Source organism: Streptomyces sp. V4I2 (assembly GCF_030817655.1).
GTDB classification, from domain to species: domain Bacteria; phylum Actinomycetota; class Actinomycetes; order Streptomycetales; family Streptomycetaceae; genus Streptomyces; species Streptomyces plumbiresistens.
Genome location: NZ_JAUSZM010000003.1, coordinates 6,719,463 through 6,832,848, shown reverse-complemented (window position 1 = coordinate 6,832,848; position 113,386 = coordinate 6,719,463). Strand labels below are relative to the sequence as shown.

Below are 113,386 nucleotides of genomic sequence, written 5' to 3'. Positions count from 1 at the left end.
AAGGACGTAAATGACAAGAGCACGGCAACGAAGCCCGTGCGCGCAGTGATCGGAGCGGAGAAGGCGGAGTTCTTCGCCGATCGCGACGTGGTGAAGGCCCTCGCCGACAAGGGCTACACCGTGAAGGCCGAGACCTCCGGTTCCTGGGCCATGGAGGGACAGGACCTCACGGGGTTCGACCTCGCTTTCCCGTCCAGCCAGGCGCCCGCCGACGAGCTCGCCGCGAAGTACAAAGCCAGACAGTCTCTGCCTGTGCCCTTCCACTCGCCGCTCGTCGTCGTGGCCCACCGGGATGCCGCCGAGGTGCTCGCGGACAACGGACTCGCCGTCTTCGACAAGAACCGCGGCACCCTGAAGATGGCCGCCTAACGCCGAACTGACCGGCGGCCGCCTCTTCGACGCCCAGCAGGGCTCGCTGGACGGCGCCTTCGAGGAGATCCGTGGCTACCAATAAGCTGCTCGGCTATCTCGAGTCCCGCAAGAACATCGCCGGGAGCGCGGGCGGGCTGGCCGGCCTGGCGCTGACCTTCGTGGGGGTCGCGGGCCCGTACTGGCCCGTGGTCGTGGGCGGTCTGTACGGGGCGGGGGCCCTGATCGCCCCGCCGGAACGGCCGGCGCTGCCCGACTTCCCGGACCCGTCCGCCCAGCTCGACGAGATCCGGAACGACTTCGAACGGCTCAAGGACTATCTCGCGGACGTCGAGCTGCCGCCCGCCGCCGCGGGCCGGCTCACCGAACTGACCGAGCTGCTGGCCGCGTTGCTGGATCCCGGCTGGGTCACGGAGGTGCTCGTCCAGGACCCGGAGGGCGTGCACACGCTGTCGCGGGCCGTACGGCAGGACGTGCCCGAGGCCGTCGACACGTTCGTGCGGACCCGGTGGTGGACGCGGCTCGCGCCGGGTCAGGAGTCGCCGGAACGGCACCTGGAGCGGCAGTTGACCCTGCTGCACGAGGAGGCCGAGCGGCTGGCCGCGGGCCTGCGGGAGACGGAGGCGCGGCGGCAGGAGTCGCACACGCGGTACCTGGAGGACCGCTCCAAGTGAACACAGAGTGAGCACAGGCGAAGGCCTGTCGCCGCGCTCCTCCCGTCGGGGCTGACGGGACCGCACGACGACAGGCCCAGGACCCCGCACGCCGTTGTACGAAGTCTCGCCGGTCTGAGGTACTGCCACCGCGGCCGGCCGTGACGATGGTGCTGGTCAGGGCAGATCGGAGCCGGCCGCGGCGTCTTTGGGGGGCCGGTTCAGCCCAGGCGCTGCACCAGGGCGCGGTACTCGTCCCACAGCTCCTTGGGCGTGTGCTCACCAAAGGTGTTGAGGTGCTCGGGGACCAGAGAGGCCTCCTCGCGCCAGACCTCCTTGTCGACCGTGAGCAGGAAGTCCAGGTCGGACTCGGAGAGGTCGAGGCCGCCGGTGTCGAGAGCGCCCTTGGCCGGCAGGATGCCGATCGGGGTCTCGACGCCCTCGCCCTTGCCCTCCAGGCGCTCCACGATCCACTTCAGGACGCGGGAGTTCTCGCCGAAGCCGGGCCAGACGAACTTGCCCTCGTCGTTCTTGCGGAACCAGTTGACGTAGTAGATCTTCGGGAGCTTCGCCGGGTCCTTGCCCTTGGCGACGTCGACCCAGTGGCCCATGTAGTCGCCCATGTTGTAGCCGCAGAACGGCAGCATGGCGAACGGGTCGCGGCGCAGCTCGCCGACCTTGCCCTCGGCGGCTGCGGTCTTCTCGGAGGCCACGTTGGCGCCGAGGAAGACGCCGTGGTTCCAGTCGAAGGACTCCGTCACCAGCGGTACGGCGGTGGCGCGGCGCCCGCCGAAGAGGATCGCCGAGATCGGCACGCCCTTGGGGTCCTCCCACTCGGGCGCGATGATCGGGCACTGCGAGGCGGGGGTGGTGAAGCGGGCGTTGGGGTGGGCGGCCGGGGTCTCGGACTCCGGCGTCCAGTCGTTGCCCTTCCAGTCGGTGAGGTGGGCCGGAGTCTCCTCCGTCATGCCCTCCCACCAGATGTCGTTGTCGTCGGTCAACGCCACGTTGGTGAAGACGGAGTTGCCCCACAGCGTCTTCATCGCGTTGGCGTTGGTGTGCTCGCCGGTGCCGGGCGCGACGCCGAAGAAGCCGGCCTCGGGGTTGATCGCGTACAGGCGGCCGTCCTCGCCGAACCGCATCCACGCGATGTCGTCACCGATGGTCTCGACCGTCCAGCCGCGGGTGGTCGGCTCCAGCATGGCGAGGTTGGTCTTGCCGCAGGCGCTCGGGAAAGCTGCGGCGACGTACTTCGACTCGCCCTGCGGCGGGGTCAGCTTGAGGATCAGCATGTGCTCGGCGAGCCAGCCCTCGTCGCGGGCCATGACGGAGGCGATGCGCAGGGCGTAGCACTTCTTGCCGAGCAGGGCGTTGCCGCCGTAGCCGGAGCCGTAGGACCAGATCTCGCGGGTCTCCGGGAAGTGCGAGATGTACTTGGTGCTGTTGCACGGCCACGGGACGTCCTCCTGGCCCTCCTCCAGCGGCGCCCCGAGCGTGTGCACAGCACGCACGAAGAAGCCGTCGGAGCCGAGCTCGTCCAGGACCGGCTGACCCATGCGGGTCATGGTGCGCATGGACACCGCGACGTAGGCGGAGTCGGTGATCTCGACGCCGATCGCGGAGAGGTCCGAGCCGAGCGGGCCCATGCAGAACGGGACGACGTACATCGTCCGGCCGCGCATCGAGCCGCGGAAGACGCCCTTCTCGCCCTGGAATATCTCCCGCATCTCCGCGGGAGCCTTCCAGTGGTTGGTCGGGCCCGCGTCCTCTTCCTTCTCGGAACAGATGAAGGTCCGGTCCTCGACGCGGGCGACGTCGGTCGGGTCGGAGGCGGCGTAGTACGAGTTGGGCCGCTTGATCGGGTCGAGTTTCTTGAAGGTGCCCTTCGCCACGAGCTCCTCGCACAGGCGCTCGTACTCGGCCTCGGATCCGTCACACCAGACCACGCTGTCCGGCTGCGTCAGTTCTGCGATCTCGTTCACCCACGAGACGAGTTCCTTGTGGGTGGTGGGGATGACGGGGGGAGCCGCGATGTCGCGCGCCACGATTGCTCCTAAGTGAGGGATTTTGTCCTTTGTTGCCCCGTGGGGGCCGCGACCCGGATGCTTCGCGTCGATTCCCTCTGGCGCTCATCCGGTGTCGACCGCACTCATTTGATCATCCGACGAGTTCGCCCATCTGTCCAGAGGGCCGTACAGATGAGCGGAGTGAGGATTACCACGTGTAAAATCGCCACTTTGCGTCTACTTGGGATTCAGCTGAACCACCTTTGAAGCGACAGGAACGGGACTCCCGTCAAACCCCCGTGAGATGATGGCCACTCTTCATCGGTCAACGGGTCGCACCGACCCGCAACTTACGGTTCCGTAGGTACGATGCCCCGCATGAATGCGTCCGTCCCCGACGCGACCACGGACACCTCGGCCGCAGGCCGCGGTCCGGTCGCGACCTCCCTGCCGCATCCGGTCAAACCCAGGCTCCGCGGCTGGCTGCACCTGGGTATGTTTCCGGCCGTACTCATCGCGGGCCTGGTGCTCACCGCCCTCGCCGACTCCCCCAGAGGCCGCCTAGCCTGCGGGATCTTCGCCCTGACGGCCTGCCTGCTCTTCGGCGTCAGCGCGCTGTACCACCGGGGCAACTGGAGCCCTCGCATGGACGGGATCCTGCGACGGCTGGATCACGCCAACATCTTCCTGATCATCGCCGGCACCTACACCCCGCTGACGATGCTGCTCCTGCCGGGCGCCAAGGGTCAGTGGCTGCTGTGGGGCATCTGGGCGGCGGCCGCGGCGGGCATCATCTTCCGCGTCTTCTGGGTCGGCGCCCCGCGCTGGCTGTACACGCCCTGCTACATCGCGATGGGCTGGGCGGCCGTCTTCTTCCTGCCCGACTTCATGCGCTCGGGCGGCATCACCGTCCTCGTGCTGGTCATCGTGGGCGGCCTGCTCTACAGCGCGGGTGGAGTGATCTACGGCATCAAGCGCCCGAACCCGTCACCGCGCTGGTTCGGCTTCCACGAGGTGTTCCACTCCCTCACGCTGGCGGCGTTCATCGCGCACTACGTCGGGATCTCGCTGGTGGCGTACCAGCACGCGTAGCACCCGTCTCGCCTCAGGGCCACGGCTTTCGAGCCGTGGCCCTTTTTGCATGCCCGAAAGCCTCCGGCCGCTCCAAAGAGTGACAGTAACTAGATATTGAGAGCTACTCTCATTTCATGGCTACTGTCACTCCCTCCTCCGAGGCGCAGCCCGATCCCCGCCGCTGGTGGGCGCTCGCCGCCCTCGTCGCCGGCATGCTGACCCTCGGCTTCGACATGACGATCCTGAACGTGGCGCTGCCGACGATGGCCGGCGACCTCGGCGCAACCACCGGCGAACAACAGTGGATGGCGGACGCCTACGTCGTCGTCTTCGCGGCGCTGATGCTCCCGGCGGGCCTGCTGGGCGACCGGTTCGGGCGGCGGCTGATGCTGATCGCCGGGCTGGGCGTCTTCCTGGCCGGTTCCGTGGTCGGAGCCCTCGCCGGGGACGTGACCGCGGTGATCGTCGCCCGCGCGGTGATGGGCGTCGGCGGCGCGCTGGTCACCCCGCTCGCCCTCTCCGTCCTGCCCTCGCTCTTCGGGCCCGAGGAGCGCACCAAGGCCGTCGGCATCATCTCCGCCGCCTCCGCGCTCGGCCTGCCGCTCGGCCCGATCATCGGCGGCTGGCTCCTCGACCACTTCTGGTGGGGCTCGGTCTTCCTGGTCAACGTCCCGATGGCCGCGATCGGCATCGCCGCCTGCGTCTTCCTGCTGCCCGAGACCCGCGACCCCTCCTCCCCCAAGGTCGACACCCTCTCCACGGCGCTCACCGCGAGCGGGCTGGGCGCGCTCATCTACGCGATCATCGAGGCGCCCACCCGCGGCTGGGGCGACCCGCTGGTGCTGGGGATGTTCGCCGCGGCTGTCGTGCTGCTCGCCGGGCTGGTGCTCCGGGAGCGGCGGACGGTGCGGCCCATGCTGGACATGACGCTGCTCGCCCAGCGCGGCTTCCTGTTCAACACGCTCGCCGCGACCCTGGTGATGTTCGTCCTGTCGGGCCTGCTGTTCGTCCTGCCGCCCTATCTCCAGGCCGTCCTCGGGCATGACGCCTTCGGCACCGGTCTGCGGCTGCTGCCGATGATGGGCGGGCTGATGGTCGCCGCCAGAACCGCACAGCCGGTGGTCGAGCGGTTCGGCGCGCGGGCCGCCGTCAGCGCGGGACTGGTGGTGCTGGCCTTCGCCGCGCTCCTCGGCAGCCGTACGACCGTCGACTCCGGCTACGGCTTCGCCGCGCTGTGGCTCTCGGTCGCCGGCGTCGGCTTCGGCTTCTCGGTCGTCCCGGCGATGAACGGCGCCCTGGGCGCGCTCCCCCGCGACCGGGCAGGCAGCGGCTCCGGTCTGATCATGACGCTCCGCCAGGTCGGTGCCGCGATCGGCATCGCCCTGCTCGGCAGCCTGCTCGCCGAGACCTATCGCGACCGGCTCGACGTCACCGGGCTGTCCGCGCGGGCCGCCGACACCGCCGGGGACTCCGTGGTCGCCGCGCACCTGGTCGCCCGGCAGAGCGGCGCTGCCGATCTGGCGGCCTCCGCGAACAGCGCGTACGTCCACGGCATGGGCGTCGTGCTCCTGGTGTGCGGGGTCGCGGCCCTCGTCTCCGCGCTGCTGGCGGCGGCGTTCCTGCCGAACACCCCCGTGACCAAGAGCTCCGAGACCCCGGACTTGGCCGCCGCCGAGGCCGATGCCCGACAATGACCCCCATGACGCCCGCACGCACCTCTCCCCCCACCGACCTCCCCCAGCTGGGACTTCGTGAGCGGAAGAAGATCAAGACCCGGACGGCGATCCGCGACGCGACGTACGCGCTGATCGAGGAGCAGGGCTACGACGCCACGACGATCGAGCAGATCGCCGAGCGCGCCGAGGTGTCGCCGTCCACGGTCTTCCGCTACTTCCCGACCAAGGAGGACATCGTCCTCACGGACGAGTACGACGCGATGCTCCTGGACGAGCTGCGGTCCCGGCCGGCGGACGAGCCGTGGCCGGACTCCCTGCGGTACGTCACGCGCAGGGCCATCGGTCTCGCAAGGGCGGAGGAACCCGAGGTCACCCGGCTGCGCGCACACCTGATGGTCCAGGTGCCCGCGGTGCGTGCCCGGATGATGGAGAGCATGTCGGTCACCGGCAGGCTGCTCGCCTCGGCCGTCGCGGCCCGCACCGGCCGCCCTCAGGACAGCCTGGAGGTGCGGGTCTACGCGATGTCCCTGATCGGCGGACTCGCGGAGATCTCCCTGTACTGGGCCGAGAACGACTTCCGGGACGACTTGACCGAGCTGCTCGACCGGGCCCTGGACGTCATCGAACACGGCCTCTCCCCGGACGTCTCCTGAGGCCGGCGCCCGCGGCCGTGACATCCTGATCCGGTGACCGCAGCACCGGAGATCCACGTCGAATTCGCCCCCGAACTCGCCCTGTTCGTCCCCCACGGACGACGGTCCGGCACCACCCCGGTCGCCACCGACGGTGTCTCCACCCTCGGCCATGTCGTGGAGTCCCTCGGCGTCCCGCTGACCGAGGTCGGCGCCCTGGTCGTGGACGGCCGCGAGGTCGCCGTGTCGCACCTCCCGGCGGCGGGCCAGTCGGTGCGGGTACGCCCGGTGGAGCGCCCCCAGCGGGTCCCCGGCGCTCCCCTGCGCTTCCTCCTCGACGTCCACCTCGGCACCCTGGCCCGCCGGCTGCGCCTGCTCGGCGTGGACACGGCGTACGAGTCGACCGACATCGGCGACCCTGCCCTCGCCACCCGCTCGGCCGCCGAGCGGCGCGTCATGCTCAGCCGCGACCGCGGCCTCCTGCGCCGCCGGGAACTGTGGGCGGGCGCGTTCATCTACAGCACCCGCCCCGAGGACCAGCTCCGGGACGTCCTGGACCGGTTCCGCCCCGAGCTGGACCCGTGGACCCGGTGCATCGCCTGCAACGGCCTGCTGCGGGAGGCCACCAAGGAAGAGGTGGCCGACCAGTTGCAGGGCGGGACACAGCGGTCGTACGACGTCTTCGCGCAGTGCCGGGAGTGCGGCCGGGCGTACTGGAAGGGCGCGCACCACGAGCAGCTGGAAGCCATCGTGGAGCGCGCCCTCGAAGAGTTCGCCGACCGGAACTGACCGGGGCTAACGCTTCTTCTTCACATCAGCCTTTCCGCAGGCGATGCCGTCCTTGTTGCGGTCGAGATTCAGCGGGTCGTCCTTTCCGTTGACCTTGAGGCGGCCGTAGTCGTTCTTCTTCAGCCAGGCACAGCGGGCGGCCGTGGTCTTCTTGACCTCGTCCGGGAAGGCGGTCGGCACGCAGACGTTGATCGAGCCGTAGTGCGGGTCGCAGCCGGAGACGGTGGGGCTGACCTTCTGCGAGGCCCTCTTCTTGCCGGGCTCCTGGACCGTGCCCTCCAGGGAGTCGGCGAAGGAGTGGACGTGGGCCGAGGCGTCGGTGGCGCTCAGGGCCTGCGGGCCCTGGAGGTGCACCCACTTGGCCACCGACGGCACGCCGCCCGCGTCAACCGCGAAGAGCATGTACCAGCCGGGCGGGGCGATGTTGGGGTTGCTCGTCACGTTCAGGTCGATGTTGTTGCCGTCCACCGACAGCGGCAGGTCCACGAACCGCTGGTTCGGGTCGGAGGAGTGGGTGACCGCGGCCGGGCGGATGAGTTCGGCCTTGGCGATGGGGCGGTCGACGGTGATCCGCTGGGTGTCGCCGTAGTTCCACTCGGTGTCGATCACCGACGTGATCGACGGACGCGTGCCCTTGAGCAGGTAGGGCGGGGTGTAGATCGACACGTTGTGATTCCAGGTGCCGTTGCCCGGGTTGTCGCCGGTCGACATCACCCGGCCGTCGGGCAGCAGGAACGAGGACGAGTGGTAGCCGCGCGCCTGCGGGTCGGCGGCCACCGGGTCGAAGGTGTTCGACGCCGGGTCGTAGATCGACGACTCGAAGACCGGGTCGGCCCGGTTGTGCAGCGCGCCGCCGGTCTCCAGCACCTTGCCGTCGGGCAGGAGGACGGCGGAGACGTACATCTTGCCCTGGTTGCCGGTCTGCGGCACCGGGCCGTTGCCCAGGTCGACCGTGCCCTGCGGGATCGGCGGACCCGCCACGTAGGCCGGGTTGGCGGTCTTGAGGTCGATGACGTCGGTCAGCCGGTTGGCGTCCGGGTTGGAGTCGATGTTGCCGCCGCCGAGGGTGAGGACCTTCTGGTCCTGCGCCGGGGGCAGCAGCACGCTCGCCGACTGGTCGCGCTCGTCCTTGTTCTGCAGGCCCGGCGTCTGCGTGACCGTGTTGGCGTTGTAGTCGTAGATCGCCGATCCGGTGCCCGGGATGTTGTTGCCGAAGGTGTGGCTGCCCGAGTAGAAGAGGCGGCCGTCCTGCATCAGGATCATCGACGGGTACAGGCCCCAGTAGGACCAGGTCTGGTTGACCTTCCACAGCGGCTGCCACTGCTGCTCGGCGTCCGACCAGTACTCGGCGGTCACCGAGCCGGTCGAGTCCTCTTTCAGTCCGCCGAAGGAGATGACGTCACCGTTGCCGAGGGCGGTCGCCGACGGGTACCAGTGGCCGTCGTTCATGTCGTTGGTCTTGCTGTACGTCTCGGTGACCGGGTCGAAGATGTACGAGTCCTTGTAGCCCTCGTAGCCGTGTCCGCCCGCCACCGGGTACGCCTTGTTGCCGCTCATCACGAGGACGCGGCCGTCCTGGAGCTGGACGTGCCCGGAGCAGAACATGTCCTTCGGCGTGGGGATGACCTTGTAGGTGCCGGTGGCCGGGTTGTAGACGGCGCTCGTGAACGTCCCGGCGTTGAACTGCTCCTCGCTGTTGCCGGAGCCCGCGATCAGCAGCACCTTGCCGTTGTTGAGGACGACGGAGTGCATGGAGCGCACCGGGTTCTTCGTGGGCAGCACGTCCCACCTGCCGTTGGCGCACTCCGCTGCCGTGCCCGTGCACACGGGCTGGGGTACCGGGTCGGCGACCTGGTCCATCGTGTAGTCGTCGGTGGTGGCCGAGCCGGTGCCGTAGACCGAGACGCCCCACGAGATACGGTCGGTGCCGGCCGGGACCGCGGGGGTGCGGACCGACGCCTGGGTCCAGGCGCCCGCCAGGTCCAGCGTCTTGAGGTCGGTCCAGTACTGCCAGCCCGCCGTGGTGTCGTGCCGGAAGAGGGTGAGGGACGCGTCCGGGGTGGTCGTCTTGTACCAGAGCCCCAGGTCGTACTGCTTGCCCGCCGTCACGACCGGCGCGCACGCCGTCGACTCGGTGATCAGCGCCTTGCGGTCGCCGGAGGCCCGGCGGGTCAGCTCGACCTTCATGGCCTTGGTGCCGGAGTGGGCGTCGGCGGTCGTGGTGAAGGTGAAGTCGTTGTCGCCCCAGCCAGACTTCTCCCAGCAGTACGGCATGCCGTCGGTGCCGGCGGTCTCGAAGCCGGGGTTCTTGATGAGGTTGGCGGCGGACGCGGGCTGTGGTGCGGTGAGGAGCAGGCCTGCTGTCAGGCCTGTCACGGCCAGGAGGGCGGATCTCCTGCGGTGTCTGTTCACGCGGCTCTCCCTGCTGTAGAGCTCCCGCGCAGCCCCCTGCGCGGGAGATAGACCAGCGCTTCGGTCCCCGCGAAGCGCACGACGAAGGTCGTCACCAGTGCGAGCGCGGTCGCGGACAGCGCGCCCATGTCGAACCGGTGGACGAACAACGCGATCAAGGGGATCCGCAGCACCAGGTCGGCGTTGGCGAGCAGCGCGAACCTTCCGACGCGGTCCCACCACTGCCGGTGCCGGCGGCGGTCGCGGAACAGCAGGTGCTCGATGAGCACGAAGTTCCAGGCGACGCCGAGCTGGTTGGCGAGGACCTCCGCCGGCAGGTAGTGCATGCCGACCGCGGTCAGCGCCCACAGGCCGAGCAGGTTCGGCACGAACCCCGTCGCGCCGATCAGCCCGAAGCCGATCATGCGGGCGACCGGGGAGGCGGTGCGCAGTCCGCTCAGGTGGCGCAGGAAGCGGAAGCCCTCCTGGGCGCTGGACTTGGACTCGCCGGCGAACCGTTCCTGGAAGACGAACGGGACCTCGGTGACCTGGCGCGGGCGGTTGCGTACCGCCAGTTCGAGCAGGATCTTGTAGCCGAAGGGCTGGAGCGCGTCGGCGGTGACCGCGCTGCGCCGGATGGCGAAGAAGCCGCTCATCGGGTCGCTGATGCCGTGCAGTTTGCGCGGGAAGAGCGACTTGGTCAGCCAGGTCGCGCCGCGTGAGACGGCGACCCGGTAGTTGCCCGCGAGTCCGGCGCGGCTGCCGCCCTTGATGTAGCGGGAGGCGACGACCAGGCCGGCGCCCGCCCGCTCGCCGGTGGCCACCAGCTCCGGCACCAGCGAGGGCGGATGCTGGCAGTCGCCGTCCATGACGACGATCCAGTCCGACCCGGCCGCCTTGATGCCCTCGACGACCGCGCCGCCGAGCCCGCCGACCGGCTCGTCCCGGTGCAGGACGGTCACCGGGAAGGGGCAGTCCTTCGCGGCCTCGCGGATGACCTCGGGGGTGTCGTCGGTCGAGTCGTCCACGAAGACGACCTCGCAGGGCAGCCGGGACGGCACCGACTCGGTGATCTGGTGAAGGAGTTCGCGGACGTTGGCGGACTCGTTGAACGTCGGTACGACGATGGTGACGGCGCCCGGTTCCGGGACCTCCGCCGCGCGTACGGCCGGATCGTCGAGCTCTCCGGGGACGGTGGATTCCTGGCTCATCGGGCGCCTCCCGCGGCGGTGCCGGTGGACTGGATCTGCCGGATCTCGATCCGGTCCTCACCGGTGCCGAAGACGGCCACCGGTTTCGAGTGCTGGATGGCCGCCTTGACGTTGGGCAGGTCGACCGCGTCGCGCCGCACCGTCGGGGAGGCGACGACGTAGTCGATGTCCCTCCAGCCGCCCGGCATCGTCTTGGTGACGGCCGGGTCGAGGTCGGCCTTGTAGAACCAGATGACGCCGAGCCCGGGCCGGTACCCGGCGTGCACCAGGTCCAGCCACATCGCGTCGTCGACGAGTACCCGGGTGTCCTCGGGGTCTGCCACCTCGGTGCTCAGCCACTTCGAGGCGGCCTCGTAGGGCGCGTTGGCGTCGACGGTGACGGCGGTGCGGGCACCGTCGTACCAGCGCGGTACGACATAGGCGCCGGCGGAGATGGCGAGGACCACGGCGAGGGTGTACCGGCCGCCGGTCTGCCACCGCCGCTCGTCGGGGTCACGCCATCTGCGCAGCACGGCGTGGGCGACGGACGCGGTGCCTCCGGCGAGGACCAGGGCGAGGAAGGGCAGCGCCTGGATGACGTACATGGCGGGCAGGTAGCCGTTGGGGCGCAGGGCCAGGGCGGCGAGGATCGCCACCGTCAGGGCCGGACCGGCCAGTGCCCGGGCGGTGACCGACCAGCGCCAGGTGGCCAGGAGCAGAAGCGCGCCGGCGAGGCCGCCGAGGGGCAGGACCCGGTCGTAGTAGAGCCAGGACTGGAAGACGCCCCAGGAGCCGGAGCCCTGGTCGAGGATGAAGCCCGAACCAGGCCTGGTCATCTGGTACTTGACGCCGTCCCAGAGGGAGACGTGGCCGCCGCCGGGCAGCAGCTCGCCCTTGAGGAGCGCGAAGAGGGGGTACGAGAAGCCGATCAGCACGCAGGCCGTGATGGCGCCGGTGACCGCGAACTTCCGGGTGTCCTTGTGGCTGTGCCGCCACATGGTGACCAGCAGCGCGGGCAGGATGACGAGCATCGTCTCCTTGGTGAGCACGGCCGTGGCGGCCGCGATGCCCGCCCCGAAGTGATGCCACAGGTGGCGGCTCGGGGAGGCGGCGAGGGTGAACGCGACCAGCGTCCACATCACCGCGAGGTTGTCGAGGAAGATCTCCCGCTGGAGGACGACGGAGAGCGGCGAGAGTCCGAAGAGGACCATGCCGAGGCCGGCGGCCCAGCGGGGCAGGGAGAGGCGCCGGCCGAGGACGTAGACCAGCACCGCGCTGATGCCGCTGATCAGCAGCATCGTCGCGCGCATCGAGCCGACGGTCATCGACTCGGGGCTGATCATCGAGGGTATCCAGGTCAGCAGGGCCAACTGGATCCAGCCGAGGGGCGGGTGGTCGTACCAGTAGGTGTAGTGGGCCAGGCCCTTGCCCTCCTGGACCGCCCAGGCCTGGGCGAGGTAGGTGCCCTCGTCGTCGCTGAGCGTCGGGTAGTCGGCGATGTTCCAGCCCTGCACGACCAGGATGGCGACGAGGAGCACGCCGCACAGCAGGAGGTCGGTGCGGGAGGAACGCAGCTGGCTCGGCGGGGCTGTTCGACCGGCCGAACCGGTATCAGGCGCAGGCTGCCTCTGCGCGGGGACCTGGGGAGTGGTCACCGCGGGAAGGGTGGAGGTCACGCAGGGACGTCCTCTCGGGTCACTTCGGACGGTGTGAGATGCGCGCCGACATGAGTGGTCAGCTCCCAGTCGTTGCGGCCGCGCTGCTCGCGCCAGACGGCGCGGATCGCGGCCCCGGCGAGGAGGACCTGGTAGAAGGGGCCGCCCACGACGAGCTTGACGTAGTGGACGAAGCGGACGCGGAGCCCGTACTGCTTGCCGAAGTCGTGCAGTCCGACGAGCTCGAAGACGAAGGTCACCATGGCGGTGACGAGCGGCAGGAAGGTGATGAAGGCGATGCTCACAGGCACGTCGAGGAAGAGTGCGATCGCCACGTTGAGCGGGATGATGACGCCGGTGAAGGCCTGCATGAACGGCGTCATGAGGGTGTAGCGGGCGAGCAACCGCTGCCCGAAGCCCGGCAGTTGCTTCCAGTCCTTCTTCCGGTAGACCTGGAGGAAGCCCTGGTTCCAGCGGGTGCGCTGCTTCAGCAGCGACATCAGCGAACCGGGAGTCTCCTCCTTGGTCACCATGTCGGAGTCGTAGGCGACGACGACCTTCTTGCCGATGCTGGAGAGCCGCACGCCGAGGTCACAGTCCTCGGCGAGGCAGTCGGGGTCCCAGCCGTCGGCTTCCCGCAGGACGTCGGTCCGTACGAAGACGGTGTTGCCGCCGAGCGGGATGAATCCTTTCTGCGCGTGCAGATGCAGCCGGGAGCGGAACCAGAAGAAGTACTCCAGGCAGTTGCGCAGGCTGTACCAGCTGGAGTGGAAGTTGATCAGCTGGACACCGCCCTGCACGACATCCGCCCTGGTCGTCCGGAACGCGTGGTCGACGTGGGCGAGCAGCTCCGGGTGGACCTGGTCCTCGGCGTCGAAGACCCCGACCACGTCGCCGCGGCAGTGCGGCAGCGCCGTGTTCATGGCCCTCGGCTTGTTCTTCTTCTCGTGGGTGTCGACGACGACCCGCACGCGCGGGTCGCGCTCCGCGGCGTCGCAGGCGACCGCCGTGGTCTCCGGGTCGTCGTGCCCGACGATCACGATGATCTCGAAGTCGGTGTGGCTCGACTCCAGCAAGCGCTGGATGGTGTGGTCGAGCACCGCCTGCTCGTGGCGCGCCGGAAGCAGCAGCGAGAAGGACAGACTCTCCCCGCCGTCCGGTCGGTGGAATCGGGTGGAGGCGAGCACTTCGGGCGTACGCCACGCGTGCATCTGCCACCACAAGGTGAAGGCCGCCATCCAGAACAAGGCAAGCGAAACGGCAGCGATAACTACAGACGTCAGCAACAGACCCCCCAGGCCCAAACCCCCTGTCGCGACGGTGAGTCACCCCCGTCGCGTCACTGTGCAGAGATTAAGGGGGAACTGTGAAGTGTGGGAACTGTTCTGATAAATAGCGTGTTTCGTAACAGTGATGTGACTTCTGGGACTAATCCGAACACGTGGGCGCATCTCAGCAACGGAAGGGTGCACTCCGCTTCCGTTTCAGCCGCTCAGCGCCGTGCGCAACCGATCGGAATCGGTCGTCGGAGCGTCACAAGTGAAGTTACGGCAGACGTACGCGGTTGGTTCACCGTTGCTCAAGGAACGGTCGGCGAGGAGCGGTAGTTCGTCGCTGTCAGGGGTGCCGACGGCGACGACAGCGCCGGGGGCGGTGCCGAGAAGTGCCGTACGGTGCAGGGTCCTTGTGCCCTCGTCGTCCAGGCTCGGACCCACGACCGCCACCTCGCGCGGCCCGTCGAGCAACGCCTCGGCGACCGCGAGCCCCCAGCCGATGAAGCGGGGGACGCGCGGGCCGAGGGCCTTGACGACGCCGAGCGCCTTCTCGGCGGCGGTGCGATGGGGTTCGGCGCCGGTCTGGGCCGCGTAGCTCAACAGGGCGCCGGCGGCGGCGCTCCAGCCGGAGGGGGCGGCGTTGTCGGTGGGGTCCTGCGGCCGGCGGATCAGCTTCTCGGCGTCGGCGGCGGTGTCGTAGAGGTTGCCGGAGTCGTCGGCGAACCGCGTGAGGACGTGGTCGAGGAGGAACCCGGCGAAGTCGAGCCACACGCCCTCGCCGGTCACGGAGGCCAGCGCGAGGAAGCCCTCCGCCACATCGGCGTAGTCCTCCAGCACCCCGGCGTTGGTGCCGGCCTGGCCGTCCTTGCTGGTGCGGGCGAGGCGGGCATGGTCGTCCAGATGCAGCCGTACGAGGAGGTCGGCGGCGCCCAGCGCGGCCTCGACCAGGTCGGGACGGTCGAAGTAGGCGCCGGTCTCGGCGAGCGCGGCGATCGCCAGCCCGTTCCAGGCGGCGACGACCTTGTCGTCACGGCCGGGTGCGGAACGCTCACTCCGCTTGTGAAGCAGTCGCTCGCGGACGGAGGCGATGCGCTCGGCGTCGAAGAACGTGTCCTGCTGCGGGAGTTGGAGGACGGAAGAACCGTGCTCGAAGCTGCCCTCCTCGGTGACGCCGAAGTACTGGACGGCGAGCTCCGCGTCCTCGTCCCCGAGGGCTTCGCGGAGCTGCTCGGGCGTCCACACGTAGTAGGCGCCCTCGACGTGCTTGCCGGTGCCGTCGTCGCTGTCGGCGTCGAGCGCGGAGGAGAAGCCGCCTTGGTCGGTGCGCAGTTCCCGCACCATGAAGTCGGCGGTCTCCAGGGCGACCCGGCGGGCCAGCTCGGAGCCGGTCGCCCGCCACAGGTGGGCGTAGACGCGGCACAGCAGCGCGTTGTCGTACAGCATCTTCTCGAAGTGCGGCACGATCCAGTCGCGGTCGACGGAGTACCGGGCGAACCCACCGCCGAGCTGGTCGTAGATCCCGCCGCGGGCCATGCGCTCACAGGTGTCCTGCGCCATCTGGAGGGCGCCCTCCGCGCCGGTCCGCGCGTGGTGGCGCAGCAGGAACTCGACCACCATGGACGGCGGGAACTTGGGCGCCCCGCCGAACCCGCCGCGCTGCGGGTCGTACTCCCGGGTAAGCCCGAGCAGCGCCGCGGCCAGCTGCTCATCGCCGGGCGCCCGGCTGTCGCCGTAGGAGATCTCCCGCCCCGCCAGGTCCCGCACGATCTTCCCGGCGACCTCGGCGACCTCCTCCCGCCGGTCGGTCCAGGCGCTGCGGACGCCCTCCAGCACCTGCCGGAAGGACGGCATGCCGTGGCGCGGGGCGGGCGGGAAGTAGGTGCCGAAGTAGAAGGGCTCGGCGTCCGGCGTCAGGAACACCGTCATGGGCCAGCCGCCCTGCCCGGTGGCGGCCTGGACGGCCTCCATGTAGACGGCGTCCACGTCGGGGCGTTCCTCGCGGTCGACCTTGACGCTGACGAAGTGGGCGTTGAGGTAGTCGGCGGTCTCCTGGTCCTCGAAGGACTCGTGCGCCATGACGTGACACCAGTGACAGCTGCTGTACCCCACGCTCAGCAGCACGGGCACGCCCCGCTCGCGCGCCTCCTCGAAGGCCTCAGCCGACCACGGCCACCAGTCGACCGGGTTCTCGGCGTGCTGGAGGAGGTAGGGGGACGTCTCATGGGCCAGTCGGTTCGGCATGGGGTCCATCCTGCCGCAGTACCCCGCCTGTCACCCGGCAGGCGTCTCCCGGACAGTGACCTTGAGTTTTCCGGACCCACGCCCCCTCGCACCAATGCGCCGTCCGCAGCACACTTGACCAAGGAACCATCAAGGAACCGACGAGAAAGAGCCGTTGCCGCCGGAGGGGGACGTGACATGCGGGACAGTCATCGCGCGGAGGCCGAGCGGTTGCTGACGCGGGCCGTGGAGGAAGAGGTACGGCGGTCGGGCGGGCGTACCGACGGGACCGTACTGCTGTCGCGGGCGCGCGGGGCGCTGGACTCGATGGCGCAGACCGCCGCGGAGGAGTACGAGGCGTACGGGCGCGCCCTGGAGGAGGCGGAGGCCGGTCAGCTCACGTTCGGGCAGCGGTACGCGCGCGAGGGCGGCGGTACTCCGCTGCTGGTGGCGGGCGTCGCGGCGGTCGCGGCCACCGTCGCCGACCTGGCGCTCGGCACCGGCGCGGGTACGGCGCTCGGCGCCGGGGTCACCGTGGGAGTGGTGGGCGCCGCGGCGACGGTCGTGAAGGTGGCCGGCTCGCATCTGCCCGCCGCCCACCACCGCGCGGGCGCGCTCGGCCAGCCCGGCGGCCCGGAGCAGCTGCGGCTGCAGTGGCTGACGGCGCTCGAGGTGCGCGGCATCCGCCCCTACCTCGACCAGCAGCGGGTGCGGAACGCCTCGACCGGGCCGAAGCGGACGGGTCCGCGACTGAAGGGCACGGACAAGAGCGCGGCGGCCCGGGGCCGGAACGTGCTGGAGCAGTCCTTCGGTCAACTGCCCGAGCCGGTCGGTCCGTTCGCGGGCCGCCGTCAGGAGATGGCGCGGATCCGGCAGTGGGTGCAGGCGGCCCGCGCGAGCACCGAGACCCGGCCGACGGTCGTCGTCCTGCACGGGGCGCCCGGCAGCGGTCGTACGACACTCGCGGTGCGCGCCGCCCACGACCTGAGGGACTACTTCCGCGGCGCGTGCGTGGTCGACCTGCGCGGCTACACCCCGGAGGAGCAGCCCCTGTCCACCCGGGACGCGCTGCTGCACCTCCTCAACCGCCTCGGCGCCCCCCGCGAGCAGCTCCTGTTCCGTGAGCGTTCCTCCGCGGACCAGCAGGTCAAGCGGCTGAGCGAGCTGTACCACCAGCATCTGACCGGGCTGCCCGTCACGATCGTCCTGGACGACGCCTTCGACCCGGAGCAGGTCCGCACCCTCATTCCCGAGCGCTCCGACAGCCTCGTCCTGGTCACCGCCCGCGGCCCGCTCGACCTGCCGGCCGACGTGGCCGCCTGGGTGCACGAGCTGTCCGTCGAGGCCCTGGACCCGGCCGGATCGGAGGAGCTGCTGGGCGCGGCCGCACAGGAGACCACCGGTCCCTACGACGCCGAATCCACCGACCCGGATCGGTCAGCTGTGCGGCGGCCTGCCGCTCGCGCTGCGCATCGCGGGCTCCTCGCTCGGCCCGCGCTCACCCCGACAGCTCGCCACGGACCTCGACGCGTACGGCCCGGTCGAACCCGCCGAGAGAGTCCTCTGGCTGCGCTACACCGACCAGTCGGACACCGCCCGCCGGCTGCTGCGCCGCCTCGCCCTGGCCGGCCGCGCCTCCCTCGGCGCCGCCGCGGCCGCCGCCCTGCTGGCCACGGACGAGACGGAGGCGACCCGCCACCTGGTCGCCCTGGCCCGGGCCGGCCTCATCGACCACGTCCGCGGCAGCCGCTACCGACTGCACGACGTGGTCCGCGCCTTCGCCCACGCCCGCCTCCTGGACGAGGAGGAGCCCTCCGAGCGTACGGCGGCTCAGGAACGCCTGATCGTGAACTACGCCGACCTCGCCGACTCGGTGCTGCGCCTGGTCGACGGCAACATGTCGACCCGCTCGGACCGCTTCAGCCCGCACGGCTTCCACTCCCTGGACGAGGCGCTGCGCTGGCTCGACGACGAGTCGAGCTTCATCACGGCGGCCCTCCGGCACGCGGAGGGCGTGAACCAGGCGGCCGTACTGAACCTGCTCGGCGCCCTGTGCGACTACTGCCTGCTGCGCGGCGACCTCTACCGCCTCGGCGAGATCAGCGAGCTGGCGCAGGCCGTCGACCAGGGCCTGCTCGTCCGCTCGGTGCAGTGGCGTACGGGCATCGCGGCCAGGCAGCTGGGCGAGCTGGACAAGGCGCGCACGACGCTCACCTCGGTGGTGGACCTCTATATGGAGGCGCACCACGACGCGGGCGCGGCCCGGGCCCTGTGCTCGCTGGGCATCACGCTCCACCACCAGGGCAACCTGACGGAGGCGGCGGCGAAGCTGAGGGAGGCCCTCGACCTCCAGGCCGCCCCCGAGCTGGCGACGGACCGCGCGTGGACGATGCACGCGCTGGCGGCCGTGGAACGCGACCGGGCCCACCTGTCCGAGGCGATGGAGCTGCTGACCCAGTCCCTCCTCCTGCACCGCGCCGGCGAATCGGTCCACGGCGAGGCCTGGGCCCACTTCCAGCTCGGCCAGCTGGGCCTGCGCATGGGCGACGTCCCGCGCGCCGAAGAGGAGTTGCGCACCGCCCTCGACCTGTACGGCCGCACCCGCGACGCCCGCGGCGAGGCCTGGGCCCTGACCCAGCTGGCCCGCGCCCGCCTGATCGCCGGCGACCCGTCGGCGGCGGTCGACGGCCTGCGCCAGGCAGCCTCCCGGCACCGTGACAACGAGGACGCGCGCGGCGAGGCGTGGACGGTGTACTACCTCGGCCAGGCCCTGGAGGAGACCGGCAACCTGACCCTGGCGGTCCGCGAGCTGGAACGCTCCCGCACGATGTTCTCCCGAATCCGGGACGTCTACGGCCTGGCCTGCGCCCGGCACCACTCGGCCCGCGCGACCCGCGACCAACGGGCCGCGCAGACGGGGTCGTTGCGCAACTCCGGCTTCGCCCGCCAGCTGCTGGTCGACGCCCGCGCCGACTTCCGGCGCATCGGCGTCGCCCACGGGGAGGCCTGGACCTGCCTGGAGCTGGCGGTGGTGGACGCGGGCAACTCCCGTACACCCCAGGCGCTGGAGTTGTGCGACGAGGCGATCGGGCTGTTCACGTCGTACGGCGATCGCCGCGGCGAGGACTGGGCGCGCTTCCTGCGCTGCACGCTGCTGCCGTACGCCGCCCCGGGCGGCGTGGAGGTCGGTACCGCTGTGGCGCAGGAGGAGCTGGCCCAGTTGTCCCGGGCGGGGCATCCGGCCCGGGACGAGAAGCTGGACGACTACGTCGAGGCGTACCAGCTGCTGCTGGAACGCGGGGTGAACCTCGAAGCGGGTTGGCAGGCCTGGCGGTTGGGGATGGTGCCGGGGAGGCATGCGCGGGAGGTCATGGGGGTGGCGGTGGCGTCGAGAGCGTAGTGGCGTCGTAGGGATCCGCGGCCGTACAGGGGGTGTCCTGGTTGGACGGCGTGCCGCTCGTGGGGCGCGAGGAAGAGCTGCGGGAGCTGCGCGAGGCACTGGCGCCCCGCCGGATCGTCGTGCTCACGGGGCCGCCCGGCAGCGGGAAGTCCGCGTTGGCACGGCACGTGACGCCCAGGGGGTCGAGCTCGCCCCAGGTGTTCCGGGTCGAGGACATCGGCCTCCGGGAACGGCCGGAGGTGACGCTGCTGCGGCTGCTCGAAAGCCTGGGGGCGCGGCCCGGACGGCTGACGGCCGCGATCGGCGCGCCCGCCGACGGCCTGCTCGAACCGGTGATCGAGATCTGCCGGCGGGAACTGGCCGACCGGATCCGGCCCGTGCTCGTCGTGGACGGCGCGCGCGGCCCGCTCCTCGACGCGCTGCAGTCGGTGCTCGACGGCACCGACTGTCAGGTGCTCGCCGTCGCCGAGGAGGAGGGCATCCCGCCCGCCGCGTACACGTACGAGCTGGGGGATCTCGCGCTGCCGGCGGCACGGCGGCTCATCAGTGACACGACCGGGTACTCGTACGCGTCCGGGTACTTGTACTCGTCCGCCGCGACCGGCGAAGCGGCGGGCGACCGGCTGGTGCGGCCCGCCACCCTCGACCGGCCCGCACTCACTCCGCTCGCGCTGCGCATCGGCGCGGCGCTGGCCGGTACCGGGGGCAAGGTCGGCGAGCTCCCGGACACACTCCCCCGCCTGGTCGATCTGGCGCTGGCGCGGCTGAACAGGGATGCGGCCCGACTGTGCGACGCGCTGGCGGCGTTGACCGGCCCGGGCGGGCTGTGGCTGCCGGACGAGCTGGTCGCGCACCTTCTGCCGGGCGCGGACTCCTCGGACGGCCACCGCACGCGCAACGCCACGGCCGAGCTCCGGGAACTGCGGCTGCTGGAACGCGACAAGAGGGGCGTACGGCTGCACAGGGCGGTCGCCGAGCAGGTCACCCGGCACTGGTCGCCCGAACAGGTCGCCGACCGGGCGGTCGCCGCGGCCCTGCCGTTGCTGCGGGAGGCCCGGCGCTCCCCCGCCCTCGTCGCCGACCACGCCACGACGTACCTGCTGCTGCTCACCCGGGTCCTGCCCACCGAGGACCCGGAGGCCCGCGGCTTCAGCGCCTACCTGGCCGGGGAACTGGCCCACCGGGGAAAGGTCTTCGAGCTGCTGGCGCTGCGCCAGTGCGTACGGCACACGCTCGGCGAGGACGGGGACGCGGAAGCGGACGCGGACCTCGCGGCCGCGCCGGCCCTCGCCCTGCGGCGGTGCGAGGAACCGGGCCTGGCCCGGGTCGTGCTGTCGCGCGACGACCCGGCGCCGTCCGAGCTGCTGCAACTCGCCCTCCTGGAGCGCGACCTGGGGCGTCTGCACGAGACCGAAAGGCTCCTCGCCGGTCTGTCGGCCGGACGCGGTGCCGACGGCTGGGTGCTGCACACCAAGGCCGCCGTCGCCTGCGACCGCGGGGATCTGCGCGGGGTGGGGCCACTGCTGCGGCGCGCGATCGAGGCACACCAGGTCGCGGGGGACCTGCGCGGCGAGGCCTGGGCCGTACTGGAGTACGGGCGCTGGTGCCTGCTGCGCGGGGACTTCGAGGCCGCGGTCAAGCGGCTCAGTGCCGCGCGCGTGATGTTCCTCGACATCAAGGACGCGTACGGGAGGGACTGCGCGGACATCGAACTGCTCAGGCTGTCCGCCGTGTCGCGGGCCAACGGGCGGCCGGTCGCCGACTGGCAGAACTCCGACGTGCGCGCGCTGTGGCAGCCGCCGGTCCGTAGCTGGGCGGTGGCCTGGCGCGCTCTGCACGCCGCGATGCTGGCGGAGGGGACCGTCGCGGGGCCCGCCGTGGGGGTGGTCGCGGGGTCCGTCTCGGGGACGGACGTGGGACCCCTCGGGGGGTCAGACGGGGGGTCCGTCGTGGGACCCGACACGGGACCCATCGCGGGGTCGTCCTTCGTGGGGCCCGGCCCCGCGCCTTTCGCCGCCCTCCAGCGGCTCGACAACGCGGTGGATCCCGTCGGCGGGGCTTGGCACACCCACTGCCTGGGGATCCGCGAGGACCGCCGGACGTATCTCGAGGCCGCCGCCAGGGCCTTCGGCGACACCGGCTGCCCGCACGGCCAGGCCTGGAGTGCCCTGGAACTGGGCATCCGGCAGCCCGAGCACGGCCCGAGCCGGCACGCCCTGGCCCGCGCCCGCGCCCTCTTCGAGTCCCTCGGCGACGAGGCGGGCAAAGCCTGGACCGACCTCGCCCAGGCGGTCCTCGACGGCGAGCCCCCTCCCCGCGGCGTGCTGTGGGAGCTCTCGCGCCGCTATGCGCCGCAGCTGCTCGCCGGCATCGAATGGCCGGAGGAACACGGCCGGTTCCGCATCCCCCGCGCCGCCCGCCACACCATCCCCGAGCCCCGGCACGACGGCCTCGCCCGCTTCCCGACCACCGAGTCCCGCATCCGCCTCACTCTGCTCGACGACACCCCGGCCGCCGACGACGCGGCACGCATCGCCCTGCGCCTGGTCCCGGGCGTGCACCATCCCTGGGCCGGGGCCGCCGGGCCCGCGCTGCCGTGGCTGTCGGCCCGGGCGGTCCCGCTCACCTCCGCCGAGGTCCAGCCCGAGCACGCCGTCACCATCCGGCCGTCCGCCGCCGACGACCCGGACGCGGGCGCCGAGTTCCGGTTCACGCCGAGGAGGCCGGGCCGGCACCGCATCCGCTTCGTCGTGGAGCACCACGACACCGGCACCGTGCTCCAGGAGGTCGAGACGGAGATCGACGTCACCGACGCCAGGGGCAGTGTGCCGTCGGCCGCTCCGCCGCTGACCGAGCCGCTGCGCGGGAGGTGACCGTGGCCCGTGACCTGCCGGTCCGCATCACGCAGGACCCCAGCCAGGGCTTCACCCGCCGGCCGGCCCCCAGCGTCCGCCACCCTGACCTGGTGCTGGTTCTCGACGCCTACGCGGACGACCACGTCCGGGCCCGGGTGTACGGCGGAGCGGTGCCCGCCGCGTTCGCCGAGTACACGGCGAAGCTGGAGGTCGCGCCCGCCGCCCTGCGTGCCTCGGCGGCCCGGCTGCGCGCGCTGTGGAAGCGGGAGCTGGTGGCGTACGAACCCGTCGACGACCGTGGCGTCCCCCTGCCCGGCCGTCCGCGCCTGCCGTACGCGGTCCGCCCGGACCTCACCGCCGAGCCCGAGGAGGAACTGCGCGACATACTCGACGAACTCGTCGAGCAGGGCAGCTACCTGCTGTGCGAGGAGCTCCTCGGAGCGGGCGGGCCGGGGGCCGAGCGGCTGCGCAAGGTGGTGCTCGACGCACTGGCCGGACCCGGGCCGCTGCGGATCCGGGTGGACTCCAACCTGTTCCTGCCCTGGCCGATGCTGTGTCTGCCCGCCGAGCAGCAGGATCCCCCTGGCAAGGACGGCCCCGAGGGACTCCTCGCCCGCTTCCTCGGCTATCGGCACCAGATCGAGCAGACCGGCGGCCGGCACCCCGCCTTCCCCGACGAGGAGGAGTCGGCGCTGCCGCCCCCGGTACCGGTGGTCAGCCTCAACCATGACAAGGGCATCGACCCCGAGGGCCGGACCCGGGCGGCCGAGGTCGCCGCCGCCCTCGCCGACGGCACCGTCCGCATCGAGCGCACCCGGCGTCATGAACTCCTTACGGCCCTCAAGTCGGACCGGCTGGACGAGCAGTTGGTGTACTTCTGGTGCCACGGCCACTTCCGCTCGCCCGACGAGTCCGGGTCACCCCTGTTCGTCGTACAGCTGAGCGACCACCGGGACATCGACGCGCACACCCTGCTGGCACGGCGAGCGGCGGCCTCGGGCCCCCTGTTCCCGTACCGGCCCGTGGTACTCCTCAACGCCTGCTACGCCGGGCTGCCCGGTTCCGCCGATCTCACCAACCTCGGCGGGGCACTGATCCGGGCCGGGGCGGGCGGGGTGCTCGGGCCCCAGATCGAGATCCCGCAGATGTTCGCCGCCGAGTACGCGTACGCCTTCGTCACCCGCTATCTGCCCGGCACCCTGACAGCGGGCGAGATCGCGCACGGCCTGGCGCGGTACTTCGCGGACACGTTCCGCAACCCCCTGGGTTTCACCTACGCACTGCACTGCGGCATGGACCGCAGGCTGGAGCGGGTGACGTGACGGGCCGGGACGATGCGAGACGCCGGGATCACATCACCGGGCCGGAGGACGTGCCGGGACCGGACGACATGGCGGGCCGACATCACGCGACCGACCCGGACGACATGACCGGCCGACATCACGCGACCGACCCGCACGACATGACCGGCCCGGACGCCGTGCGGGCCGTGGACCTGGACGAGGACGGCTGGCTCACGTGGGCCACCCCGCACGGCCCGGTCCCCGTCCCGGCCGCCCGCCTGGACGCCCACTTCGCGGAGCATCTGACTCCGCCGCCCTGGGCGACGGACATCGTCGTGTACGTGCACGGGTGGCAGACCTCGCCGGAGTCCTCCGTCGCGGCGCTGCGCACTCTGCTCGCTCTGGTCGAACGGCAGCTGGCGGAGCGGCAGGCGCTGTATCCCGGGCTGTCGTCCGGCGTACGACGGTTCGCCCCGTGGCCGGTGCTGGTGCGCTGGCCCTCCCGGTCGCTCCCCTCGCTCGCGGGCTACCGGAGAATCCGCGAGCGGGCGCACACCATGTCCACGCGGGGCCACGCGGCCCGCGTCATCGGTCAGCTGCTCGGCATTCTGGACGCCCAACGCGGCGATCCGGCGCCGGTCCTGCGCACCCGGACCGGTCAGTACCTGCACCTGGCGGGCCACTCCTTCGGCTGCCGACTGCTGTGCGAGGCAGTGCAGTGGGCGGCGGGCGAGCAGCCGCGCACCCTTGGATGGAGTACGCCGAAGCCGCCCGGCCGGCCCTTCACCGTCGACTCGATGCTGCTGTTGCAGATGGCGGCGCCCCGCGACGCCTTCGCCGCCACTTTCACGGCTCTCGGCGAGGCGCCACTGCGCGGGCCGGTCGTCGCGACGTACTCGCAGCACGACCGGGCCACCGGCTTCTGGCATCTGCGGGCGGAGAAACGGGCGGGTATCGGGTACGCCGGTATCGGCACCGCCCCCGCCCCGGTCTCCGCGATCCGGATGCTGCCGCCGCACGAGCCGTACCCGCTCGCCGCCCTCGACCACCGCTTCGTGAGCGTCGACGCGAGCGACGTCTTCGTGCGCGGACGCGGTCCGGCGGGTGCCCACTCGGACCATCTGCGGGCGGAGTCCGCCCACCTGCTGCTGTCCCTGGCCGACCACTGCCGGTGAGGGACGGAAGCCGGTGGGCTGACCGTCAGCCCTGCTTCGCCCCAGGCTCGGCCGAGGCCGAGGCCGAGGCCGAGCCGTCCGCGGGCTCCGCCTTCGGGTCCGAGATCTCCTTGAAGTCGACCTTGCCCATGTGGCGGCTCATCGACTTCATCAGGGCCCACACGGCCAGGGCCATCGCCGCGAAGACGATGAAGCCGAGGACGCCGGGGGTGACCTTGTCCTCGTCGACCTCCTTGGCGAGGGTCGCGAGGTGCGTCATTGCCAGGCTTGCGCTTGCGCTCATATCAGGCATTGTCGCGGATGCCCGCAAAGAGGTCGTCCTCGGGGAGGGAGGTATCGACGAGGGACTTCGCGAGCTCGTACTCCTCCGTCGGCCAGACCTTCGTCTGGACGTCCATCGGGACGCGGAACCAGCCGCCGTCGGGGTCGATCTGCGTGGCGTGCGCGATCAGGGCCTTGTCGCGGATCTCGTAGAAGTCGGCGCACGGAACGTGCGTGGTCAGGGTTCGCTCCTCGCGCTGGAACTCGTCCCAGCGCTTGAGCCAGTCCCCGTACGGGGACTCCAGGCCGCGGTCCAGCATGGCCTGGTGCAGCGCCTCGGTGCGCGGGCGGTTGAAGCCCTGGTTGTAGTATAGCTTCAGCGGCTGATACGCCGGGCCGAACTCCGCCTCCGGGTACCTCTCGGTGTCCGCCGCGCCCTCGAACGCCACCATCGAGATCTTGTGGGTCATGATGTGGTCGGGGTGCGGGTAGCCGCCGTTCTCGTCGTACGTCGTGATGACCTGCGGACGGAAGGAGCGGATCTTCTTCACCAGCTCGCCGGCCGCGGTGTCGACGTCCTCCAGGGCGAAGCAGCCCTCGGGCAGCGGCGGCAGCGGGTCGCCCTCGGGCAGGCCGGAGTCGACGAAACCGAGCCACTCCTGCCCCACGCCGAGGATCTCGCGGGCCTCGTCCATCTCCTTCTTGCGCACCTCGTGGATGTGCTCCTCGATGTACTTGTCGCCCTGGAGCTTCGGGTTGAGGATGGAGCCGCGCTCCCCGCCCGTGCAGGTCACGACCAGCACGTCCACCCCCTCGGACACGTACTTCGCCATGGTGGCCGCGCCCTTGCTCGACTCGTCGTCGGGGTGGGCGTGGACGGCCATCAGTCGCAGCTGGTCAGTCAAGACTCAATCCTCGTAAATGTCGGCGCCCGGTGTGAGCGGGTGCGATCGGCGCTTCTATAGTGACCGAACTGGAGGGCCAATAATTCCGGGGCGAGAGGACGATCATGAGTACGGCGAGCACGCGACTGCCCGAGGGCCGCTACGGCCGCTCCTCGGACGAGCGCGCCGACCACCGGCTCAAGATCGCCGGTGCCGTCCTCGCCGCCCTGCTCCTCGCCCTCGTCGGCTACTTCGCGTACCACTACGTCGGCCAGAACAAGATCAGCGCCGAGGTGATCACGTTCGAGCCCGGGAAGGACGGGGTGCAGGTGCATCTGGAGGTCCGCAAGGACTCCGGTGCGAGCGGCTACTGCACCCTGCGCTCGCAGGCGGAGGACGGCGCCGAGGTGGGCCGCGCCGACTTCCGCTTCGACGGGGACGCCACCCGCATCGACAAGGTCCTCACCCTGCGCACGACGTCGCCGGGCACGACCGCCGAGCTGCTCGGCTGCCACGCTGACTGACCTCAGCCCGAATACATAGCCGCTGACCTGCGTCGACGTAATTCTGACGGCTTATGTCCTCCCCCTTCCGTCGCTGAATTGTTAGGCTCGTGGTTTCGCCCTTCCACGAAGGAACATTCTTCTGGGTAGGGCGATGCTTTGTATTCCCAGTACCTACGAGGAGCACCTGTGACCCAGACCAGCGAGAACGTCACCTGGCTGACCCAGGAGGCGTACAACCAGCTCAAGGCCGAGCTGGAGTACCTGTCTGGTCCTGCGCGCACGGAGATCGCCGCCAAGATCGCGGCCGCGCGCGAGGAGGGCGACCTGCGCGAGAACGGCGGGTACCACGCGGCCAAGGAGGAGCAGGGCAAGCAGGAGCTCCGGGTGCGCCAGCTGACCCAGCTCCTGGACAACGCCAAGGTCGGCGAGGCCCCGGTCTCCGCCGACGGTGCGGTGGCGCCCGGCATGGTCGTGACGATCGCCTTCGACGGCGACGAGGACGACACGATGACCTTCCTGCTGGCCTCGCGCGAGTACGCGAGCGCCGACGTGGAGACGTACTCCCCGCAGTCCCCGCTGGGCTCCGGCGTGATCGGCCACAAGGTCGGCGAGGACGCGCAGTACGAGCTGCCGAACGGCAAGAAGGCCTCGGTGACGATCCTCAAGGCCGAGCCCTACAGCGGCTGACCCGGCTCCCGCCCGCCCTTGCACGTCCTTGGCGAACCCCCGGCGTCTGCTGACGCCGGGGGCTTCGTCATGGCGTCTCAGGCATCGATCATCGACATGCCGCCTCAGGCCGTCGCGGAGCGGTACTTCCGCACCGCCAGGGTCCGGAATATGGCGATGATCAGGATCGAGTAGATCAGCGAGGCCCACACGGGGTGCTGCATCGGCCAGGCGTCCGAGGTCGAGACCCCGGGATTCCCGAAGAGCTGGCGGCAGGCCTGGACCGTGGCGCTGAACGGGTTCCAGTCGGCGACGTGCCGCAGCCAGGGCGTCATCTGGGCGGAGTCCACGAACGCGTTCGAGACGAACGTCACCGGGAAGAGCCAGATCAGTCCGCCCGAGGTGGCCGCTTCCGGTGTCCGCACGGACAGGCCGATCACCGCGCCGATCCAGGTGAAGGCGTACCCGGTCAGCAGCAGCAGGCCGAAGGCGCCCAGCACCTCGCCGAAACTGGTGTGCGTGCGCCAGCCGACCAGCAGAGCGACCACGGCCAGCACGAACAGGGTGAGCGCGGTCTGCACCAGGTCGGCGAGCGTCCGGCCGGTCAGGACCGCGCCCCGCGCCATGGGCAGCGAGCGGAACCGGTCGATGAGCCCCTTGTGCATGTCGTCGGCGATGCCCGCGCCGGCGCCCGCGGTGGCGAACGTGACCGTCTGCGCGAAGATGCCCGCCATCAGGAACTCGCGGTAGACGCCAGGGTCGGTGGTGCCGCCGATGTTCATCGATCCGCCGAAGACGTAGCTGAACAGCACCACGAACATGATCGGCTGGATGAGTCCGAAGATGACCATCTCCGGGATGCGAGACATCCGGATCAGATTGCGTTTGGCGACGACCAGCGAGTCGCGGATCGACTGGGTGACGGGGTTGGTGGGCGCCGTGATCCGCACGGCGTCGGTGACGGCACTCACTGGGTGGTCTCCTTCTTCTGCCCGCGGTCCTTGGCGTTCTTGGGGTCCTTGACTGGCTTGGCTGCCGCGCCGTTCGCGCCGTTCGCGCCGTTCGCGCCGTTCTCATCGTCCTTGACCTCGGCCACATGGCCCGTCAGGGAGAGGAAGACGTCGTCCAGGGTCGGGCGGCGCAGGCCGATGTCGTCTATCTCGATGCCTCGGACGTCCAGTTCCCGGATGACCTCGGCGAGGAGCTTCGCGCCGCCGGTGACGGGCACGGTGAGCTTGCGGGTGTGCTCCTCGACGGTGGTCTCGCCCTTGCCGAAGCCGGCCAGCACCTCCCGGGCGGTCGGGATGTGCTCCCGCTCGTGCACGACGACCTCGACGCGCTCGCCGCCGGTGCGGGCCTTGAGCTGGTCGGACGTGCCGCGGGCGATGACCCGGCCGTGGTCGACGACCGCGATGTCATGGGCGAGGTGGTCGGCCTCTTCGAGGTACTGGGTGGTCAGCAGCAGGGTCGTACCGCCCAAGACCAGCTGTTTGATGACCTCCCACAGCTGCTGGCGGTTGCGCGGGTCGAGGCCGGTCGTCGGCTCGTCCATGAACATCACGGGCGGGGACACGACGAGCGCCGCGGCGAGGTCGAGCCGTCGGCGCATGCCGCCCGAGTAGGTCTTCGCGGGGCGGTCGGCGGCGTCCGCGAGGTGGAACTGCTCGAGCAGTTCCTCGGCCCGGGCCTTCGCGGCCTTGGCCTTCATCTGGTAGAGCTGGCCGACCATCTGGATGTTCTCGCGGCCGGTCAGGTATTCGTCGACCGCGGCGAACTGGCCGGACAGGCCGATCGAGCGCCGCACCTCGTTGGGCTGCTTCAGCACGTCGAGGCCGGCGACGACGGCCTTGCCGCTGTCGGGGCGGAGCAGCGTCGTCAGACAGCGGACGGTGGTCGTCTTGCCCGCGCCGTTCGGCCCGAGCAGGCCCAGCACGGTGCCCTCGGGGACATCGAGGTCGACGCCGTCCAGAGCCCTTACGTCACCGAAGGTCTTGACCAGGCCTTCGGCATAGATGGCGCCTGGCATATGAGTCTCCACGTCGTTGGGGAATCTTCTGAAAGTCTCGGTACGGGTGGCACGAGACACACCATAACGCGATGTATCGCGTCTCTCAATGGACTTACCCGATCGGGTGAGATCGGATGACAAAGAGGCGCCTGACCTCAGCCGATGACCGTGTAACCCGCGTCGCGCAGGGCCTGGCCGACCTCGACGCAGTGCGCCGGACCCTTCGTCTCCAGGTGCAGCTCGACCTCCGCCTCCGTGAGCCCGAGCCGTGGATCGGTCCGGACGTGGCCCACATCGAGGACGTTAGCGTCCACCACTGACAAGACGCCGAGAAGCGTCGCAAGAGCGCCCGGGCGGTCCGTCAGCCGCAGGCGTACGGCCAGGTAGCGGCCCTGCGCGGCCAGGCCGTGGGTCAGCACGCGCTGCATCAGCAGCGGGTCGACGTTGCCGCCGGACAGCAGCGCCACGACCGGCCCCTCGAAGGAACCGGGGTCGCTCAGCAGCGCGGCGACCGGGCTCGCCCCGGCCGGTTCGACGACCAGCTTGGCCCGCTCCAGGCACAGCAGCAGCCCGGTGGACAGCTCGTCCTCCGTCACCGTGCGCACCTCGTCCACCAGCTCGCCGATGATCCCGAACGGCACGTCGCCGGGCCGCCCGACCTTGATGCCGTCGGCCATCGTCGCCGGATTCTCGATCGCCACCGGCCGCCCGGCCGCCAGCGAGGGCGGGTACGCGGCAGCGCCCGCCGCCTGCACGCCCACGATCCGCACGTCCGGCCGCAGCGTCTTCACCGCGATCGCGATGCCCGCCGCGAGCCCGCCCCCGCCGATGCCCACGACGATCGTGCGCACCTCGGGGCACTGCTCCAGGATCTCCAGGCCGACCGTGCCCTGACCGGCGATAATGTCAGGGTGGTCGAACGGGTGAATGAACACCGCGCCGGTCGCCTCCGCGTACTCCTGCGCGGCGGCCAGCGTCTCGTCGACCACGTGCCCGTGCAGGCGCACCTCGGCGCCGTACTCCTTCGTGGCACTGATCTTCGGCAGCGGGGCACCCTTCGGCATGAACACCGTGGACCGCACACCGAGCAGCGACGACGCCAGCGCCACGCCCTGGGCGTGGTTGCCCGCGCTCGCCGCGACGACACCGGCGGCCCGCTCCTCGGGCAGCAGTCCGGCGATCCGCACGTACGCACCGCGCAGCTTGAACGATCCGGTCCGCTGGAGGTTCTCGCACTTGAAGTGGACCGGCGCGCCGACCAGCTGGGTCAGGTGGCGGCTGCCCTCCATCGCGGTCACCCGCGCCACGCCCGAGAGCATCTTCTGGGCACCGCGCACGTCGTCGAGCGTCACCGGCGGCACGGAGGGGGCCTCACGGTAGTTCATGACTCAAGTCTCGCAGTTCACACGCGCGGACCGCCGCTGTGACCAACCTCCGAGACCGGTTTGCGCAGCCCCGGTACGGCCCGCCTCCGGGCCGCGTACCCTGTCCCCCAATCCAGCACCCCCTTCACGAAGTGAGCCCCCGGCCATGCCCACAACACCTGAAATGTCGATGGACATGACGACCGTCGGTGACAGCGGTCTCCTCGACACGCTGCAGCACGAGGTGGCGGTGTTCGCCCGACGTGCCGAACAGACCCGGCTCGGCGGGGTGGGGCAGGTGCGCAACTCCATGGACCGCGCCGCGTACCTGCTGCTCAACCGGCTCGACAAGGAAGGTCCGATGGGCGTCAAGGCGCTCGCCGCGAGCATGGGGATCGACTCGTCGACGGTCACCCGGCAGGTGGCTCCGCTCGTCGACACCGGCCTCGTCAAGCGGACCTCGCACCCCGAGGACGGGCGGGCGGTGGTGCTCCAGTTGTCCCCGCGCGGGCTGTCGCGTCTTGAGGAAGTGCGCTCGTCGCGGCGTCAGTTGATGGCCGAGCTGACACACGACTGGGCGCCCGAGGAGCGCGAGGCGTTCTGCACGCTCCTCACGCGCTTCAACACCGCCCTCTCCGCCCGGATGGCGACCCAGGAAGTACCGGACGGGCCGTCGGCCTCCTGATCGCCGGCTCGGCGCCCTCCGGCTCGACGCTCACCGGCGCGCCGCTCTCGGCCGTGCGCGGCCCTTGACCTACGGGCCGCGCCTGGCCTCATATGAGACCGGGTCCCCGTCGCACACCGTTTCGCATTCCGTGCGCGGCCGGACCCGTCCCTCAGGATCGCCCTCAGGCGGGAGGCGCGGTGCGGCAACGGCAAGTGGCCCAGGGCGCCCGTCGGGCCCGGGAGTTCGAGGCGTTCGTCGCGGGCGCGGCCGGGCGGCTGCTGCACGCCGCCACGCTCCTCACGGCGGAGGAGCCGCACGACAACCCGCGCGCGCGACGCCTGTTGACGCTGGCCCTCGCGCATACGTACGCGTCCTGGGACCGGCTGCGCGGCGAGGACCCGTACGACCGGACGCGCCAGTACCTGGCCGCCCGCTTCGCGCGCGGGGCGTGGCACCAGTACGGCGGCCTGGTCCGGGCGCGTCGGCAACCGGCCGGCGCCCTGGCCCGGCTCACCCCTCAGGAACGTCTGATCCTCGTCCTCAGGTTGTACGAAGGCGTCGCCGAGGAACAGGCGGCGGCCCTCCTCGGCCTCCCTCTGGAACGCGTCCGCACCCTCTGCGACCGGGCGACGGCGACCCTGCTGCATCCGCCGCGCGGCCCGGCACCGGCGGTGGCGGGGCCGAGGGTGGCCCCGTCATGAGCACCGCCATGCGCACCATGCGCACCGTCATGAGCCGGAGGCGGGCGTGAACCGGCCCGAGCGGGAGGCGGCCGTGCGGCGGATCATGGAGCGGTCCGTGCCGTCCGTGCCGCCCGGGCTGTACGCGGAGGCCGTGCGGCGCGGCGGGCGCATGCTGCGCCGCAGAAGGGCCGCCCGGCGTCTGCTGTGGCTGCTGCTCGCCACCGTGACCGTCGCGTTCGTCGTGTGGGCGCTGTTGGTCCAGCCCTGGGTGGAGCCGCCGTCGGAGACGACTCCACCCCTCACGGACTGGTGAGAGCGGCAGCCACGCGCGCGGGCCGAAGGACTAGCCGAGCGCCTGCTGGAGGTCCTCCAGGAGGTCCTCGACGTTCTCGATGCCCACGGACAGGCGTACGAGGTCGGCGGGCACCTCCAGGAGGGATCCGGCCGTGGAGGCGTGCGTCATGCGTCCGGGGTGCTCGATGAGCGACTCGACGCCGCCCAGGGACTCGCCGAGCGTGAACACCTGGGCGCGGTTGCAGACCTCGACGGCCGCCTCCTCGCCGCCCGCGACCTGGAAGGAGATCATGCCGCCGAACGCCCGCATCTGCTTGGCGGCGACCTCATGACCGGGGTGCTCGGGCAGACCCGGGTACAGCACGTTCGTCACGCGCGCGTGCCGGGTCAGCATGTCGGCGATCTTGGTGGCGTTCTCGCTGTGCCGGTCCATGCGCACCGACAGCGTCTTCGTGCCGCGCAGCACCAGCCACGAGTCGAAGGGCCCGGCGACCGCGCCCATCGCGTTCTGGTGGTACGCCAGTTCCTCGCCCAGCTCCGGGTCGCCGACGATCAGGGCGCCGCCGACGACGTCCGAGTGGCCGCCCATGTACTTGGTCAGCGAGTGCACCACGACGTCCGCGCCGAGCGACAGCGGCTGCTGCAGGTACGGCGTGGCGAAGGTGTTGTCGACGACGAGCCGCGCGCCCGCGTCCCGGGCGACCTGGGCCACGGCGGCGATGTCGGTGATGCCGAGCAGCGGGTTGGAGGGGGTCTCCACCCACACCGCCTTGGTCTTCGGGGTGATGGCGGCCCGTACCGCGGACGCGTCGCCGGTGTCGGCGACCGACCACTCCACGCCCCACCGGGAGACGACCTTCGCGAAGAGACGGAACGTGCCGCCGTACGCGTCGTTCGGGATGACCACGTGGTCGCCGGGGCTGAGCAGCGTACGCAACAGGCAGTCCTCGGCCGCCAGTCCGGACGCGAACGCGAGGCCGCGGCGGCCGCCCTCCAGGGCCGCGAGGTTCTCCTCGAGGGCCGTCCTGGTCGGGTTGGCGCTGCGGCTGTACTCGTAGCCGCCGCGCAGGCCGCCGACGCCGTCCTGCTTGTAGGTCGAGACCTGGTAGATCGGCGGGACGACCGCGCCGGTGAGGGGATCCGCGGTGTTGCCCGCGTGGATCGCGAGGGTCTCGAAGTGCTGACTGATGTGCCTGTCGCTCATGGGCACCGAGCGTAGTGCGCCCGCGGGGAAGGTGCCGGACGCCGAGGTCGGCGGGGGGCCGACGGGAACGGCAGAGGGAGGCGGCGGAGGGGCCGTGGAGGGGGCCGCAGGTGTTTTCCACAGGCCGCCGGCGGGAGTTTTCCACAGGGCGCCGACCTCGTTGGCCAATTGTCGGCGGCGTCTGGAACCCTTGAGGCATGGAAATTCTCTGGCTCCTGATGGCGCTGGTCCTGCTCGGCTTCGTGCTGCTCCCCTTCCTGCGGCGCAGGCGCGGCATGATCGGGCAGGTCCCGCCGGGCCACCCGGACGCCGCGGACCCGGCGAACTACGGCTTCGCACAGCAGGAGGAGCTGGACGTGCGGATGCCCGGTCCCGACCAGGACCTGGTGGACGTCCTGGATCTCGTGCAGCGCACCCAGGACCACCGGGCGGCGGCCCAGCTCCTCGCCGGCACGGAGGCCGAGGGCGAACTGCGCTGGCAGCGCGTGCAGGCCTTCGCGGGCGCCGCCTCGCTGGAGCTGCGGCAGCGGCCCGGCGGGGTGAGCGAGACGCCGGGCGGCCAGTGGCTGCGGGTGTGGCGGGCCGAGGCACCCAAGGACGCGAGCGGCGCGGCGGTGCACGCGGAGTTCCTGGTCCAGCAGGCGTGGCGGACGTCGACGCCGGGCACGGACGAGTTCCGGATCATCATGGAGGAGGCGAAGGCGGCGGTCGGCGACGCGGCCCTGCTGGCCCCGGGTGACCCGATCCCGTACATCGTCGAGCTCTCGGTGGCGCGCGGACTGGCGTACCCCCAGCCGGAGTTCGAGCAGCTCTGGCTGAAGATCCTGGACCGCGCCCCGAACCACATGGGCGCGCATCTGGCCGCCCTGCACTACTGGTGCGAGAAGTGGCACGGCTCGCGCGAGCAGGCGTACGGCTTCGCGGAGGCGGCGGCGGCGCGGGCCCCCCGGGGCTCCCTCCTGGCGGCCATGCCCCTGTTCGCGGTCTTCGAGCACCTCCCCGAGGTGAACCTGGTCAGCGGCTTCTACCAGAGCGAGGTCGTCACCAAGGCGATACATGGCGCACTGCACGCCGTGCACTCGGCCCGAGCCGACGACCCGATGCTGGCGCACGTCCGCCATCTGCTGGTCTTCTTCCTGGTCCGCGCCGAGCGCTGGGCGGAGGCGATGAGCCAGCTCGTAGCTCGTTGCACATCGACGGCCATGTCGGCGCCCTCCCCTGGACCCTGTCCCCCGACCCGGCCGCGGAGTTCGCGGTCTACCGGGCGCTGGCGGTGGCGGGCTACGAGGCGAACGGGGGGAGCCCGGCGACGCTGCCGCACTGACGGCGGGCACGCACCGGCAGGAAGCCGGGGCGGCACGGAAAACGTTGTTTTGGTGCCGCCCGCCGCCTCGCCGCCCTGCCGCACACACCGACTGGCTCTCCAGCCACCCGTCCGGTCTCTGACAATGCACTCGGGCGAAGCTGCGCCGGCGGGCCGCTGCGGAGTGGAAGACCGGCCTCGGCCTCTGCCGGCACAGCTTCGTCATGACCTGGTCCAGTGAGATCAGTCCGGCGAAGGTGCGAAGTCGCCGGGTGAGCCGTTGACCTTGACACGGTGACAAGGCCTTCACTGCTTGCCAAGGAGGTGGTCTCGATGACCATGACGAGACAGGACGCGGATGCGACACGAGCGCTCCAGGGCTTGGAGGACGGCCGTTCGTCCGTGCGGCTGCGGGCCGCTCTGGCGGTCGGCACGACGCCGGACCCGCGCTTTGTCGACAAGCTCGTCGAGCGCTGCGCGATCGAACCCGAGTTCTTCGTCCGCGACATGCTGACCTGGGCACTCACCCGCCACCCGGTGTCCATGACGCTCCCGGAATTGCTCCGCGAAGTCCGCTCGGAGCGTGCGCAGGCACGGAGCCAGGCGCTGCATACCCTGTCCAAGATCGGGGACCGGCGGGCGTGGCCGGCGATCACATGGGCGCTCCTGACCGACGCCGACGACGAAGTGGCGCGGAGCGCCTGGCGGACCGCAGTCGTGCTCGTGCCGGAAGGCGAGAAGTCCGGGTTGGCCGCGGTGCTGGCGACGCAGCTCGGGCGCGGTGAGCGGGAGACGCAGCTGAGTCTCAGTCGGGCGATGGTCGCGCTGGGTGAGGTCGCCCTGCCGGCTCTGCGGGCTGCGACGACGGCCCCTGACCGGCGCGTGCGCACGCACGCGCTCGCCACGGAACGGCTGCTGCGCGACCCGGATGCCGGATTCGAGTTCGCCATCGAGGAGGCGAAGCGCGTCGTGGCCCTCGGCGGTTCCGGCCAGGAGGGACACGATAGGCAGTGCTGATCGGTGAGGTGGCGCGACGGTCCGGGGTCAGCGCCCGCATGCTCAGGCATTACGAGTCGCTCGGCCTGATGCGGCCTTCGGGTCGTACGGGCTCCGGCTATCGGAAGTACTCCGGCGAGGACATCCGGCGGATCTTCCACATCGAGAGCCTGAGGTCGCTGGGACTGTCGCTGCGCGAGATCGGACGCGCGCTCGACGATCCCGGCTTCAGGCCCTCGGCGCTCGTCGACGACCTCATCCGTCAGACGCGCGAACGCATCGCGGCCGAGACGGAGCTGCTCACGCGGCTCCGCCGGATCGATGCCGCGGAACCCGCCGGCTGGGAGGACGTCCTCCAGGCCGTCGCCTTCCTCCAGGCACTGGGGTCGAAGAGCGCTGCCGCGCGCCAGCGGGCGGCCCTTTCCTCGGTCGACGAGGTTCCGGTGCCGGTGGAGGCCCTGGTCGAGGCGGTACTGAGGGAGTCGGAGCCGAACGTCGCCGGAGCCCTGCGGTGGGCGCTGGCGCGATCGGGCGACGGCGGCACGGCCCTGCTGGCGGAGGGCCTCGGCTCTCCGGTGGCCGCGGTGCGGGAGCGTGCCGTTCGGTCCCTCGCGGAGATGCCCGGTGATGAGGCCACCGCCCGGCTGCGAAACGCCCTCGCGAACCCGGACGCCGTGGTCCGCGGCCATGCGGCTCTGGCCCTCGGGGCGCGTGGAGGCGCCGATGCGGTCCCGGCACTCGTCGACATGATCGTGGCGGGACGGAACGACACCGATGCGGCCGATGCGCTGAGCATGCTGGCGAGCGACACCGCCACGGCGGATCAGATCGCCACCAGGCTCGTCGAGCGCCTCGCTGACGACACCACCGACGCGCCCGCACGCGTACGGCTGACCCAGGCGCTGGCGGACATCCCGGGGAGGACGGCTTCGGGTGCCCTCGTGGAGCTGTCGCAGGACAGGGACCGTGCGGTTGCGCTGACTGCGGCCTATCTTCTTCAGCTACGCGACGCACGGTGACGGATCTCTCCACCGCCGGACCCGCAGAGACCTGCGCGGCCCGGCTTGTGGAGCCTGCGTCAGTCAGCCTTCGCCGTCCGCCGGGCCGCCTCTTGGTCAGCCCTCGGTGCGGGCGGGCAGCCGCCATCCCGGGCGAGGGAAGTGGCAGGTGTAGCCGTTCGGGTAACGCTGCAGGTAGTCCTGGTGCTCGGGCTCGGCCTCCCAGAAGGGGCCCACCGGCTCCACCTCGGTGACGACCTTGCCCGGCCACAGGCCAGAGGCGTCCACATCCGCGATCGTGTCCTCGGCGATCCGCTTCTGCTCGTCGTCCACGTAGTAGATCGCCGAGCGGTAGCTGAGGCCGATGTCGTTGCCCTGGCGGTTCTTGGTGCTCGGGTCGTGGATCTGGAAGAAGAACTCCAGGATCGCGCGGAAGTCGGTCTTCGCAGGGTCGAAGAGGATCTCGATGGCCTCCGCGTGCGTGCCGTGGTTACGGTACGTCGCGTTCGGCACGTCACCCCCGGTGTATCCCACCCGGGTCGCCGTCACGCCCGGAAGCCGGCGGATCAGCTCCTCCATCCCCCAGAAACATCCGCCCGCCAGCACGGCCCTCTGCGTCTGCGCAGCCATTGCGGTCCTCCCATATCTGTCAGCTCGGTCACTCGGGCCACTCGGCTCACACACCACCGGCATCCCGCGCCCACCTCCTCAACGCGCGAGGGTTCCACGCGATTCCGTACCCGTCCGACCGGCCCTGCCGTCGCCGACCACCGGCACGGCGAGAAGCACACCGACCTGCCCACTCCCATGCCGGCTAGGCCGCCGACCCCTCACGTCGCCGCCACGGTGGGACGTCGGCCGTCGTTCCCGCCCATCGCCCCCGCACCACCATTCACCCGAGTCGCAGCCATCCCCTGTGCGTGCGAGCCTGAATGCGTGATCAGGCAGTCACCAGGTGGTCTGCCCGTGGGGCGAGGACACGGACGAGTGACCGCCGGGTGGCGACTCTGGAAGAGGAGTTGGGCCGCATGATTCCTGTCACCGTGTCGCCTGTGCGTATCGAGGCGTCGCTCGATCCGCGGCTGTCCAGATGGCTGTGGCTGGTGAAGTGGCTCCTCGCCGTGCCGCACTACATCGTGCTGTTCTTCCTGTGGATCGCGTTCGTCCTCGTCACCATCGTCGCGTTTTTCGCCATCCTCGTCACCGGGCGATACCCCCGGCCTCTCTTCGACTTCAATGTCGGCGTACTGCGCTGGAACTGGCGCGTCAGCTATTACGCCCATACTGCGCTCGGCACAGACCGATATCCGCCGTTCACCCTCGCGGATGTACCCGACTATCCCGCACATTTCGACATCACCTATCCCGAGCGTCTCTCCCGCGGCCTGGTGTTGGTGAAGTGGTGGCTGTTGGCGATCCCGCAGTACATCGTCGTCGGAATGTTCGTCGGCGGCTGGGGTTGGGGAGAAGGGGATGGCTGGCGTGGCGGGGGCCTGATTCCCTTCCTCTCCCTGGTCGCCGTGATCATTTTGGCGGCTACCGCCCGTTACCCGGTGCGCCTTTTCGACTTCCTGCTCGGCCTGGCCCGCTGGGTCGCGCGGGTGACTGCCTATGCCGCCCTGATGACCGATGAGTACCCGCCGTTCCGTCTCGACATGGGCGGGCCTGAAGCGAACAACCAACCGATCGGCATGACCAAGGCCGACGGCTGAAACCCACAGGGGCGTGGCCACGGCCCTGTGCGGCTGACGCGCATTCCCGGTTGTCGGCAGGCAGGCGGGCCCGGCCGGGAATTCGGTTGCCTCTCGTCGTCGGATGCGGGCTAATGCCACGCATGGCTGACATTCAGGGCTCGTACGACGACCTGTTCACCGCCGTGCCCAGTGCGCTGGCCGCGCTGCTGGACGAGGGGGACGTGGGCGCCTCGGTGGCGGTCTTCGTGGACGGTGAGCCGGTGGTGGACGTATGGGGTGGGTTCGTCGACGCGGGTCGTACGGTTCCGTGGGGGCGGGACACGATCGTCAATGTCTGGTCCGTGACGAAGACGATGACGGCGTTGTGCGCGCTGGTCCTGGCCGACCGTCGGGAGCTCGACCTGGAGGCGCCGGTCGCCCGGTACTGGCCGGAGTTCGCGGCGGCGGGCAAGGACGGGGTGCTGGTGCGGCATCTGCTCGCGCACACCGCGGGCCTGCCCGACTGGGACGGGCCGGTCGACGAGCTCTACGACTGGCCGTCCGCCACGGCGCGGCTGGCCGGGCAGGCACCGCAGTGGGAGCCGGGCAGCGCGGCCGGGTACCACTCGGTCACCCAGGGCTTCCTCGTGGGCGAGGTCGTACGCCGGATCACCGGCCGGAGCGTGGGCGAGTACTTCGCCGAGGAGGTGGCCGGGCCGCTGGGCGCGGACTTCCACATCGGGCTGTCCGCCGAGCACGACCACCGCGTGGCGCTCGCGGTCCCACCACCGTCCCGGGACGAGGACTACACCGCGAGCGCGGCCCGGAGCGACGCGAACGCGTCCGCCGGGACCGCGATCCGGGTCCGCGACGGGAACAGTGTGGCGTGGCGCCGTGCGCAGATCCCCGCGGCGAGCGGATTCGGCAATGCCCGCTCGGTCGCCCTCGCGCAGTCGGTGCTGGCGTGCGGAGGAGCGGTGCGCGGGGTGCGGTTGCTGTCGCAGGGCGGCTGTGACCGGGCGTGGGCGGAGCAGTTCAGCGGCGAGGACCGGATCCTGGGCATGCCGGTGCGCTACGGCCTGGGCTACGGGCTGTTCGGCAGTACGTTCGGGTGGGGCGGCTGGGGTGGCTCACTGGTGATGATCGAACCCGAGGCGCGCATGGCGGTGGCGTACGTGACGAACCAGATGCGCGAACCGGCGGAGGACCAGCGCGGGTTGGAGATCGTCATGTCCGCGTACGACGGCCTCAAGGGTCTGCGTGCCTGATCCAGACACTCCAGTCGCTCAAGTAGCTCCGGTTGCTCAAGTAGCTCCGGTTGCAAGTAGCTCCGGTTGCTCATACAGCTCCAGTTGCCCTCTTGCCGTGATCGGCTCCAGGCGCTTCACTGTCGCTGCTCGCCCCCCACAGGAGAACACCCGTCCCACCCAGTCGAAGGGTCTTCTCTTGACCGACAGACGTGCCACCACCATGGCCCGCACCACCACCCTGGCCCGCATCACCGCCGTCACCGCGGCCGCCTGCGCCGCCGTGCTCGCGACCGCGCTGCCCTCGTCCGCGATCAACTCCTACAACGCGACCCCCGCGCCGGAGCGCACCGAGGTCGGCGCCCTCATCGCCACCTGGGACAACGACGCGAACCCTGCCACCCCGGACCGCGTCGACTGGGTCTGCTCCGGCACCATGATCGACGGGAACACGTTCCTGACGGCCGCCCACTGCACCACGGACTGGCCGGCCAACGTGAGGTTCTACGTGTCCCTGGACCAGGACGTGCAGGCCGGACTCGACGCCGCCGCCACGAAGTTCCCCGGTGATCCGGCCGCGCAGGCCGGCGCCGTAGGCGTCCAGGGCGTCGCCCACTCCGACCCCGCCTATCCCGGCCCCGCCTCCGACACGCACGACATCGCGGTGGTCGAGCTGCCCGACCGACAGATGAAGGCGCGCTGGGCGTACACCCCGGCGACCCTCCCGACCGCCGACCAGTTCGGCGCGCTCGGTCCTCAAGGGCTCAACGCCGTCGACTGGTTCGTGGCGGGGTACGGCACCCAGGAAGCCGTCAACGGACCGGGCGGCCAGACCCACCCCGGCGGTGGCGTCCGCATGAAGGCACCCGTGACCTTCGACGCCCTCAACAACGCGTGGATACGGCTGGCCATGACCGCGCCCCAAGGCAACGGCGGTGCCTGCTACGGCGATTCGGGCGGCCCCAACTTCGCGGTCGTCGGCGGGAAGACCATCCTCGCCGCGACCACCATCACCGGCGACACACCGTGCTACGCCACCAACGTGACGTACCGCCTCGACACCCCCGGAGCCCGGGCGTTCCTGTCACCCTTCGTCAAGCTGCCGTAGCGGCTGGGCGGTTCCCCTCCCTCCGCCGGCCGTGCGGGCCACCGCGGCCGGCGGGCGAGGGCAGGAAGCGTCAACTGCCGCTGCCGTACGGTCGTGTGAGGATTTCCAGGTTGTGCCCGTTCGGGTCGTCGAAGTACGCGCCCCGGCCGCCGTCGTTGTGGTTGATCTCCCCGACCTTGCGGTGGAAGGGGTCTGCCCAGTACGTGAGACCGGCGTCCCGGACGCGCGCGAAGATCGTGTCGAAGTCGTCCTCGGAGACGAGGAACGCGTAGTGCTGCGGGGTGATCGGGCCGGGGGTGTCCAGGTAGTCGAGGGTCACGCCGTTCGGGATCCCGACGGGGATGAAGGGGCCGTAGGGCGGGCCGACCTCAAGTCCCAGGATGTCGGCGAGGAAACGGGCCGAGGCGTGCTTGTCGTGTGCGGCGACGATGGTGTGGTTCAGCTGGACGGTCATCGTGCGGGCCTCCTCCGTCGTACGGGGAACGGGCCTCCTCGTTACCGACCATACTCCGCGACCGGTTAAGGTAAGCCTTGCCTTAGCAAACCGGTTCATCGCTCAATCAGCGCAACGGTGCCAGTACATCGGTGGGCCAACCACACCACGTCGGAGGCGTCGTGCGCGCAGTAGCAGTGAAGGCCGTTCTGGCCGCGACCGTTGTCGGAGGGCTGCTCGTCGGCTGCTCGTCCTCGGACGGGGGCGACGGGAGCGCGGAGAAGGCGGACGCGGCGCGGAACCCCGTGATGGGCACCTCGGAGGGGGCCACCGAAGGGCCCTCCGCCGCGCCGAGCGCGCTCGCCGACGGCATGGGCGCCGACACGGACACCGACGGGACGTTCCCGCGGACCGTGACCCACTTCCAGGGGAAGACGACCCTGAAGGCCGAGCCGCAGAAGATAGCCGTGCTGAGCACGGGGCAGCTCGACGACCTGCTGTCCCTCGGGATCGTCCCGACGGCCGGCACCCGCGCCGACAACGCCGGCCTCGTGCCCGACTACCTCGCGGACGCCTTCCCGGCGTACACGTCGCAGCTCGCCGGCATGACCGACGCGGGCACCCGGCAGGCACCCAACCTGGAGTCCCTCGCCGTGGCCGAGCCGGATCTGATCCTCGCCAACGACTCGCTCGGCGACCTCTACCCGAAGCTGTCGAAGATCGCGCCCACCGTGATCACCGCGGGCAACGGCATCAACTGGAAGCGCGACCTGCTCCTCGTCGGCGAGGCCGTCGGCAAGGGCGAGGCGGCCCAGAAGATGCTGGACGACATCACCGCCGACGCCGCCGAGCAGGGTGCGGACCTCGGCGACCCCACCGTTTCCATGGTCCGGTTCACGCCGGACCGCACCCGCATGTTCGGCGTCTCCTCCTTCACCGGGTCCATCGCCGTCGACATGGGGCTGTCGCGCCCCAAGTCGCAGCAGTTCACCGCGATTTCCGAGGACATCGGCCCGGAGAGCATCGACACCGCCGACGGTGACTGGATCTTCTACTCCGTCCAGGGCGACGCGTCCGAGACCGACGCCGCTGGGGGTCCCCCCTCTGGGGGAGTGGTCGCCGGGCCGCTGTGGAAGTCGATGAAGGCGGTCGAGGCGGGGCAGGCCGTGAAGGTCGACGACGACCCCTGGTACCTCAACGCCGGTCCGAGCGCCGCGCGTCTGGTGATACGACAGCTCGCCGAGCACATCGGCACGTGAGCCCGAAACGCCTGGCCTGGCCGGCGGCCGTCCTCGCGGTGGCCGCCGTCGGCCTGCTCAGCCTCGCCGTCGGCACCCGCGCGGTGCCGCTGTCGGCCGTGTTCGACGCCCTGCTGCACGGCGGGGGTTCACCGGACGCCATGGTCGTACGGTCGCTGCGGGTGCCGCGCACCGAGGTCGGGCTGACGGCCGGTGCCGCGCTCGGCGTCGCGGGCGCGGCGCTCCAGGCCGTCACCCGCAATCCGCTCGCCGATCCCGGCATCCTCGGGCTGAGCCAGGGCGCCGCGGCCGGGGTCGTCCTCGCCATCGGGTTCGGGCTGGCGAACGGCTTCGGCGGGTACGTCTGGTACGCCTTCGCCGGTGCCGTCGTCGCCGCGTGTCTGGTGTACGGAATCGCGGCGCGGGGCCGGGAGGGGGCGTCGCCGGTCAAGCTGGCGCTGGCGGGGACGGCGCTCTCCGCGATGACCGCCGGGGCCACGACCGTCGTCCTCACCTCCAGCTCCGCCACGCTCGACCAGTTCCGGTTCTGGCAGGTGGGCGCGCTGAGCGGGCGGGATGCCGACACGGTCGTCCGCATGCTGCCGTTCCTGGCGGGTGGTGCGGTGCTGGTGCTGGCGTGTGCGCGAGGGCTGGACGCGCTGGCCCTGGGCGACGAGACGGCGCGGGCGCTGGGGCATCGGGTTCAGCTGGTGCGGGGGGTGGCGGCGCTGGGGGCGACCCTGCTGACGGCCGCCGCGGTCGCCGCGGCCGGGCCGATCGCCTTCGTGGGACTCGCGGTGCCGCATCTGGCGCGGCGGCTGGTCTCCGGGGGGCATCGCGCTGTACTGCCGCTCTCCGCCCTGCTGGGCGCGGCGTTGTTGCTGGGCGCGGATGTGGCGGGGCGGGTGGTGCGGGCTCCTGCGGAGGTGCCGGCCGGGGTGATGACCGCGTTGGTGGGGGTGCCGGTGCTGGTGGTGCTGGTACGGCGTAAGGGAGCCGTCGCGTGAGGGGGGCCGGGCGGTGGTGCTGGGCGGGGGTGGATCGCGCAGCCCGGCGCCTACGGGGCGCCGCCCGCGCCCACCCGTGCCGCCCCAGCGGCACGACTGCCCGCGGCATGACGGGGTCAGACGCCGACGGGATGGCGGAGTCGGCCACCGGCGGGATGGCCGGGTCAGCCGCCCACGGGATAGCGGAGTCGACCGCCCACGGGACCGCCGAGCCCGTCACCCCCGCGAGGGCGGAGTCAGTCGGCCCTGGGGCGGCGGGCAGGGGTGGCCGCGGGACCGCCGGGGTGGCCGCCCCCGCGAACGTGGGCTCCACCGCCCCCGGGGTGGCGGTCCTGCGGCCCCACCCCCGCATCTCCCTCCTCCTCCACCGCCGTTCCGCCGCGGCCGCCGTAACCCTGCTCGTCCTCCTCGCGGCTGTCATGCTCGCCGCGGTCTGTCTGGGGCAGACGTATGTCTCGCCCGTCGAGGTCTGGCGCACCCTGCGCACCGGGGCCGGGCCGTACGACCTGGTCGTCGGGGAGTTGCGGGTGCCGCGGATCGTGCTGGGGGCGCTCGTGGGGGCGGCGCTCGGGGTGTCGGGGGCGTTGGTGCAGACCGTCACGCGGAATCCGCTCGCCAGCCCGGACGTGATCGGTGTCGGGCACGGCGCCGCCGCAGCGACCGTGCTCGCCCTGGCGACCGGGACCGTCGGTTCGCCCGGTGCGATGCCCGCCGTTTCCGTCGCGGGCGGGCTCGGCGCCGCCGCGCTGGTGTACGTGCTGGCGTGGCGGCGCGGTATGCAGCCGAGTCGGTTCGTGCTCACCGGTGTGGGGATCGGGGTCGCGTTGTCGGCCGTCGTCCAGCTGTATCTCACCGACAGCGAGCTGGAGGCCGCCGAGCAGGTCAAGCTGTGGCTGACCGGCAGCCTCAACGGGCGGGGCTGGGAGCAGGCGGGGCCCCTGGCCACCGTCATGCTGCTGTGTCTGCCCGCGCTGGTGTGGGCGAGCCGGGCCGTACGGCCGCTGGGGTTGGACCCGGACACGGCGGCCGCGCTCGGCGTACGGGTGGACCGGGCCCGGCTCGGCCTCACCGTGCTGGGCGTCGTCCTCGCCGCCACGGCGACCGGCGCCGCGGGACCGATCGGGTTCGTCGCCCTGACCGCACCCCAGCTGGCCCGCCGGATCACCCGGACGCCTCAACTGCCGCTGATCTGCTCGGCGTTGACGGGCGCGTTCGTCCTGGTCGCCGCCGACCTGGCGGCCCGTACCCTGCTGCCCCCGCTGGAGATCCCGGTGGGCGCGCTCACGTCCCTGGTCGGCGGGCCGTATCTGCTGTGGCTGCTGGGGCGTCGTACGGCGACACGATGAAGGGCCTCGGGACAACGCCCGAGGCCCTTCACGGGGTAGATCAGATCGTCGCCGTGTCGATCACGAACCGGTACCGCACATCGCTGCTGATGACCCGCTCGTACGCCTCGTTGATCTCGGACGCACCGATCAGCTCGATCTCCGAGCCGATGCCGTGCTCGGCGCAGAAGTCCAGCATCTCCTGGGTCTCGGCGATCCCGCCGATCATCGAACCGGCGAGGATCTTGTTGCCGCCGATGAGGGAGAACAGGTTCAGGGCGACGGGCTCCTCCGGCGCGCCCACGTTCACCAGGGCGCCGCCCGTCTTCAGCAGGCTGAGGTAGGCACCGAAGTCCAGCGGGGCCGACACCGTGGAGACGATGAGGTCGAAGGAGCCGGCCAGCTCCTCGAACGTCTTCGGGTCGCTGGTCGCGTAGTAGTGGTCGGCGCCCAGCTTCAGGCCGTCGTCCTGCTTGCGCAGGGACTGTGAGAGGACCGTGACCTCGGCGCCGAGCGCGTGCGCGATCTTGACGCCCATGTGACCGAGACCGCCCAGGCCGACGATGGCGACCTTCTTGCCGGGCCCCGCGCCCCACTGCTTGAGCGGCGAGTACGTGGTGATGCCCGCGCACAGCAGCGGCGCGGCGACGTCCAGAGCCAGTCCGTCGGGGATGCGGACGGTGAAGTTCTCGTCGACGACGACGTGCGTGGAGTAGCCGCCGTAAGTGGGTTCGCCGTCCTTGCCGATGGCGTTGTACGTGCCGACCGAGCCGCCGGTGCAGTGCTGCTCCAGGCCGGCCTTGCAGTTGTCGCACTCGCGGCAGGAGTCGACCAGGCAGCCGACGCCCACGCGGTCGCCGACCTTGAACTTGGTGACACCCGACCCGACCTCGGAGACTATGCCCGCGATCTCGTGCCCCGGGACCATCGGGAAGATCGCCTCGCCCCAGCCCTCACGGGCCTGGTGGATGTCGGAGTGGCAGATGCCGGCGAACTTGATGTCGATCAGCACATCGAACTCACGGACCGCGCGGCGCTCGATGGTGGTGCGCTCGAGGGGAGCCTTGGGGGCGGGTGCGGCGTATGCAGCAACAGTGGTCATGCCGGGGGTTCTCCTAGCGATGGTGTCGCGCCCGGCTGCCTTCCGGCCGGGCACGGAGATCAGCCTGCCTCACGCACCGGCATTCACCCAGGGCCCGGCTCGGCATACGTTTGCCGGTCCTACCACTGGCGGGGTCAGGATGGTGTGCGTACGACCGTGAATACTGGACGCATGGACGAACAGCCCGAACCCGCACAGGACCCCTCCGCCGAGGCCGGCGGGTCCCTGGACCGGCGCGCCGAGCTCAGCGAGTTCCTGCGCACCCGGCGGGCCCGGCTGAAGCCCGAGGACGTGGGGCTGCCGGACTTCGGGCGGCACCGCCGGGTGCCGGGGCTGCGCCGGGAGGAGCTGGCCCAGCTGGCCGGGGTGTCCGTGGCGTACTACACACGCCTGGAGCAGGGCAACGGGCGGAACGTGTCGGCGGAGGTCCTCGACGCCATCGCCCGCGCGCTGCGGCTGACCGACGCCGAGCACGCCCACCTCACGCATCTGGCGAAGCCCAAGCAGCACAAGAAGAAGCAGGCCGCCCCCACCCAGCAGCAGGTGCGGAGCGCGCTGCGGCAGCTGCTGGACACGATGGACGGCACTCCCGCGTACGTCGTGGGCCGGCGCTCCGACATCCTCGTCTGGAACCGGATGGCCGCGGCGGTCTTCGGCGACTGGGCGCAGCTGCCGCCGCAGGAGCGGAACTGGGCGCGGATGGTGTTCCTCACGCCGGAGTACCGCGAGCTGTTCGTCGAGTGGGAGCAGAAGGCGACCGACATCGTCAGCTATCTGCGCATGGACGCGGGCTGCCACCCGGACGACCCCCGGCTGTCCGCGCTGGTGGGCGAACTCTCCGTGAAGAGCGAGGAGTTCAGGCGGCTGTGGGCCACCCACGACGTCAAGGAGAAGAGCCACGGCGTCAAGCGGATGCAGCACCCGCTCGTCGGCGGCCTGGAGCTCTCCTTCGAGACGTTCCGGCTGATCGACGACCAGGAGCAGTCACTGATCACCTACCACGCCGAACCGGGCTCCCCGTCGGCCGAGGCCCTGCGCCTGCTGGCGAGCTGGGGCACGGACGCGACGCGGGCGGGTACGGGTACGGGGACTTCGACGCCGGCGCCCTGACGTTTCAGCACTCCGTGATGTCTCAGGGACGTCTCAGGGATGTCTCAGGGTGCTGCGGTCAGCCGAGCGTCCAGATCTGGTTGTCCCGCCCGTTGCACTCCCAAAGGACCGCATCCGTTCCGGACGCGCCCCCGAAAATGTCGACGCACTTCTGCGACTGCTCGGCCACCAGTTCCGTACCGTCGAGGCGGAACCGCTGGCTGCCCCCGCCGTCGCAGCCGGCCAGTTGGATCGCGGTGCGGTCGGCGGTCGCTCCCCCAGCCACGGTCATGCACTTCCCCGATGACCGGACGGTCCCGGATCCGAGCTGCCATTGCTGCGCGGCCGAGCCGTCGCACGTGTCCTGGAACAGCTGTATCCCCTCGGTCCCGTCACCCCTGCTCAGGCACTTCTGGGAGGCGGCGACGACCAGGGCACGGCCGGTCGTGGCGGCCGGCGAGCCGGATCCGCTCTTCGTCGGTGTGTCCTCGGATCCGGGACTCGCCTCGGTGTCTTCTGCCGCGAGCTCGGACGGCGACGGCGAGGAGGCCGGGGCCCGCGGCGTGGCGGCGGAACTCGGGGAGCCCGACAGGGAGGAGACGGGCGAGGGCGTCGGGGATGTGGACGTGCCCGGGATCCCCGGGACGGTTCTGTCGTCGGCCACGGGCGTGCGGTCCGATGCCGCAGTGCTGGTACTGCCCTTGTCCGGCGTCAACGTGACCAGCAGCGGGACCGCGATCAGTACCACCGCGGCGGCTGCCGTTCCGAGCACGACCGGCTTCTTCATCCACCGGCCCGGGCGCGGCCGCGCCCGCCGGCCGGCTGAGGTGGTCGGCGGGCGGTCCGGGGGCGCCCCGGCAGCGGATGCCTCACGATTTCCGTGATCCGGCGTCGGCGTCGGTTCCCGCGCTTCCGGGGTGCCGCCGGGAACCGCGATCCCACCGGGCACGGCGGACTCCACGAGCGCGCCGGGCACCGCGGGTTCCGCAGGCACGCCAGGCACCGCAGGCTCCGCGGGCACCGCACGCACACCAGGCAGGCCAGACTCCGCACGCACATCAGACACAGCAGGCGCGGCAGGCGCGGCGCCGGAGGAGTGTCCTTCGGCGGCTGCCGTCCGCAGCAGGCGCTCGGCCTCCTCGGCCGACGGCCGCTCGTCGGGCCTGTTGGCGAGCAGCCCCTGGATCACCGGGGTGAGTGGCCCGGCCCGTCGGATCTCCGGCATCGGCCCCATGGCGATGGCGTACATGGTCTCCGTCACCGTGTCCCGACGGAACGGGGACCGGCCTTCCACCGCCTGGAAGAGCGTGGCGCCCAGCGCCCATAGGTCGGACTCCGGGCCCTGTCTGCCGCCGGCGAGGCGCTCGGGTGCGATGAAGTCGACCGACCCCACCAGCTGGCCGGTGACGGTGAGAGTCGAGGTGTCGGAGGCCTGGGCGATACCGAAGTCGGTCAGGACCACCCGGTCGTCCTCGGCGAGCAGCACGTTGGCGGGTTTCACGTCCCGGTGCAGGACCCCGGCCCGGTGCGCCGCCCGCAGCGCGGCGAGCACGCCGAGGCCGATCCTGGCGGCCTCTGCGGGCGGGACCGGGCCGTGCGCTTCGATCAGGTCGGCGAGGGTGGTGGACGGCACGTACTCCATGACGATGGCGAGCAGGCCCTCGTCGTCCACCACGTCGTGGACGACGACGACATTGGGGTGGCTGATCCGGGCGGCGCTGCGGGCCTCTCGGCGGGTGCGCTCGAAGAGGGTGGCGAGCTCGTCCGCGGAGAGGTGGGGCTGGGGGTGGAGCTTCTTCACGGCGACCTGGCGGCCGAGGAGGGTGTCGTGGGCGCGCCAGACGGTGCCCATACCGCCTCGGCCGATGCGGTCGAGAACGCAGTACCGATCGGCGATCAGCCGTCCTTCGTCGGACACCGTGGTGTTCCTTTCCGCCACTTCGGATCGGGGATCCGCCCAACGGTGTCTGATCCTCGGCCCGTTGAAGTAAGCGCTGTCAGTCGAAGGAGTGATGATAGTTCCACGTGCCGCTCCACCACCGCCCGACCCGACCACTGTCCGCGCTCATCAGAGGAAGATGCCTGCCGTCAGCCCTGATACGGCGGCGCGGCCCCCCAGTTCCACCTGGGCACCGGCTGTTCGGCCGGCGGCTTCGCGTCCGGGCTCGAGAAGTACACGGCCAGCCGTGTGCCCCACTCCACATACGCGAGGAACGCCGAACGGAACTCGGCGTCCGCCGGCAGCCCCGCCTCGTCCGCCGCGTCCTGGATCAGGTTCACCCAGCGTCGGCGCTGCGGCTCGGTGATCCCCCGCCCCATGTGCTTGGCGACCATGTGGCCGTGCCCGCCCTGCGTCTCGGAGTAGGCGGGCGGCCCGCCGAACACCTCGGCGAGCCAGAGCGCGACATGCTCGGCGTGTTCGGGGTCCAGCCCCGCGAAGACGGGGGCGAGGACCTCGTCCGCCAGGACCTTCTCGTAGAAGACCGAGGTCAGCCGGGCGAAGGCCTCCGCGCCGCCCGCCCACTCGTAGAGCGTGGGCACGGCGGAACCCGTGCCGCGGACGGTGGTGGGCTTGTAGTGCCGCATCTCGTCTATGAAGGGGATGTACGGCTGGATCTCGGCGAGGAAGTCGGGGAACAGCTCCGACTCGCGGAAGCCCTCCAGGTGGTCCTCGGTCGATGTCCAGGTGATGCGCAGGACGTAGTGCTCGAAGTCGTCCTCGCAACGCGCGAGTTCGAAGTCCACGCACTGCGGTGCCGCGGCCAGCAGGGCGGCGGCCTTGGTGTAGGCGGACAGGAACTCCGCCGACCTGTCCGCAGGGATGCGGTACCGGATGTACTCGACCGTCTGAGTCGTCATGCGCCCACACAAACACGAGAGGCCCGCCGGAGGCTGTGCCTCCGGCGGGCCTTTCGCTCAGGGCCTACTCACCCGTCGTACCCACTCGTCGTACCCACCCGTCGTACGGCTCACTTGCCGTAGTACGCGTTGTAGATCGAGATCGTCGACTTGTTGCCCTTCTTGTCGGCGATCTTGGCGTGGAAGGAGATGGCCTTCCCCTTCGCCGGGTTCTTCGCGGTGATCTTGCCGTTCTTGACGGTGACCTTCTTCCAGGTCTGGCCGTAGTCGTACGACACGTACACCGACAGCGACTTCAGGTTGGAGCCCTTGGCCGCGCCCTCGACGGTGACCGGGATCGACACCGTCTTGCCCGCCTCGACCTTGCTGTCCAGGCCGGTCTTGGCGTTGAAGCGGACCATGGAGGCCGGGAGCTTGACCGCGTCCTCGCCGGTCGGCTTCTTAGAGCGGAAGGTCCAGCTCGCGTCGATCCGGGTGGAGGCGGCCGCGACCTTGACGCTCCGCTTGACCGAGGTGGTCAGCTTGTACTCGGCGTCACCGGACGGGACCTTGAAGAGGCCCTCGCCGAACAGCGGGTCGGCGTTGGTGCCGACCTTGGTGCCGTTGCGGTACAGCGAGGTGGCCACCGACGTGAAGTCCGACGAACCGGCGTGCCCGGCCCCGTCGGCGAACAGCGGCAGCAGGCCGTACATGTTGTTGCCCTCGCGGAAGAGCCCGTAGTCCGCGTTCAGGTGCGGGCCGAAGACCGCGGTGTTGAAGGTCTTCGTGTACTTCTTGCCCGCCTTGAAGGTCTGCGGGTCGCCCAGCGTGTAGAACGCGTCGACGATCGGGAAGCCGTCCGCGTCCTGGCCGCTGTACTGCTCGAAGTCGAAGGTCCACTGGATCTTGTCGGACGTCGAGAGGTACAGCGTGCGCGCACCCGGCAGTTTCTGCTCCACCGGGAAGCCGAGCACGAAGTCCTCGGGGAGCATGCCCCAGGTGACGAGCCCGCCGGACTTGCCGGAGGCGGCGGCACCGAGGTTGTTCTTCACCGTGGCGAGTTCACTCGCCTTGAAGTGCCGGACCTTGTCGCCCTGGATCTTCTTCACCTTGGCGGTGGTGGCCACGTCGTACTCGGCGTTCGCGCCCTTGGTCCACTGGCCGTTCCAGGTCTGCGACAGGCCGCTGACCTCCCCGCCCAGGTGGGCCATGCGCACGTTGGCGAACGTGTCGAGGCCGAAGCCGATGCCGATACCGGCCGGCTCGAAGAAGTAGCTGCTCATCGCGGCCGTCGGCTTGGCCTGCGCGTCCGGCACCGTGATGTCGGCGGCCTTGGTCTTGCGGGCGTCGATCGTCACCGAGGTGTCCTTGGTGACGCTCAGCTTCGGCTGGACCAGCCAGTCGAGGCCGCCCTCCAGGTTCACGAAGTCCTTCACGATCCAGGCGTCCAGCAGGTACGTGCCCTTGGGCACCCGCATGGTCGTGGTGCCGGAAGCGGCCGTCGGGATCTGGTAGTCCCGGCCGGTGCCCAGGCCCGAGTAGCCGAGGAGCACGGTGTTGTACTGGTCCGTCGGCTTGCCGTCGCGCCCGATGTGCTTGACGGTGACGTCGTACGACTGCAGCTCACGGTTGACCGCCGCGGCCGTACGGACGCTCTGCCCGCCGCCCGTCGCCGTCACGTACGCGGAGTACGCGCCGTCGACCGTGCCGCCCAGCTTGGTGTTGACGGTGACGTCCACGGACGCCGTGCCGCCGTTCGCCGGGACGGTCACCTTGGTCGCGCCCAGCTTGAAGAAGCCGGCCGGAGCCGCCGCGCCCTTGGGGTTGGTGGCGGTCGCGGAGAGGGTGAGCGTGACGTCCTTCGTACCGAGGTTGCGGTACGTCAGCTTCTTGGTTTCCGGCGTGTCGTCGGTGTGCGGCCACTGCTGCGTACCGAAGCTCACCGACACCGGGTCGGCGATGACGGTCTGCTTGATGGCCTTGTCGACCTGGATCCGGCCCGAACCCTGCTGGAACGGGGTGTACTTGCCGCCCTTGGTGGACGCGGTCAGCGCGCCCTTCAGCTCGGCGTACGTCCAGTCCGGGTGCTGCTGCTTGAGGATGGCCGCGGCGCCCGCGACGTGCGGGGTCGCCATCGACGTACCCGAGATGCTCATGTAGCCGGCGGGCTTCTCGCCGACCTCCTTGGCGATGTCGTTGCCGACACCCGAAGCGGCCGTGATGTCCACGCCCGGCGCGGTGACGTCCGGCTTGATCGCGCCGTCGCCGAGCCGCGGGCCGGTCGAGGAGAACGCGGCGAGCTTGTCCGTGTCGTCGACGGCGCCGACGGTGAGCGCGCGGTCCGCGCTGCCCGGCGAACCGACCGACTCCGGACCGGAGTTGCCGGCCGCGATCGCGAAGAGGATGCCCTTCTCGGCGGACAGCTTGTTGACCGCCGCCTCCAGCGGGTCCTCCTCCGGCGTGTCCGTGCCGCCGAGGCTGAGGTTGACCACCTGGGCGCCCTCAGCGGCCGCCCACTCCATGCCGGCGAGGATGCCGGAGTCGTCGCCGGAGCCGGTGTCGTCGAGGACCTTGCCGTTGAGGATCGCGGCGCCGGGCGCGACGCCCTTGAACTTGCCGCCGGACTTGGCGCCGGTGCCCGCCGCGATGGACGCGACGTGCGTGCCGTGCCCGACCTTGTCGGTGGCGTCGGCGGCCGGGGTGAAGTTCTTGGCCGCGACGACCTGGTTCTTCAGGTCCGGGTGGGTGGCGTCGACACCGGTGTCGAGGACGGCGATCTTGACGCCCTTGCCGTTGTAGCCGGCGGTCCACGCCTTGGGGGCGCCGATCTGCGGCACGGACTTGTCGAGGGTGGCCTTGCGGACGCCGTCGAGCCAGACGTGCGCGACGCCGGAGGCCGTCTTGTCGCCGTTGGTGACCGCGTCCCACAGGTCGGGCGTGTCCTCGTGCGGGGTCTGCACCGCGTCGGCGTTCAGGGACTTCAGGCTCTGGCGCAGGGTGCCCGCGTCACGGACGTCGGCCTTGGTGGCGGCCGCGGCTCCCTTGTAGCCGACGATCACCTTCAGACCGTTCTTCTGGGAGGTGCGGGTGGCCGACTTGTTGAGCTCGGTGATGTCGAAGAGCCGCTGGTCGAGCTTGCCGGTGGAGACCAGGCGGGCCGCGTCGGCCGGGATCACGAGCGTGTGTCCGTCGACCTTGCGGATCTGTACGGGTATGTGCTCGCGCCCCTTCGCCCGCTCCAGGCCGACGACGCGGCCCTTGGCGTCGACGGAGACGCGGTCCCCCGTGATCAGGGTGATGCGATGGTGGGACGAGAGCTGGGCGGCGCCGGTCTCGCGCTGCTCGGGCTTCGCCGACGCCGGGCTGGTCATGCCCGCCGCCAGGGCCACGGCGGCCGCGGTGGCGACCGTGGCCGCGCATGCTCTTTTCACTTGTCTGCGCAAGTTTCCCCCTTGCCGATGTACCGGGTGAATTCCCCGTTCACCCGGCCGGGGGTGGTCTCGCACGCGCGACCGCGCACCCCCCGGAACCCGCAGTATGCCGGGGGGTGATCAGCCACCTCAATACACAGGTGCCTGACAGAAAGGGTCTGTTACACGATCGTCGGGTAAACGAACATCCTCGGCCATTTCCGAATCTCGTCGCTACGAGGCGGGTTACGAGGGGGGTTACAACGCGGGTTACGACGCGGCGTTCTCCTTCACCGTGATCCTCCCCTTGCGGATCGTCGCCACCCGCGGGGCTTTCTTCGCGATCGAGGAGTCGTGGGTGACCATGATGAAGGTCAGCCCCAACTCCTTCCACATGGTCTCGAGTACGTCCATGATCTCGTCGCGCATCGACTCGTCGAGGTTTCCGGTCGGTTCGTCGGCCAGCAGCACCTTCGGCTGCTTGACCAGCGCGCGGGCGATGGCGACGCGCTGCTGCTGGCCGCCGGACATCTCGCCCGGCAGATGCCCGAGCCGCTCGCCGAGCCCGACCGACCGCAGCGCCTCGGCGGCCCGTTCGCGCCGCTCCTTCACCTTCACGCCGAGCGGTACGAGGGCGGTCTCGACGTTCTCCTGGGCGGTGAGCGTCGGGATCAGGTTGAAGCTCTGGAAGACGAAGCCGATGTTCTCGCTGCGCACCTTGGTGAGCCGGGCCTCGGACAGCTTGGCCATGTCGGTCCCGTCGAGGACCACTTCACCGGACGTCGGCCTGTCCAGGCCGCCGAGCATCTGGAGCAGCGTGGACTTGCCGCCGCCGGTGGGGCCCTGGATGACCAGGCGGTCACCGTCGGCGATGGTGAGATCGACACCGACGAGGGCGTCGACGGTTTCCTTGCCTCGGGTGTAGCGCTTGGCGACGCTCTTGAGTTCGTACATGGTGGGTGCTCCTGGGTGGGGTTCGGGGTGGTGCGGATTGCTCGTGACTGCGGGCCGGTGAGGGCTGGTCGCGCAGTTCCCCGCGCCCCTGGGGAGGTACAGTCCCGCCGGCCGAAGGTGAGAGTTACTCGACGCGCCGCAGCGCATCCGCCGGTCGCAGACGGGACGCACGCCATCCGCCGAACGCACCCGCGATCAGGCCGCCCGCCACCGCGAGCCCCACCGCGATCGCCACCGTCGTCACGCTCACCGGTGCCGTCAGGGCCACGTCCAGGGTTCTGGCCGCCGCCTGGCGGCCGGGACCTCCGAAGCCGCCGCCCCCACCCGTGCCGCCGCCCCCGCCCAACTGCGCCTGCAGCGTGGGACTGATGGCCGTCACCACGTACGCTCCCGCCAGCCCGAGCGCGATGCCCAGCGCACCGCCCAGCAGCCCGTTGACCATCGCCTCGCCGACCACCTGCCGGGTCACCCGCCCCGACTTCCAGCCCAGCGCCTTCAGCGTGCCGAACTCGCGCACCCGGCGGGACACCGCCGAGGAGGTCAGCAGACCGGCGACCAGGAACGCGGCGATGAGCACCGCGATCGACAGCCACTTGCCGACGCTGGTGGCGAGGGAGGAGGCGGTGGAGAGGGAGCCGGAGACCGTGTCCGCGAGGTCCGCGGAGGTCGTCACCGTCGTACCCGAGATGTTCTTCTGGATGGTCGACTTGACGCTGTCGATCTTCTGGGAGTCGGTCGCCCGGACGTAGACCGTGGTGACCTTGTCCTTCGAGTCGCTGAGGGTCTGTGCCTGCGTCAGCGGGATGTAGACGTTGGCCGCCGCGTCACCGCTGTCGGCCGTGGCGACGCCGATCACCTTGCACTTGACGCTCTTGATGGTGACCGTGCTGCCGACCTTGAGCTTCTTCTCCTTGGCGTACGCCGAGTCGACGACGGCCACCTTGGCGTTCTTCTCGGACGACGTGAACGTACGACCGCTGGTGATCTTCGAGGAGGTCAGCGGGCCGAGGGCCGGCTCGGTGACGTCGGTGCCGTAGACGGAGTAGTTGTTGACGTCGAAGTCGGCGCCGCCGCCCTGTACTTCGCCCTGCGGCTGGCCGGTGCCGCCGCCCTGGCCGCCGGGGGCGGCGCCCTCCTGGCCGCCGCCCTCGCCCTGCTGGACCTGGCCGCGGGTGAACTGGCCGCTGACCTTGATGACTTGCAGGCTGAGGCCGCCCACCGCGTCCGAGACGCCGGTCTGCTTGCCGACCTTGGCGACGGTCGCGGTGGAGAGGGTCTCGAAGCCCTGCACCAGGACGCGGTCGGTGCTCTGCTCCGCCTCGGAGTCGCCGTCCTGGGCGTCGAACTGGAAGCGCGGGCGGTCGGAGGCACTGGCCTGCGGCTGGGCCGCCTTGGTGACGGTCATGTCCGTGCCCAGGCCGTAGAGGGACTGGAGGACCTTGTCCTGGGCCTTGCCCATGCCCGAGGACACGGAATTGACCACGATGACCAGCGCGATACCGAGCGCGAGGCCGGAGGCGACGACGAGGGCCGCTTTTCTGCGGCGGCGCAACTCGCGCCTCAGGTAGGTGAAGAACATGGCCGCAAGCTAGGTACGGCGCGTGATGAAGGGATAAGGCAGGAATAAGAGAAGGATGAGAACCCTGAGAACGCCGTGATCGGCCCCGGAAAACACCGATGCCGCCCCTGGGGGCAGCATCGGAAAACTGTGAACTCCGGGTCGCTCAGACCGCCGAACCGGCCTTCCAGTCGGCCCAGCTCAGGTTCCAGCCGTTCAGACCGTTGTCCGGCGAGACCGTCTTGTCGCCGGTGTTCTGGACGACCACGACGTCACCGATGATCGAGCTGTTATAGAACCACGCACCCGGGGTGTTCGGGTCGTTCGCGCCCTTGGTGTCCGACAGGCCCACACAGCCGTGGCTGGTGTTCACACTGCCGAAGATGGACTTGGCGCCCCAATAGTTGCCGTGCACGAAGGTGCCGGAGGTGGTCAGGCGCATGGCGTGCGGTACGTCCTTGATGTCGTACTCGCCCTTGCCGTCGTCGTCGGTGAAGCCGACCGTCGCGCCGTTCATCCGGGTCTCCTTGAACTTCTCGGAGATCACCATCTGGCCTTCATACGTCTTGTTGTCGGGCGCACCGGCGGAGATCGGGATGGTCCTGACGGTCTTGCCGTCCTGCGTGACCTTCATCTGCTTGGTCTTGGCGTCGACGTACGTGACCTGGTTGCGGCCGATCTTGAAGGTGACCGTCTTCTGCTGGACGCCGTAGACACCGGAGACACCCTCGACACCGTCGAGCGCGAGCTTCAGCGTGACGGTGGAGTTCTCCTGCCAGTAGTCGTCAGGCCGGCAGTCCATGCGGTTGGCGTTGAACCAGTGGCAGACGACCTCCTGCCCGCTGGTGGAGGAGACGGTGATGCCCTTCTGGACGGCCGCCTTGTTGGTGATCGCCTTGTCGAAGTTGATCGACACGGGCATCCCGACGCCGACGGTGGTGCCGTCGTCCGGCGTGAAGGTGCCGATAAAGCTGTTGGCCGGGGAGACCGTGGTGAACGAGGCGTTCTCGTGCGCTACCCGCCCGTCGGCGTCCTTCGCCTCCGCCGTCAGCTTGTAGGTCGTGGACCGCTCCAGCTGGACGCTGGGCTTCCAGCTGGTCTTGTCGGCGGATATCTCGCCGGTGACCGCGGTGCCGTCGCCGGTCGTCATCGACACGTCGGTGAGCGTGCCCTTGCTCACGGTGACGGCGGCGGAGTTGTTGATGGAGGCGTTGTCCGAACCGTCCTTCGGCGTGATCTTGATCTGGGCCTCGGAGGTCTTCTCGGCCGCGGCCTCGTCGACCTTGGCCTGTGAGGTGTCCTTGCCGCCGTCACCTGCGGGGGCGTCGTCGCCTCCGCTGGAACACGCCGAAAGCACCAGCACACCGCCGAGCAGTGCGGACGCGACCGTCAGGCCCTTGCGCCGCCTACTGTTGGTCATCACACGCTTCTCCATCGTTGCCGAATCCCCAAAACCCCAGAGAGTCCCCGTCAAGAACCTTCAACGCTACGACCGGTTCGTCCCGTTCCACATGCTCCGCAGGTGTGGGGCACACCACGTTCGCGGAGGCGAGTGGTGTCGGTGTCGGTCTGTGCGCCCCATGAGACGACGAAACCCCGGACAGCGGTTGCCGTCCGGGGTCACGATTTCCCCAAGGACGTCAGCCGACCCGCTCGTCCTCGTGGTCGTCCGCGGCATCGCCGTCGCCGTCGTACTCGTCTTCGTCCGTCGCCGCGTCGTCTTCGTCTTCTTCTTCGTCGACATCATCCTCGTCGAGGTCCCAGTCGGGCGAATCGGGGTCGTAGTCGATCCGCTCGCTGGACCAGGACGCCTGCGCGAGTTCGACCCCCGGGATCTCGCTGACCAGGTCGAACGGGTCGACGAGATACGCGAGACCCTCCGCCGTGTCCTGCGTCACAGCGGTCTCGGCATGGGCCCGCTCGTCGGCCGGCATGTCGGTGTCGCCCGCGATCCGCCCCAGCGCGGCCTCGGTGACGGCCTCGGCATCGTCGACCTCGAGGACCAGCTCGACGCGAAGCCGTACAAATCGTGATGTCTCTGGAGTGCTCATGCCCGGAGCGTACGGCGCTTGCCTCCCGTGACTTTCCCGTGACCCGCGCCTTTCACTAACATCGCACCACACGGCCAATTCACCAGCGCCACAAGGGGATCGATATTCCGTGTCATCCGCTCGCCGTCCGTTGCTGACCGCCACCGCCGCGGGGACCCTTCTGGGCGCCCTGTGGTTCGTCCCCTCCGCCAACGCGTCAGGGGACCAGCCGGCGAGAACAGAGCCTTCCGCGACCCCGACGTCGCAGGTCACGACCCAGGCACGGGCCGCGTCCACGGACACCAGCAGCACGACCGGCGAGGCCACCCGGCTCGCCGACACCGGCAGCTTCGACACCACGCCGTACATCGCCGGCGGGACCGTCTTCCTGACGCTGGGTGCCGGGTTTGTCGTCTATTCGGTACGTCGCGAACGCCTCGGTTTTTAAACCGGCTTGACGCGTTCTTCAGCAAACCTTCATAGTCCGCCTCATGAAGAGATCATCGGGCGCGCGCATGGGCGCCACGGTTGCCGTGAGCGTGCTGTCGCTCGCCCTTGTCACTGGCTGTTCCGATGACGGGTCGGACGACTCCAAGGACTCCGCGAACTCCGGATCCTCCTCGTCCTCGTCTCCGACCGCGGCCGCGAAGGCGTACAACGCGGCGGAGCTGGAGAAACTGCTGCTCGCGGAGGGCGAGATCGAGGGGTACAAGGTCACCTCGGGCGACGACACCCTGCCGAAGTCCAAGAGCGTGCTGAAGAACATCGACAAGGCCGAGTGCGAGCCGGTCGCCTACGCCATGGCCGCGCTCCCGCCGGGCGACACGGACGCGAATGCGAGCAACACCGTCACCGAGGCGCCCCCGACGGACGACCCGTCCAAGTCCCTGGACGAGCTGACCGAGGGCGACTTCGCCGAGGCCTTCAACCTCACCGCGACCTACGTGGGCCTGTCCTCGTACGAGGGCGACGGCGCCGAGAAGGCCTTCAAGGCCGTCTCCGACGGGGTCAAGGCCTGCTCCGGCGGCTTCGGCTTCACCGCCGACGGCACGGACACGAAGATCACCAAGATCGCCCCCGAGAAGGCCTCGGGCGCCGGTGACGAGTCCGTGGCGTTCGCCGCCAGCTCCGCGATGGACGGCGACGGCACGGGCGTCTTCCACACCGAGGTGGTGCGGCACGGCAGCAGCATCGCCTCGTACTACACGGTGAACCTCGCCCTGGTCACCTCCGGCAAGCCGTACGACGTCCCGGCGGCCGTGATCGACGCGCAGGCGGCCAAGTTCAATTGAATCCTCCCCCTCGTGGACGAGGGGAATTCCTGACTCAGGCAGCCTGACGGAACAGCGTTCCGTCAGGTCTTGCGCCATCAGCACCAGCCGGGTCGAGACCAGCCCGGATGAGCATCACGCGTGCGGAGTTCTTGTCCCGTGGGGACACGGCTCCGCACGCGGTGCAGGTGTAGGTGCGCATTCCCAGCGGCAGTGCGTGCTTGGCTCTCGCTCCGCAGTGCGCGCAGTCCATCGTGGTATGCGCGGGGTGTACCAGGTGCACGCGGCGTGCGTGCTTGCGGCCCATCTCGATCAGGGCCTGCTTGGTGGCGCCGATGGCGGCGTCGGCGGCCTTCTTGGCCATGGTGGTCTTGGCGAGGAACTTCGGCTTGAAGTCCTCGACGGCCAGGGCGTCATGGTCGCGAACGACGGACTTGGCCCACTTCCGGGCCATGTCCTGGCGTTGCCGGGCTACCTTCTGGTGCACCTTGGCCCTGAGTTTCCTCGCTGTGCGGTACCCCTTCGACCCGGTCTTCCCCTTCTTCGGTCTGCGGCGGGCCATCATCCGGTCGTACCGGGTCAGCTTCTCCTTGGCCTTCCGCCCGTGCTGGGCGTGGGGGAGGTCGTAGGCATCGCTGGTGGTGGTCGCGGTCTCCGTCACACCCCAGTCGATGCCGATCACGCGGCCGGTTTCGGGAGGTGGCTGCACCTGGGCGGGGACGACGAAGCTGGCGTACCAGTGCCCCAGGCTGTCCTGATAGACGCGCACCGATGACGGGTCGGCCGGAAGGTCTCGCGACCACACCACCGTCAAGGCGATGCCGCCCGCCAGGTGCAGCCTGCCGTCCTTGAGACGGAAGCCACGCCGGGTGTAGTTCAGCGTCGGCAGCGTCTCGCGCTTCTTCTTCCACTTCGGCATCCCCGCCCGGCGGTGCTGCGGAACCCGGTCGCGGATGTCCTTGTGCGCCTTGGCCTTGGACTTGCCGAAATCCCGGATGAGCTGCTGCTGCGGAACACTGGAGCCTTCACGCAGCCACGGCGTGCGGGCACGGGCGTCGGTCAGCATCTTGTCGAGCTGCGCCGGACCGCACGTTTGCTTGTCGGTGCCCTCGGGACGGTTCCTGTTCCAGGCATGGACCTGCTGCGACTTTGCCACGCACTCGTTCCACACCCACCGGCACCGGTCCCACTCCGCCAACAGCAGCGTGAGCGCGGTGGACGACACGCGAAGCCGGAAGGTGTACCGGGCATGCTCCGCCCCGTCGGCCCCCGCTGCTTCCGCCACGCCCACACCCCCGTCCACGTTCCGGCCACCCGAGCCCTGCCCGACGACCATACGTACGAGATCCGCACACCCGCGCCCCTCTCCCACCGCGACCACCCCCACCAGCGAACACGGGCACACACGTTCGCCCGCACCCGGCTCCGCCGGGCAAGCCGCAGCGGCGCTCCGCGCCCGGGAAGCAGGATGCGGCGACGCTCCGCGTCGCTGTCACGGTGCAATTCCTCCCCGGCGTGAACGCCGGGGCCTCCTCGCAAGAGACCAGATGACCCCTCGGACCTTGTCGGTCTCCCGACTGGCAAGGCCCGTTCCGCCTACTGCAGCGGTCCGGTGACCGTCTCCGCCGCCGCGACCAGCTTCCCGGCGCGTACGAACGCGTCCGCCGCCGCGAGGTCGGGCGACAGGAAGCGGTCCGGCCCCGGACCCTCGACGCCCGCCTTCCGTACGGCGTCGATGACCGCCCGGGACGCCGGCGCCGGGGTCAGCCCCGCGCGCAGCTCGACGGCGCGCGTGGCGGCGTACAGCTCGATGGCGATGACCCGGGTGAGGTTGTCGACGGCCGTGCGCAGCTTGCGGGCGGCCGACCAGCCCATGGAGACGTGGTCCTCCTGCATCGCGGAGGACGGGATCGAGTCCGCCGACGCCGGTACGGCGAGCCGCTTCATCTCGCTGACCAGCGCGGCCTGCGTGTACTGGGCGATCATCAGCCCGGAGTCGACGCCCGGGTCGTCGGCGAGGAACGGCGGCAGCCCGTGGCTGCGGTTCTTGTCGAGCAGCCGGTCGGTGCGGCGCTCGGCGATGGAGGCGAGGTCGGCGGCGGCGATGGCCAGGAAGTCGAGGACGTAGGCGACCGGGGCGCCGTGGAAGTTGCCGTTGGACTCGACGCGCCCGTCGGGCAGCACCACCGGGTTGTCGACGGCCGACGCCAGCTCCCGCTCGGCGACCAGGCGGGCGTGCGCGAGTGTGTCCCGTCCGGCGCCGGCGACCTGGGGGGCGCAGCGCACGGAGTAGGCGTCCTGGACGCGCGGGGCGTCGTCCTGGTGGTGCCCGGTGAGCTCCGAACCCTTCAGTACGGCCAGCGTGTTGGCGGCGCTGGCGCCCTGCCCGGGGTGCGGGCGGATGGCGTGCAGCTCGGGGGCGAGGACCTTGTCGGTGCCGAGCAGGCCCTCCAGGGAGAGGGCCGCGGTGATGTCGGCGGACTTGTAGAGGGTGTCCAGGTCGGCGAGGGCCATGACCAGCATGCCGAGCATGCCGTCGGTGCCGTTGAGGAGGGCGAGGCCCTCCTTCTCGCGCAGTTCGACGGGGGCGATGCCGTGCTCGGCGAGGAGTTCGCCGGCGGGCCGTACGGCGCCGTCCGGGCCTTCGGCGTCGCCCTCGCCCATGAGGGTCAGCGCGCAGTGCGACAGGGGGGCGAGGTCTCCGGAGCAGCCGAGGGAGCCGTACTCGTGGACGACCGGGGTGATGCCGGCGTTCAGGACGTCGGCCATGGTCTGCGCGACCTCGGGGCGGACGCCGGTGTGTCCCGAGCAGACGGTCTTCAGCCGCAGGAACATCAGGGCCCGTACGACCTCTCGCTCCACCCGCGGCCCCATGCCGGCGGCGTGCGAGCGGACGATGTTGCGCTGCAGCTGGGCCCGCAGTTCCTGGCTGATGTGCCGGGTCGCCAGGGCGCCGAAGCCGGTGCTCACGCCGTAGACGGGTTCGGGCTTGGCCGCCAGCGCGTCCACGATGCCGCGGGCCGCGGCGAGGGCCGTGACCGCCTGCGCGGAGAGCTCGACCCGGGCGCCGGCGCGCGCCACGGCGAGAACGTCGGACGCGGTGACCCCGGACGTCCCCACCACCACAGTGTGCATATCCATATTCAGGAGCGTACGCAGTGAATTCGAGGATGTCACCAGTGGGGGACGGGTTTGCCCCTTACCGACGGGTCACACTTCAGCCACGCCCGCGAAAGCGGCGGCGCTCGCCGGGCGGCTGCTCGGCGGAGGGTTCGTCGGCCAGTCGTACGACCGGGTCGTCGGGGCCCTGCCGTCCGGCGACGACCGGGCGGGTGGCCCGTTCGGCCTTGGCCCGGTACTGGGCCGCGTCGGCCAGCCGGAACAGCCGGCGGGCGGAGCCCACCGGTCCGATGGGGTCCTCGGTGGACGCGACCCCGCAGGCGACGCCCTCCCCCAGCTCCAGCTCGGCGGCCCTGCGGCACAGCTCGTCGGCCGCCTTGACGACCTCGTCGGCGGGCGGTCCGACCGCGAGCAGACAGAACTCGTCACCGCCGAGGCGGGCGGCGAGGGTGCCGGGGAGCATGGCGCCGCAGAGGGAGAGGACCGACCCGAAGCGTTCGAGGAGACGGTCGCCGACGGCGTGGCCGCGCGTGTCGTTGACGCGCTTGAGCCCGTTGAGGTCGCAGACCACGAGACTGACGACCGCCCCGTCCCTGCGGTGCCGCTCGACGGCCTCGTCCAGGCGGGCGTCGACGGCCCGGCGGTTGGCGAGACCGGTGAGCGCGTCGGTGAACGCCAGCCGCCGCACCTCCTCCAGCCGCTCGGTCTGGGCGATGCCCGCGGCGACGACGGAGGCCAGCACGGTGGCGAAGTCGGCGTCCTCACGGCCGAAGACCGGCCCGCCGACGGGACGGGCCACATACAGCTCGCCCCAGGCCCGGCCGTGCAGCACGATCGGCGCGACGACGCAGCAGCCGCGGCCTCTGCGCCGCAGGGCGGCGACGCGCTGGTGGACGTAACCGGGGCGGCGGCCGGCGGCCGGGCCCTCCGCGGTCTCCACCCAGGCGTTGGGTTCGCCGCCGCCGGCCCAGCGCTCGTGCAGGAACTCGGTGATCTCGGCGAACTGGTGCACCGGGTAGGCCTCGTCGTCCGGGAACTCCTCCTCGTCCTCGGCCCGCTCCCCCGCGTTCACCAGCACCCGCAGCCGGCCGAGGTCCCGCTCCCACACCGACAGCGCGGCGAAGCTCCCGCCGAGCGCGCGGCACGCTCCGCTCGCGGCAGCCCACCACACCTCCCGCGAGCTGTGCGCCGCGGCCATGCCCTGAGCCAACGCGACGACGCCCGCGAGCCGACTGTCCTCACCCATCACACCAGGCTAGGGAGTTTCGGGGCGAACCGGTCACTTTCCGCGCCGCAGGGGTGACCGTCCCTGAGGGCTCCGCCCCCAGACCCTCGCCCTGGGGGCTACTCCCCCGGCCAGGAAGGACGCCGTTTCTCGTTGAACGCCGCCACCCCCTCCGCCCGGTCCGCCGAGAACGCCACCGCCCGCCACGCCGCGTCCTCGACCTCCAGCCCCGCCCGCAGATCCAGCCCCTGCCCCAGCCGCAGCGCCTTCTTCGCCGCCCGCAGCCCCACCGGCGAGTTCCCCGCGATCCGGGATGCCAGGGCCAACGCCTCCTCGCGGTCGCGTCCCTCCTCCACCAGCACATCGACGAGGCCCAGCGAGGCCGCCTCCCCGGCCTCCACCCGCCGTGCCGTGAAGATCAGCTCGGCCGCCCGGGCGGCCCCCACCCGCCGCGGCAGCAACTGCGTGCCGCCGCCGCCGGGAATCACGCCGACCGACACCTCGGGCAGCCCCACCACGGCCGTACGGTCCGCCACGATCAGGTCGCAGGCGAGCGCCAGCTCGAAGCCCCCGCCCAGCGCGAACCCGTGCACGGCGGCGATCGTCGGGACCGGCAGCTCCAGGACCCCGGTGTACGCCCCGCGCGCCACCGGCCGCTGCCGCACCAGATCCGCGTCGGTGAAGGAGTTCCGCTCCTTGAGGTCGGCGCCGACGCAGAAGGCCCGCTCATGGGTGGAGGTCACCACGACCACCCGAACCTCACGATCCGCGCCCAGCGCCGCGCACGCCCCGGCGAGCGACCGGGCCATCTCGGTCGAGACGGCGTTCATGGCCTTGGGCCGGTCCAGGGCCAGCTCCGCGACATGACCGTCAGCCCCGTCAGCCCCCTCCAGGTTTCGCCGCACCAGCACGAACTCCCCGAACCGCTCCTCGGACATGACACCCTCCCGGTTAACGACGGTTAACGCCCTTCGCTCCGATCATCGCAGCCGAGCCCCGCCGGGGAAAGGGCGGGCCGGTTCCCGCTTCCGCGCCCGACACCCCGTTCGAGTGACATCCCGCCCGACTCCCGTTCCACCGCACAACGGAGCGCATAACGTGCGTCCGCCACAGCGCACAGGGGGCGCGGGCGCACGGGGAGGGATCGCGATGACGACGAGGGACACACCGGCGGCGTGAGCGGAAAGAGGCAGCGCGGCGGACGCGGCCGTACCGCCGGAGTCGTACGGCACCGGAACCCGGCTCTGGACACCCCGCGGCCGGCACCGCCGCCCCCGCCCCCGCCCCCGCCCCCGCAAGGTCCTGCTGGCGGCGGGCGGCCTGGCCCTGGCGGCGGGCGCGCTGAGCTTCGTCCGGCTGACCCCCGACGCGGGCGTCGGCGGCCTCGGCAGCGCGGAGGTGGAACCGCGTCCCGACCCGGAGGCCGGCCCGGAACGGTCGGCCGACGCGGCCGCCACGGTCGCGGCCGTCACCCCCGAGGTGAGCCCGTCGGCGACCACGGTCCTGGGCGGTCCGAGCGCGCTGCCCACCAGGGGCGTGTCCCTCGCGACCCCCGCCCCGACCGCGGGGTCGTCCCGGCAGACGCCCACGACCGTCCCGGAAGCACCGAAGCCGACCGGCAGCGCGGCGCCCGCCACCCCCCGGCCGCCCTCGACGTCCGCCGCCGGCACCCCGGCCCCAACGCCGAGCAGCACGACGACTCCGCCCACCCCGCAGCCGGACCACCCGGACCGGCCCGGTCTGTGCCTGCCGGTCATCGCCGTGTGCGTGGACCCGCTGGCGGCCCGGCATCACTGAACGGGCTGCCGGGGACTACGACTCCCCGGCCCGCCGCGTCAGCAGCCACGGCTCGACCACGCCGAGCCCGCGCACCGGCCGCTGCCACATCGGCTGCAGCGCGAAGCGGTAGGTCGGCGGCTCCTCGCCCTCCTTCTCGGCGGTCGCCGCGGCCTCGGCCGCCTCCGCCTCGGAGGCGGGGGCCTCGCCGGTGCGGATCAGTTCCTCCGCGAAGGCGCTGTCGACGAGGACGGCGTCGCGCGGGGCTATCGACGTCAGCCGGGAGGCGAGGTTCACCGTCGTGCCGAAGACATCGCCCATACGGGTGGTGACCGTGCCGAAGGCGATGCCGACGCGCAGCTCCGGCATGGTCTCGTCATTCGCCATGGTCTCGATGAGCCTCAGGGCGATCTCGGCGGCGACCCCGGCGTCGTCCGCCGCGTACAGCACCTCGTCGCCGAGCGTCTTGACGAGCCGTCCGCCACGTGCGGCGACCAGGTCGGCGCACGTGGTCTCGAAGGCCTCGACGAGTTCGCCGAGCTCCTCCTCCTCCATCCGGCGGGTCAGCCGCGTGAACCCGACGAGGTCGGCGAAGCCCACGGCCAGACGCCGGTCGACCATCTCCTCGTCGTCGGCGGTCTGGACGACCCGGCCGGCCGAGGCGGCGAGCTGGCGGCGCCAGACATAGACGAGGAACTCCTCCAGCTCGGGCAGGAGCAGCTCGATGATCGGGTACGTCACCTCGGTGCGCGACATGCCGGGTTCCGGGGGCTCGGTCAGCCCCTCCAGGAACGAATCCATCTGCCACTCGGCCAGCCGGGCGGTGGTCTGTCCGGTGGACCGCGCCACCTGCACGGCCATCGCCTCGCTCAGCAGCCCCGCCTCCACGAGACCGGAGAGCCGGCGCAGCGCGAGCACGTCGGCCTCCGTGAGGGCCTTGGCCTGTCCGATGTCGGCGAAGCCCATGGCCCGCCAGAAGCGGGTGGCCAGCTCCACGGAGACGCCCGCGCTGCGCGCCGCCTGAAAGGGGGTGTAGCGCCGCTCGGCGCCCAGAATGAGCTGTTCGATGCGGAGGGCGAGCGGGTCCTCGCCCTCGCCGGACTCGGCGGCATCGGGGTCTGCCCGGCCGTCCGCGTCCGCGCCGGAGCCCGTGTCGTCGACGGTCACGCCTGCTGCCCTTCCGATCTGTCACGGTCAGGTATCGACCGGCCTCAACTCTACGGCAGGTGTGCGCCAGCTCACTCCGGGAGGAGAGAGGGGCTTCACGTCCGGGGCCGCCCCCAGTCCCCTACGCGGGCCGCAGGTGCACCACGTCCCCCGCCCCCACCGGCTCCTGCACTCCCTCCTCCGTGGCGATCACGAGCCGCCCGTCCCCGTCGACCGCCACCGCCTCGCCGACCACCGACCGATTTCCCGGCAGCTCCGCCCGCACCACCCTTCCCAACGTCGCGCATCCCGCCGCATACGTCTCCTGCAAACCGCTCGTCACCGGATCGCCCCCGGCCGCCCGCCAGCGCCCGTACCACTCCTCCAGCGACCGCAGCACCCCCCGCAGCAGCGGATCCCGGTCCGTGCTCACGGCGCCCGCCAGCGCCAGCGACCCGGCCTGCGGCACCGGCAGCTCGTCCGCGCGCAGGCTGACATTGATGCCGATCCCGACGACCACCCCGTCGTCCCCGGCCCGCTCGGCGAGGATGCCGCCGGCCTTGCGTTCCTCGCCGCCCACGGTCACCAGCAGGTCGTTGGGCCACTTGAGTGCCGTGTCGACGCCCGCCACCCGCGACAGCCCCGTCGCCACCGCCACCCCGGTGAGCAGCGGCAGCCAGCCCCAGCGGGCCACCGGGATCCCGCCCGGCTTCAGCAGGACGGAGAAGAACAGCCCCGAGCGGGGCGGTGCCGTCCACTGCCTGTCAAGGCGCCCCTTGCCGGCAGTCTGCTCCTCGGCGACGAGGACGGCACCCTCCTCCGCCCTGCCCTCGGTGGCCAGGGCCACCAGGTCGGCGTTCGTGGAGCCGGTGAGCTGCACGACCTCGATGTCGCAATAGAGCCCGCCGTGCCCGCCGTCCTTCACCAGCCCTCGCCGCAAAGCGGCGGCGTTAAGGGGTGGGCGGCCGAGGTCGGACCATCGGTCCGGCCCCGGCTCGTGGGGCCCGTTGAGCGGGTTTCCTTCTGCACCTGGTGGCGTCGTCATGCAACCCACCCTAGGTTTGACATCCTCCACCCCGCAGAGGTGGATTCCAGCCCGGTGAAAGGCTGAGGTTCACGGGCGCTCGATCACTCTCGCGATGTCACCCCTCCGGCGTGTCCCGCCGCGACGCACCGATCGTACAACCGGAAGGGGTGGGGAGTGTGGTAAACGCCGCACTGCCGATAGGTAGGCACCGCACTACTCTACGGATGAGTAACCGTCCCCCCTTTTGAGCAGGCAGGGAGCCGCATCCCGATGTCCGAGCCGGAAGAGCGTCACGCGATCCACGAGACCCAAGGGATCGACATCCACACCACCGCGGGCAAGCTCGCGGATCTCCAGCGCCGCATCGAGGAAGCGACGCACGCCGGCTCCGCACGCGCCGTCGAAAAGCAGCACGCCAAGGGCAAGTTGACGGCCCGGGAGCGGATCGAGCTGCTGCTCGACGAGGACTCCTTCGTCGAGCTCGACGAGTTCGCCCGGCACCGCTCCACCAACTTCGGCCTCGACCAGAACCGCCCGTACGGCGACGGCGTGGTCACCGGGTACGGAACCGTCGACGGCCGCCCCGTCGCCGTGTTCTCCCAGGACTTCACCGTCTTCGGCGGCGCCCTGGGCGAGGTCTACGGCCAGAAGATCGTCAAGGTGATGGACTTCGCGCTGAAGACCGGCTGCCCGGTCATCGGTATCAACGACTCCGGCGGCGCCCGCATCCAGGAGGGTGTCGCCTCCCTCGGCGCGTACGGCGAGATCTTCCGCCGCAACACCCACGCGTCCGGCGTGATCCCGCAGATCAGCCTCGTGGTCGGCCCCTGCGCGGGCGGCGCGGTCTACTCCCCGGCGATCACCGACTTCACCGTCATGGTCGACCAGACCTCGCACATGTTCATCACCGGCCCGGACGTCATCAAGACCGTCACCGGCGAGGACGTCGGCATGGAGGAGCTGGGCGGCGCCCGCACCCACAACTCCGCCTCGGGTGTGGCGCACCACATGGCCGGGGACGAGAAGGACGCCATCGAGTACGTCAAGCAGCTGCTGTCGTACCTGCCGTCCAACAACCTCAGCGAGGCCCCGGCGTTCCCGGAGGAGGCGGACCTCGCCGTCACCGACGAGGACCGCGAGCTGGACGCGATCGTCCCGGACAGCGCGAACCAGCCGTACGACATGCACACGGTGATCGAGCACGTCCTGGACGACGCCGAGTTCTTCGAGACGCAGCCGCTGTTCGCGCCGAACATCCTCACCGGCTTCGGGCGGGTGGAGGGCCGTCCCGTCGGCATCGTCGCCAACCAGCCGATGCAGTACGCCGGTTGTCTCGACATCAGGGCCAGCGAGAAGGCGGCCCGCTTCGTGCGGACCTGCGACGCCTTCAACGTCCCGGTCATCACCTTCGTGGACGTCCCCGGCTTCCTGCCGGGCGTCGACCAGGAGCACGACGGCATCATCCGCCGGGGCGCCAAGCTGATCTACGCCTACGCGGAGGCGACGGTCCCGCTCATCACCGTCATCACCCGCAAGGCCTTCGGCGGCGCCTACGACGTCATGGGCTCCAAGCACCTGGGCGCCGACCTCAACCTGGCCTGGCCCACCGCCCAGATCGCCGTGATGGGCGCCCAGGGCGCGGTCAACATCCTGCACCGCCGCACCATCGCCGAGGCCGAGGCCGCCGGGGACCTGGAGGCGACCCGGGCGCGGCTCATCCAGGAGTACGAGGACGCCCTCCTCAACCCCTACATCGCGGCCGAGCGCGGCTACATCGACTCCGTGATCATGCCGTCCGACACCCGCCGGCACGTCGTACGGGGCCTGCGTCAGCTGCGTACCAAGCGGGAAACCCTGCCCCCGAAGAAGCACGGCAACATCCCCCTCTAGGAGCCGTCATGACGATCAAGGTGGTACGGGGCAACCCGACCCCGGAGGAGCTGGCAGCCGCTCTGGCGGTGGTCCGCGCCCGCGCCGCGGCGGCGGCAGCGACCCCGCCCGGCGCACCCGACTCCCAGGACGCCTGGGCGGACCCGGCCCGCATCGCGGCACACCGGCTTCCGCAGCCGGGGCCGACGGCGTGGGGCCGCACCTACTGGCCGGGCTAGAGGACTGTTGACAGTACTTCGGCCATCACCTCGTACCCGACGTCGTTCGGGTGCAGGTGATCGCCGAAGTCGTACGACGCCCGCAGCCGGTCCGGGTCCGCCGGATCGGCCAGGGCACGCCGCAGATCCACCACCGCGTCGTACTCCCCCGCGCACCGGATCCACTCGTCGACCTCGTGGCTCACCTTGGCCGCATGCTCACCCCAGTGGTCCGACCCCGCGAACGGCAGCAGCGTGCAGCCGATCACCCGAAGCCCGCGCTCCTTCCCCTGCCGTATCAACTCCCGGTACCCGGCGACGACTTCCGGCGCCTCCACCACCGGCGCCGGCTTGTACGTCGGCTGTTCGTCGGTCTCGCCGAACCCGATGTCGTTCAGCCCGATCAGCACGACCACGGTGTCCACTCCCGCGAGTTCCAGCACGTCCCGCCGCAACCGGTGGACGCCCTTCTCCCCGTACCACGCGGAGTCGTTGAGCAGCAGGTTCCCGCCGATCCCGGCATTCAGGACCGGCCGCCCGGTGCGCCGCGCCAGCGCGTCGGACCAGCGGCGGTCGGCGCCGGGCGTGGAGCCGAAGCCGTCGGTGATCGAGTCGCCGAAGAGGGCGATGCCGTCGGTGCGGCCGGCGTCGACCTCGACGGCGGACAGGAAGTACCAGGACTCGGTGCTCGCGTCGAAGCCCGCGCCGCCCGTGTCCGCGAGCAGGTCGCCCTCGCCCCGGTAGCTGGTCGTGAAGGCCTGGGCGTGGAAGGTCGCGGGACCGGTCGTCGCGTCGAAGTACAGCGTGACCGTCACCAGCTCTCCGGCCGCCACGGCGAGTCCGACGGCGTCACTGACGGCGTGCCCCCGCGCCGGAAGCGAAACGTCGTACGCCCCCTCGAAGGTGAGCCGCGCCGGTGACTCCACCGCGGCCCCGGCGGCCGCCCGGCCGATGGTGGCCCCCGCGACGCGGACCGCCGAGGTGCCGTACGCGTTCGAGAGTCGGATCCGGGCCCGGCCGCCGCCCGCGGTGAGCCGTACGACCTGACGGACGGACTGGCGCCAGAAGCCCTCCCGGGACCAGTTGGGGGTGAAGCCCTCGGCGGGCAGCTGGGGTGACGCGGTCCAGGCAGCGGTGAACATGACACGCCCTCTCCAAACGGGACTGAAGTTCCTTTAGACTAACGGAACGACAGACCCTTTTAGCGACCCGGCCGGTGGGAAGTTGAGTACGCGTACTCAGGCGCCCGCCACGAAACCGCCGCACGCTGGAAACCATGCTGTGGTCCGACCCCGAGAACGAGCCGCCGAAGGAACTGCGTGACACGCAGGCCATGCTGCGGCGGCTGGGTGTCCTCATGGCGCTCGCCATGGTGCTGGCGATGATCGTGCTCGGGGTGAGGTGAGCCCCCTGGAACGGCCGCCGATACCCTGGCCGCATGACTGATCAGCCGCGCCGCCGACTCGTCCTCGCCTCCCAGTCCCCCGCCCGGCTCGGCCTGCTCCGCCAGGCCGGTCTCGACCCCGAGGTGATCGTGAGCGGCGTCGACGAGGACGCCGTCAGCGCGCCGACCCCCGCCGAGCTGGCCCTCGCCCTGGCCGAGGCGAAGGCCTCCGTGGTGGCGGCGAAGCCCGAGGTCAAGGGCGCCCTGGTGATCGGCTGCGACTCGGTGCTCGACCTGGACGGCGAGGCCCTGGGCAAGCCGGCGGACGCCGAGGAGGCCACCGCCCGCTGGAAGTCCATGCGCGGCCGCGCCGGCACGCTCCAGACCGGGCACTGCATCTACGACACGCGCAGCGGCCGGTACGCCTCCGCCACCGCCTCCACCGTCGTCCGCTTCGGCGAGCCGACCGACGAGGAGATCGCCGCGTACGTCGCTTCGGGCGAGCCCCTCCACGTCGCCGGGGCGTTCACCCTCGACGGCCGCTCGGCCCCCTTCATCGACGGCATCGACGGCGACCACGGCACCGTGATCGGCATCAGCCTGCCCCTCGTACGGCGGCTGCTGGCCCAACTGGGCGTCGGCATCACGGAGCTCTGGACGCCCGGAGACAAGTGACCGGGAGGGGCGGTCAGGGGGTGCTGGGCGCCTGCGGGGGCGTGAGCGGCGAGCCGCCGCCCTTGGTGCCGTCCGGCGCCGCGTCGGCGGGCCCGGACCCGGATTCACCCTGCCTGTCGTACGTCATCAGCAGCAGCACGATGAGCGCCAGCACCACCATCATGAACACGAACTCGGGCCGACCCATCAGCCCCCACGCGAACGCGCCCAGCAGGGCGTGCACCACGGCCGCGCTGATCAGCAGGACGCGGCCGAGGCCGGCCGGCGGGCGGTTGCGCAGGGCGACCAGGAGCGCGACCACGCCGCACAGCACGAAGTAGAGGCCGAAGACGAAGCCGCCCACCTTCGACGACGTGGACATCACGTCCGGGTCGAGGCCCGCCAGGGACATCTGCTGGTTGTCGACGACGGTCCCCAGGATCCAGTTCAGCCCGACGACCCCGAGCGCCTCGACGAAGAGCACGACCGCCACGATCCACGCCACCGGTCTGCGCACCACCGGTCCCACCCACTTCCGAGCTGTTCGAGTACCACTCGAGCAAGGCTGCCGTTACCCGAAGTAGCGTTCGGGACAGACCGAACGCTACTAACGGGTAAACCCACGGACAAGAGTCCGGCGGAGGGCAAAGAATCATTGGGCCATTCGTAGGGACTCCACAAAGAAACCCTGTGGCCCGCAGCACGCTCTCATAGAGACCTTGGCCACAAAGGAGGGCTAGGGTTTCGGCAGGAGTCCTGCCTACCTAGGTGCGACAAGGGATTTCGCGGTCGGGCGAGCCCCCTATCACGCTCCGTGTGGGCAAGCTCACCAGTGGGGACGGGTCGAAGTGTCGTGTCGGCAGTCCCTAAACTCGGCTTGTTTCAAGGAGGGAGCCTCAATCGTGCGCAAGGTGCTCATCGCCAACCGTGGCGAAATCGCTGTCCGCGTGGCCCGGGCCTGCCGGGATGCCGGTATCGCGAGCGTGGCCGTCTACGCCGACCCGGACCGGGACGCTCTGCATGTCCGCGCCGCGGATGAGGCGTTCGCCCTGGGCGGTGACACTCCCGCGACCAGCTATCTCGACATCGAGAAGGTGCTGAACGCGGCGCGTGAGTCCGGCGCCGACGCCATCCATCCCGGCTACGGATTCCTCTCCGAGAACGCCGACTTCGCCCAGGCGGTCGGGGACGCGGGGCTGATCTGGATCGGCCCGCCGCCGCAGGCCATCCGCGACCTCGGCGACAAGGTGGCCGCCCGGCACATCGCCCAGCGCGCCGGCGCCCCGCTGGTCGCCGGCACGCCGGACCCGGTGAGCGGTGCCGAGGAGGTCGTCGCCTTCGCCCGGGAGCACGGCCTGCCCATCGCGATCAAGGCCGCCTTCGGTGGTGGCGGGCGCGGCCTGAAGGTCGCCCGCACCCTCGAAGAGGTGCCCGAGCTGTACGACTCGGCGGTCCGCGAGGCGGTCGCCGCCTTCGGGCGCGGCGAGTGCTTCGTCGAGCGCTACCTCGACAAGCCCCGGCACGTCGAGACCCAGTGCCTGGCCGACCAGCACGGCAACGTGGTCGTGGTCTCCACCCGCGACTGCTCCCTCCAGCGCCGCCACCAGAAGCTGGTCGAGGAGGCCCCGGCTCCCTTCCTCTCCGACGCGCAGGTCGCCGAGCTGTACGCCTCCTCCAAGGCCATCCTCAAGGAGGCCGGCTACGTCGGCGCCGGCACGGTGGAGTTCCTGGTCGGCGTCGACGGCACGATCTCCTTCCTGGAGGTCAACACCCGCCTCCAGGTGGAGCACCCGGTCACCGAGGAGGTCGCCGGCATCGACCTCGTCCGCGAGATGTTCCGCATCGCCGACGGCGAGGAACTCGGCTACGGCGACCCCGAGCTGCGCGGCCACTCCTTCGAGTTCCGCATCAACGGCGAGGACCCGGGCCGGGGCTTCCTCCCGGCCCCCGGCACCGTCACCACCTTCGCCACGCCGTCCGGCCCGGGCGTCCGCCTGGACGCGGGCGTCGAGTCCGGCTCGGTCATCGGCCCGGCCTGGGACTCGCTGCTGGCCAAGCTGATCGTCACCGGCGCCACCCGCGAGCAGGCCCTCCAGCGGGCCGCCCGCGCCCTGGAGGAGTTCCAGGTCGAGGGCATGGCCACCGCCATCCCGTTCCACCGCGCGGTCGTCAAGGACCCGGCGTTCGCCCCCGAGCTGACCGGCTCCGCCGACCCCTTCACGGTCCACACCCGCTGGATCGAGACCGAGTTCGTCAACGAGATCAAGCCCTTCGCCGCCCTCACGGACATCGAGGTCGACGAGGAAGCGGGCCGCGAGACGGTGGTCGTCGAGGTCGGCGGCAAGCGCCTGGAGGTCTCCCTCCCGGTCTCGCTGGGCATGTCCCTGGCCCGCACCGGCCTCGCGGCGGGCGCCAAGCCCAAGCGCCGCGCGGCCAAGAAGTCCGGCCCGGCGGCCTCCGGCGACACCCTCGCCTCTCCGATGCAGGGCACGATCGTCAAGATCGCGGTCGAGGAGGGCCAGGAGGTCCAGGAGGGCGACCTGATCGTCGTACTCGAGGCGATGAAGATGGAACAGCCGCTGAACGCGCACAAGGCCGGCACCATCAAGGGCCTGTCCGCCGACGTCGGCGCGTCGATCACGTCCGGCGCGGCGATCTGCGAGATCAAGGACTGACGGCCTTTCCGGTACGACGTCCCGAGGCGCCCGGCGGACTGATCACTTCAGTCCGCCGGGCGCCTCGTGGCGTCGCTGACGACCTGCCTGTCGGGTACACACGCACGCTGTTTCCGGAGCTTCATACCGATCACCCATGCCGACTTGGCACTGCGGGGGTGTCAGGGTTCGCCACCACGGCAGTTCAACGCCGCCGCAGATCCGCGACCCGCGCCCGTTCGGTGCCCGGCGTCTGCTCGCCCAGGGCCGTCGCGGAGCGCAGTCCCGGAGCGCCGCCCGGGACCTGGCCGCGACGCGGGCCCGGCAGGGGCACGTCCCGGCGCTGGTGCTGTCGGCGCGCCGGGACCTGATCACCCCCCGGCTGCTCCGACGCACCGGCGACGGCGATCTGCACCCCCTGGTCGGCGAGGGCCTGGAGTTCGGTGGCCGCGCGGTCGTCGTGGACGGGCGGTTCGTCCGTCACGAGGCGGGTGATGAGGTCCGTCGGCACGGTCTGGAACATGGTGTCGGTGCCGAGTTTGGTGTGGTCGGCGAGGACCACGACCTCGGAGGCGGCCTGCACCAGCGCGCGGTCGACGGACGCGGAGAGCATGTTGGACGTGGAGAGCCCGCGCTCGGCGGTCAGTCCACTCCCGGAGAGGAAGGCCCGCGACACTCTGAGCCCCTGGAGGGACTGTTCGGCACCGCTGCCGACGAGGGCGTAGTTGGACCCGCGGAGGGTGCCGCCGGTCATGACGACCTCCACGCGGTTGGCATGGGCCAAGGCCTGGGCCACCAGCAGGGAGTTGGTGACGACGGTCAGCCCGGGCACCCGGGCGAGCCGGCGGGCCAGCTCCTGTGTGGTGGTTCCCGCACCGACCACGATGGCTTCGCCCTCTTCGACGAAGCTCGCGGCGAGATCGGCGATGGCCGTCTTCTCGGCGGTCGCGAGATGGGATTTCTGCGGAAAGCCGGATTCTCGCGTGAACCCGCCCGGCAATACCGCACCGCCGTGCCGGCGGTCGAGGAGTCCTTCTGCCTCCAGTGCGCGCACGTCCCGCCGTACGGTCACTTCGGAGGTCTGGACGACGCGGGCGAGCTCACGGAGCGACACGGCCCCGTTCGCTCGCACCATTTCGAGGATCAATTGGCGACGTTCTGCAGCGAACACGAAACTGACAGTAACCCCAACGACCGTCTGGTTTCAGCAGTTTGCGCCGAATTACAGAAGTTGTTCGCACACCAGGGCGGCAAGTGGTATAGGGCCTAATCGCGGAGCTTATGCCGCCCGCATGCGCGACAACTCCCCGTGACCAGCGAGGAATCGCTTTCGGCCGTCAGCCTTCGTCGCCCGCCTTACGCGTGTGCAGCTGCCGCGCGACCTCGGCGATCGACCCCGAAAGGGAGGGATAGACGGTGAACGCGTTCGCGATCTGTTCGACCGTCAGGTTGTTGTCGACGGCGAGCGAGATGGGGTGGATCAGCTCCGAGGCGCGGGGAGCGACCACCACACCGCCGACGACGATCCCCGTGCCCGGCCGGCAGAAGATCTTGACGAAGCCGTCCCGGATACCCTGCATCTTCGCGCGCGGGTTGCGCAGCAGGGGCAGCTTCACCGCCCGGGCGTCGATCTTGCCGGAGTCGACGTCGGACTGGCTGTAGCCGACGGTGGCGATCTCGGGGTCGGTGAAGACGTTCGAGGAGACCGTCTTCAGGTTCAGCGGGGCCACCGCGTCGCCGAGGAAGTGGTACATGGCGATACGTCCCTGCATCGCCGCGACGGAGGCGAGGGCGAAGATGCCGGTCACGTCACCGGCCGCGTACACGCCCGGGGCGGTGGTCCGGGAGACCTTGTCGGTCCAGATGTGCCCGGATTCGCGGAGCTTGACCCCGGCGTCCTCCAGGCCCATGCCCGCGCTGTTCGGGATGGCGCCGACGGCCATCAGGCAGTGCGAGCCGGTGATGACCCGCCCGTCGGCGAGGGTGACCTCGACCCGGTCGCCGACCCGCTTGGCGGACTGGGCGCGGGAGCGGGCCAGGACGTTCATGCCACGGCGCCGGAAGACCTCTTCCAGTACGGCGGCCGCGTCCGGGTCCTCGCCGGGGAGGACCCGGTCGCGGGAGGAGACGAGGGTGACCTTGGAGCCGAGCGCCTGGTAGGCACCGGCGAACTCGGCACCGGTGACACCGGAACCGACCACGATGAGCTCCTCGGGGAGTTCGTCGAGGTCGTAGACCTGGGTCCAGTTGAGGATGCGCTCGCCGTCCGGCTGGGCGTCCTCCAGCTCACGCGGGTGACCGCCGGTGGCGATGAGCACCGCGTCCGCGACGAGGGTCTCCTCGCTCCCGTCGACGGCACGCACGACGACCTTCCGCGAGCCGTCGAGGGCCTGCATGCCCTCCAGGCGCCCGCGCCCGCGCAGCACCCGGGCGCCGGCCCGGGTCACGGAGGCGGTGATGTCGTGCGACTGCGCGAGAGCGAGCCGCTTCACACGCCGGTTGACCTTCCCCAGATCGACCCCCACCACCCGGGCGGACCGCTCCAGGGGCGGGGTGTCGTCGGCGACGATGATCCCCAGCTCTTCGTACGACGAATCGAAGGTGGTCATCACCTCGGCCGTGGCGATAAGAGTCTTCGACGGGACGCAGTCGGTGAGCACCGACGCCCCGCCCAGACCGTCGCAGTCCACGACGGTCACCTCCGCGCCGAGTTGGGCGGCCACCAGGGCCGCCTCGTATCCGCCGGGTCCGCCACCGATGATCACGATCCGAGTCACGTACTCCATTGTCCCGCACGCCCGGGGATGCCACCGCCCCGGGGGCGACAGGGAGGCCCATCTGTTACGTCCGTGACCGCAGATGCGCGTGAAACGGCTGCCGTACCCTCGACGCATGTCGCTCTACGCCGGGTACGCCGGCAACCTCGACGCGCGGCTGATGACCCGCCGCGCCCCGCACTCGCCGCTGCGTGCGACGGGCTGGCTGAACGGGTGGCGGCTGACCTTCGGCGGCGAGCACCTGGGCTGGGAGGGCGCACTCGCGACGATCGTCGAGGCGCCGGGCGCCCAGGTCTTCGTCGCGCTGTACGACCTCGCGCCCCTGGACGAGGACTCGATGGACCGCTGGGAGGGCGTCGGCCTCGACATCTACCGCCGGATGCGGGTGCGCGTACACACCATGGAGGGCCAGGAGCCGGCCTGGGTGTACGTCCTCAACGGCTATGAGGGCGGTCTGCCCTCGGCCCGCTATCTGGGCGAGATCGCCGACGCGGCGGAGTCGGCGGGCGCGCCGCACGACTATGTGATGGAGCTGCGGAAGCGCCCCTGCTGAGCTCGCCGGGGCGCCCGATTCGTCGGACCCCGGGGGCGCGGACCGGTCGGAAACGACAAGACAACGATCGCCATCCCGTGAGCTCTGTCATCTACGCGCGTAGGCCTCGACCGGCTACCCTCATCGGCGTGAACGCATCTCTTCTTCCGGACGACATCCAGGGCGCCGCACCCAATGATCCAAGGGTCGCCGCCGACGCCGCCGCCGCGCGCCTGCGCGAACTGACCGGCGCCGAGACCCACGACGTCGCCCTCGTGATGGGCTCCGGCTGGGCGCCGGCCGTCGACGCCCTCGGTGCTCCCGACGCCGAGTTCCAGGTCACCGAGCTGCCCGGCTTCCCGCCGCCGGCGGTCGAGGGCCACGGCGGCAAGATCCGCTCGTACCGGATCGGTGCGAAGCGGGCCCTGGTCTTCCTCGGCCGCACCCACTACTACGAGGGCCGCGGGGTCGCCGCCGTCGCGCACGGCGTCCGTACCGCCGTCGCCGCCGGCTGCAAGACGATCGTCCTCACCAACGGCTGCGGCGGCCTGCGCGAAGGCATGCGTCCCGGCCAGCCGGTGCTGATCAGCGACCACATCAACCTCACGGCGACCTCCCCCATCATCGGCGCGAACTTCGTCGACCTCACCGACCTGTACTCGCCGCGCCTGCGCGCCCTGTGCAAGGAGATCGACCCCACGCTGGAGGAGGGCGTCTACGCCCAGTTCCCCGGCCCGCACTACGAGACCCCCGCGGAGATCCGCATGGCCCGGGTCATCGGCGCGGACCTGGTGGGCATGTCGACGGTCCTCGAAGCCATCGCGGCACGTGAGGCGGGCGCCGAGATCCTGGGCATCTCCCTGGTGACGAACCTCGCGGCCGGCATGACGGGCGAGCCCCTGAACCACGAGGAGGTCCTCCAGGCGGGCCGCGACTCGGCCACGCGGATGGGCTCACTGCTGGCCCAGGTCCTGGGCCGGCTGTAGTGACGGCACCAGAGGGCTCCGCCCCCTGACCCCCGGCCCTCGCCCACTCACCACCCGACTCGGTCACTCAAGAGGTGCGGGACCAGCAGCCCGTCCGGCGTACACAATCAAGCACCGGCCCGCACCCCTCAGCCCGTCCGGGGGTCCCCCCTCTGGGGGAGTTTGAGGACGAGGCCTTTCGGGCCGATGGGGGTCTGGGGGCGCAGCCCCCAGCGGGGTCGAAGGGGCGGAGCCCCTGGGGATGGGACGGGTAGGGGCGGCGGGGCGAGAAAACCCGTCCCGCGGCCACAAGCGAACCGAAACGAGAGGTTGACCGAACGTGCACGACGATCTCATCGCGCGAGCCAAGGCATGGCTGACCGAGGACCCCGACACGGACACCCGTGCGGAACTCGCCGAGCTGATCGACGCCAAGGACGTCGCCGAACTCGCCGAACGGTTCAGCGGCACCCTCCAGTTCGGCACGGCGGGCCTCAGAGGCGAGCTCGGCGCCGGACCCATGCGCATGAACCGCACGGTCGTCATCCGCGCGGCCGCCGGTATCGCCGCGTACCTGAAGAAGAACGGCCACACCGACGGAGTCGTCGTCATCGGCTACGACGCCCGCCACAAGTCCGCCGCCTTCGCCGAGGACACCGCCGCCGTGATGACGGGAGCGGGCCTGCGCGCGGCCGTCCTCCCCCGCCCCCTCCCCACCCCCGTCCTGGCGTTCGCCATAAGGCACCTCGGCGCGATCGCCGGCGTGGAGGTCACCGCCAGCCACAACCCGCCCCGCGACAACGGCTACAAGGTGTACCTCGGCGACGGCTCCCAGATCGTGTCCCCGGCGGACGCCGAGATCGCGGCCGAGATCGACGCCGTCGCGTCCCTCACCACCGTCCCCCGCCCCACCACCGGCTGGGAGACCCTCGACGACGCCGTCCTCGACGCCTACCTCGCCCGCACGGACGCCGTCCTCGCCCCCGGCTCCCCCCGCACGGCCCGCACGGTCTACACGGCGATGCACGGCGTCGGCAAGGAGACCCTCCTCGCCGCCTTCGCCCGGGCCGGCTTCCCGCAGCCCGTCCTCGTCGCCGAGCAGGCCGACCCGGACCCGGACTTCCCGACCGTCGCGTTCCCCAACCCGGAAGAGCCCGGCGCGATGGACCTCGCCTTCGCGAAGGCCCGCGAGACCGACCCGGACCTGATCATCGCCAACGACCCGGACGCGGACCGCCTGGCAGTCGCGGTCAAGGACGCCGGCGACTGGCGGATGCTCCGCGGCGACGAGGTCGGCACCCTCCTCGCCACCCACCTGGTCGCCCGCGGAGCCCGCGGCACCTTCGCGGAGTCGATCGTCTCCTCGTCCCTCCTCGGCCGGATCGCCGAGAAGGCGAACCTGCCGTACGAGGAGACCCTCACCGGCTTCAAGTGGATCGCCCGCGTCGAGGGCCTGCGCTACGGCTACGAGGAGGCCCTCGGCTACTGCGTGGACCCGGACGGCGTACGGGACAAGGACGGCATCACGGCCGCCCTCCTGATGACGGAACTCGCCTCCACCCTCAAGGCAGAGAACCGCACCCTCCTCGACCTCCTGGACGACATCGCGGTCGAGCACGGCCTGCACGCCACCGACCAGCTCTCGGTCCGCGTGGAGGACCTGTCGGTCATCGCCGCCGCGATGCGACGCCTGCGCGAGCAGCCCCCGACCCGGCTCGCGGGCCTGCCGATCACCAGGTCCGAGGACCTCACGCAGGGCACGGACACCCTCCCGCCCACCGACGGCCTGCGCTACACGCTCGACGGCGCCCGGGTCGTCGTCCGCCCCAGCGGCACGGAGCCGAAGCTCAAGTGCTACCTGGAGGTCGTCGTCCCGGTCGCCGCGCACGCCGATCTCCCGGCGGCCCGCGCAAAGGCGACGGACCTGCTGGCGACGATCAAACGGGACCTGTCGACGGCGGCGGGCATCTGAGCCATACCCGACCGGTACGCGACCGATGTGACCCACACGGCGGGGTGCTCCGGAGGAAACCCAGGGGCACCCCGCCGGGCGATTTCCCCAGGCGGCTCGACGCGGCCTCCGCACCCCGCCCCACCCTCCGGACAACGGCGAACCGGATTCACCGGATTCGCCCCCACCGAGCCGGCCCGGAGCCGCCCCGCCGCCGTTCACGGGGGTCCGGCCGGCGATCGCGCCGGGCAGCCGGGGCCTTGCTTCCCCCCGGGCTCGCTTCCGCCTCCCGCCTTCCCCCTGGCTCCTCCCCTGGCCCGGCACCTGCCCCGCTCATCCCACCTTTACAGCGCCCTCGCCCCGCCGAACGGCGGCGGCAGGCTCGGCCCACGTCAAGGCGCGCACGGCCCTGGTGTGGCACGGGGCGCCGTGAGCGTCAGCGAGTGCCTAAGGGCCGCCCTTCAGCCCGTCGCGATCAGAATCGCCAGCAGCACCGCCCCGGCCACCGCGGGCCCCACGACCTCGTAGGCCCACCGCACAGTCACCTCGCCCTGCGCCGCCTCCGACTTGGCCTGGGCCTGGGCCTCCTGGAGTTCCCGCAGCTCGTCCATGATCCGGTCGGTCTCGGCCCGTACGGGCCCGTCCGGCACCGCGGTCCTGCCGCCGCCCAGCATCCCCCCGGCCCCGGACAGCCCGGAGAGTCCGCCGCCGAACGCGCCACCCCGCCCGGCGCCGTCCGCACCGCGCCGCTCCTCCCGCCGCGCCGCCTTCTTCCGGCCGCGCAAGGACACGGGAACGGCCCACAGCTGGAACTTCCGGCCGGCGGCGACCGCCTCGTTCGAATAGCCCGAGCGCAGCGCCTCGATCTGCCCCCACGGCAGCACGATCACCCGGAACGGGTTCCGGATGCGCAGCCGTTCCTGGTTGGCGAACACGGCGGGCCGCAGCGTGAAGGCCACCACCAGCGGCACCAGGAGGATCAGCGCGGCGAGCGCCAGCCAGGGCGTGCGGCCCTCTCCGGAGACGATCGCGTCGATGCCGAGCCAGCCGGCGATGCCGAGCAGCAGGAAACCGCCGGCCATGGCCGCGGGCGACCGATAGATCCGGTCCGGCGACTGGGGCGCCGAGGGCTGCGGCGCCGATGACTGGGGTTCCGGAGTCGTCATGGGCCCGATTCTGCCCGAAGCCCCCGGCGGGACTCGTACGCGGTGCCGCCGTACCGGATGAGCACCTGATATGTCTGCCGGGGTGTACAGCTGCTACGCGCGTAGATATGCTCGTCTGGTGACCATGCCCACCACTGCACACACCCTCACGGACGTGGCGGCCTCCGAGAGCACGCTGCGCCGCTTCCTCCACGGGCTGCCCGGCGTCGACGCGGTCGGCCTGGAGGCGCGCGCCGCCTCGCTCGGCACCCGTTCCATCAAGACGACCGCGAAGGCGTACGCGATCGACCTCGCGATCTCGATGGTCGATCTGACGACGCTGGAAGGCGCGGACACCCCGGGCAAGGTCCGGGCACTCGGCGCCAAGGCGGTCCGCCCCGACCCGACCGACCGTACGGCCCCCGCCACGGCCGCGGTCTGCGTGTATCCCGACATGGTGGCCACCGCCAAGGAGGCCGTCGCCGGCTCCTCGGTGAAGGTCGCCTCGGTCGCCACCGCCTTCCCGGCCGGCCGCGCCGCGCTCTCCGTGAAGCTGGCGGACGTCCGGGACGCGGTCGCGGCAGGCGCCGACGAGATCGACATGGTCATCGACCGCGGGGCGTTCCTCGCGGGGAACTACATGAAGGTGTACGACGAGATCGTCGCCGTGAAGGAGGCCTGCGGGGCGTCGGCCCGCCTGAAGGTCATCTTCGAGACGGGCGAGCTGTCGACGTACGACAACATCCGCCGCGCCAGCTGGCTCGGCATGATCGCCGGCGCCGACTTCATCAAGACGTCCACCGGCAAGGTCGCCGTCAACGCGACCCCGGCGAACACCCTCCTGATGCTGGAGGCCGTGCGTGACTTCCGTGCCCAGACCGGGGTACAGGTCGGCGTGAAGCCGGCCGGCGGGATCCGCACCACCAAGGACGCCGTCAAGTTTCTCGTTCTGGTCAACGAGACCGCGGGCGAGGACTGGCTGGACAACCACTGGTTCCGCTTCGGCGCCTCCTCGCTGCTGAACGACCTGCTGATGCAGCGTCAGAAGCTGGCCACAGGCCGCTACTCCGGCCCCGACTACGTGACGGTGGACTGAGACCCCATGACCATGGAAAAGCAGACACCCGTGTTCGAGTACGCACCCGCCCCCGAGTCCCGCTCCGTCGTCGACATCGCGCCGTCCTACGGCCTGTTCATCGACGGCGAGTTCACCGAGGCAGCCGACGGCAAGGTCTTCAAGACGGTCTCGCCGAGCACCGAGGAAGTGCTGTCCGAGATCGCCCAGGCCGGCACCGAGGACGTCGACCGCGCGGTCAGGGCCGCCCGCAAGGCCTTCGAGAAGTGGTCGGCACTGCCCGGCTCCGAGCGCGCGAAGTACCTGTTCCGCATCGCCCGGATCATCCAGGAACGCAGCCGCGAACTGGCCGTCCTGGAGACCCTGGACAACGGCAAGCCCATCAAGGAGACCCGCGACGCCGACCTCCCCCTGGTCGCCGCGCACTTCTTCTACTACGCGGGCTGGGCCGACAAGCTCGACCACGCCGGCTTCGGCGCGAACCCGAGGCCGCTCGGCGTGGCGGGCCAGGTCATCCCCTGGAACTTCCCGCTCCTGATGCTGGCCTGGAAGATCGCCCCGGCGCTCGCGACCGGCAACACCGTGGTGTTGAAGCCCGCCGAGACGACCCCCCTGTCCGCCCTGTTCTTCGCGGACATCTGCCGACAGGCGGGCCTGCCCAAGGGCGTCGTCAACATCCTTCCGGGATACGGCGCCACGGGCGCGGCTCTCGTCGAGCACCCGGACGTGAACAAGGTCGCCTTCACCGGCTCCACGGCGGTCGGCAAGGCCATCGCGCGCCAGGTGGCGGGCACGAGGAAGAAGGTCACCCTCGAACTCGGCGGCAAGGGCGCCAACATCGTCTTCGACGACGCCCCGATCGACCAGGCCGTCGAGGGCATCGTGAGCGGCATCTTCTTCAACCAGGGCCAGGTCTGCTGCGCCGGCTCCCGGCTCCTGGTCCAGGAGTCGATCCAGGACGAGCTGCTGGACTCCCTCAAGCGCCGCCTGTCGACCCTCCGCCTCGGCGACCCGCTGGACAAGAACACGGACATCGGCGCGATCAACTCCGCCGAGCAGCTCTCCCGGATCACGACGCTCGTCGAGGCGGGCGAGGCGGAGGGCGCCGAACGCTGGTCCGCGGCCTGCGAACTCCCGTCCTCCGGCTACTGGTTCGCCCCGACGCTGTTCACGAACGTCACCCAGGCGCACACCATCGCCCGCGACGAGATCTTCGGCCCGGTCCTGTCCGTGCTCACCTTCCGCACGCCGGACGAGGCGGTCGCCAAGGCCAACAACAGCCAGTACGGCCTCTCCGCCGGCATCTGGAGCGAGAAGGGCTCCCGCATCCTCGCGGTGGCGAACAAGCTCCGTGCGGGCGTCGTCTGGTCCAACACGTTCAACAAGTTCGACCCGACCTCGCCGTTCGGCGGCTACAAGGAGTCGGGCTTCGGCCGCGAGGGCGGTCGCCACGGCCTGGAGGCGTACCTCGATGTCTGACCGTCTCAGTGTGTTCAAGACCTACAAGCTGTACGTCGGCGGGAAGTTCCCGCGTTCCGAGAGCGGCCGGGTGTACGAGGTGACGGACTCGAAGGGCAAGTGGCTGGCCAACGCGCCGCTCTCCTCCCGCAAGGACGCCCGTGACGCCGTCGTGGCGGCCCGCAAGGCGTTCGGCGGCTGGTCCGGCGCGACCGCGTACAACCGCGGCCAGATCCTGTACCGCATCGCGGAGATGCTGGAGGGCCGCAGGGCGCAGTTCGTCCACGAGGTCGCGGATGCGGAGGGCCTGTCGAAGTCGAAGGCCACCGAGCAGGTGGACGCGGCGATCGACCGCTGGGTCTGGTACGCGGGCTGGACCGACAAGATCGCCCAGGTGGTCGGCGGCGGCAACCCGGTGGCCGGCCCGTACTTCAACCTCTCGTCCCCCGAGCCGACGGGCGTGGTCACCGTGCTGGCCCCCCAGAAGTCGTCCTTCCTGGGTCTGGTCTCGGTCCTCGCCCCGGTCATCGCGACCGGCAACACGGCGATCGTGATCGCAAGCGAGAAGTCCCCGCTCCCGGCCCTGTCCCTGGGCGAGGTGCTGGCCACCTCCGACCTGCCCGGCGGAGTCGTCAACGTCCTCTCCGGCCGTACGGCGGAGATCGCGACGCCCCTCGCGGCGCACCAGGACGTCAACGCGATCGATCTGGCCGGCGCCGGCACCGACGACGGCCTGGCGAAGGAACTGGAGATCGCGGCGGCCGACAACCTGAAGCGCGTCCTTCGTCCACAGCCTGTGGACGACTGGTCGGCGACGCCCGGCATCGACCGCATGACGGCGTTCCTGGAGACGAAGACGGTCTGGCACCCGACGGGTTCGCTGGGCGCGTCCGGCTCGGGGTACTGACCGGCCCCGCCGTCTCCGAAGACCGAAGAGCCGCGCTTCCCCTCCGTCCAGGGGAGGCGCGGCTCTTCGCCTGCCGTCCTCAGTGGCTCAGCAGCCCCGTCACCTGCCCGACCACCGGCATGCTCCCGATCGACTGCGCCTGGGCGACCGGCCCGGTCAGTGCCTGCGAGGTCAGCGGCTGGAAGTCGGCGAGCTGGGTGCCGATGCCGTTGTCGAGCGGGTCGACGCCGGTGCCGGCCAGGGGTTGGGCTTGAGGCCGGCGACCGGGCCGGTGACGTAACCGACGGTGGCGGTGAGGGCCTGGAGGCCGGCCTGCGGGTCGACGTTGCCGAGTGAGGTGGGGCGGGTGCGCATCACGTCGACGACCGGCTCGGTGTCCGCGGCGGCCGTCGCCGCGCCTGCTCCCAGGGCCACGCCCGCGGTCGCGAGGGCGACCAGGGCACGCCGGGCGGTCGGGTTCTGGAGGGACGCGTGTCGGACCATCGTGTCTGCCACCTTCTACTCGCCTCGACTTGCACAGGGTAATCGGGTCGACACGAAAGGTAGTTGAGGTGTGACGCGCGCATCAAAGCCGACCCGCGGGGTCGTTGAACAGCAGGTGAATGCCTCAGACTGGTGTCCCGTGAGCTCCCAACCACCCATACCGACGCGAGTCGTGCTGCTCTGCGGCCCCTCCGGCTCCGGCAAGTCCCTCCTCGCCGCCCGCTCCGGCCTGCCGGTCCTGCGGCTCGACGACTTCTACAAGGAGGGCGACGACCCGACGCTGCCGCTGGTGGCCGGGAGCTCCGACATCGACTGGGACCACCCGGACTCCTGGGACGCGGACACGGCGATCGCAGCGATCGTGGACCTGTGCCGCACGGGCCGGACGAAGATCCCGGTCTACGACATCTCGCTGAGCGCCCGCACCGGCGAGGAGTCCGTCGAGGTGGGCCGCACGCCCCTGTTCATCGCGGAGGGCATCTTCGCCGCCGAGATCGTCACCCGCTGCCGGGACCTCGGAGTCCTCGCCGACGCCCTGTGCCTGAGCCGCGGCCCGGTCCGCACGTTCCGCCGCCGCTTCCTCCGCGACCTGCGGGAAGGCCGCAAGTCGGTGCCCTTCCTCCTGCGCCGCGGCTGGCGCCTGATGCGCGCCGAACGCTCCATCGTGGCCCGCCAGACGGCCCTGGGCGCCCACGCCTGCGACAAGGACGAGGCCCTGGGCCGCCTCGCCTCGGCCGCGGCGGGCCGCCGTCCGGCGGCGGCTTCGGCCTCGCAGGGCTGATCTCGGCCCCCTGACCGCCGTACACGCGGGCCGCCGTACACGCGAAAACGGGACTGGATGGACTCCCCGGCCCTCCAGTCCCGCTCCCTTGGTGCTCCCCCGTGCTTTCCCCCACCCCCGTGGGTCCCCCGTTGCCCCCCATGACCCCCGTGGGTCCCCCGTGACCCCCGTTGGCCCCTCCCCGGTTACTGCTCCCCCGTTACTTGCTTCCCCCCAACCTTCAGGCGACGAGCTCCCCAAAGGCGCTTTCCTCGTCACGGCCGAAGCTGAGGACCTCGTCCTCGCGCAGCCGGCGGAGCGACCGCCAGATGCTGGACTTCACCGTGCCGACACTGATGTCGAGGATCTCGGCGATCTCCGGGTCCGTGCGGCCCTCGTAGTAGCGCAGGACCAGCATGGTGCGCTGGAGTTCCGGCAGCCGGGCGAGCGCCTGCCACAGGACCGCGCGCAGTTCCGTGCCGCGCATCGCGTCCGTGTCGCCGGGCGTCTCCGGCAGTTCCTCGGTCGGGTACTCGTTCAGCTTGCGGCGGCGCCACGCGCTGATGTGCAGGTTGGTCATGGTGCGGCGGAGGTAGCCCCCGACCGCGGCCTTGTCACTGATCCGGTCCCACGCCCGGTAGGTCGAGAACAGCGCGCTCTGCAGCAGGTCCTCGGCCTCGAAGCGGTCACCGGTGAGGTGATAGGCGGTTGCGTACAGGGAGGCGCGGCGCTCCTGGACGTAGGCGGTGAACTCCGCCTCCGACAGTGACCGACGCTCCCCCGTGTCCTCCCTGTACGCGCTTCCCCCGTGTGCTTCCCCCGTGAAGCCGTCAACCACCGTCATGTAACCGGTGTGCTGACGCCCGGTGCCGCGAGCGCACCCCCGCCCGCTCACTGCACCGGACTTCTCGGAACCCCGGCCCCCGTTCACGTCGTGCAGACGCGTGATCACTGCGCTCGTGCTGGTGCCGTGCAGCGTGTTCATCTCGCGCCCCCCGTCGTGGACTTCCCGGTGTTTCGGTTGTGCGTCCCGCTTCCTTGCCTGTGACCAAAATCTTGCCCGGGCCACTTCATGGCCGTGTCCGCCGACTGTCACAGACCTGTCACAGGGCCCCCTTCGGATGCCGCTCCCGGGCGTCGCACAGTCCCCACACAGACAAGAGGGTTACCGGCGCGTAGAGATACAGGTTGAGGTCGGAGAAATACAGGTGTCGCAGCCCCACCCCGCCATGGGCCAGAATGACCCCCGTGCCTTCCCTGTTGCTGATCGAGGACGACGACGCCATCCGTACGGCCCTGGAGCTGTCTCTGACGCGCCAGGGACACCGGGTTGCCACCGCTGCCACCGGCGAGGACGGCCTGAAGCTGCTGCGTGAGCAGCGGCCGGATCTCATCGTGCTGGACGTGATGTTGCCCGGTATCGACGGGTTCGAGGTGTGCCGGCGCATCCGGCGCACCGACCAGCTGCCGATCATTCTGCTGACCGCGCGCAGCGACGACATCGACGTGGTGGTCGGACTGGAGTCCGGTGCCGACGACTATGTCGTCAAGCCTGTTCAGGGGCGGGTCCTCGACGCCCGGATCCGGGCCGTGCTGCGGCGCGGCGAGCGGGAGGCGAACGACGCGGCCTCGTTCGGTTCGCTGGTCATCGACCGTGCGGCGATGACCGTGACCAAGAACGGCGAGGACCTCCAGCTGACCCCGACCGAGCTGAGGCTGCTGCTCGAACTGAGCCGGCGGCCCGGACAGGCCCTGTCCCGGCAGCAGTTGCTGCGGCTGGTGTGGGAACACGACTACCTGGGCGACTCGCGGCTGGTGGACGCCTGTGTCCAGCGGCTGCGCGCCAAGGTCGAGGACGTGCCGTCGTCCCCGACGCTGATCCGTACCGTGCGGGGCGTGGGTTATCGGCTGGACAGTCCTCAGTGACCGAAGCGCAAGGAGGCGTTCGCGGCTGGGCCGCGGCTCGCAGGGGAACCTGGTCACGGCTGCGCTTCACCAGCCTGCGGCTGCGGCTGGTCGTCGTGTTCGGTCTGGTGGCGCTGACCGCCGCCGTCTCCGCGTCCGGCATCGCCTACTGGCTCAACCGCGAGGCGGTGCTCACCCGTACCCAGGACGCGGTGCTGCGCGACTTCGAGCAGGAGATGCAGAACCGCGCGGGCGCGCTGCCCCAGAGCCCCACGCAGGACGAACTGCAGCACACGGCGGGCCAGATGGCGAACAGCAGCCAGCGCTTCAGCGTGCTGCTGGTCGCCGCGGACGAGAGCGGCAAGACGGTGTACGGCAACTCCGGTGCCCTGAACGGGTTCTCGCTCCAGGACGTGCCCGCCTCCCTGCGCGAGGCGGTGAACAAGGAGCAGAAGGTCACCTCGACCAACAAGTACGCGTACCACCTGTACTGGCAGCGGATAGTCAGCGACGGCACGCCGTATCTGGTGGTCGGCACCAAGGTGATCGGCGGCGGCCCGACCGGTTACATGCTCAAGTCGCTGGAGCCGGAGGCCAAGGACCTCAACTCGCTCGCCTGGTCGCTCGGTATCGCCACCGGTCTGGCGTTGCTCGGCTCCGCGCTGCTCGCGCAGGCGGCCTCCACGACCGTGCTGAAGCCGGTGCACCGGCTGGGGGTCGCCGCCCGGCGGCTCGGCGAGGGGAAGCTGGACACGCGGCTGCAGGTGTCCGGGACCGACGAACTCGCCGATCTGTCGCGGACGTTCAACAACGCCGCCGCGGCGCTGGAGAAGCGGGTGGACGACATGGCCGCGCGGGAGAACGCGTCCCGGCGGTTCGTGGCGGACATGTCGCACGAGCTGCGGACGCCGCTCACCGCCATCACCGCCGTCTCGGAGGTGCTGGAGGAGGAGCTGGAGTCGGGCGGCATCGATCCCATGGTCGATCCGGCGGTACGGCTCGTGGTCAGCGAGACGCGGCGGCTCAACGAGCTGGTCGAGAACCTCATGGAGGTCACCCGCTTCGACGCGGGTACGGCCCGGCTGGTCCTCGACGACGTCGACGTCGCCGACCAGATCACCGCGTGCATCGACGCGCGGGCCTGGCTGGACGCGGTGGAGCTGGACGCCGAACGCGGCATCCACGCCCGCCTCGACCCGCGCCGCCTGGACGTGATCCTCGCGAACCTCGTCGGCAACGCGCTCAAGCACGGGGGGTCGCCGGTGCGGATCGTCGTGCGGGAGGCCGACGAGGAGGTCGTCATCGAGGTACGGGACCACGGGCCCGGCATCCCCGAGGACGTCCTGCCGCACGTCTTCGACCGGTTCTACAAGGCCAGCGCCTCCCGGCCGCGCTCCGAGGGCAGCGGCCTGGGCCTGTCCATCGCCCTGGAGAACGCCCACATCCACGGCGGCGGGATCACCGCCGCCAACTCGTCCGAGGGGGGCGCGGTGTTCACACTGCGGCTGCCACGGGACTCGTCGCCGCTCACGGAGGAGCCCGACGAGGGTGAGAAGGCCAAGGGGGACGCCTGATGAACGTACGCCGCGTGCTGGCGCTCCCCGTGCTCGCCCTGCTCCTCGCAGGGTGCGGCATCCGGGCCACCGAGGTGCCGACCGACTTCGGCCCCGCACCCTCCCGGGTGCGCTGCTCCCTCGCCGAGCGGGACATCTCCACGCAGGCCTCGCGCGGGCTGCCGGTGCAGGTGTTCCTGCTGTGCGGTTCGTCGCTGGTGGCCGTCGACCGGACCGTGCGCGTCCCGGACGGTACGGCGGACTCCGAGCGGCGTGTGCTGGTCGCCCAGGGGCTGCTGGACGAGCTCGCCGCGACGCCGTCGCCCGCGGAGAAGGAGGCCGGCTACACCACCGACGTGCGCGGCGGCATGACGGTGAGCGGACCGCGTCCCGCGGACCCCGCGGACGCCCTGCGCCTGAGCACCCCGCCCGACGGCCTCACCTCCTACTCCCTCGCCCAGCTGGTGTGCACCTTCTCCGACTCGGCGGCCGCGGAGGGCGACGGCTCCGTCATCCTCGGCGGCCCCGTCGGCGGGTCCCTGCGGCGCTACGAGTGCACCGACGAGGTCCGCTCCCGCCCGGGCAGCAAGGAGCCGCCGTCGAGCGAGGTGGCGGGCGGGTGATGCCCCCCAAGAGGGCCGTGTGGCGCAAGCCTCATGCACGTACCTCTGGGTGTCCCGGAACCGATCGTGCCGGAGGCCGCGTCTAGGGGGGCGTGCAGCGTCAAGGCTCCATCGGCGGCAGGGCCGCGATTCGCATCCGTGTGACGGGAGGTGTCCTCCTCGTCGCACACCTCGCGTTCGTCGCCTGGTTCACGCTGCGTCCGCTGGACGTTCCCTGGGTGATGCCGCCCAATCTGCATCCGCTGGCCGGTATCCGGGCGGATGCCGCGCTCGGCTGGCAGGAGGGCGCCCGGCGCATCGCCGAAGGGCTGGCGCTGCTGGCCCCACTGGGTGTGCTGCTCCCGATGGTGCACGGCAGGCTCGCCGTCTCCCCGCTCGCCTCCCTGCTCCGTACGACGGCCGCCGGCGCCCTGATCTCGCTGGGCATCGAACTGCTCCAGACCGGCGTGCCCGGACAGGTCGTCGACGTGGACTCACTGCTCCTGAACACGGCGGGCGTCGCTCTCGCGCACGCGGCGCTCGTGCCCGCGGCCCGTGCCCTGCTCCGCCGCAGGACGGAGCGTGTACAGAGCCGCTCCGTCCGCCAGGAGGAGGCTCCTCAGGGTCGGACCCCGACGATTCCCAGGGTCGGCATCGCACCGTAGAGCGACGCTTTGTCCTCTTCGTCTCCGTACCGTGGTAGTCAGATGAGGCAGCCGACAGAGCCGCCTTCGACCGACGCTCACGAAGGAGCCGAACATGAACCGCCTTGCCCGCCCCACCAACGGCCGCATGATCGGCGGAGTGTGCGCAGCGCTGGCTCGGCGCTTCGGCACCTCCGCCACGACGATGCGGGTCATCTTCGTGGTCTCGTGCCTGTTGCCCGGCCCGCAGTTCCTGCTCTACATCGCGCTGTGGATCCTCTTCCCGTCGGAGGACAAGGCCGCGCGCACGGCCTGGTAGGCGCACGTACGCCGGTGGGGCGCACCCCGTGTCCAAGGGTGCGCCCCACCGGCGCGTACGGAGGCGGTGCGGATCAGCCGAGCGGGATCCCGTTCACCGGCAGGCCCTGCGTGGGCACCCCGGTGTCACCGACCGGCAGACCGCCGAGCAGACCGGCGACCGGCGCGGTCTGGCCCTGGGAGAGCGCCTCCTGTGCGACCGGCTGCACGTCGGCCAGGCTCGTGGCGAGCGCCGGCTGCGCCTGCGACACCGCGTCACCGGCCCCCGGCAGCGTCTGGGTGACGTTCTCCGCCGGCAGCGTCTGGGTGACGGTGCCCAGCGCCTCGGTGGCGTCCGGGACGGCCTGGGCGGCGTTCGCGGCACCCGCACCGGCGGCGGCGAAGGCGGCACCGAGAGCGGCGACACCGAGGGTCTTGGCAGCAGACTGCTTCATGAAAAATGCGTCCTTGAATGGGATGACGGGATGTGAGCGGTCCACGACCGTAAACACGCGAAGGCACCCGCCGCAAACATCGAAATGCGGACGACTCGTGAAAGTCCGCCCGCATTCCGGATCCCCGGTTTCCCCCAGATCAGCCCTCCGCGGCCACAGAACCGCTGGTGGAAGCGGTCTGCTGGAACAGCCATTCGGACTTCAGCTCGGCATATCCGGGCTTGACGACGTCATTGATCATCGCGAGTCGTTCATCGAAAGGAATGAACGCTGATTTCATCGCATTGACGGAGAACCACTGCATGTCGTCGAGCGTGTAACCGAATGCCTCGACAAGGTGCTCGAATTCCCGGCTCATGCTGGTGCCGGACATCAGGCGGTTGTCCGTGTTCACGGTCGCCCGGAAGTGCAGCCGGCGCAGCAGCCCGATCGGGTGCTCGGCGTACGAGGCCGCGGCTCCGGTCTGGAGGTTGGAACTGGGGCACAGCTCCAGCGGGATGCGCTTGTCCCGTACGTAGGAGGCGAGCCGGCCGAGCTTCACCGAGCCGTCCGCCTGGACCTGGATGTCGTCGATGATGCGCACGCCGTGGCCGAGCCGGTCGGCGCCGCACCACTGGAGGGCCTGCCAGATGGACGGCAGCCCGAAGGCCTCGCCGGCGTGGATGGTGAAGTGGTTGTTCTCGCGCTTGAGGTACTCGAAGGCGTCGAGGTGCCGGGTGGGCGGGAATCCGGCCTCGGCACCCGCGATGTCGAATCCGACGACACCGCCGCCCGCCAGGTCGCGGTAACGGTTGGCGAGTTCGGCGATCTCCAGGGCGCGGGCCGCGTGCCGCATGGCGGTGAGCAGGGCGCCGACGCGGATGCGGTGGCCGTTCGCGCGGGCTCGGCGCTCCCCTTCCCGGAAGCCCTCGTTGACGGCCTCGACGACCTCTTCGAGGCTCAGGCCGCCTTCCAGGTGCTGCTCGGGGGCGTACCGCACCTCCGCGTACACGACGCCGTCCTCGGCGAGGTCCTCGGCGCACTCGGCGGCGACCCGGACGAGCGCGTCGCGGGTCTGCATCACGCCGACGGTGTGCGAGAAGGTCTCCAAGTACCGTTCCAGGGAACCGGAGTCGGCGGCCTCGCGGAACCAGATGCCGAGCTTGTCGGGATCGGCCTCCGGGAGGTGGGAGTACCCGGTCTCCCGGGCGAGGTCGACGATCGTGCCGGGGCGCAGCCCGCCGTCGAGATGGTCGTGCAGCAGGACCTTGGGCGCCCGGCGGATCTGGTCCGAGCTCGGGGTGGTTCCCTTCGGGGCAGTCTGGCTCGTCATTTCCGCACTCTAACGCCTACGCGCGTAGATCGCTCGCTGTACGAAATCGTCGATACGTAACGGTGACCGCACGGACCAGTGTCGTACACCCACGCTTCTGACACTGTTCTGTCATGGCACAGCAAGCGACGCCGGTTCGCACGGCCCGGCTGGGACGGGTACGGGGACCGGAGCCGACGGCGGTGAGCGGGGTGGTGCTGCTGCTCCCCGGTGGCGACGAGGTCTCCGCCCGCAGACCCTCACCCATGATGGCGACCGCGTCCGTAAGGGCGTTGGGACGGCGCCTGACCCGTGCGGGCCGCGAGGACGGCCTGGCCGCGCACGTCGTCCACTACCGCTATCGCGGCTGGAACGGCAGCGAGGCCCGGCTGGCCCACGACGCCTCCTGGGCGGTCGACGAGACCGTACGGCGCTACGGCGACGTCCCCGTCTGCCTCATCGGCGTCGACATGGGCGGCCGCGCGGCGCTGCACGCGAGCGGACACGAGGCTGTCAACTCCGTGGTGGCACTCGCCCCTTGGCTGCCCGAGGAGGACGTGGCCGCGCCACCCGAACCGGTGAAGCAGCTCGTGGGGCGCCGGGTGCTGATCGTGCACGGCACGAATGACGAACGTACGGATCCGGAGTTGTCGTTCCGGCTGGCGACGCGGGCGAAGAAGGCGAACCGGGATGTGTGCCGGTTCGAAGTGCACTCCGACGGGCACGGGTTGCATCAGCATCGGGAGGAAGTGCACGCGCTGGCCGAGGACTTCGTGATGGGGGCGTTGTTCGGGCGGGCGTTGTCGCGGCCGGTGCGGGATGCCTTGGCGGCGCCTCCGCCGTTGGGGTTGCGCATGCCGTTGGCTGCGGGGTTCGGTAAGTCGTTGAGGCGGTAGAGCTCGGGGCTTTGTGTTGTGTTCGGGGTGGCGGGTTCGTTGTGGCTGGTCGCGCAGTTCCCCGCGCCCCTTAGGTTGGCAGCAGGTTGCCTCGTTTGGAGAGTAGGAACCTTTTGAAGGCTGCCACGGGCGGTGTGTCCGGGTGGCCGTCGAGCCAGGCCACGCCGATTTCTCTGGCTGCCCTCGGGGCTGTGACCGTCAGTTCCACGACTCCCGGGCGGGGGAAGACGGGTGGGGGCAGGAGGGCCACCCCCAGGCCCGCTGCCACCAGGCCCCTCAGGGTTTCCGCCTCCTCGCCCTCGAAGGCGACCCTCGGCTTGAAGCCGGCCTCCTGGCAGAGGTCGTCGGTGATGCGGCGGAGGCCGTAGCCGGGTTCGAGGGTGACGAAGGTTTCGTCGGCGGCCTCGGCGAGGCGGATGCGGCGGCGGGCGGCGAGGCGGTGGTCGGCCGGGACGACCAGGCGGAGTTTCTGTTCGTCGAGGCGGCGGGCGACGAGGTCGGGGGCGTCCGGGACGGGTGAGGTGAGGCAGAGGTCCAGCTCGCCTGCGCGCAGGCGTTCGATCATCGCCTCGCCGTAGTTCTGGACGAGGCTGAAGCGGACGCGGGGGTGGTCGGCGCGGAAGGCGTGGATCAGGCCCGGGACCGTCTCGGCGCCCATGGTGTGCAGGAAGCCGAAGGCGACCTTGCCGGTGGTGGGGTCGGCGTCGGCGCGGACCTCGTCGGCGGCGCGGCCGACTTCGGCGAGGGCACGCTCGACGGAGGCGAGGAAGGTGCGTCCGGCGGGGGTGAGGGAGACCGTACGGCCGCGGCGGGCGAACAGGTCGACGCCCAAGTCCTGTTCGAGGCGGACCATCGCCCGCGACAGGGTGGACTGCGGGACCTGCATCTCCTGGGCGGCGCGCGTGACGTGCTCGGTGCGGGCGACGCCGGCGAAGTACGCGAGGCGCGGGGCCAGCAACATCACCATGTCTTCTGTGTCACTGGACGGTGACAGGCGTGGCTGTGACCTCTGCTGATGCTCCATGGGAACGATTATGCCGATTCCATGCATTGGACGGATGACCGGGAGCGTACGTAACTTCGAAGCATGTCTCCCGCCAGTACCGGGGCGTCCACCATCGTGGGCGCCGCAGCTTCTGCCCCAGTCGTCGATTCCCGTGTCGCCCCGGGCGGCCCCGGTTACCGCCGGATGAGTTTCGCCCTCTTCCTCGCCGGTGTCGCGACCTTCGCCCTCCTCTACTCCACGCAGGCCCTGCTGCCGCTGATCTCCTCCGACTTCGGGGTGGCGGCGAGCGAGGCGAGCTGGACGGTGGCGGCGGCGACCGGTGGACTGGCGGTGTTCGTCCTGCCGATGAGCGCCCTGTCGGAACGATTCGGCCGGCGTACGGTGATGACGGCCTCGCTGGCGGTCGCGGTGACGGTCGGGCTGCTGGTCCCCTTCGCTCCGTCGCTCACGGCGCTGGTCGTGCTGCGGGCGGTGCAGGGTGCCGCGCTGGCCGGGCTGCCGGCCTCGGCGACGGCCTACCTCGCGGAGGAGGTCACGCCCAAGGCGCTGATCACCGCGATCGGTCTGTTCGTCGCGGGCAACAGCGTCGGCGGGATGAGCGGCCGGGTCATCACCGGCTGGGTCGCGCAGGAGTGGGGCTGGCGGGTCGCGGTCGGCGTGATCGGTGCGCTCGCGGTGGCGTGCGCGGTGGCCTTCCGGCTGCTGCTGCCGGCGCCGAAGAACTTCGTGCCGGGCTCGCTGCGGCCGCGGGTGCTGGCGCGTACGGTCCGCGATCATCTCTCCAACCCGCTGCTGTGCCGGCTGTACGCGATCGGCGCGCTGTTCATGACCGTCTTCGGCGGGGTCTACACGGTGATCGGGTACCGGCTGACCGAGGCGCCGTTCGGGCTGCCCCAGGGCATCATCGGGTCGATCTTCCTGGTGTACCTGGTGGGTACGGTGTCGGCGTCCACGGCGGGGCGGCTGGTCGGTCGGCTGGGCCGGCGCGGGGCGCTGTACGCGGGGGGCGGTACGACGGCGGCGGGGCTGGTGTTGTCCCTGGCCGACTCCCTCCCCCTGGTCCTGCTGGGCCTGGTGCTGATCACCGCGGGGTTCTTCGCGGGGCATGCGGTCGCGTCGTCGGCCGTGAGCAAGACGGCGACGAAGGGGCGGGCGCAGGCCTCGGCCCTCTACCAGTCCGCGTACTACGTCGGCTCCAGCGCGGGCAGTACGGTCGGCGCGGTCGCGTTCCACGCGGGCGGCTGGGCCGGGACGGTGAGCGTCGGACTGCTGGCGGTGCTCGGCGTCGTGACGATCACGGTGTTCGGCTCGCGTGCGGCCCGGGTCGCTGCGCGGCGGGTTACTGTGCCGGCCCACTGACGCGCCGTACCAGGGGGCTCCGCCCCCTGGACCCCCGGGCCTTTGCCCACCCACCACCCGTCTCGGTCGGTTGAGAGGTCAACCCAGGGGCGCGCACCCCCACCAACCTGCACCTTTCCCCACTCCCCAGGCCATTGTCAGTGCCGTGCGGTAGCTTCCGAAGTGCTGGGCGCAAAGGCGCGCGACAGGAACGCCACAGGGGTGGGTGGACGATGAGTGACACGGTGACGACGGATCTCGACGTCAGGCTGGAGAAACACCGGACCGAGCTGACGGGATACTGCTACCGCATGCTCGGCTCGTCCTTCGAGGCCGAGGACGCGGTGCAGGACACGATGGTCCGGGCCTGGCGGAGCTACGAGAAGTTCGAGGGCCGCTCCAGCCTCCGCTCCTGGCTCTACCGCATCGCGACGAACGTGTGCCTGGACATGCTGACGGCCGGCAACAAACGCGCCAGGCCGATGGACCTCACGGACTCCACCCCCCTCGCCCAGGCCGCCCTCTCCCCCCGCCCGGACAACACCTGGCTGGAGCCGATGCCGGACGCGCGCGTGCTGCCCACGACCGAAGACCCGGCGGAGGCGGCCGTGGCCAAGGAGTCCGTGCGGCTCGCGTTCATGGCCGCCCTCCAGCAGCTCCCGGCCAAGCAGCGCGCGGTGCTGATCCTGCGCGAGGTGCTGGCCTGGAAGGCGAGCGAGGTCGCCGAACTGCTCGACACCTCGGTCGCGTCGGTCAACAGCGCCCTGCAGCGCGCCCGGGCGACGCTCGCCGAGCGGGAGCAGCGCGGCGCCGACGCCGCCGTGTCCGACCCTCTGGACGACGACCAGCAGAAGCTGCTCGACCGCTATGTGGCGGCCTTCGAGGGCTACGACATGACCGCTCTGACGGCCCTGCTGCACGAGGACGCGGTCATGACGATGCCGCCGTTCGACCTGTGGCTGACCGGCCAGGCGGACATCACCGGCTTCATGACGACGCTCGGCGCCCCCTGCGCGGGTTCGCGTCTGGTGCCGGTCCAGGTCAACGGCCTGCCGGGGTTCGCCCAGTACAAGCCGGACCCGGAGAAGGGCGGTTTCGTTCCCTGGGCGGTGCAGGTCCTGGAGATCTCAGACGGGCGGATCAGCGGGTTCCACTGCTTCCTCGACACCCAGCGCTGGTTCCCGCTGTTCGGGCTGCCCCTCCGTCTCGAAGCGGAGACCGACCAGGTCGAGGAGGGCGTGTAGGGCCGGGGCGGGGTCCCGCAGCCGGATCCGGCCGCCGGCCCGCCGGGCGGTGAGCTCCAGCCGCGCCAGCAGGTCGACGGTGCCGAGCCCCGGCGGTCCGAGCCCTCCGACATCGCACACCACGGTCCTCGCGCCACTGGTCTCCAGCAGTGCCCGCACGTCGTCGCACAGCCCGGTCACCTCGTCCTTGGTGACGGGGCCGGTGAGCACGAGTACAGCGGGTGTCATGGCGTCCACGATCGGTAGACCGGCGGGGCGGGCGTAACTCATCGCGGCCGACGCGTCCCCCCTGCTGTCCGCCGACCGGGACCGGATTGACCCGCCGCCCTCCTTCCCCGGAGGGTTGCCTGTATGCGCCACATATCCGCACCGCCCTGGAGACCGCACGCCTTCCTCACCTCTGAGGAGGCCCCGTGCAGGGAGTGCTGACCGGCTTCGCGGTGATCGCCGTCGTGATCGCCGTCGGTTATGCGATCGGGCGGGGCGGCCACCTCGGCGAGCACGGCCGCGACGTCCTGACGAAGCTCGCGTTCCACGTGGCCTCACCGGCTCTGCTGTTCACCACGCTCGCCCGCACCGACCTGTCGCTGATCTTCTCCAGCCGCCTGATCGTGACCGCGCTGAGCACGGCGGCGGCAGCGGGCGTCTTCGTCGCGGTGGGTGTCGTACGCGGCTGGGGAGTGGGCCGTACGACGATCGGCGCGCTGTGCTCCGGTTACGTCAACTCGGGCAACCTCGGTATCCCGATCGCCGTGTACGTGCTGGGCGACGCCTCACTGGTGGCGCCGGTCCTGCTGTTCCAGCTCCTCCTGATCACGCCGGTCGCGCTGACGGTCCTGGACCTGTCGGGCAGGGACGGTGAGAAGGGCCCGCTGTGGCACCGGCTGCTCACACCGTTGCGCAATCCGATCGCGGTGGGGTCGCTGGCCGGAGTGGTGGTCTCGGCATCCGGTATCGACATCCCGTCCTTCGCCATGGACCCCGTGACGCTGATCGGCAACATGTCCGTCCCGGCGGTCCTGCTCGCCTTCGGCATCTCCCTGTGCGGCAGCGCGATGCCGGGCCGGGGCCCGGACCGCCCGCTCGTGCTGCTCTCGGTCGCGTTGAAGACGGTGGGCCAGCCGGTGGTGGCCTGGGCGCTGGCGGTCGGGGTGTTCGGACTGCGCGGGGCGCCCCTGCTCGACGTGGTCGTGACGTCGGCCCTCCCGGCGGCGCAGAACCTCTTCACGTACGCGTCGAGTTACGGGGTGGGCGAGCGGCTGGCGCGGGACTCGATCCTGGTGTCGACGGTGCTGTCGGTGCCGGTGTTGGTGGCGGTGGCGGCGTTGTTGGGGTGAGGGTCAGTCGACGGGAAACTCGCTGGTGTCGATCATCACGTCGAACGGCTCGGGCACCTTGATGGGATCACCGAACTTCACCGCGCTCAGGACCCGGTAGACATCGCCGTTCGGTTCTCCGTAGAGCGTCGTGGTCGGGCCTCCGGGCGCCCAGCGGTCGACGAGCAGATAGAGCGGAATGCCCGCGGAGGCGTAAGCGGCCGGCTTGCTCACGCGGTCGTGGCGTGCGTTCTTCCTGGAGGTGACCTCCACGACGAGTTCCGCGAGAGCGGCCGGCATGTAGGTGTCCGTCTCGGCGCACTCTTGAACCGGGGCGACCAGGATGTCCGGAATGAACATGCCCAGCCTCGATGGAACGGCAATGGCCTGTGTCTGGAAGATCTCCCAGTCCTCAGGGACCACGGAGTACAGGCGACGTTGAATGCGGGCCGCGATCACGTTGTGGCGGGAAGCGGGAGCAGGTGACACGGTGATGATCGCCTCGATGATCTCCACCTTGCTGCCCTCGGGCCACTCCATCTCCTCCCAGAACCGGACAAGGTCGTCCCAGCTCTGCTCGGGGTCGTGGCTGACGGTGAGTGCGCTCATGGCGGTCTCCTAATTCGGTGCGTCACCGATCCCAGCATGCCGAACGGGACCGGCGGCGGTCCACCGGTCCCGTTCACCCGAACGAGGAAAGTCGAGGTCAGGCGATACGTTCCAGCACGACGGGCGACGCCGGGAACTCCGTCCCCGTCGCCCCGATGTCGTACGCCACCTCCACCGCCTGCAACGCGTACTCGAAGCGCTCGGGCGTGTCCGTGTGCAGGGTCAGCAGGGGCTGGCCCTCGGTGACCGTGTCGCCGGGCTTGGCGTGCATCTCCACGCCCGCGCCCGCCTGCACCGGGTCCTCCTTGCGGGCGCGTCCGGCTCCCAGGCGCCAGGCGGCGACGCCGATGCCGTAGGCGTCGAGGCGGGTCAGGACGCCCGAGGCCGGGGCCTTGATGACGTGCTGCTCGCGTGCCACCGGGAGTTCGGCGTCCGGGTCGCCTCCCTGGGCGGCGATCATGCGGCGCCAGACGTCCATCGCGGAGCCGTCTGCAAGGGCCTTCGCCGGGTCGGCGTCCTTCACCCCGGCCGCGTCCAGCATTTCGCGGGCCAGCGCCAGCGTCAGTTCCACCACGTCCGACGGGCCGCCGCCCGCCAGGACCTCCACCGACTCGCGGACCTCCAGCGCGTTGCCCGCCGTCAGGCCGAGGGGCGTCGACATGTCCGTGAGGAGCGCGACCGTCTTCACGCCGTGGTCGGTACCCAGGCCCACCATGGTGGAGGCCAGCTCGCGGGCGTCCTGAAGGGTCTTCATGAAGGCGCCCGTGCCGACCTTCACGTCCAGGACCAGGGAGCCGGTGCCCTCGGCGATCTTCTTCGACATGATCGAGGAGGCGATCAGCGGGATCGCCTCGACCGTGCCGGTCACGTCCCGCAGGGCGTAGAGCTTCTTGTCCGCCGGGGCCAGGCCGTCGCCCGCCGCGCAGATCACCGCGCCCGTCCCTTCGAGGACGGACAGCATCTCCTCGTTGGAGAGCAGCGCCCGCCAGCCCGGGATCGACTCCAGCTTGTCCAGGGTGCCGCCGGTGTGGCCGAGGCCGCGGCCCGACAGCTGGGGGACGGCCGCGCCGCAGGCGGCGACCAGGGGGGCCAGGGGCAGCGTGATCTTGTCGCCGACGCCGCCCGTGGAGTGCTTGTCCGCGGTCGGGCGGGACAGGGCCGAGAAGTCCATGCGCTCGCCGGAGGCGATCATCGCGGCCGTCCAGCGGGCGATCTCCCGGCGGTTCATGCCGTTGAGCAGGATGGCCATCGCGAGCGCGGACATCTGCTCGTCGGCGACCTCCCCGCGGGTGTACGCGTCGATGACCCAGTCGATCTGCTGGTCGCTGAGCTCACCACGGTCCCGCTTGGTGCGGATGACGGAGATGACATCCATCGACAACAACGCCATGGCTTGGCCTTCCTTCCGAAAAGCATTCAGAAACTGCGCGGCCCCCCGAGCGGCCCAAGCGGGCAACTCGGAGGGACCGCACGGGAGTTACGCGGTGAGATGGCCCGGCCCGAAGGCCTGCGGCAGCATCTCGGACAGCGGCAGGATGCCCGCCGGGGTCTCCAGGAGCAGGCCGGGGCCGCCGAACTCGTACAGCAGCTGACGGCAGCGGCCGCACGGGACGAGGATCTCGCCGTGGCCGTCCACGCAGGTGAAGTGCGTGAGCCGACCGCCCCCCGTGTTCTGCAGCTCCGACACCAGTCCACACTCGGCGCACAGGCCGAGGCCGTAGGAGGCGTTCTCGACGTTGCAGCCGGAGACCGTACGCCCGTCGTCGACCAGGGCGGCCACGCCGACCGGGTAGCCGGAGTACGGGGCGTACGCCCGCGACATGGCGTCCCGGGCCACCGCACGCAGCTGCTCCCAGTCGACGTCGGTCATTTGCCCTGTCCCTTCCGGTACGGCATGCCGTCCGCCTTCGGCATCCTGAGGCGCTGGGCCGACAGGGCGAGGACGATGAGCGTGATGACGTACGGCGTGGCGGAGACGACCTGGTTCGGGACCTCGTTGGTGCCCAGGTACCAGGCGAGCACCAGGCCGCCGATGAGCAGGGTGATGACGGACGAGGTGTACTTCTTCCGGAACGCCAGCCAGATGGAGCCGATGATCAGCAGCAGGGCGCCGAGCAGCAGCAGCGCGTGGACGTTCTCGGAGCCGCCGCGCAGGTTGAGGCTGTCGGTGTAGCCGAACAGGCCCGCGCCGATGGCGAGTCCGCCCGGCATCCAGTTGCCGAAGATCATCGCGGCGAGACCGATGTAGCCGCGACCGCTGACCTGGCCCTCCAGGTAGAAGGGGTTGGCCACGATGGACAGGAAGGCACCGCCGAGGCCGGCCAGGCCGCCGGAGATGATCACGGCGATGTACTTGTACTTGTAGACGTTCACGCCGAGGGACTCGGCCGCGACCGGGTTCTCGCCGCAGGACCGCAGCCGCAGACCGAACGCGGTGCGCCACAGCACCCACCAGGTGCCGGGGATCAGCGCGACGGCCAGCAGGGTCAGCCAGGAGACGTTGGTGATCAGGCCGCCGAGCAGGCCGGCGACGTCGGAGACGAAGAACCAGCCCTTCTCGTTGAGGTCCCGGAGTCCGTCGGAGAGCCCGGGCACCGTGAAGTTGCCGAGGGAGTCCACCGGCGGGGACTGCTTGGCCGAGCCGCCCGTGTGGCCCTCGAAGGCGAGCGGGGCGAGGTAGCGGGTGGCGCCGAGGGCGAGGATGTTGATGGCCACACCGGAGACGATGTGGTTGACGTTGAAGGAGACGGTCACGATCGCGTGCAGCAGACCGCCGATCGCGCCGCCGAGGATGCCGACCAGGACGCCCGTCCACGGGCCCCACTGGAAGCCGGCCCAGGCACCGAACCAGGTGCCGAGGATCATCATGCCCTCGAGGCCGATGTTGACGACGCCCGCGCGCTCGGCCCACAGACCGCCGAGACCGGCGAGGCCGATCGGGACGGCGAGCTGGAGCGCGGTGGACATCTGGCTGACGTTGGTGATGCCGTCGGCGCCGGTGATGATGCGCACGATCGAGGTCAGCGCCAGGGCGCCGGCGATGACCAGCAGCAGCACCTGCACCGACATCCGGCGCCCGGTCGGCGCCGCGGGCTGGAGCTTGGGCTGGTTGAGGTCGGTCACGGTGGTCATCGGCCGGCCACCTCCTTCTTGACGTTGTCGGTGGCGCCGAGGACGTGTCCGGCGGCCAGCTCTGCGCCGACCCGGCGCTGCTGGCGGCGCAGACCCCACTCGCGGACGGCCTCGTACGAGACGACGACGGAGAGCACGATCAGGCCCTGCATGATGACCGCGATCTCCTTGTCGTAGTCGTGGAAGTCGAGCTCGGGCGAGGCCTTGTCGAGCCAGGCCCACAGCAGGGCGGCGAAGGCGATACCGGTGGGGTTGTTACGGCCGAGCAGGGCGATGCCGATGCCGAGGAAGCCGATGCCGGTGGGGAAGTTGAGGTTGTAGGTGTGCGAGTCCCCGAGCAGGATCGGCAGGCCCGCGAGACCGGCGAGACCGCCGGAGATCAGCATCGCGGTGAGCACCATGCGCTTGGGGTCGACACCGCTGGCCGCCGCGGCGGACTCGGAGGCGCCGGAGGCGCGCAGGTCGAAGCCGAAGCGGGTGCGGTTGAGGACGATCCAGTAGCCGATGCCGAGCAGCGCGGCGAGGACCACCAGGCCGTAGATCTCGCCGGCCGCGCCCATGTCGATGCCGGGCACCCAGCCGGACTCGTGCATCTCGCCGGTGGTGTTGTTGTTGCCGACCTTGACGCCGAAGGCGTTCGGAAGCCACAGGTAGGCGATCACGGAGACCGCGATCGCGTTGAGCATGATCGTCGCGACGACCTCGCTGACCCCGCGGGTGACCTTGAGGACACCGGCGATGCCGGACCAGAAGGCGCCGGTGCAGACGGCGGTCAGCAGGAGCAGCGGGATCTGCAGGACCGCCGGCAGGTTCGCGTGGGCGCCGACGATCGCGGCCATCATGGCGGCGAGCTGGTACTGGCCGTCGACGCCGATGTTGAACAGGTTCATCCGGAAGCCGATGGCCACCGCGAGCGCCGCGATGTAGTACATCGACGCCTGGTTGATGATGCGGACCTGGACATCGGAGAACGAGGCCTGCTCGAACATGATCGAGAAGGGCTCGACCGGGTTCTTGCCGGAGGCGACCAGCACGATCGCGCTCAGCACGAAGGCCACGGCGAGCGCGATGACCGGTCCGGCCACCGCGAGGAGCACGCGCTCCTTGTCGAACTTCTTCATCAGCGGGCCTCGTCTTCCGGAGACTCGGGAGACTTGCCAAGGTCGGGAGTCTCGGGGGTCTCGGGGGTGTCTGCCGGGGTCTCTTGGTGTTCGAGGTGACCGGTGGCGGCACCGGTCATGGCCGAGCCGAGTTCCTCCGGGGTGATGGTGGCCGGGTCGGCGTCGGCGACCAGTTTGCCGTTGTAGATCACGCGCAGGGTGTCGGACAGGCCGATCAGCTCGTCGAGGTCGGCGGAGATCAGCAGCACGGCCAGGCCCTCGCGGCGGGCCTCACGGATGTGGTCCCAGATCGCGGCCTGCGCGCCGACGTCCACACCCCGGGTGGGGTGGGCGGCGATGAGGAAGCGCGGTTTGCTGCTCATCTCGCGGCCGACGATCAGCTTCTGCTGGTTGCCGCCGGACAGGGAGGCGGCGGTGACGTCGATGCCGGGGGTGCGCACGTCGTAGTCCGCGACGATCCGGCGGGTGTCCGCCTGGGCGCCCTTCGGGTCCAGCCAGACGCCCTTGGCGTTGGGTTTCTCGGTGACATGGCCGAGGATGCGGTTCTCCCAGAGGGGGGCCTCCAGGAGCAGGCCGTGGCGGTGGCGGTCCTCGGGGATGTAGCCGATGCCCTGCTCGCGGCGCCTGCGGGTGGGCCAGGCGGTGATCTCCTCGTCGATCAGCGCGATCGTGCCGGAGTCGGCGCCCTTGAGGCCGATGAGCGCGTCGACCAGCTCGGTCTGGCCGTTGCCCTCCACGCCGGCGATGCCCAGGATCTCGCCCGCGTGGATGGTGAAGCTGATGTCGTCGAGAAGGGCCTTGCCGCCGAACGCCTCGAGGCGGAGCTTGTCGACGGTGATGACCGGGCGGTCGGTGACCGTGGACTCGGCGGTCTCCGGGGTGGGCAGCTCGCTGCCGACCATCATCTCGGCGAGCTGGCGCGGGCTGGTCTCGGCGGGGACCGCGGTGCCGACGGTCGTACCGCGGCGGATGACGGTGATCTCGTCGGCGACGGAGAGGACCTCGCCCAGCTTGTGGGAGATGAAGATGACCGACAGGCCCTCGGACCTGAGCTCGCGGAGGTTGTCGAAGAGCGCGTCCACCTCCTGCGGCACGAGGACGGCCGTCGGCTCGTCCAGGATCAGGATGCGGGCGCCGCGGTAGAGGACCTTGAGGATCTCCACGCGCTGGCGGGCGGCGACGCCGAGTTCCTCGACCAGGACGTCGGGGCGCACGCCGAGGCCGTAGCGCTCGGAGAGCTCCTTGATCTTGCGGCGGGCCTTGCCGCCGATGCCGTACAGCTTCTCGCTGCCCAGCACCACGTTCTCGAGCACCGTGAGGTTGTCGGCGAGCATGAAGTGCTGGTGCACCATGCCGATGCCGCGGACGATGGCGTCGGCCGGCGACGAGAAGGCGACCTGTGCGCCGTCGATCGCGATGGTGCCCTCGTCCGGCTTCTGCATGCCGTAGAGGATCTTCATCAGCGTCGACTTGCCGGCGCCGTTCTCACCGACGAGGGCATGGACGGTGCCCTTGCGGACGGTGAGATGGATGTCGTGGTTGGCCACGACGCCCGGGAATCGCTTTGTGATCCCGGCGAGTTCGACGGCGGTCACCTGACCGTTGACCGCCGCGTCGGCCGGAGGGCTGCTGGACGCGTTGATGGCGCACTCTCCTGGGAAAGGGGGTCGTCTACGCGCGTAGCGCCCCTACGGCATCGAAAGGGGCCCGACGTCCGTGACAACGGGGTACGGGGAGACAGCCTCCCCGTACCCCGTTGAGCGGACGTAACCCCGCGGTTACACGCTGCTCAGGGTGTTGCTCTTCAGCTGCTCTTGACCTTGATCTCGCCGCTGATGATCTTCTCCTTGGCCGTCTTGATGGCGTCCTGCAGCTCGGTGTTGTCCGCGAACTTCGGGTTGGAGTTCGACAGGCCCACCTCGCCGGTCTTCAGATCGCCCCTGACGATACCGGTCTCGGGCTTGCCGTCCTCGACCGACTTCGCCAGGTTGTACACCGCCTTGGCGACGTCCTTCATCGCCGAGGTGAGGATGGAGTCCTTGTACTTCGTGAGGGCTTCCTGCCGGTACTGGTCCGAGTCGACGCCGATCGCCCAGATCTTGTTGGCGGCGGCGGCCTCGATCACGCCCTGGCCGGAGAGACCGGCGGCCGCGTAGACGACGTCCGCCTTCTTCTCGATCTGGCCCTCGGCGGCCGTCTTGCCCTTGTCGGGGCTGGAGAAGCCGCCCTCCTCCGCGGTCTGCGTCAGGTACTGCGAGATGACCTTGACCTTGGAGTCGGTGTCCTTGACGCCCTGCGCGAAGCCCGCCTGGAACTTGTGGATCAGCGGGATGTCCACGCCGCCCACGAAGCCGACCACGTCCGTCTTGGTGCTCTTGGCCGCGGCGACGCCGGCGAGGTAGGAGGCCTCCTCCTCGGAGAAGACCAGGTCCGCCACGTTGCCCGCCTCGACGGTGGAGTCGTCCACGATGCCGAAGGTGGTGTCCGGGAACTTGGCCGCGGCCTCCTTGACGGCCGGCGCGTACGCGTAGCCGATGCCGATGACCGGGTCGTAGCCCTGCTTGGCGAGCGACTCCAGACGCTGCTGCTTGTCGGTGTCGGTCTCGCCCTCGGTGGGCTCCAGGTCGGCCGTCTGGTAGCCGAACTCCTTCTTCGCCTCTTCCAGGCCCGCGTACGCCGCGTCGTTGAAGGACTGGTCGCCCTTGCCGCCGACGTCGTACGCGATGGCCAGACCCTTGTCGCCCTTCGAGTCCGACGAACTGTCGGTCGAGGTCCCGCCGCAGGCGGAGAGCGCGAGGGCCAGAGAGGCGGTCGCTGCGCCTGCGACCGTGATCCGGGAAATCCGGCGCATGTGTGGTGCTCCTGTCGTATAGCGGATCCGGGGAAGTGCGGCTGCGTTCCTGCGTCGTTCGCGGCGGGAGTGCGTGCCGGGCGGCGCTGGGGCGTGCTCGCGCTTCCCTGGGGTCACCAAGCGCCGGACGGTTCGGCTTCCATGCTTGGCTTCGCCGCAGATTAACGCGCGTAGACCAGCGTGAAAACCCCTTCTGTCCACCTTGTTATCCGCCCGTGCCCCAACGCAACTCGCCCTTGACCCAAGGATTGCCGACCGCAAAGGGAACGTGGCGGTGGGTGACCCCGGCCGGACACGCCGAAGCGGGCGGGGACTCAGAAGTCCACGCCCGCTTCGTACCGATCCGACCTGGTTGGTCCGTTCGGACGGAACTACTCGGTCTTGACCTTGATGGTGCCGTCGATGATCTCTTCCTTGGCCTTGGCCACCGCGTCGGACAGACCCGCGATCTTCGCGAACTCCGGGTTGCTCTCGGCCAGGCCGACGCCGTTCACCTTCAGGTCGAAGGTCTGGACGCCGGTCAGCGGCTTGCCGTCCTCGACCGACTTGGCCAGGGAGTACACCGCGCCGCCGACGTCCTTCAGGGCGGAGGTCAGGATGTAGTTCTTGTACGACGCCAGGGCAGCCTGGTTGTACTGGTCGGAGTCGACGCCGATCGCCCAGACCTTCGCCTTGGCGGCGGCCTCGATCACACCCTGACCGGACAGACCGGCCGCCTGGTAGAGGACGTCGGCCTTCTTCTCGATCTGGCCCTCGGCGGCGGCCTTGCCCTTGTCGGGACTGGAGAAGCCGCCCTCCTCCGCGGTCTGCGTCAGGTACTGCGAGACCACCTTGACCTTGGGGTTGGTGTCCGCGACGCCCTGCTTGTAGCCGGCCTCGAACTTGTGGATCAGCGGGATGTCCACGCCGCCCACGAAGCCGACGGTGTTGCTCTTGGTGGCCTTGGCCGCGGCGACACCGGCGAGGTAGGAGGCCTGCTCCTCGGCGAAGACGAGGGAGGCGACGTTGTCGGCCTCGACGACGGAGTCGACGATGCCGAAGGTGGTCTTCGGGTACTTCGCGGCCGCCGCCTCCATCGCCGGACCGTAGACGAAGCCGATGCCGATGACCGGGTTGTAGCCCTGCTTGGCGAGCGACTCGAGACGCTGCTGCTTGTCCGCGTCGGTCTCGCCCTCCGTGGGCTCCACGTCGGCCGTCTTGTAGCCGAATTCCTTCTTGGCCTTCTCCAGGCCCGAGTAGGCGGCGTCGTTGAAGGACTGGTCGCCCTTGCCGCCGATGTCGTACGCGATGGCGAGGCCGAGCTTTTCCTTCGTCTCGCTGTCGCTGCCGCCGTTGTCGGTGCTGGTACCGCCACAGGCGGTTGCGGCGAGCGCGAGCGACGCGACCCCCACCGCGACACGGGTCAGTTTGGATATCCGACGCATCTCGAAGTTCCCCATTCTCCAAAGCCCCGCAGTGGGTGCTGAGTTCGGCGCAGAGTAACGCGCGTAGACACTCCTGGGAACGGGGTTCCGTGTGGCCGTTATCCATTCGTGCCGATGGCCGGTTACGTCCCTGTGAACCACCGGATCGAATGGGATGCCTCAGGACACAGCACCCACAATTTCCGTGACTCTCCGTGCCTCCGGGGTGCCTCCAGCGTGATGGCGCAGCTGTTTGAACGCCACGCGCTCAGAGTCCCCCCGCCCCGCCCCGGCCGCAACCGGAACGGGGGTTTCGGGGGTATGGCTACAGGCCCGCGTCCATGAGCGCGGCGGCCGTGAACAGCTCCACGCCGACCGTGATCGCCGACTCGTCGGCGTCGAAGTCGCCCTGGTGGAGGTCACGCACCGTGCGCTCGCCCGGGGTGCGGACGCCGAGGCGGGCCATGGCGCCGGGGATGTGCTGGAGGTACCAGGAGAAGTCCTCGCCGCCGAGGCTCTGCTCGGTGCTCTCCACGGAGTCGATGCCCCGGCGGGCGATCATCGCGTCCCGGACCAGCTCGGTGACGTCCGGGTCGTTGACGACCGGCGGGACCCCGCGCACGTAGTTGATCTCCGACTTGGCGCGGTGCAGATTGGCGACCTCGTCGATCGCGGCGACCACGATGTCGGGGGCCTGCCGCCATGCGTCGATGTCCAGGCACCGGACGGTCCCGGAGAGCTCGGCGTGCTGCGGGATCACGTTCGGTGCGTGGCCCGACTCGATGCGGCCCCAGGTCACGGCGAGCCCGGCGCGGGTGTCGACGCGGCGGGCGACGAGCGCGGGCACGTCGGTGACGACGCGGGCGACGGCCGTCACGAGGTCGGTCGTGAGGTGGGGCCGTGCGGTGTGGCCGCCGGGCCCGTCGAGGGAGATCTCCAGCCGGTCGCAGGCGGAGGTGATGGCGCCCTGCCGCAGCCCGATCCGCCCGGCGTCGACGCGAGGGTCGCAGTGCACGGCGATCATCCGCCCGACCCCTTCGAGCACCCCGCAGTCGATGGCGTCGGCGGCGCCGCCGGGCAGGACCTCCTCCGCGGGCTGGAAGAGCAGCCGTACCGGTCTGGGCAGCCGCCCCTGCCGGTGCAGGTCGGCGAGGACCAGCCCGGCGCCCAGCACCACGGTGGTGTGCACGTCGTGACCGCAGGCGTGCGCGCGGTCGGGCACGGTGGAGCGGTACGAGCACTCGGTCTTCATGTCCGGGATGGGCAGGCCGTCGATGTCGGCGCGCAGGGCGAGCATGGGCCGGCCGCCGTCCCACTCGCCGATGTCACAGACGAGTCCGGTGCCGACGGCGAGCACGCGCGGCTTCAGGCCGGCCTGCTCGAGCCGCTCCTTGATCGCCGCGGTGGTGCGGAACTCCTGGTTGCCGAGCTCGGGGTGCATGTGCAGGTCGCGACGGAAGGCAACGAGCTCGGCACGGAGCGCCTCGGGCAGCGCACCGGGAAGCAGCGCTTCCCCGGCAAGATCGGCCTCGGGCTCAAGTGACATCAATGGCTTCACCCTCTGAAGGGTAGGACGCCCGACCGGTCAGCTGACCACGATCAACAAAAGATCAGCCCCATAGGGGAAGAAAATCTGACCGCCGAACGCATATGTACCGTTCGGGGTGGGTACACTCGGCCGACTTTGCGGCCGGGTGGCTGCCGTAGGCACCCACCCCTTCCTCCACGGATACCACGCCGGGCGGAGAAGAGGCCGATCTGTTCATCTGTCGGGACCGCGCCGGCACGGAAGCGGGCCGGGATCCCGAAAGCATCACCACCGGGCGACGGTTGCGCGACACTGCGTGCAGGCGACGCCCCGCGCGGGCAGCCTGTCTCCATGACGACCACCCTGGCGACGGCTCCCTGGCAGGCCTGCGGCTGCGGCGAGGACCAGATTCCCGGGCTGCTGGCGAAGCTCGGGCTGTTCGGAACGGTGGGCCTGGCCCTGACCGTGCTCGTCCTGATGATCCTGGCGGGCTGGCTGCTGTCGACGACGGTGTGGCTGCTGCGCCGAAGGAGCGAACGGGCGCGGGACGCGGCCGCTGACCCCACGCCCGTCAAGCCCCCGCCCGGGCCGCTGAGCGGCTTCACCTGGACCGCCGAGGAACCCTGACACGGCGTACCGCCCCGCCCCGGAAACTTCGCGTGCAGCCCCGGTGAACTGCCCGGCACCGGGGCCGGACGGCGGCTAGGGTGCGGCAGCGTGAGCGCACAGGATCAGGGATTCATAGAGGCCACCCGCACCTCGTACGACAAGATCGCCGACGCCTTCGGCGAGCGCTTCCCCGGGGACGGGCTCGACGACAGACCGGTGGACCGCGCCCAGGTCACCGCCTTCGCGGAGCTGGTGCGCGGCAACGGGTCGGCCCCCGTCGCCGACCTCGGCTGCGGCACCGGGTACGTCACCGCCCGGCTGCACGCCATGGGGCTGCCGGTCTTCGGGGTCGACGTCTCACCCCGGATGGTGGAGCTGGCCCGCCGGGCCCATCCCGGTCTGCGTTTCCATGTGGGTTCTCTCACGTCCCTGGACCTGCCGGACGGGACGCTGGGCGGGATCGTCGCCCTGTACTCGATCATCCACGTGCCCGACGAGCACCTGGCGACGGCGTTCGCCGAGTTCCACCGGGTCCTGGTGCCCGGCGGGCACGTGCTGCTCCTCTTCCAGTCCGGGGACGAGGACGGGGCGATGCATCTGGCGGAGCGCTTCGGCCAGGACATCTCGCTCGACTACTACTGGCGTACGCCGCAGACGGTGGCCGACCACCTCACCAAGGCGGGCCTGCACGTCCGGGCCCGGCTGCTGCGTGAGCCGTACGAGGACGAGCAGCGGCCGCGGGCCTTCGTGCTGGCGAGGAAGCCGGCGTAAGAACTGTCACACCGCGGTGACCGTCGACAGCCGGGTCACGTCCCGCGCCGAGCCCGTCACGCCGGACAGGAAGCCCTGCGCGCGCGGTGAGGCGTTCCGGGTGAGCCATTCGGGGTCGATGTCGCAGACCGAGACGCGTACGCCCGTGCCGACGAGGGCGAGCGGGAGGGTGTGGACGACGGTCGAGGGGAAGCTGAGGATCGTACGGCCGACCGGGCCGCGGCGGGCGATCAGTTCCAGGGGCAGCTCGGGGCGGACGATCTCCAGGCCCGTCTCCACGGCGAGGCGGTGGAGTTTCTCCGTGGCTTCCCTGCGGTGGGCGAAGTAGCGGGTCGCGCCGTGCGTCTTGGCCAGGGAGCGGACGGCCTCCAGATAGCGGTCGCCGTCGACGACGCCCGTCTCCACCAGCGAGGTGCCGACCATGTCGGCGCCCTTGGTGATGCGGGGCGGGCCGAAGCGGGAGCGGGTCCAGGCGAAGGCGTTCGCGGTTACCGTGACGCCGGGTGGGGTCTCCTCCATCGGCATGGAGGAGAAGATCTCCACCGTCCGGTTCTCGTGCGGTGTCAGCCGGCGCCGGGCGACGGACGACACCGGCGCGAAGACCAGGTCCCGGGGTCCGGGGCGGCCGCCCTTGCGGTGCCAGCGGACCAGGCGCTCGCCGCGGGCCAGCTGAGCGACGAACTCCATGGTCGCCGTGCCGTCGTCGACGACGACGAGGTCGCGGGCCCGGGTGATCGTCAGCAGCAGCTGGACGTAGCGCGAGAAGGGGTCGCCCAGGACCACCCGGTCCGCCTTGCGGAGCATGCCGGTCAGGCCGCCGATGGTCTGGAACGGGGCCATGGCACCGCCCCGGGCCTCCTCCCAGCGGACCTGGTGGCCCTCCTCGCGGGCGAGCTCGGACATGCGGCGCAGCTGGCCGCGGGTCATGGGGTCGAGAGGGGACAGCACGACGAGGGTGAACCCCGCGCCGGGCGCACGCTCGTGCGCCCACTCCAGCACGTTCAGCAGCTGTACCGGACTCTCCACGAAGGCGAGAGTGCGGGGGCCGGCGGACCCGGCGCGGCGGCTCATCTACGTACGACCGTCCCGTCGTAACCGATTCTGTGGGGGGTGGGGTGGCTCAGACCGAGACCGGCTCGCCCGCCGCCGCCGCGATCTCCGCCTCGGCGACGACACCGCTGACGCGGCGCAGCTTCTTCATCGGGCCGAGCTCGGACTCGTAGACCTTCTTGACGCCGTCGCCGAGCGAGGCCTCGATGGTGCGGATGTCGCGGACCAGGCGGGTCAGGCCCTGCGGCTCGACGGAGGCGGCCTGGTCGGAGCCCCACATGGCGCGGTCGAGGGTGATGTGGCGCTCGACGAAGGTGGCGCCGAGGGCGACCGCGGCCAGCGTGGTCTGCAGGCCCGTCTCGTGGCCGGAGTAGCCGATCGGGACGTTCGGGTACTCGCCCTGGAGCGTGTTGATCACGCGCAGGTTGAGCTCCTCGGCCTTGGCCGGGTAGGTCGAGGTGGCGTGGCAGAGCAGGATGTTGTCGCTGCCCAGGACCTCGACCGCGTGGCGGATCTGCTTCGGGGTGGACATGCCGGTGGAGAGGATGACCGTACGGCCCGTCGCGCGCAGCTCGCGCAGCAGCTCGTCGTCGGTCAGGGAGGCAGAGGCCACCTTGTGGGCCGGGACGTCGAACTTCTCCAGGAAGGCGACGGCCTCGTTGTCCCACGGGGAGGCGAACCAGTCGATGTTCTTGGTCTTGCAGTACTCGTCGATCCGGCGGTACTCGTCCTCGCCGAACTCCACGCGGTGGCGGTAGTCGATGTACGTCATCCGGCCCCAGGGGGTGTCGCGCTCGATGTCCCACTGGTCGCGGGGGGTGCAGATCTCGGGGGTGCGCTTCTGGAACTTGACCGCGTCGCAGCCGGCCTCGGCGGCGGCGTCGATCAGCTTGAAGGCGTTCTCCAGCTCGCCGTTGTGGTTGATGCCGATCTCGCCGGTGATGTAGACGGGCCGGCCGGGGCCGGCGGTCTTCGAACCGAACTGACGCAGACGGGAGTCGGTGCTCATGGCAGGAACGTTCCTTAACTGTTGAGGGAGTCGAGAGAGGGGCCGAGGATCCAGCTGGCGATCTCTCGGATCGCGCCGTCGCCACCGGGCACGGTGGTGACCGCGCGTGCGGCGCCGCGCACGACGTCGTGGGCGCTCGCGACCGCCACGGGCCAGCCGACGAGGGCGAAGCACGGGAGGTCGTTGACGTCGTTTCCGACGTAGAGCACGCGCTCAGGCGCGATGCCCTGCTCCTCGCACCACTGCTTCAGTGCGAGGTCCTTGCGGTCGATGCCGTGCAGGACCGGGATCCTGAGCTTCCGGGCCCGGGCGGCGACGACCGGGTTCTGCTCCGTGGAGAGGACCAGCATGTTCAGGCCGCTCCTGCGCAGGGCGGCGATGCCGAGGCCGTCTCCGCGGTGCACGGAGACGAACTCCTTTCCATCGGCGTCGATCAGCACCCGGTCGTCGGTCTGGGTGCCGTCGAAGTCCAGGACGACCGCGTCGATGTCGTCGGCGGCCGGGAGGGCGCCGGGGCGGCCGGCGTCGAAGAGGGGGGCCAGCGCGCGGGCGCGGGCCAGGTCGTGCGGGTCGTCGATCTCCAGCACGCGGGCCGGGTCGGTGCGGACGAGTTCCGTGTGGCCGAAGAAGCGGTGCTGGTGCTTGCGGAAGCCGGCCGCGTCCATCGCGTAGGCGGCGCCGGTCTCCAGGAGGTCCTGGGGGCGGTCCTGGCGGCGGGGGCGGAAGGACTTGTCGTGGTTGACGCCGTGACCGCCGGTCACCTCACCGGAGCCGGCCGCGTCGTCGGCGTAGTCCGCGTCGCGCCAGATGAACCCGTGGAAGGGCGCGACCGTCACCGCGGTGTCGGCGCCGTTCTCGACGACCGCGCCGG

The 113,386-nt window shown here is 70.8% G+C and carries 98 protein-coding genes and 4 pseudogenes (1 of these 102 running past the window's edge); 51 read left to right on the top strand and 51 right to left on the bottom strand.

Features of this window, described 5'->3' with window-relative positions:
* Positions 1 to 12 precede the first annotated feature (12 nt).
* Both QFZ76_RS32410 and QFZ76_RS32405 read left to right on the top strand, forming a co-directional pair.
* A pseudogene (locus QFZ76_RS32410) lies at positions 13 to 366 on the top strand (hypothetical protein); the annotation flags it as partial.
* 74 nt (positions 367 to 440) lie between these two features.
* Positions 441 to 1,043 carry a hypothetical protein gene (locus QFZ76_RS32405; RefSeq protein ID WP_307677016.1) on the top strand — a complete coding sequence of 201 codons (603 nt, stop codon included), beginning with the start codon at positions 441 to 443 and terminating at the stop codon, positions 1,041 to 1,043.
* Positions 1,044 to 1,243: 200 nt separating this feature from the next.
* On the opposite strand, the gene QFZ76_RS32400 is transcribed toward QFZ76_RS32405, so the two are convergent.
* A complete protein-coding gene (locus tag QFZ76_RS32400; protein ID WP_307677015.1) occupies positions 1,244 to 3,067 on the bottom strand; it encodes a phosphoenolpyruvate carboxykinase (GTP) in 1,824 nt (607 codons plus the stop codon).
* 339 nt (positions 3,068 to 3,406) lie between these two features.
* Here QFZ76_RS32400 and QFZ76_RS32395 point away from each other — a divergent pair, with 339 nt between their 5' ends.
* From QFZ76_RS32395 to QFZ76_RS32380, 4 genes are all read left to right on the top strand, one after another.
* The gene (locus tag QFZ76_RS32395; RefSeq protein WP_307677014.1) at positions 3,407 to 4,120 is read left to right on the top strand and encodes a hemolysin III family protein; all 714 of its coding nucleotides are present in this window, start codon (positions 3,407 to 3,409) and stop codon (positions 4,118 to 4,120) included.
* A gap of 116 nt (positions 4,121 to 4,236) precedes the next feature.
* Positions 4,237 to 5,796, top strand: coding sequence for a DHA2 family efflux MFS transporter permease subunit (locus tag QFZ76_RS32390; RefSeq protein WP_307677013.1), 1,560 nt, complete (start codon positions 4,237 to 4,239; stop codon positions 5,794 to 5,796).
* Between the two features lie 5 nt (positions 5,797 to 5,801).
* The gene (locus QFZ76_RS32385; RefSeq protein WP_307677012.1) at positions 5,802 to 6,431 is read left to right on the top strand and encodes a TetR/AcrR family transcriptional regulator; all 630 of its coding nucleotides are present in this window, start codon (positions 5,802 to 5,804) and stop codon (positions 6,429 to 6,431) included.
* Between the two features lie 33 nt (positions 6,432 to 6,464).
* Entirely contained in the window at positions 6,465 to 7,199 is a 735-nt protein-coding gene (locus QFZ76_RS32380) for a Mut7-C RNAse domain-containing protein (protein WP_307677011.1), read from the top strand.
* A 6-nt stretch (positions 7,200 to 7,205) separates the two neighbouring features.
* Here the strand turns inward: QFZ76_RS32380 and QFZ76_RS32375 are convergent, their stop codons facing one another.
* The 5 genes from QFZ76_RS32375 to QFZ76_RS32355 all read right to left on the bottom strand — a co-directional run bounded on the left by QFZ76_RS32375 (position 7,206) and on the right by QFZ76_RS32355 (position 15,950).
* A complete protein-coding gene (locus tag QFZ76_RS32375; RefSeq protein WP_307677010.1) occupies positions 7,206 to 9,611 on the bottom strand; it encodes a galactose oxidase-like domain-containing protein in 2,406 nt (801 codons plus the stop codon).
* Positions 9,608 to 10,801: a glycosyltransferase family 2 protein gene (locus QFZ76_RS32370; protein ID WP_307677009.1), complete on the bottom strand. Its 1,194-nt coding sequence runs from the start codon at positions 10,799 to 10,801 to the stop codon at positions 9,608 to 9,610. The genes QFZ76_RS32375 and QFZ76_RS32370 overlap by 4 nt, the downstream gene beginning before the upstream one ends.
* Positions 10,798 to 12,456, bottom strand: a complete 1,659-nt coding sequence (locus QFZ76_RS32365) for a glycosyltransferase family 39 protein (protein ID WP_307677008.1) — start codon at positions 12,454 to 12,456, stop codon at positions 10,798 to 10,800. The genes QFZ76_RS32370 and QFZ76_RS32365 overlap by 4 nt, the downstream gene beginning before the upstream one ends.
* A complete protein-coding gene (locus tag QFZ76_RS32360; RefSeq protein ID WP_307677007.1) occupies positions 12,453 to 13,721 on the bottom strand; it encodes a glycosyltransferase in 1,269 nt (422 codons plus the stop codon). The genes QFZ76_RS32365 and QFZ76_RS32360 overlap by 4 nt, the downstream gene beginning before the upstream one ends.
* A gap of 198 nt (positions 13,722 to 13,919) precedes the next feature.
* Positions 13,920 to 15,950, bottom strand: a complete 2,031-nt coding sequence (locus QFZ76_RS32355) for a thioredoxin domain-containing protein (protein WP_307677006.1) — start codon at positions 15,948 to 15,950, stop codon at positions 13,920 to 13,922.
* A 177-nt stretch (positions 15,951 to 16,127) separates the two neighbouring features.
* Here QFZ76_RS32355 and QFZ76_RS32350 point away from each other — a divergent pair.
* The 4 genes and pseudogenes from QFZ76_RS32350 (at position 16,128) to QFZ76_RS32335 (ending at position 24,642) form a co-directional block, all read left to right on the top strand.
* Positions 16,128 to 19,329 (top strand): annotated as a pseudogene (locus QFZ76_RS32350) (tetratricopeptide repeat protein).
* A gap of 32 nt (positions 19,330 to 19,361) precedes the next feature.
* Positions 19,362 to 22,202 carry an AAA family ATPase gene (locus QFZ76_RS32345; protein ID WP_307677005.1) on the top strand — a complete coding sequence of 947 codons (2,841 nt, stop codon included), beginning with the start codon at positions 19,362 to 19,364 and terminating at the stop codon, positions 22,200 to 22,202.
* A gap of 2 nt (positions 22,203 to 22,204) precedes the next feature.
* Complete coding sequence (locus tag QFZ76_RS32340; RefSeq protein WP_307677004.1) at positions 22,205 to 23,506, top strand: CHAT domain-containing protein; 1,302 nt, start codon at positions 22,205 to 22,207, stop codon at positions 23,504 to 23,506.
* Positions 23,503 to 24,642: a hypothetical protein gene (locus QFZ76_RS32335; protein WP_307677003.1), complete on the top strand. Its 1,140-nt coding sequence runs from the start codon at positions 23,503 to 23,505 to the stop codon at positions 24,640 to 24,642. Before QFZ76_RS32340 ends, QFZ76_RS32335 begins: the two co-directional genes overlap by 4 nt.
* Positions 24,643 to 24,667: 25 nt before the next feature.
* On the opposite strand, the gene QFZ76_RS32330 is transcribed toward QFZ76_RS32335, so the two are convergent.
* Positions 24,668 to 24,934 (bottom strand): hypothetical protein, encoded by a 267-nt coding sequence (locus QFZ76_RS32330; RefSeq protein WP_307677002.1) that lies wholly within the window; start codon positions 24,932 to 24,934, stop codon positions 24,668 to 24,670.
* On the bottom strand, positions 24,927 to 25,808 hold the full coding sequence (gene mca / locus QFZ76_RS32325) for a mycothiol conjugate amidase Mca (RefSeq protein ID WP_307677001.1): 882 nt from the start codon (positions 25,806 to 25,808) through the stop codon (positions 24,927 to 24,929). Before mca ends, QFZ76_RS32330 begins: the two co-directional genes overlap by 8 nt.
* A 104-nt stretch (positions 25,809 to 25,912) precedes the next feature.
* Here mca and QFZ76_RS32320 point away from each other — a divergent pair, with 104 nt between their 5' ends.
* Complete coding sequence (locus QFZ76_RS32320; RefSeq protein WP_307677000.1) at positions 25,913 to 26,311, top strand: DUF4307 domain-containing protein; 399 nt, start codon at positions 25,913 to 25,915, stop codon at positions 26,309 to 26,311.
* A 168-nt stretch (positions 26,312 to 26,479) separates the two neighbouring features.
* Complete coding sequence (greA, locus tag QFZ76_RS32315; protein WP_266434409.1) at positions 26,480 to 26,980, top strand: transcription elongation factor GreA; 501 nt, start codon at positions 26,480 to 26,482, stop codon at positions 26,978 to 26,980.
* Positions 26,981 to 27,084: 104 nt separating this feature from the next.
* Here the strand turns inward: greA and QFZ76_RS32310 are convergent, their stop codons facing one another.
* The 3 genes from QFZ76_RS32310 to ilvA form a co-directional block, all read right to left on the bottom strand.
* On the bottom strand, positions 27,085 to 27,930 hold the full coding sequence (locus QFZ76_RS32310; RefSeq protein WP_307676999.1) for an ABC transporter permease: 846 nt from the start codon (positions 27,928 to 27,930) through the stop codon (positions 27,085 to 27,087).
* Positions 27,927 to 28,985 (bottom strand): ATP-binding cassette domain-containing protein, encoded by a 1,059-nt coding sequence (locus QFZ76_RS32305; protein WP_307676998.1) that lies wholly within the window; start codon positions 28,983 to 28,985, stop codon positions 27,927 to 27,929. The genes QFZ76_RS32310 and QFZ76_RS32305 overlap by 4 nt, the downstream gene beginning before the upstream one ends.
* 137 nt (positions 28,986 to 29,122) lie before the next feature.
* Entirely contained in the window at positions 29,123 to 30,352 is a 1,230-nt protein-coding gene (gene ilvA, locus QFZ76_RS32300) for a threonine ammonia-lyase (RefSeq protein WP_307676997.1), read from the bottom strand.
* 163 nt (positions 30,353 to 30,515) lie between these two features.
* On the opposite strand from ilvA, the gene QFZ76_RS32295 reads away from it, so the two are divergent.
* From QFZ76_RS32295 to QFZ76_RS32285, 3 genes are all read left to right on the top strand, one after another.
* Entirely contained in the window at positions 30,516 to 31,016 is a 501-nt protein-coding gene (locus tag QFZ76_RS32295) for a MarR family winged helix-turn-helix transcriptional regulator (RefSeq protein WP_266448123.1), read from the top strand.
* Between the two features lie 179 nt (positions 31,017 to 31,195).
* Positions 31,196 to 31,699: a sigma factor-like helix-turn-helix DNA-binding protein gene (locus tag QFZ76_RS32290; RefSeq protein WP_307676996.1), complete on the top strand. Its 504-nt coding sequence runs from the start codon at positions 31,196 to 31,198 to the stop codon at positions 31,697 to 31,699.
* Positions 31,700 to 31,745: 46 nt separating this feature from the next.
* A complete protein-coding gene (locus QFZ76_RS32285; protein ID WP_266434419.1) occupies positions 31,746 to 31,994 on the top strand; it encodes a hypothetical protein in 249 nt (82 codons plus the stop codon).
* A 30-nt stretch (positions 31,995 to 32,024) separates the two neighbouring features.
* Here QFZ76_RS32285 and QFZ76_RS32280 read toward each other — a convergent pair whose 3' ends face one another.
* The gene (locus QFZ76_RS32280) at positions 32,025 to 33,179 is read right to left on the bottom strand and encodes a cystathionine gamma-synthase (RefSeq protein ID WP_307676995.1); all 1,155 of its coding nucleotides are present in this window, start codon (positions 33,177 to 33,179) and stop codon (positions 32,025 to 32,027) included.
* 197 nt (positions 33,180 to 33,376) lie between these two features.
* Here QFZ76_RS32280 and QFZ76_RS32275 point away from each other — a divergent pair.
* The 3 genes and pseudogenes from QFZ76_RS32275 (at position 33,377) to QFZ76_RS32265 (ending at position 36,497) form a co-directional block, all read left to right on the top strand.
* Positions 33,377 to 34,503, top strand: a pseudogene (locus QFZ76_RS32275) (hypothetical protein).
* Positions 34,504 to 34,815: 312 nt separating this feature from the next.
* On the top strand, positions 34,816 to 35,499 hold the full coding sequence (locus QFZ76_RS32270) for a HEAT repeat domain-containing protein (protein ID WP_307676994.1): 684 nt from the start codon (positions 34,816 to 34,818) through the stop codon (positions 35,497 to 35,499).
* The gene (locus QFZ76_RS32265; RefSeq protein WP_307676993.1) at positions 35,493 to 36,497 is read left to right on the top strand and encodes a MerR family transcriptional regulator; all 1,005 of its coding nucleotides are present in this window, start codon (positions 35,493 to 35,495) and stop codon (positions 36,495 to 36,497) included. The genes QFZ76_RS32270 and QFZ76_RS32265 overlap by 7 nt, the downstream gene beginning before the upstream one ends.
* Before the next feature lie 96 nt (positions 36,498 to 36,593).
* Here the strand turns inward: QFZ76_RS32265 and msrA are convergent, their stop codons facing one another.
* Positions 36,594 to 37,106 (bottom strand): peptide-methionine (S)-S-oxide reductase MsrA, encoded by a 513-nt coding sequence (gene msrA, locus QFZ76_RS32260; RefSeq protein WP_307676992.1) that lies wholly within the window; start codon positions 37,104 to 37,106, stop codon positions 36,594 to 36,596.
* 398 nt (positions 37,107 to 37,504) lie between these two features.
* On the opposite strand from msrA, the gene QFZ76_RS32255 reads away from it, so the two are divergent.
* The 3 genes from QFZ76_RS32255 to QFZ76_RS32245 all read left to right on the top strand — a co-directional run bounded on the left by QFZ76_RS32255 (position 37,505) and on the right by QFZ76_RS32245 (position 40,504).
* A complete protein-coding gene (locus QFZ76_RS32255; RefSeq protein WP_307676991.1) occupies positions 37,505 to 38,188 on the top strand; it encodes a DUF4389 domain-containing protein in 684 nt (227 codons plus the stop codon).
* Between the two features lie 122 nt (positions 38,189 to 38,310).
* On the top strand, positions 38,311 to 39,417 hold the full coding sequence (locus QFZ76_RS32250) for a serine hydrolase (RefSeq protein ID WP_307676990.1): 1,107 nt from the start codon (positions 38,311 to 38,313) through the stop codon (positions 39,415 to 39,417).
* Positions 39,418 to 39,595: 178 nt separating this feature from the next.
* Positions 39,596 to 40,504, top strand: coding sequence for a trypsin-like serine protease (locus QFZ76_RS32245; RefSeq protein WP_307676989.1), 909 nt, complete (start codon positions 39,596 to 39,598; stop codon positions 40,502 to 40,504).
* Positions 40,505 to 40,574: 70 nt separating this feature from the next.
* Here the strand turns inward: QFZ76_RS32245 and QFZ76_RS32240 are convergent, their stop codons facing one another.
* Entirely contained in the window at positions 40,575 to 40,958 is a 384-nt protein-coding gene (locus QFZ76_RS32240; RefSeq protein ID WP_307676988.1) for a VOC family protein, read from the bottom strand.
* A 161-nt stretch (positions 40,959 to 41,119) separates the two neighbouring features.
* On the opposite strand from QFZ76_RS32240, the gene QFZ76_RS32235 reads away from it, so the two are divergent.
* The 3 genes from QFZ76_RS32235 to QFZ76_RS32225 all read left to right on the top strand — a co-directional run bounded on the left by QFZ76_RS32235 (position 41,120) and on the right by QFZ76_RS32225 (position 44,528).
* A complete protein-coding gene (locus QFZ76_RS32235; protein ID WP_307676987.1) occupies positions 41,120 to 42,196 on the top strand; it encodes an iron-siderophore ABC transporter substrate-binding protein in 1,077 nt (358 codons plus the stop codon).
* A complete protein-coding gene (locus tag QFZ76_RS32230; protein ID WP_307676986.1) occupies positions 42,193 to 43,182 on the top strand; it encodes an iron ABC transporter permease in 990 nt (329 codons plus the stop codon). The genes QFZ76_RS32235 and QFZ76_RS32230 overlap by 4 nt, the downstream gene beginning before the upstream one ends.
* A gap of 107 nt (positions 43,183 to 43,289) precedes the next feature.
* The gene (locus QFZ76_RS32225) at positions 43,290 to 44,528 is read left to right on the top strand and encodes an iron chelate uptake ABC transporter family permease subunit (protein WP_307676985.1); all 1,239 of its coding nucleotides are present in this window, start codon (positions 43,290 to 43,292) and stop codon (positions 44,526 to 44,528) included.
* Between the two features lie 40 nt (positions 44,529 to 44,568).
* Here QFZ76_RS32225 and QFZ76_RS32220 read toward each other — a convergent pair whose 3' ends face one another.
* Entirely contained in the window at positions 44,569 to 45,609 is a 1,041-nt protein-coding gene (locus QFZ76_RS32220) for an NAD(P)-dependent alcohol dehydrogenase (RefSeq protein WP_307676984.1), read from the bottom strand.
* Positions 45,610 to 45,780: 171 nt separating this feature from the next.
* Here QFZ76_RS32220 and QFZ76_RS32215 point away from each other — a divergent pair, with 171 nt between their 5' ends.
* Positions 45,781 to 46,719 (top strand): helix-turn-helix transcriptional regulator, encoded by a 939-nt coding sequence (locus QFZ76_RS32215; RefSeq protein WP_307676983.1) that lies wholly within the window; start codon positions 45,781 to 45,783, stop codon positions 46,717 to 46,719.
* Between the two features lie 58 nt (positions 46,720 to 46,777).
* Here the strand turns inward: QFZ76_RS32215 and QFZ76_RS32210 are convergent, their stop codons facing one another.
* The 7 genes from QFZ76_RS32210 to QFZ76_RS32180 all read right to left on the bottom strand — a co-directional run bounded on the left by QFZ76_RS32210 (position 46,778) and on the right by QFZ76_RS32180 (position 57,509).
* A complete protein-coding gene (locus QFZ76_RS32210) occupies positions 46,778 to 48,616 on the bottom strand; it encodes a serine/threonine protein kinase (RefSeq protein ID WP_307676982.1) in 1,839 nt (612 codons plus the stop codon).
* 170 nt (positions 48,617 to 48,786) lie between these two features.
* Entirely contained in the window at positions 48,787 to 49,557 is a 771-nt protein-coding gene (locus QFZ76_RS32205; protein ID WP_307676981.1) for a group II truncated hemoglobin, read from the bottom strand.
* Between the two features lie 110 nt (positions 49,558 to 49,667).
* Positions 49,668 to 52,967: a S8 family peptidase gene (locus QFZ76_RS32200; protein ID WP_307676980.1), complete on the bottom strand. Its 3,300-nt coding sequence runs from the start codon at positions 52,965 to 52,967 to the stop codon at positions 49,668 to 49,670.
* 249 nt (positions 52,968 to 53,216) lie between these two features.
* A complete protein-coding gene (locus tag QFZ76_RS32195) occupies positions 53,217 to 53,900 on the bottom strand; it encodes an ABC transporter ATP-binding protein (protein ID WP_307676979.1) in 684 nt (227 codons plus the stop codon).
* Between the two features lie 124 nt (positions 53,901 to 54,024).
* Positions 54,025 to 55,479: an ABC transporter permease gene (locus QFZ76_RS32190; protein WP_307676978.1), complete on the bottom strand. Its 1,455-nt coding sequence runs from the start codon at positions 55,477 to 55,479 to the stop codon at positions 54,025 to 54,027.
* A 145-nt stretch (positions 55,480 to 55,624) separates the two neighbouring features.
* The gene (locus QFZ76_RS32185) at positions 55,625 to 56,878 is read right to left on the bottom strand and encodes an Ig-like domain-containing protein (RefSeq protein ID WP_307676977.1); all 1,254 of its coding nucleotides are present in this window, start codon (positions 56,876 to 56,878) and stop codon (positions 55,625 to 55,627) included.
* Between the two features lie 220 nt (positions 56,879 to 57,098).
* Positions 57,099 to 57,509 (bottom strand): hypothetical protein, encoded by a 411-nt coding sequence (locus QFZ76_RS32180; RefSeq protein WP_307676976.1) that lies wholly within the window; start codon positions 57,507 to 57,509, stop codon positions 57,099 to 57,101.
* 109 nt (positions 57,510 to 57,618) lie between these two features.
* Here QFZ76_RS32180 and QFZ76_RS32175 point away from each other — a divergent pair, with 109 nt between their 5' ends.
* Both QFZ76_RS32175 and QFZ76_RS32170 read left to right on the top strand, forming a co-directional pair.
* Positions 57,619 to 57,936, top strand: a complete 318-nt coding sequence (locus QFZ76_RS32175) for an LAETG motif-containing sortase-dependent surface protein (protein ID WP_266434495.1) — start codon at positions 57,619 to 57,621, stop codon at positions 57,934 to 57,936.
* 43 nt (positions 57,937 to 57,979) lie between these two features.
* A complete protein-coding gene (locus tag QFZ76_RS32170) occupies positions 57,980 to 58,780 on the top strand; it encodes a hypothetical protein (protein WP_307676975.1) in 801 nt (266 codons plus the stop codon).
* 34 nt (positions 58,781 to 58,814) lie between these two features.
* Here QFZ76_RS32170 and QFZ76_RS32165 read toward each other — a convergent pair whose 3' ends face one another.
* The 4 genes from QFZ76_RS32165 to QFZ76_RS32150 form a co-directional block, all read right to left on the bottom strand.
* Positions 58,815 to 60,044, bottom strand: a complete 1,230-nt coding sequence (locus tag QFZ76_RS32165) for a transposase (RefSeq protein ID WP_307676974.1) — start codon at positions 60,042 to 60,044, stop codon at positions 58,815 to 58,817.
* A gap of 311 nt (positions 60,045 to 60,355) precedes the next feature.
* Positions 60,356 to 61,894: a histidine ammonia-lyase gene (gene hutH, locus QFZ76_RS32160; protein ID WP_307680194.1), complete on the bottom strand. Its 1,539-nt coding sequence runs from the start codon at positions 61,892 to 61,894 to the stop codon at positions 60,356 to 60,358.
* Between the two features lie 82 nt (positions 61,895 to 61,976).
* Complete coding sequence (locus tag QFZ76_RS32155) at positions 61,977 to 63,125, bottom strand: diguanylate cyclase domain-containing protein (protein WP_307676973.1); 1,149 nt, start codon at positions 63,123 to 63,125, stop codon at positions 61,977 to 61,979.
* A 98-nt stretch (positions 63,126 to 63,223) separates the two neighbouring features.
* Positions 63,224 to 64,042 carry an enoyl-CoA hydratase/isomerase family protein gene (locus tag QFZ76_RS32150; RefSeq protein ID WP_307676972.1) on the bottom strand — a complete coding sequence of 273 codons (819 nt, stop codon included), beginning with the start codon at positions 64,040 to 64,042 and terminating at the stop codon, positions 63,224 to 63,226.
* A gap of 460 nt (positions 64,043 to 64,502) precedes the next feature.
* On the opposite strand from QFZ76_RS32150, the gene QFZ76_RS32145 reads away from it, so the two are divergent.
* Positions 64,503 to 64,901 (top strand): hypothetical protein, encoded by a 399-nt coding sequence (locus QFZ76_RS32145; RefSeq protein ID WP_307676971.1) that lies wholly within the window; start codon positions 64,503 to 64,505, stop codon positions 64,899 to 64,901.
* 15 nt (positions 64,902 to 64,916) lie between these two features.
* Here QFZ76_RS32145 and QFZ76_RS32140 read toward each other — a convergent pair whose 3' ends face one another.
* Complete coding sequence (locus tag QFZ76_RS32140) at positions 64,917 to 66,047, bottom strand: adenylate/guanylate cyclase domain-containing protein (RefSeq protein ID WP_307676970.1); 1,131 nt, start codon at positions 66,045 to 66,047, stop codon at positions 64,917 to 64,919.
* A gap of 121 nt (positions 66,048 to 66,168) precedes the next feature.
* Positions 66,169 to 67,071: a biotin--[acetyl-CoA-carboxylase] ligase gene (locus QFZ76_RS32135; protein WP_307676969.1), complete on the bottom strand. Its 903-nt coding sequence runs from the start codon at positions 67,069 to 67,071 to the stop codon at positions 66,169 to 66,171.
* 252 nt (positions 67,072 to 67,323) lie between these two features.
* Here QFZ76_RS32135 and QFZ76_RS32130 point away from each other — a divergent pair, with 252 nt between their 5' ends.
* Together QFZ76_RS32130 and QFZ76_RS32125 are read left to right on the top strand one after the other, a co-directional pair.
* The gene (locus QFZ76_RS32130) at positions 67,324 to 68,943 is read left to right on the top strand and encodes an acyl-CoA carboxylase subunit beta (RefSeq protein WP_266434509.1); all 1,620 of its coding nucleotides are present in this window, start codon (positions 67,324 to 67,326) and stop codon (positions 68,941 to 68,943) included.
* An 8-nt stretch (positions 68,944 to 68,951) separates the two neighbouring features.
* Positions 68,952 to 69,161, top strand: a complete 210-nt coding sequence (locus QFZ76_RS32125; protein ID WP_307676968.1) for an acyl-CoA carboxylase epsilon subunit — start codon at positions 68,952 to 68,954, stop codon at positions 69,159 to 69,161.
* Here the strand turns inward: QFZ76_RS32125 and QFZ76_RS32120 are convergent.
* Positions 69,158 to 70,282 (bottom strand): SGNH/GDSL hydrolase family protein, encoded by a 1,125-nt coding sequence (locus QFZ76_RS32120; protein ID WP_307676967.1) that lies wholly within the window; start codon positions 70,280 to 70,282, stop codon positions 69,158 to 69,160. The genes QFZ76_RS32125 and QFZ76_RS32120 overlap by 4 nt on opposite strands.
* 134 nt (positions 70,283 to 70,416) lie before the next feature.
* Between QFZ76_RS32120 and mmpB the strand changes: the two genes are divergently transcribed.
* Together mmpB and QFZ76_RS32110 are read left to right on the top strand one after the other, a co-directional pair.
* Positions 70,417 to 70,545, top strand: coding sequence for a morphogenic membrane protein MmpB (mmpB, locus tag QFZ76_RS32115; RefSeq protein ID WP_266434514.1), 129 nt, complete (start codon positions 70,417 to 70,419; stop codon positions 70,543 to 70,545).
* A 33-nt stretch (positions 70,546 to 70,578) separates the two neighbouring features.
* Entirely contained in the window at positions 70,579 to 71,199 is a 621-nt protein-coding gene (locus QFZ76_RS32110; protein ID WP_307676966.1) for a nucleoside triphosphate pyrophosphatase, read from the top strand.
* Positions 71,200 to 71,212: 13 nt separating this feature from the next.
* Here QFZ76_RS32110 and QFZ76_RS32105 read toward each other — a convergent pair whose 3' ends face one another.
* Positions 71,213 to 71,698, bottom strand: a complete 486-nt coding sequence (locus QFZ76_RS32105) for a hypothetical protein (protein ID WP_307676965.1) — start codon at positions 71,696 to 71,698, stop codon at positions 71,213 to 71,215.
* 382 nt (positions 71,699 to 72,080) lie between these two features.
* On the opposite strand from QFZ76_RS32105, the gene QFZ76_RS32100 reads away from it, so the two are divergent.
* The gene (locus QFZ76_RS32100) at positions 72,081 to 73,853 is read left to right on the top strand and encodes a biotin carboxylase N-terminal domain-containing protein (RefSeq protein WP_307676964.1); all 1,773 of its coding nucleotides are present in this window, start codon (positions 72,081 to 72,083) and stop codon (positions 73,851 to 73,853) included.
* A 184-nt stretch (positions 73,854 to 74,037) separates the two neighbouring features.
* On the opposite strand, the gene QFZ76_RS32095 is transcribed toward QFZ76_RS32100, so the two are convergent.
* Positions 74,038 to 75,003 carry a DeoR/GlpR family DNA-binding transcription regulator gene (locus QFZ76_RS32095; protein WP_266434524.1) on the bottom strand — a complete coding sequence of 322 codons (966 nt, stop codon included), beginning with the start codon at positions 75,001 to 75,003 and terminating at the stop codon, positions 74,038 to 74,040.
* Positions 75,004 to 75,169: 166 nt separating this feature from the next.
* The gene (locus QFZ76_RS32090; RefSeq protein WP_307676963.1) at positions 75,170 to 76,618 is read right to left on the bottom strand and encodes an NAD(P)H-quinone dehydrogenase; all 1,449 of its coding nucleotides are present in this window, start codon (positions 76,616 to 76,618) and stop codon (positions 75,170 to 75,172) included.
* Positions 76,619 to 76,724: 106 nt separating this feature from the next.
* Here QFZ76_RS32090 and QFZ76_RS32085 point away from each other — a divergent pair, with 106 nt between their 5' ends.
* The 3 genes from QFZ76_RS32085 to QFZ76_RS32075 all read left to right on the top strand — a co-directional run bounded on the left by QFZ76_RS32085 (position 76,725) and on the right by QFZ76_RS32075 (position 80,078).
* Positions 76,725 to 77,162: a gamma-glutamylcyclotransferase gene (locus QFZ76_RS32085; RefSeq protein ID WP_307676962.1), complete on the top strand. Its 438-nt coding sequence runs from the start codon at positions 76,725 to 76,727 to the stop codon at positions 77,160 to 77,162.
* 128 nt (positions 77,163 to 77,290) lie between these two features.
* Positions 77,291 to 78,127, top strand: a complete 837-nt coding sequence (locus QFZ76_RS32080) for a purine-nucleoside phosphorylase (RefSeq protein ID WP_307676961.1) — start codon at positions 77,291 to 77,293, stop codon at positions 78,125 to 78,127.
* 319 nt (positions 78,128 to 78,446) lie between these two features.
* Positions 78,447 to 80,078 carry a phospho-sugar mutase gene (locus QFZ76_RS32075; RefSeq protein WP_307676960.1) on the top strand — a complete coding sequence of 544 codons (1,632 nt, stop codon included), beginning with the start codon at positions 78,447 to 78,449 and terminating at the stop codon, positions 80,076 to 80,078.
* A 440-nt stretch (positions 80,079 to 80,518) separates the two neighbouring features.
* On the opposite strand, the gene QFZ76_RS32070 is transcribed toward QFZ76_RS32075, so the two are convergent.
* Entirely contained in the window at positions 80,519 to 81,223 is a 705-nt protein-coding gene (locus QFZ76_RS32070) for a PH domain-containing protein (RefSeq protein WP_307676959.1), read from the bottom strand.
* Between the two features lie 124 nt (positions 81,224 to 81,347).
* On the opposite strand from QFZ76_RS32070, the gene deoC reads away from it, so the two are divergent.
* The 3 genes from deoC to QFZ76_RS32055 are packed head-to-tail and all read left to right on the top strand — an operon-like array spanning position 81,348 to position 84,642.
* Positions 81,348 to 82,298: a deoxyribose-phosphate aldolase gene (gene deoC, locus QFZ76_RS32065; protein WP_307680193.1), complete on the top strand. Its 951-nt coding sequence runs from the start codon at positions 81,348 to 81,350 to the stop codon at positions 82,296 to 82,298.
* A gap of 12 nt (positions 82,299 to 82,310) precedes the next feature.
* The gene (locus QFZ76_RS32060) at positions 82,311 to 83,756 is read left to right on the top strand and encodes an aldehyde dehydrogenase family protein (RefSeq protein WP_307680192.1); all 1,446 of its coding nucleotides are present in this window, start codon (positions 82,311 to 82,313) and stop codon (positions 83,754 to 83,756) included.
* Complete coding sequence (locus tag QFZ76_RS32055) at positions 83,749 to 84,642, top strand: aldehyde dehydrogenase family protein (RefSeq protein WP_307676958.1); 894 nt, start codon at positions 83,749 to 83,751, stop codon at positions 84,640 to 84,642. Before QFZ76_RS32060 ends, QFZ76_RS32055 begins: the two co-directional genes overlap by 8 nt.
* Before the next feature lie 79 nt (positions 84,643 to 84,721).
* Here QFZ76_RS32055 and QFZ76_RS32050 read toward each other — a convergent pair.
* A pseudogene (locus tag QFZ76_RS32050) lies at positions 84,722 to 85,125 on the bottom strand (hypothetical protein).
* A 70-nt stretch (positions 85,126 to 85,195) separates the two neighbouring features.
* Here QFZ76_RS32050 and QFZ76_RS32045 point away from each other — a divergent pair.
* The gene (locus QFZ76_RS32045; RefSeq protein ID WP_373464379.1) at positions 85,196 to 85,906 is read left to right on the top strand and encodes a uridine kinase; all 711 of its coding nucleotides are present in this window, start codon (positions 85,196 to 85,198) and stop codon (positions 85,904 to 85,906) included.
* 220 nt (positions 85,907 to 86,126) lie between these two features.
* On the opposite strand, the gene QFZ76_RS32040 is transcribed toward QFZ76_RS32045, so the two are convergent.
* Positions 86,127 to 86,870 carry a SigE family RNA polymerase sigma factor gene (locus tag QFZ76_RS32040; RefSeq protein ID WP_266434546.1) on the bottom strand — a complete coding sequence of 248 codons (744 nt, stop codon included), beginning with the start codon at positions 86,868 to 86,870 and terminating at the stop codon, positions 86,127 to 86,129.
* Positions 86,871 to 87,133: 263 nt separating this feature from the next.
* On the opposite strand from QFZ76_RS32040, the gene afsQ1 reads away from it, so the two are divergent.
* The 5 genes from afsQ1 (at position 87,134) to QFZ76_RS32015 (ending at position 90,908) form a co-directional block, all read left to right on the top strand.
* The gene (afsQ1, locus tag QFZ76_RS32035) at positions 87,134 to 87,811 is read left to right on the top strand and encodes a two-component system response regulator AfsQ1 (RefSeq protein WP_161300939.1); all 678 of its coding nucleotides are present in this window, start codon (positions 87,134 to 87,136) and stop codon (positions 87,809 to 87,811) included.
* Positions 87,808 to 89,364, top strand: a complete 1,557-nt coding sequence (locus QFZ76_RS32030) for a HAMP domain-containing sensor histidine kinase (protein WP_307676956.1) — start codon at positions 87,808 to 87,810, stop codon at positions 89,362 to 89,364. Before afsQ1 ends, QFZ76_RS32030 begins: the two co-directional genes overlap by 4 nt.
* Complete coding sequence (locus QFZ76_RS32025) at positions 89,364 to 89,966, top strand: hypothetical protein (RefSeq protein ID WP_307676955.1); 603 nt, start codon at positions 89,364 to 89,366, stop codon at positions 89,964 to 89,966. Before QFZ76_RS32030 ends, QFZ76_RS32025 begins: the two co-directional genes overlap by 1 nt.
* A 92-nt stretch (positions 89,967 to 90,058) precedes the next feature.
* Positions 90,059 to 90,610 (top strand): VanZ family protein, encoded by a 552-nt coding sequence (locus QFZ76_RS32020; RefSeq protein WP_307676954.1) that lies wholly within the window; start codon positions 90,059 to 90,061, stop codon positions 90,608 to 90,610.
* Positions 90,611 to 90,704: 94 nt separating this feature from the next.
* On the top strand, positions 90,705 to 90,908 hold the full coding sequence (locus QFZ76_RS32015; RefSeq protein ID WP_266434556.1) for a PspC domain-containing protein: 204 nt from the start codon (positions 90,705 to 90,707) through the stop codon (positions 90,906 to 90,908).
* A gap of 73 nt (positions 90,909 to 90,981) precedes the next feature.
* On the opposite strand, the gene QFZ76_RS32010 is transcribed toward QFZ76_RS32015, so the two are convergent.
* Together QFZ76_RS32010 and QFZ76_RS32005 are read right to left on the bottom strand one after the other, a co-directional pair.
* Positions 90,982 to 91,341 carry an ATP-binding protein gene (locus QFZ76_RS32010; RefSeq protein ID WP_307676953.1) on the bottom strand — a complete coding sequence of 120 codons (360 nt, stop codon included), beginning with the start codon at positions 91,339 to 91,341 and terminating at the stop codon, positions 90,982 to 90,984.
* A 139-nt stretch (positions 91,342 to 91,480) separates the two neighbouring features.
* Complete coding sequence (locus tag QFZ76_RS32005; protein WP_307676952.1) at positions 91,481 to 92,653, bottom strand: adenosine deaminase; 1,173 nt, start codon at positions 92,651 to 92,653, stop codon at positions 91,481 to 91,483.
* 113 nt (positions 92,654 to 92,766) lie between these two features.
* On the opposite strand from QFZ76_RS32005, the gene QFZ76_RS32000 reads away from it, so the two are divergent.
* Positions 92,767 to 93,528 carry a prolyl oligopeptidase family serine peptidase gene (locus QFZ76_RS32000; RefSeq protein WP_307676951.1) on the top strand — a complete coding sequence of 254 codons (762 nt, stop codon included), beginning with the start codon at positions 92,767 to 92,769 and terminating at the stop codon, positions 93,526 to 93,528.
* Between the two features lie 70 nt (positions 93,529 to 93,598).
* Here the strand turns inward: QFZ76_RS32000 and QFZ76_RS31995 are convergent, their stop codons facing one another.
* Positions 93,599 to 94,552: a LysR family transcriptional regulator gene (locus tag QFZ76_RS31995; RefSeq protein WP_307676950.1), complete on the bottom strand. Its 954-nt coding sequence runs from the start codon at positions 94,550 to 94,552 to the stop codon at positions 93,599 to 93,601.
* A 63-nt stretch (positions 94,553 to 94,615) separates the two neighbouring features.
* On the opposite strand from QFZ76_RS31995, the gene QFZ76_RS31990 reads away from it, so the two are divergent.
* Positions 94,616 to 95,893 (top strand): MFS transporter, encoded by a 1,278-nt coding sequence (locus tag QFZ76_RS31990; RefSeq protein WP_307676949.1) that lies wholly within the window; start codon positions 94,616 to 94,618, stop codon positions 95,891 to 95,893.
* 212 nt (positions 95,894 to 96,105) lie between these two features.
* Positions 96,106 to 97,116: a sigma-70 family RNA polymerase sigma factor gene (locus tag QFZ76_RS31985; protein WP_307676948.1), complete on the top strand. Its 1,011-nt coding sequence runs from the start codon at positions 96,106 to 96,108 to the stop codon at positions 97,114 to 97,116.
* Here QFZ76_RS31985 and QFZ76_RS31980 read toward each other — a convergent pair.
* On the bottom strand, positions 97,000 to 97,344 hold the full coding sequence (locus QFZ76_RS31980; RefSeq protein ID WP_307676947.1) for an STAS domain-containing protein: 345 nt from the start codon (positions 97,342 to 97,344) through the stop codon (positions 97,000 to 97,002). The genes QFZ76_RS31985 and QFZ76_RS31980 overlap by 117 nt on opposite strands.
* Before the next feature lie 185 nt (positions 97,345 to 97,529).
* Between QFZ76_RS31980 and QFZ76_RS31975 the strand changes: the two genes are divergently transcribed.
* Positions 97,530 to 98,453: an AEC family transporter gene (locus tag QFZ76_RS31975; protein ID WP_307676946.1), complete on the top strand. Its 924-nt coding sequence runs from the start codon at positions 97,530 to 97,532 to the stop codon at positions 98,451 to 98,453.
* 3 nt (positions 98,454 to 98,456) lie between these two features.
* On the opposite strand, the gene QFZ76_RS31970 is transcribed toward QFZ76_RS31975, so the two are convergent.
* From QFZ76_RS31970 to QFZ76_RS31930, 9 genes are all read right to left on the bottom strand, one after another.
* On the bottom strand, positions 98,457 to 99,041 hold the full coding sequence (locus QFZ76_RS31970) for a Uma2 family endonuclease (RefSeq protein WP_307676945.1): 585 nt from the start codon (positions 99,039 to 99,041) through the stop codon (positions 98,457 to 98,459).
* A gap of 97 nt (positions 99,042 to 99,138) precedes the next feature.
* The gene (locus QFZ76_RS31965; RefSeq protein WP_307680191.1) at positions 99,139 to 100,422 is read right to left on the bottom strand and encodes a thymidine phosphorylase; all 1,284 of its coding nucleotides are present in this window, start codon (positions 100,420 to 100,422) and stop codon (positions 99,139 to 99,141) included.
* Between the two features lie 96 nt (positions 100,423 to 100,518).
* Entirely contained in the window at positions 100,519 to 100,911 is a 393-nt protein-coding gene (locus QFZ76_RS31960; RefSeq protein WP_307676944.1) for a cytidine deaminase, read from the bottom strand.
* Positions 100,908 to 102,173 (bottom strand): ABC transporter permease, encoded by a 1,266-nt coding sequence (locus tag QFZ76_RS31955; protein WP_307676943.1) that lies wholly within the window; start codon positions 102,171 to 102,173, stop codon positions 100,908 to 100,910. Before QFZ76_RS31955 ends, QFZ76_RS31960 begins: the two co-directional genes overlap by 4 nt.
* On the bottom strand, positions 102,170 to 103,294 hold the full coding sequence (locus QFZ76_RS31950; protein WP_307676942.1) for an ABC transporter permease: 1,125 nt from the start codon (positions 103,292 to 103,294) through the stop codon (positions 102,170 to 102,172). Before QFZ76_RS31950 ends, QFZ76_RS31955 begins: the two co-directional genes overlap by 4 nt.
* Positions 103,294 to 104,889 carry an ABC transporter ATP-binding protein gene (locus tag QFZ76_RS31945; RefSeq protein WP_307676941.1) on the bottom strand — a complete coding sequence of 532 codons (1,596 nt, stop codon included), beginning with the start codon at positions 104,887 to 104,889 and terminating at the stop codon, positions 103,294 to 103,296. Before QFZ76_RS31945 ends, QFZ76_RS31950 begins: the two co-directional genes overlap by 1 nt.
* A 209-nt stretch (positions 104,890 to 105,098) precedes the next feature.
* Positions 105,099 to 106,145, bottom strand: a complete 1,047-nt coding sequence (locus tag QFZ76_RS31940; RefSeq protein WP_307676940.1) for a BMP family protein — start codon at positions 106,143 to 106,145, stop codon at positions 105,099 to 105,101.
* Between the two features lie 371 nt (positions 106,146 to 106,516).
* Positions 106,517 to 107,569, bottom strand: a complete 1,053-nt coding sequence (locus QFZ76_RS31935; protein WP_307676939.1) for a BMP family protein — start codon at positions 107,567 to 107,569, stop codon at positions 106,517 to 106,519.
* A 304-nt stretch (positions 107,570 to 107,873) separates the two neighbouring features.
* A complete protein-coding gene (locus QFZ76_RS31930) occupies positions 107,874 to 109,094 on the bottom strand; it encodes a M20 family metallopeptidase (RefSeq protein WP_307676938.1) in 1,221 nt (406 codons plus the stop codon).
* A 333-nt stretch (positions 109,095 to 109,427) separates the two neighbouring features.
* On the opposite strand from QFZ76_RS31930, the gene QFZ76_RS31925 reads away from it, so the two are divergent.
* The gene (locus QFZ76_RS31925; RefSeq protein WP_307676937.1) at positions 109,428 to 109,703 is read left to right on the top strand and encodes a hypothetical protein; all 276 of its coding nucleotides are present in this window, start codon (positions 109,428 to 109,430) and stop codon (positions 109,701 to 109,703) included.
* Positions 109,704 to 109,793: 90 nt separating this feature from the next.
* Entirely contained in the window at positions 109,794 to 110,456 is a 663-nt protein-coding gene (locus QFZ76_RS31920; RefSeq protein ID WP_307676936.1) for a class I SAM-dependent methyltransferase, read from the top strand.
* Positions 110,457 to 110,462: 6 nt separating this feature from the next.
* Here the strand turns inward: QFZ76_RS31920 and QFZ76_RS31915 are convergent, their stop codons facing one another.
* The 3 genes in view from QFZ76_RS31915 to QFZ76_RS31905 are tightly spaced (at most 49 nt apart) and all read right to left on the bottom strand, a layout consistent with a single transcriptional unit that may run on beyond the window.
* A complete protein-coding gene (locus tag QFZ76_RS31915; RefSeq protein ID WP_307676935.1) occupies positions 110,463 to 111,527 on the bottom strand; it encodes a hypothetical protein in 1,065 nt (354 codons plus the stop codon).
* 49 nt (positions 111,528 to 111,576) lie between these two features.
* On the bottom strand, positions 111,577 to 112,515 hold the full coding sequence (locus QFZ76_RS31910; protein WP_307676934.1) for an N-acetylneuraminate synthase family protein: 939 nt from the start codon (positions 112,513 to 112,515) through the stop codon (positions 111,577 to 111,579).
* A gap of 14 nt (positions 112,516 to 112,529) precedes the next feature.
* On the bottom strand, positions 112,530 to 113,386 hold the 3' portion of the coding sequence (locus tag QFZ76_RS31905; RefSeq protein WP_307676933.1) for an N-acylneuraminate cytidylyltransferase. Its footprint extends 397 nt past the window's final position; 857 of the gene's 1,254 nt are visible here — the last part of the coding sequence; its start codon lies beyond the right edge, outside the window; its stop codon occupies positions 112,530 to 112,532.

Bases quoted from the DNA above. Each gene is read 5' to 3' on its own strand.
- QFZ76_RS32305 (WP_307676998.1), bottom strand. From the start codon at position 28,985: ATGCCAGGCGCCATCTATGCCGAAGGCCTGGTCAAGACCTTCGGTGAC.
- QFZ76_RS32070 (WP_307676959.1), bottom strand. From the start codon at position 81,223: ATGACGACTCCGGAACCCCAGTCATCGGCGCCGCAGCCCTCGGCGCCC.
- QFZ76_RS31955 (WP_307676943.1), bottom strand. From the start codon at position 102,173: ATGACCACCGTGACCGACCTCAACCAGCCCAAGCTCCAGCCCGCGGCG.
- QFZ76_RS32085 (WP_307676962.1), top strand. From the start codon at position 76,725: ATGTCGCTCTACGCCGGGTACGCCGGCAACCTCGACGCGCGGCTGATG.
- QFZ76_RS32190 (WP_307676978.1), bottom strand. From the start codon at position 55,479: ATGTTCTTCACCTACCTGAGGCGCGAGTTGCGCCGCCGCAGAAAAGCG.
- QFZ76_RS32055 (WP_307676958.1), top strand. From the start codon at position 83,749: ATGTCTGACCGTCTCAGTGTGTTCAAGACCTACAAGCTGTACGTCGGC.
- QFZ76_RS31940 (WP_307676940.1), bottom strand. From the start codon at position 106,145: ATGCGCCGGATTTCCCGGATCACGGTCGCAGGCGCAGCGACCGCCTCT.
- QFZ76_RS32135 (WP_307676969.1), bottom strand. From the start codon at position 67,071: ATGACGACGCCACCAGGTGCAGAAGGAAACCCGCTCAACGGGCCCCAC.
- QFZ76_RS31930 (WP_307676938.1), bottom strand. From the start codon at position 109,094: ATGTCACTTGAGCCCGAGGCCGATCTTGCCGGGGAAGCGCTGCTTCCC.
- QFZ76_RS32225 (WP_307676985.1), top strand. From the start codon at position 43,290: ATGACGGGGTCAGACGCCGACGGGATGGCGGAGTCGGCCACCGGCGGG.
- QFZ76_RS32010 (WP_307676953.1), bottom strand. From the start codon at position 91,341: ATGAAGCAGTCTGCTGCCAAGACCCTCGGTGTCGCCGCTCTCGGTGCC.
- QFZ76_RS32280 (WP_307676995.1), bottom strand. From the start codon at position 33,179: ATGAGCGACAGGCACATCAGTCAGCACTTCGAGACCCTCGCGATCCAC.
- QFZ76_RS31980 (WP_307676947.1), bottom strand. From the start codon at position 97,344: ATGACACCCGCTGTACTCGTGCTCACCGGCCCCGTCACCAAGGACGAG.
- QFZ76_RS32180 (WP_307676976.1), bottom strand. From the start codon at position 57,509: ATGAGCACTCCAGAGACATCACGATTTGTACGGCTTCGCGTCGAGCTG.
- msrA (WP_307676992.1), bottom strand. From the start codon at position 37,106: ATGGCTGCGCAGACGCAGAGGGCCGTGCTGGCGGGCGGATGTTTCTGG.
- QFZ76_RS32150 (WP_307676972.1), bottom strand. From the start codon at position 64,042: ATGTCCGAGGAGCGGTTCGGGGAGTTCGTGCTGGTGCGGCGAAACCTG.
- QFZ76_RS32060 (WP_307680192.1), top strand. From the start codon at position 82,311: ATGGAAAAGCAGACACCCGTGTTCGAGTACGCACCCGCCCCCGAGTCC.
- QFZ76_RS32330 (WP_307677002.1), bottom strand. From the start codon at position 24,934: ATGCCTGATATGAGCGCAAGCGCAAGCCTGGCAATGACGCACCTCGCG.
- QFZ76_RS31950 (WP_307676942.1), bottom strand. From the start codon at position 103,294: ATGAAGAAGTTCGACAAGGAGCGCGTGCTCCTCGCGGTGGCCGGACCG.
- QFZ76_RS32295 (WP_266448123.1), top strand. From the start codon at position 30,516: ATGTCGATGGACATGACGACCGTCGGTGACAGCGGTCTCCTCGACACG.
- QFZ76_RS32000 (WP_307676951.1), top strand. From the start codon at position 92,767: ATGGCACAGCAAGCGACGCCGGTTCGCACGGCCCGGCTGGGACGGGTA.
- QFZ76_RS32185 (WP_307676977.1), bottom strand. From the start codon at position 56,878: ATGACCAACAGTAGGCGGCGCAAGGGCCTGACGGTCGCGTCCGCACTG.
- QFZ76_RS32250 (WP_307676990.1), top strand. From the start codon at position 38,311: ATGGCTGACATTCAGGGCTCGTACGACGACCTGTTCACCGCCGTGCCC.
- QFZ76_RS31925 (WP_307676937.1), top strand. From the start codon at position 109,428: ATGACGACCACCCTGGCGACGGCTCCCTGGCAGGCCTGCGGCTGCGGC.
- mmpB (WP_266434514.1), top strand. From the start codon at position 70,417: ATGCTGTGGTCCGACCCCGAGAACGAGCCGCCGAAGGAACTGCGTGAC.
- QFZ76_RS32320 (WP_307677000.1), top strand. From the start codon at position 25,913: ATGAGTACGGCGAGCACGCGACTGCCCGAGGGCCGCTACGGCCGCTCC.
- QFZ76_RS32215 (WP_307676983.1), top strand. From the start codon at position 45,781: ATGGACGAACAGCCCGAACCCGCACAGGACCCCTCCGCCGAGGCCGGC.
- QFZ76_RS32255 (WP_307676991.1), top strand. From the start codon at position 37,505: ATGATTCCTGTCACCGTGTCGCCTGTGCGTATCGAGGCGTCGCTCGAT.
- QFZ76_RS31990 (WP_307676949.1), top strand. From the start codon at position 94,616: ATGTCTCCCGCCAGTACCGGGGCGTCCACCATCGTGGGCGCCGCAGCT.
- QFZ76_RS32395 (WP_307677014.1), top strand. From the start codon at position 3,407: ATGAATGCGTCCGTCCCCGACGCGACCACGGACACCTCGGCCGCAGGC.
- QFZ76_RS32205 (WP_307676981.1), bottom strand. From the start codon at position 49,557: ATGACGACTCAGACGGTCGAGTACATCCGGTACCGCATCCCTGCGGAC.
- hutH (WP_307680194.1), bottom strand. From the start codon at position 61,894: ATGCACACTGTGGTGGTGGGGACGTCCGGGGTCACCGCGTCCGACGTT.
- QFZ76_RS32110 (WP_307676966.1), top strand. From the start codon at position 70,579: ATGACTGATCAGCCGCGCCGCCGACTCGTCCTCGCCTCCCAGTCCCCC.
- QFZ76_RS31960 (WP_307676944.1), bottom strand. From the start codon at position 100,911: ATGACCGACGTCGACTGGGAGCAGCTGCGTGCGGTGGCCCGGGACGCC.
- QFZ76_RS32390 (WP_307677013.1), top strand. From the start codon at position 4,237: ATGGCTACTGTCACTCCCTCCTCCGAGGCGCAGCCCGATCCCCGCCGC.
- QFZ76_RS32025 (WP_307676955.1), top strand. From the start codon at position 89,364: ATGAACGTACGCCGCGTGCTGGCGCTCCCCGTGCTCGCCCTGCTCCTC.
- QFZ76_RS31935 (WP_307676939.1), bottom strand. From the start codon at position 107,569: ATGCGTCGGATATCCAAACTGACCCGTGTCGCGGTGGGGGTCGCGTCG.
- QFZ76_RS32130 (WP_266434509.1), top strand. From the start codon at position 67,324: ATGTCCGAGCCGGAAGAGCGTCACGCGATCCACGAGACCCAAGGGATC.
- QFZ76_RS31970 (WP_307676945.1), bottom strand. From the start codon at position 99,041: ATGAGCGCACTCACCGTCAGCCACGACCCCGAGCAGAGCTGGGACGAC.
- QFZ76_RS31995 (WP_307676950.1), bottom strand. From the start codon at position 94,552: ATGGAGCATCAGCAGAGGTCACAGCCACGCCTGTCACCGTCCAGTGAC.
- QFZ76_RS31915 (WP_307676935.1), bottom strand. From the start codon at position 111,527: ATGAGCCGCCGCGCCGGGTCCGCCGGCCCCCGCACTCTCGCCTTCGTG.
- QFZ76_RS32090 (WP_307676963.1), bottom strand. From the start codon at position 76,618: ATGGAGTACGTGACTCGGATCGTGATCATCGGTGGCGGACCCGGCGGA.
- QFZ76_RS32170 (WP_307676975.1), top strand. From the start codon at position 57,980: ATGAAGAGATCATCGGGCGCGCGCATGGGCGCCACGGTTGCCGTGAGC.
- QFZ76_RS31910 (WP_307676934.1), bottom strand. From the start codon at position 112,515: ATGAGCACCGACTCCCGTCTGCGTCAGTTCGGTTCGAAGACCGCCGGC.
- QFZ76_RS32005 (WP_307676952.1), bottom strand. From the start codon at position 92,653: ATGACGAGCCAGACTGCCCCGAAGGGAACCACCCCGAGCTCGGACCAG.
- QFZ76_RS32155 (WP_307676973.1), bottom strand. From the start codon at position 63,125: ATGGGTGAGGACAGTCGGCTCGCGGGCGTCGTCGCGTTGGCTCAGGGC.
- deoC (WP_307680193.1), top strand. From the start codon at position 81,348: ATGCCCACCACTGCACACACCCTCACGGACGTGGCGGCCTCCGAGAGC.
- QFZ76_RS32120 (WP_307676967.1), bottom strand. From the start codon at position 70,282: ATGTTCACCGCTGCCTGGACCGCGTCACCCCAGCTGCCCGCCGAGGGC.
- ilvA (WP_307676997.1), bottom strand. From the start codon at position 30,352: ATGAACTACCGTGAGGCCCCCTCCGTGCCGCCGGTGACGCTCGACGAC.
- QFZ76_RS32015 (WP_266434556.1), top strand. From the start codon at position 90,705: ATGAACCGCCTTGCCCGCCCCACCAACGGCCGCATGATCGGCGGAGTG.
- QFZ76_RS32370 (WP_307677009.1), bottom strand. From the start codon at position 10,801: ATGAGCCAGGAATCCACCGTCCCCGGAGAGCTCGACGATCCGGCCGTA.
- QFZ76_RS32270 (WP_307676994.1), top strand. From the start codon at position 34,816: ATGACCATGACGAGACAGGACGCGGATGCGACACGAGCGCTCCAGGGC.
- QFZ76_RS31985 (WP_307676948.1), top strand. From the start codon at position 96,106: ATGAGTGACACGGTGACGACGGATCTCGACGTCAGGCTGGAGAAACAC.
- QFZ76_RS32385 (WP_307677012.1), top strand. From the start codon at position 5,802: ATGACGCCCGCACGCACCTCTCCCCCCACCGACCTCCCCCAGCTGGGA.
- QFZ76_RS32220 (WP_307676984.1), bottom strand. From the start codon at position 45,609: ATGACCACTGTTGCTGCATACGCCGCACCCGCCCCCAAGGCTCCCCTC.
- QFZ76_RS32125 (WP_307676968.1), top strand. From the start codon at position 68,952: ATGACGATCAAGGTGGTACGGGGCAACCCGACCCCGGAGGAGCTGGCA.
- QFZ76_RS32195 (WP_307676979.1), bottom strand. From the start codon at position 53,900: ATGTACGAACTCAAGAGCGTCGCCAAGCGCTACACCCGAGGCAAGGAA.
- QFZ76_RS32040 (WP_266434546.1), bottom strand. From the start codon at position 86,870: ATGAACACGCTGCACGGCACCAGCACGAGCGCAGTGATCACGCGTCTG.
- QFZ76_RS32240 (WP_307676988.1), bottom strand. From the start codon at position 40,958: ATGACCGTCCAGCTGAACCACACCATCGTCGCCGCACACGACAAGCAC.
- QFZ76_RS32355 (WP_307677006.1), bottom strand. From the start codon at position 15,950: ATGCCGAACCGACTGGCCCATGAGACGTCCCCCTACCTCCTCCAGCAC.